We start from the raw sequence: 110369 nt of genomic DNA on the forward strand, positions 1-110369 counted from the left end.
CCCCGAGGGCATCCGCTTCTACACCCGGCTCAAGACCATCACGACCCGCTGGCCGACCGGCATCCGCGCCGGCGCAGACTTCGTCATGCCGACGATGAGTTGAAGGCGGGGCTGTCATCGATAACAGGGCGGGCTGCGGAAGATCGGAGCCCGCGAATGCGATCGGCCGGCTGTCGCGACATCGTCAGCCGGCCGATCGAAGCAAAATCATGCGTTCGGTGCGCCCCGCACCTGGATCATCGGGGCTGATCGTCTCATCAAGCTCGTTCATGGGCATGTCTGAGGCGATAGAGCATCGTCCCGAAAGGTGGTTGCCGGCTTTCGGAAAAAAAGCATCGTCCTGGATCAGCTATCCAGGACGATGCTTTGACCTGACGACCATGCCGCGAGAACGCGCCATGGCACGCATCCCCAGGGCAGCCCTCGCAACGCTGCGGACATCGCGTGCTCGGCCATCGCGCCCAAGACCCGTGCTCGCTCGACCCGAGCGCCGTCCGTGCGCCGAAGGGTCTGTCGTAGGCGACACCACGGCCGAACGTTGCCGCGGCCTGCCCCGCCCGCGATGGCTCGCGGATTTCCGCCACGTTCTCCCGTCTGCTCGAAACCCGGCTTGTGCTCGCATCCGACGGAGCGTGCCTTCGAGCATCATCCCGAACGGTGGCTGCCGACTTTCGGAAAAGGATGATGCAAAAACAAGAGAATAGAGCATCGTCCTGGATCCTATATCCAGGACGATGCTCTATCGCTCAGGCGAGAGAGCCCGAACTCCTCGGGCCCGACGCAATGACGTCCGTGGGCCGTCACACGGCCCTGGCGTAGCGGGCCAGGGCGAAGTCTGCGGCCGGGATCGGCGGGGCGCTGCCCGAGACCACGTCGGCGAGCATGCGGCCGGAGCCGCAGGCCATGGTCCAGCCCAAGGTACCGTGACCGGTATTGGTGAAGAGGTTGGCGAACCGTGTCGGACCAACGATCGGCGTGCCGTCCGGTGTCATCGGCCGCAGGCCCGTCCAGAACGTGCCCGCCGTCGGATCGCCACCCCCCGGGAACAGATCGCGGACCGAGCGCTCAAGGGTCGCCCGGCGGGGTCCCCGCAGGGTGTGGCTGAAGCCCGCGAGTTCGGCCGTGCCGCCAACCCGGATGCGGTCGCCCAGGCGCGTGATCCCGACCTTGAAGGTCTCATCCATCACCGTCGAGACGGGAGCCCCCTCGGGGTCCATGACGGGCAGCGTCAGGGAATAGCCCTTCACCGGATAGACCGGGAGGTCGATCCCAAGGGGCCGCAGCAGCATCGGCGTGTAGCTGCCCATGGCGGCGACGTAGGCGTCGGCGGTGAGCACCTCGCCCGTAGCGGTGACGATACCCGTGACGGCCCCGCCAGCGTCGCGCAGGCCGGCGATGGCCGTGCCGTAGCGGAAGGTGACGCCGAGCTTCTCGCAGAGTGCGGCGAGGGAGGTCGTGAAGAGGTAGGCGTCCCCGGTCTCGTCGGCGGGCAACCGCAGGCCTCCGACGATGGTTGCGCCAACCCTCGCCAGAGCCGGTTCGGCCCGGATGCAGCCGGCGACATCGAGAACCTTGTAGGGGACCCCGTAGGCGTCGAGCACCGCCGTGTCATTGCCGACCTGATCGAGCTGCTTGGCCGTACGGAAGATCTGGAGCGTGCCCTTCTCGCGGTGGTCGTAGGCGATGCCGGTCTCGGCCCTGAGTTCGCGCAAGGCATCGCGGCTGAACTCGGCGAGGCGGACCATCCGGCCCTTGTTGCGCGCGTAGGCCTCCTCCGTGCAGTTCGCCAGCATCCGCGCGAGCCAGCCGTAGAGCCGCGGCTCCACCCGGGGCCACATCACCAGGGGCCGATGGCGCATCATCAGCCATTTCAGCGCCTTGACCGGGATGCCGGGCGCGGCCCAGGGCGCCGAGTAGCCCGGGGAGATCTGGCCCGCATTGGCGAAGCTGGTCTCCAGGCCGACGCCGGGCTGGCGATCCAGAACCGTCACCTGATGGCCGGCGCGGGCGAGGTAATAGGCCGAGGTGACGCCGACGACGCCGCCTCCGAGGATCATGACGTGCATGGATGAGGCCCTCAGGCGTCGCGATAGTGGCGGTGGAAGCGATGGCCGAGGCTCGTGAGAACCTCGTACCCGATCGTGCCGGCGGCGTCGGCCACGGCATCGAGGCTGCGCGCCGGGCCGACGACCTCGATCCAGCTTCCCGGGGCGACGGCGCCGGGGGGGGCATCCGTCGCGTCGATCACGATGCTGTCCATCGAGACGCGGCCCAGGATGGGCAGGCGGTGGCCGTCCTGCCAGACCTCGCCGCGGCCCGAGGCGCTGCGCAGGAAGCCGTCCGCATAGCCGATGGCCACCGTGGCCAAGCGGCTGTCGCGCGCGACGCGGGCCGTGTGGCCGTAGCCCACCGCGGTCCCGGCCGGTACCTGCCGGACCTGCATCACGCGCGCCGCGAGGCCGACGACGGGCCGCATGGGGTTGGGGCGCCCGGCCTGGGGGGCGATCCCGTAGAGGGCGGCTCCCGGCCGGATGAGATCGTAATGGAAGTCCGCGCTCAGGAATGTGCCGGAGGAGGCCGCGAGGCTCGCAGGGACCCCGGGCAGGCGGGCGCGGAAGGCGTCGAACACCGTCCGCTGCGCGGCATTCGCCGGATCGTCCGGTCGGTCGGCGCAGGCGAGATGGCTCATCACAAGGCGCAGGTCGAGGCCGTCGAACCCGCCCGTGTCGAGGCAGGCGGCGGCCTCGTCCGGGGAGAAGCCGAACCGGGCCATGCCGCTGTCGATCTGCAGGATCGCCGGCAGGCGTCGTCCGAGCCGGGACGCGAGGGCACACCAGGCGGCTCGCTGCCCGTCGTCGTTCAGGACCGGCGTGAGATCGTGCGCATGGCACTCCCCCTCGGTGCCGGACGGAAGGCCGTGCAGGACCGAGATCCCGGCGGCCGGTCCGAGAATCCTGCGCAACGCGAGGCCCTCCTCGGCATGGGCGACGAAGAAGGAGCGGCAGCCCGCCCGCGCCAGGGCGGGGGCGACGCGTTCGATCCCCAGACCGTAGGCATCCGCCTTGACAACGGCGGCGCACGCCGCCCGCGCAGCCATGGCCCGCAGGGCGCAGTAGTTGGCGGCGAGCGCCGCGAGGTCGACCGTCAGGACGGCGCTGGCCGTCGCTGGTACGGGAGGTCCAGCGGACGCGATGGGAGCGGTGCGGGCGAGGGCAGGCAAGGCGTCCGTCCGGAACGGGTTGTGGATACGGCTACTCTAATGCATGATTCATCGAATTTCTCGTCAAACCGTCGAATAATGCGCTATATTTCACTGATCTATAGGATATAATTCGATCATATTGATTTTTCTGCGATGAGGCCATGGACGACATCGATCGGCGCATCATCCGCATGCTCAGGGCGAACGGTCGCATCAGCAACGCGGACCTCGCGGAGGCCGTGGGCCTATCGGCGTCCGCTTGCCACCGAAGGGTGGGATTGCTGGAAAGCTCGGGGGTCATACGCGGATACACGGCGCTGATCGAAGCACCGTCCGAGGAGGGCGGACTGGTCGTGCTCACGCAGTTCACCCTCGACCGGCAGACCGAGGAGTTCCTTAACCAATTCGAGGCCGCGGTGCGCCGCTGCCCGGAGGTTCAGGATTGTTATTTGATGACCGGAATCGCCGATTATTTGGTCAAGCTCAAAGTGAGGGATGCGGCCGACTACGAGCGGTTGCACAAGGAGGTGCTTTCTCGGCTTCCCGGTGTCTCACGCCTACAATCCAGCTTCGCGATCCGGACAATTGTGTCGCCGGCGAGCAGAATTTGATCCTGCAGGATTTAAACTTCCTTCGTTTGACGACCAAAAAATTCCTAATTTAAAATGAGATTAGTTCAAATAAAATGGCGATTATGCACTTTGCAAACCGACCGTTATCATGGTCCGTGTTCGACCATGCGAAAGTTGGCACCAGGCAGAGGGTTCATGGCACCTTGGGACGCAACGTCTGGCGCATAGGACCAAACTCCTTGGCGCGGAGGACCGCTGTCACTGCCGCCCGGGGCATCTGTATTCCCGACCAGTGAGGGTCCCTCAGGAGCCGGGCTGAGGTAAAGCGGGAAACCCTCCCGAAGGATGGTGCAGGCCCTGGCCCTCAGAGGCTGAGCAACGCCCGGGCTTATCAATTCCGCGCGTCCAGGCTGTCCTCGACCTTATGGAGGGTGAGATGAACTGGGTGGATCGGGTGCTGCAGATGGAAGCCTTCGTCCGCGAGGACGATCAGGAGGGGAGGGCCGGCACCCTCGGGGTACTGGACCACGCCGACGTCATCTGGGCCGCCTGGTCGAACGACGGGCATACGCCGGTGATACGGGTCATCCGCGGCCGTGACCTGTCGGGACCTTACAGTTTGCCGGTAGCGATGGGTCGCGGTGCACAAGGTCGAGATCGCACCTGCCGATATACGATGTCGATTATGCCGCTAATCGGTTGAAATAGAAGGGTGGTAGGCCCGGCCGGACTCGAACCGACAACCAGACCGTTATGAGCGGTCGGCTCTAACCATTGAGCTACAGGCCCGCGCTCTTTGCCTGTTCATTACTGACGCTCAACACTGGCTCTCGACGAGAGGTTGGGCGACGGAAACGACGACAGAAACGCCGCTTTTGAGTAGCCGTGCAGGGGGCTTCCGGCAAGCCCTCCACGCATGACCGCTGGCCGCCGAGACCAAGCCGCGCCTCGATCGGACCGGCCTGATCCGAGCCCCACCATCGACGAACGCTTCGCGGCCAACGCGCACGGGCGCAAAGCGTGTGAACCCGGTCGGCCGGTAAGACTGAAGCAACCGGATGCCCCTATGCCGTCGGCCCCACCATCAGCCGGCAGCCAGGATGCTCCTTCCCGAACTCGCGCCCGACTCGCTCCCGCCCCAAGCTGCCGAATGGCGCAAAGCCTTCGGTGCACTCCGTCCGACTGCACCCCCTTGCCGGTATCTCGGCACCACGGCCTGGGCGAACATCCACGAGGCCTGCACCGACTTCATCGAGCGCTTCGGCGCCGCGGCCGTGCGCCTGGGCTGGACCGCGCCGCAGATCTTCGGCGTCCATCCCGAGCACGGGACGTTGCGCGTGGATTGGTGCGGAGTGATGATCACAGGAGGGCAGAAGGCGATCGGCATCGAGCCGAGCCGGATCCTGTTCGGCAATGTGAGCGGCTACCGGAACACGCCCGGCGTACCGACCGGCCTACCGATCTGGGAGTTCGCGGCCCGTCGCGGCGGGACATGACCGAAGACGCACCGGACGCGCTCAGTCGCGAGCGACATCGCGCCCCTTGAAGGGCGACGAACGCCCGCGATGACCTAACCGCCGCTCACGTCCATGGAGCGGCGGCCGGCTACCGTGTGGCCGATCCGGAGAATACGTGCGGCTCGGAGGGGCGATTCTTCGAAAGCGCACTCGGCTCGGCCGTATGGGAACAGGCACCGGCCTGCACCCCGCTTTCGCAGGCCGTCTTCGGCTCGGCATGGCCGAGGCGAGTCGTCGCCGCTGCACTCGACAGCACGAGGACGAGGGCAACGAGCAGGCGGTAGAGAGGAAGACCGATCATCGTCGTGGCTCGGGCGGGGACGAGACTGAGGGGATCAGCTCGGCTGCGGGGCGGGCACACGAATCGCGACCATCGGGCCGCGGATCGGATCGAAGACGGTGATGGTCATCGCGGATGCTCGTGAACGTGGTTGGATCGACGTGTCCCGCTAACGCCTTTGTCCGCGATGGTTTCCACACCCTGTTCGGATGTCGTGAACCATCCGTTAAGGCTGATCCGTCGGGAAGCGCCGCCGCCTCACCAGGGCAGGAAGCGATCGGAAGCCGGTCGCCCGGCCACCATGAATGCGATCGCACCGATGACGCCTGCGAGCACGACAATAACCTCGGTCCCGAACATGCTTTCCCCCCTCGGCCCGGCTTGGGCGAGGTGCGTCTGAAGCGAGGTTGAGGCGGCAACGTGGCCCGCTGAGCGTCCTCGTCGTCGCAGTCGGGGTGGGCGGTGGCAAGAACCTCTCGCGTCGCCCGATGAGCGAACGTAGGTTGTGGCATGCCCGCTGCCCGCTGCGTCCACTACATCGGCTTCAAGGACGACCGCTACTGGAACGCCTTCCGGATCTGGGGCGGCCCCACGATGATCCATCGGCGCTGGGACCGCATTGCCAAGCACGACATAGGCCCGGACGACGTGGCGATCTTCGCCGACGGCGATGAGCACCAGCCCTTGGCGGACTACAACGCGACCGACATCGACGAGCGATGGCTATGACGAACATCATCCGCCCCAATTTCGGTGGCCGCGACCGCGAAGCTGAGCCAGCGATGGCGGCCGAGGCGCTCCACATCTACGGGACCGCAGCAGGCTATCTCGTGGCCCTGCTGGAGGACGCAGGCGGGCCCGAAGGGCGATGCCTCAAGGTCGTCACCGGCTCCGTCGGCGGAAACGTGTTCGAGACCGTCGCCGTGATGCCCGCCACGGACGAAGGACGCATCGATGCCGATATGGCCGCCATGGCGGTTCTGCGCGCGCTGGAAATTGTCGAGCAAGGCAGCGGGCCGGCCTCTGCCTGAGGCGCTGCGGGGACAACGGGAGCGTCTTGTCGGCCCCGCGGCTTTCTCGAAAGGGCCGTCGTCGATGCTCTATCCTACCGACCTCACTGCACCGCCTCGATCGCCTTCTGGGCATCCCGATGATCCTGCTCGGAGGCCTCGGGTGCGTCTTGTCGCGCAGGCGCGTGCGGCGCCCGGCATAGATCGACCCAAATCGGGAAATGATCGGACCCGACATCGTTCAGGCGCTGCATGTCGCTCAAGAGAAAATGCTCGCTGAAAAAGATGTGGTCGAGGGGCCAGCGTGCAAACGGATATTGCGCATGGAAGGTCGAGAACAGGCCGCGCCCCTGACGGGGATCGAGAAGGCCGCTGATGTTCTGGAACAATCGATTCGTGTGTGACCAAGCCACATCGTTGAGATCGCCGGCGACGATGGTCGAACCCTTGGTTTTCGCGACCTCTCGGGCGACCACGACGAGCTCGGCATCGCGCGGCGCGCTGCTATGGCCCGGATGGGGTGGCCGTGGGTGCAGCCCGTAGAACGTGACCGGCTCGCCGCTGGGCAGAACCACCGTTGTGCGTAACGACGGAACGTCCTCCTGCAACAGGAAGCGGATTGTCGGATCGCGCAAGGGAAGGCGGGAATAGAACAGCAGGCCGTAGGTGTTGTCCTGCGGATGTTCGACGCGATGCGGATAATGCGCGCGCAGCGGAGCCATCGCGGCGTGCCATCCCGCATCGGTTTCGAGCAGCAACACCAGATCGGGCGCCTTGGCAGCAATGAGATCGAGCGCCGCACCGTAATCGCGGTTCGATTGGAGCACGTTGAGGACGAGGAGACTGATGCGGTCGTCCGGACGACACGACTCCGCTGCCTTTGCCTGGGGCGCCGCCACGCGCGTGAACGGCAGGATGTAGCTGGCTTGCAGGGCAAGAGCTGCGACCATGGAGACGGCCAGAGTCAGAGCCGTGCCGTCCCGGGAGATCGCGAGAAGCCCGACGCTGCTGACAGCCAGCGCGACCGCGATCTGAAGCCGGGGAAAGTCCAGGCTGCGGATGATACCAAAGTTCGTCGGAATCAAGGGCAGCAACGTCGCGACAATCAGCAGTAGCGCGACAATTTTCAAGGCGATCGACAAATAATCCAAGTCTCTTCCAATCAATCGGAGCCCGCCCCACGCCGATGCAGGCCGCTATGCCGGAAGAACCACCACCTTCGTCTTCACCGGGGTTCGCGCGTAGAGGTGGATCATATCCTGACTGAGCAAGCCGACGCAGCCGCTCGTGATGCCACTTCCGATCGATTCGGGGTCGCTGCTGGCGTAGATCGTGTAGAGCGTGTAGGCGCCGCCCTGATAGAGGTGCAGAGTGCGGGCACCGAGCGGGTTGTCGAGGCCGCCCGGCATCCCACGGGCGTATTGAGCGGCTTCGGGCTGACGCCGGATCATCTCTTTAGGCGGCGTCCAAGTCGCCCATTCGGACTTGCGACCGACATATGCGTCACCGCTCCACAAGAACCCGTCGCGTCCCACATTGGCGCCGTAGCGGGTGGCGGAACCGTCGCCCTCGACGCGGTAGACATAGTAGTTGCGCGGATCGACGATGATCGTTCCAGCCGCTTCTTTGGTCTCGTAGCGAACCGTCCGGCGGTAATACTTTGGATTGACCTTGCTGATATCGACCGCCGGGATCGGGAATTTCTCGTCCGGCATCGGTCCGTAGACCTTCGCCGCATCGGCAAGCATCGTGCCGTCGGACGTCACGCAACCACCGAGCCCGAATGCGCCGAGGGTGGCAGCCGAGCCGACCAGAAACGAGCGGCGGCCAAGACGCCGTGACCGGCATCCGAGCAGAGCGGTCTCGTCCGAACCGCCAGCGTCGGCGTGCCCACCATCGATCGTCATGCTTCAGGGCTTTCCACATCCTGCGGTGCGATGGGGCAATGCATCGGCATCAATCCGGCCATCGTAAGGCTAAGCTGAGAGTGCGGCGACTCGGCCCGCCTGGCAAGTGCGGCGCGCCGTCGATCGATGGCCCCGCAACGATGCCGGCCGCTTCGCTCCGAACCGCACATGGCCGGCCCGCGGATGAATCGCTTGGCTCGATGCCCGATGACTGTCACGGGACGCCTCGCTGGCGAACCTTCACGTTGCAAGTGCTGTCAGTCCGGATGTCGCCGTGCGGAAGCTTCGCGCTAGCTGTAGACCGCGGGCCGCTTTGATGGCTGCGCGTCCTCTCATGCCTGCGAAGGACGAGAGGCTCGGGAACGGTGAGGACGCATCCTTGAACGAACAGACCATTCGAAAAGGTCAGCCGGGTGAAGATCCTCGCACCACCGCCGTCCTGATCCTCGTCGCGATACGCGAGGCCAGCGCTCATCTTGGCAAGCTGCTCCGGCTGGCGCGAACGGAAGTCCGCGGCAACCTCCGTATGCTCGCCCTGCTTGTGCTCCTGTTCGGCGGGGCGCTCCTGTTGGTGCTCGCCTCGCTGGTCCTGTTTCTGATCGCCTTGCGGGACGCATTGGCTGCGCTGATCGGCAACGACGCGCTGGCGGCGTTGATCGTGGCCATGCCGTTCGTCGCCGCCACAGCGATTCTGACGCGCCTTGGCTTCAAGTGGATGAGCCTACGCGCGCCGGTCGGCTGAGCTGTCCGCCGAAGGTGGTTTGCGGATGCCGGCATCAGGCCCAGGCGACCCGGCCGCGGAACGCAAAACCGGCGTAGAACAGGCTGACCCCGGTGAACCCGGTCTCCCGCAGCAGGGCCTCGCCTTCCTCGGGTGAAAGGATCGGCAGGCGTTCTTCGATCCCAATCCTGGCGCTCTCGGCCTGCGCGCGATCGATGCCGGACCTCCTGAAGCGCGCGCATTCGCTCCTGACGCCCGATCAAGTGGAGTGTCGGGATACAGGTGGCGCCATCGAACGGCCCTTCCGGCGCAGTGTCGATCCGTCCTTCGTGCAGGTGTGCCCGGTCCGCGAGGTTGCCGAGGGCGAGGCGTGCGAGGTCGAGCATCGCCGCAGACGGATCGACACCGACGAACGACCAACTGGGTTGGCCCTCGGCGAACACCTTGAGTTCGAGGCCGCCGCCAGCCCCGAGAACGCGCACCTGCGCGTCGTCCGGGGCGCGCTCCGCGAGGCGCAGCATCGCCATGCGCTGCAGGCCAGCCTCAAGCATCGTCTTTTTTCCAAAGCCGGCAACCACCTTTCGGGGCGATGCTCTAGCCAGGCACCATGCGCGGTGGGTTGTCCGCGTATCGGGCAATGGCTTGCGGGCCAGGGAAGGCATCCATGCCGGATGGTCTCACGCTCCCTGATCGTGCAGCGCCTTCATCATGAGGCCCGACAGAAACCCGGCACCGGCCATCGCGGTTGGCTGAGGCCGTCAGAGCCAGTTCGGAGGCGGGAGTGCCGCGCCACTTCTTCGACACGCACGACGGCGAGTTTCATCGTGACGACGAGGGGTCCGAGCAGGCGGATTATGAGGCGGCACGCAAGGAGGCGATGATCTTCCTGCCTGAAGTCGCGCGCTGGGAAATCCCGAAGGACGGCGATCACCGCCCCTTCAGCGTTTTTGTCCGCGATGAAAGCGGGACCATCGTCTACACGGGAAGGCTGACCTATTCCGACATTCGGCTCACCAATGCTGGAAAACCCTGAAATCAAGGCAATAGAGGATCGCTCTCAATCGACTCGCGGCAATGTCACCGACGAAATGGACCGTGATCCAAAATAAGGCTCGAATCTCCTCGAAAGAAATCGCATTGTAATACGGTGAATACAAATAATAATTAATTAGTTTTTTCTGGGATTTTGTGGTAATTATCTGTATCCGCCTCGACCTGCGATTTGTAATCATTCAAATGGTTGTGGGCATTTTAGTGCTTCTGTCTGGTGAGGTCATGACGCTATCGCCGCGCCTTTATAATGATATATTTCATCACCCATGCCCATCGTGCGGAGAGAAACACAAGAAGACAGGGCGCTGGTTTGCGATCGTTGCACGATATCAATGCCCAAGCTGCAATGTAGAAATAATACTGAGCTACCCTATAAAGATTGAAATTTTCAATGCCCACAGCATTCTCAAAGACAAGGGGATGATCTGACAAATTTTTGGATTATGCTCCATCGCGCGATCGTCGCAGCCGTCCAACCCGCCGCCGCACTCCGTCGTTCGACCTTGGCACTGAAAACAACCGGGACCCCAACCACCTTTATAGACCTAAATCTGCGGGGGTACTCCGAAAGTATTAGAGAATAACATCCTGATCTAAGCCGCTCTCGAAACTGTCGGGGCAAAATTCTCCGTCGGTCCTTTGAACAGGTGCTGCGGCTCATAGTTTACGGTTTACCGGCCGGCTCAGATGATGGCTGGCGCGGCGTCATGCGGTGGAAGGCAGGATCCTCATGCCGGACAAAGCAAAGCGCGCCGATCTCGCCCAAAAGGCCCTCGACGCTTACCTGCACGAACACTCCGGCATCCGACGCTGGTGCTATCCATCCACGTCGGACGATATCGGAGAGAGCGACATCATCGACCTCGTCACCGATCTGCTGCTGTTGGCAGAGGTGAAAGGTCACGATCCCTGCGCTGTCGTACGCAAGGCCGAAGTGCATCTTCAGGCCGAAGCCGATTTGCGCGGCTGAGGTGCCCCCCGACCCCGGCGCAATCCGTGGCTGGGGCCGGAACGAGACCCTGCTGTCCTTCGACACATCCACGGTGTCGGGGTCAGCGGGGCGTCGCGAGCCGCACGACCTCGACTGTGCCGCCGATGCCCGCGCCGTCGTCTCGCTGAGGTGCTTGGGGCAGAGTGCCCACCCGTTCCTGCCCTCAGGTCGCCTCCCCCGAGCCTGCCCGCCCGGGGTCGGCCTGCGGCGTCGCGTCCAGGAACAGGCAGCCGGCGTTCGCCTTGCCCCTCCAACGCCCAGGGAGATCGATGTGACACGATACGCCGTAAGCACGCTGGGCACTCTGTGCCTCATGCTGTCCGCCAACCTCGCCCATGCCGAAGGGAAGCCGCTGCCCCCACCGGCCTCTGACGGACAGCCCGTCATGGAACTGACCATGGAGAAGAAGGATCGCAAGATCGTCTGCTCGCCCGCCGAGCTCCGGTTGCCCGCGAATACGAATGCCGAGCTACGGGTCATCAACAAAGCCGACCAGCCCGTGACCCTGACCATGGACGGCCAGTTCGAGAACGGCCTCGTGCAGCATGTGGACGGTGACCAAGGCCACTCCGCGAGCGAGAAGGGCTACACCATCAAGCTGAACGGGAAAGCCACGCTCAAGTTCAGGACGATGGCGGCCGGCGAGCATCCCTACGGATGCACGGGTGTGAACAGCCAGAGCGACCCCTTCGTCGGAAAGTACATTCTCGTTCCGCCGGCCGGCTGAAGCGCAGAGGCGATCGAAGAGCCGCGGAACCGAGCCTGCCGCTGAGGTTTGGCTCGGTATCGCATCTCACCCGCAAGCGAGGAACGCCATGTCGAGCGACACCCAACAGCATCACGAACTCCTCAGCGCCGTCAAAGCGGCTCAGGGCACGCAGGACGGCTCCTTCGAAAAGGCTGTGACACGCGCTTTCGAACACGTTTTCGAGCACCTGGATCGGCTGAACTCTCACGTCTCGACTGGTGGTTCCGAGGGTGAAGAGCGGCTGCTCAAGCCCGACGAGTCTCCCACCCTTCGCTGATATGGTGAGGGATCCCGGCCCTCACGCGATGCGCAACGTGATCCATTCCCTGTGCGTCCCTGCCGCATTCTCGCGGGGGGTGTTTCGGGCATTGGCCTGAACGAACCGGGCAACCCGGCGTTGATCCTGCTCAACGACGAACAGGGATGGAAACGACCATGCAGACCAAGACAATCGCGCTTGCCGCAGCGCTGACACTGGCGCTTTCGGGGGCCGCTCTGGCTCAAACCGCTGCCGGCGGCGGAAGCGCCGAGGGCAACATGAACAACCCGGGCAGCGTGAAGAGCAATTCCGAGAAGAGCATGGAGCGCGCAACGGGATCGACGACCGGCAGCACGACCGGAACCCGCATGGCCCCGGCGGCGCCTGGTGCTGCTGGCGGCACGTCCAGCGGCAGCATGGGCACCGGTGCGGGTGGCGCGGCAAGCGGTCGCTGACCGATCCACGGCGAGATGAGCTTGGGAGGGTCGGCGTAATGCCGGCCCTCTTTCGTTGCGATCCCGCCCTCTCTTGGTCGTCTCGGAGTGGTGCTCTGCTCCCCCGCGGTCAGCCGCGACCACCCCCGCCAGAAACCGAGTCAGACCTCAAGGCGCGCGTTACGAGCTTAGAGCCGTATCCGACCTGATCACATCAGGTCGGATACGGCTCTAAGCCCTTGCTTTGACGCGCATTCTTTCGACGAACCGGTGACCACTTCGCCGGAATGCGCTCTAGCGTTTCGACTTCCTGTCCTCCGGCGTCTCCGGCTTGAAGTCCTTCGAGGGATCGGGGTTGTCCTCGGGCTTGAGCGTCGCCCCGGGCGTGCCTTTGCCGGGATGCCCCGTCTGCTCGTCGATGCTCCCGAGTGCGCCGCCTTTGTGCGTCTTGCTGGCGTCTGCACCCGGCTTCTCCGGCTTCCTCATGACGTTCTCCCGTTCGGAGCGCAGAGCGCTTCAGGCCGTAGAACGCGCAGCAGGCCCGAAGGAGCCGTCCATTCGGCATTATGATGCAGATTTGATCGGCCGGAGCCGGTGGACCGCTCGTCGGGCAATGGTGATGGAACTGAAATCACGGTCGCCGGAGAGGCCCCGCGAAGCCTCCGATCAGCGACCCGTCCGACTTCGGGACGGCTCGCGATCCCCGAGCGGCTGCCCTATTCTCATCCACCGAACAGGAGAACGTCATGCGCTACACCGTTCACTGGACCGGACCCTCGGGCCCTTCCAAGGAACCGCACGACCTCGGGGCGAGGGCCGCCGAGCGGGCCATGACCTTTGCGAGCATGGGCGCCTCGGATGTCTACGTGGAGACCAGCGAGGGACGGGTGTTCCGGGCGCCGGCGCAGATGGCCGCCTTGGTTCAGTACGCGCAGACCGCCGACGCCGAGTAGAGCCGAGGCGGACGGCGGCAATCCCCGCGGCCCGCCTCCGGAGGCGGGCCGCTCATGAGCCGACGAGCTGCCATTCGAAGACGAGCTGGCGCAGCCGCGCCTGGGCGGCGCGGCGGGCCTCGTCGAAGGTCGCGTAGCTCTGCGCGCCGTAGCGCCTTGGCTCCCCCTTCTCGACGATGGAACAGACGAAGCGGCCCGGGAGCCGCCAGCAGGGTCTCACATCGATGGAGTAGGGATGGGCATTCCGGTCAGCCATGCGGGCATGGTGCCACGCCCTGCGGCAGCGACCAAGGCGCGGCGACACCGCGCAGTGTTCACATTTGTCAGCGAGCGAATTTTTGCACCGGATGGGCGACCTCAGCTCTCGTCCTGATCCTGCGCGGGGCGCAGGGAGCGCTCGATCGTCTCCAGAACGGTCGTTGCGAGCGCCGCATCCGGATCGTCGCGGAACAGCACGTCGCGCAGCATGGCGAGGTAGCCTTCGAGGCGCTCGTCGTAGTGATCGGAATCGATCGAACGCAGCACGCTGGCCAGGAAGCCCACCGCCATCTGGTGGGCCACCTGCTTGGCGCCGAGTTCGGCGAGCCCTTCGGCGAGGTTCGTCACCGCCGCGTCGTGCCGGGCGCTGACGGCGGCGAGCGCCGTCAGTTGCTGGGTCTGGTCCATCGGGTCGGGTCCTCGGAAGCACGTCGGGAGATCAGGCGGGAAGCGGGCCGGGCGGTTGGGATCGGAGCCTACAGCTTCGCGTCGGCGAAGCGGCGGAACGCGTCCAGCGTCTCGGCGCTGACATGGTGCTCGATCCCCTCCGCGTCGCGTCGTGCCGTCTCGGCACTGACGCCCACGGCGCGCAGGAAGCGCTCGACGATGCGGTGGCGTTCCCGCGACTGCTCGGCCAAAGCCTGCCCCGCCGGGGTGAGGAACACGCCGCGATAGGGCCGCTGCTGCACGAGGCCGTCCTCGGCGAGCCGCTTGAGCATCTTGGCGACCGTCGGCTGGGCCACGCCGAGGCGGGCGGCGATATCGACCTGCCGCGCCTCGCCGCCATCGCCGATCAGGTCGGCGATCAACTCGACGTAATCCTCCACCAGTTCGAGACGGCGCGCCTCGCGGGCCTGACGGAAGCTCTCGACATGGACCTCCGCATCGACGAGCGGCGCATCCGCGCCCGCCGGGTGCACCTCGGGTGCCGGCTTCTGCCCCATCTCTCGCCCCATCTCTCGCGACGCATCCTGCATGAGGCGGCGGGCTCCTCCATTTCGGGCGCGGCCTGATTGGCCCACGCCTCATAGGGTCGTCCAGCGCCTTCACGAAACACCCGGCGCACGGACCGCGCCTCGGCAAGGGCAAGAACGGTGGCAAGCGCGACGGCGAGTGCGATCGATCCGCCCGGTGTTTCGAAGGTACCGTGCCGACCTGTTTAACCTAAGCGCCCCACGGCCGGGAACCCGGTTGGAAGCCCCTTGATCTCAGCTTCGGCGCAGCTTTATAGCTGATGCTATAAGGACGGGCTGTGTGCGGGTGCGAATGGAGCGCCCGGCTCTCCTGCGCCGGTCCGCTCCATCGGGAGCGACGGGCAGGGGCAATCGGCCCCCCGATACGAATGGAAGCGGTGATGGATCAGGTTCGGCCGGCACCGCCCGGGCAAGCCCCTGCGGAACCGAGCCTCGGCGCGCTCAATGGCAGCGTGCCGGTGCGGGCGGGCGGGTCCTGGCTGTGGCGGCTCTTCGCCTTCATCGGGCCGGGATACATGATCTCGGTCGGCTATATGGACCCGGGCAACTGGGCCACCGACATCGCCGGCGGCGCCCAGTTCGGCTACGCGCTGCTCTCCGTCATCCTGCTCTCGAACCTGATGGCAATCGTGCTGCAGGCGCTGGCGGCGCGGCTCGGCATCGCCACCGGCCTCGACCTCGCCCAAGCCTGCCGCGAGCGGACCTCCCGGCCCGTCTCCATCGCCCTGTGGCTGATCTGCGAGGCGGCGATCATCGCCTGCGACCTCGCCGAGGTGATCGGCACGGCCATCGCCCTCAAGCTCCTGTTCGGCATCCCGCTGACGCTGGGCGCGATCATCACGGCCCTCGACGTGTTCGTGGTGCTGCTGCTGCTGCGCCGGGGCTTCCGGGCGCTGGAGGCCTTCGTGATCGGCCTCCTGACGATCATCTTCGTCTGCTTCGGCCTGCAGATCGCGATGGCGGCCCCCCCGATCCAGGCCGTGCTCGGCGGCTTCGTGCCCTCACGGGAGATCGTGACCAACCCGGCCGCGCTCTACATCGCCATCGGCATCATCGGCGCGACCGTGATGCCGCATAACCTCTACCTCCACTCCTCGATCGTGCAGACGCGCGCCTATCCCCGCACCGATCAGGGCCGGCGCGAGGCCCTGCGCTTCGCCGTCACCGACTCGACGGTGGCGCTGATGCTGGCCCTGTTCGTCAACGCCGCGATCCTGATCATGGCCGCCTCCGTGTTCCACGCGGGCGGGCGCACCGATGTCGAGGAGATCGAGCAGGCCTACGAGCTGCTCTCGCCCTTGCTCGGTGTCGGCCTCGCCTCGACGCTGTTTGCCGTGGCGCTCCTGGCGTCCGGCCTCAACTCGACGGTGACCGCGACGCTGGCCGGCCAGATCGTGATGGAGGGCTTCCTGCGGCTGCGCCTGCCGCCCTTCGCCCGGCGGTTGGTGACGCGGGGCATCGCCATCGTCCCCGTGGTGATCGTCACCGCCCTCTACGGCGAGCAGGGCACGGCCCGGCTCCTCGTGCTGAGCCAGGTGGTGCTCTCGATGCAACTGCCCTTCGCGGTGATCCCGCTGGTGCGCTTCGTCTCCGACCGGCGGCTGATGGGCCCGCTCGTGATCCCCGGCTGGCTGAAGGGGCTGTCCTGGGTCATCGCCGGCATCATCGTCGTGCTGAACGTGAAGCTGTTGATCGACACCCTGATCGGTGGTTGAGTGGATATCGTTTTCTCCGAAGCCACATGATGCCGGACGCTTCCATCCTCCGAAGAATCGAGACCGCCTTCGGCCACGATCGGGGCTTTCCTCAACCAACATTCTACGCGTTTGCGAACGCCCTGCGATTCGATCTCGGAGGTGATGTGGAAGCGGTAGGGACGCGCTTCCTTCAGGCTATCGACCGGGCGAGGGCAATCGCGCGCGCTCTTTTCGCCCGTTCAGGGATGCTCACCGCCGTCGCTCCGCTTTACGGCGATTACCAGCCGAAACGGCGCGCGGAGCGCTGGCAAGGCACCCTGAAGGAACTCGGCTTCACGGCGTCGTTCGATGGATGCGAGCGGACGTGGGAGGACGATGACCCAGAACGTTTCTGCGATTGGTACATGGCTGATTTCGGCAACGATCCGGCGCTGATCGATGCCGTATTGTGGGCGAACATCGCCAGGGAACTCGGCGTCACACCGAAGGCGCGCTGGCTACCTCGCATTTTCATCGCTGATTTCGAACGCCGCCTGATCCTGTTCGCTTACGATGATCGAGGCATGGATGTCGTCGCGATGGCTCGCGAGCCGCTCCAGCCAATCTACGATCAATTCGGCGATTGGCTGCTCGACTATGACCGCGCCAGGATGGACACGCATTTCGCCGCCCGCTTTGGCTGAGCACACCGGCGCCTCGACCCGACGACATCAAGACTCGGCCGCACGCAGATGCGCCACGAAATCCTGCGCGAAGGGCGGCAGTCCCGCCAGATCCCGCAGGCAGAGCTTGAGGTCGCGCGCCGCCCAAGGATCCTCCAGCGGAACGGGCGCGATGCTCATCGTGCGCTTGGCCCGCCGCGCGGTGGTCTCCGGCACGATGCCGAGGCCGACGCCGCATTCCACGAGGCGGCAGACCGCGTCGAAGCTGCGCAACTGCACCCGCAGCCGCATCGGCCGGCCGATGCGGGAGGCCTTGGCCGCGAGGAATCGGGTCAGGGCGCTCGGCCGGTCGAGGCCGACGAGGTCGTGCTCCAGCACCTCTGCGAAGCCGAGGCTGTGGCGCCCCGCGAGCGGGTGGCCGGCGGCGACCACGACCACGAAGCGGTCGTGACGGAAGGGGAAGGTTTGGAGCGTGCCGGTATCGACGGTGCCCGCGACGATGCCGAGATCGGCGGCCCCGTCGGCCACCATGCCGACGATCTCGTCGGATGTCCGCTCCTCGATATCGACGCTGACGCCGGTATGCAGGGCGAGGTAGGCGGAGAGCGCCTCGGGCAGGAATTCGGTGAGCGCGTTGGTGTTCGACAGGACCCGGATCTGGCCGACGGCGCCGCCCGCGAACACGGAAAGATCGCCCTGCAGCCGCTCGATCTGGCCCATGATCTCGCGGGCATGCGCCAGCAGGGTGCGGCCGGCGGGCGTCACCGTCACGCCCTGGCGCCCGCGCAGCAGGAGCGCCGCGCCGAGCGACGCCTCCATCGCCCGCACCCGCGCCGAGGCGGCGGCGAGCGCGAGGTTCGCCCGCTCGGCCCCATGGGTGATGGAACCGGCCTCGACGACGTGGCGGAACAGGTTCAGATCGACGAGATCGAAGCGCATGGCAGGGTGAATTCGAAAGAGCGCTCTCTGCCCCGCATTCGCGTGGGATGGAGCTAGGCTCGGTCATGAAGCCTATCACGAGAGCGTGAGCCAGGCATCGGCCTTCGCGAACGGCGAAGGCACCTACCACGAAAGCCGAATTGCGAACGCTTCCAATTCGCGTTTGAAGCGCGCTCATGAGTGCCGCGGCGGCCAGCATCTTCGGGGGACAGGGCACGGTCGTCGCGGCCGGGGGCCTGCTCGTGCTGTGCATGGGGCTGTGGGCGACCGGGCTCGTGGCCGAGATCGTCACCGCGCTGATGTTCTTCGCGCTCGCGATGCTGCTCAAGCTCGCCCCGGCGCAGACGGTGTTTTCCGGCTTTGCCTCCTCCGCCTTCTGGCTGGTGACGAGCGGCATGGTGGTCGGGCTCGCCATGAACCGCACCGGACTGGGCGACCGGCTCGCGCGCAGGCTGGCCGCGCGGCTGCCCGCCTCCTATCCGGGGTTCATCGCCGGCCTCGTCGCCTTCTCCTTCGCGCTCGCCTTCGTGATGCCGTCCAATCTCGGGCGCATCGCCCTGATGGTGCCGGTGGTCATCGCCCTGTGCGACGCCTTCGGGCTTGAGGCCGGGCGTCCGGGCCGGACGGGAGCGCTGCTCGCCTTCGGCATCGCCACGCCGATGCTCTCGGCGGCGATCCTGCCCGCCAACGTGCCGAACCTCGTGATGGCCGGCACCGCCGACACACTGTTTGATATCCATCTCAGCTATCTCCCGTATCTCTTTCTGCACGCTCCGGTTCTCGGCCTCGTCAAGGGCGCGATTCTGGTCGCCTGCACGATCCTGATCTTTCCCGATCGCCTCGACGGGAAACGGCCCGAACTGCCGCCGCTGCCCCCGTTATCGGCCGAAGAGCGGCGCCTCTCGGTGATCCTCGCGGTGATGCTGGCGCTTTGGCTCAGCGACGGCTGGCACGGCATCCCCCCGGCCTGGATCGGGCTCGCGGCCGCGGTGATCTGCCTGTTGCCGGGCACCGGCGTCCTGTCGTCCCAGAGCTTCGGTGAGATCCCGTTGCGGACCTGCTTCTACGTCGCCGCCCTGTTCGGGCTGACGGCGGTGGTCAACGAGACCGGGCTCGGGACCGATCTCGGCCACGCGCTCCTCTCGGTCGCCCCGCTGGAGCCGGGCGCGCCCGCCAAGAATTTCGCGACCCTGACCGGCCTGTCGATCGGCTTCCTGTTCACCGCCACCGCCAACGGCGCGCCCGCCCTCTACACCGCGCTGGCGGAGGAGTTCTCGCGCGCCAGCGGCTTCGACCTGATGAGCGTGCTGATGGTGCAGGTGGTCGGCTACTCGACGCTGTTCCTGCCCTATCAGGCGCCGCCCATCATCATGACGATGGATCTCGGCCGCCTGTCTCTGGCCGACGCGACCAAACTCACGCTCGCCACGGGCGTCGCCTCGCTCATCGTCGCGATCCCGCTTGCCTATTTTTGGTTCAGGCTGACCGGGAGACTGACATGAGACAGATCCGCGCGATCGTCAGCTTGACCAATGCTGCACCGCAGCACCGGCATTGCCGGCCAGAGCCGAGCGCCCTAACCCTTCCCTGGAATTTATCCAGTCTTCGACGCGAGGATCGTGAGCCGCGATGAACCCTACCGTCAGACCTACGGTCGCCCAGCCGCTCTCGCCCCATCTCCAGATCTACCGCTGGACCTGGACCATGGCGATGTCGGTGTTCCACCGCATCACCGGCACGGCGCTCTACGGCGGCACCTTCCTCGTCGCGGTGTGGCTGGTGGCGCTCGCCTCCGGTCCGCGCGCCTACGACACGGTGGCATGGTTCTTCGGTTCGTGGGCCGGGCGCGCCATCCTGTTCGCCTATACCTGGGTGCTGCTGCACCACATGCTCGGCGGCCTCCGCCACTTCATCTGGGACGCGGGCTACGGCTTCGACCGCGACCGTCGTCTGGGGCTCGCCCGCGCCACGCTGATCGGCTCCGTCACCCTGACCATCGTGATCTGGGCGATCGCCCTGCTCGTGCGCTGAGGCTTCCCATGTCCCAGGTCGACAACCGCCAGAACACCGCGCTCTCCATGCGCACGCCGCGCGCCCGGGTGAAGGGCCTCGGCGCCTCGGGCCATGGCGCCGGCCATTTCTGGCTGCAGCGCCTGACCGGCGCCTCGAACGCGCTCTTGATGCTCGCCTTCGTCGTCATCATCGCGCTGATGGCCGGGCGGACCTATCCGCAGGCGGTCGCGCTGGTGTCGCACCCGCTGGTCGCGATCATCCTGATCCTGGCCGTGGTGTCGGTGACGATCCACATGCGTCTCGGCATGCAGACGGTGATCGAAGACTACGTCCACAGCCACGGCCTCAAGTTCGCGGCGCTCATCGCCAACACCTTCTACGCGGTCGCGGTGGCCGCCGCCTGCCTCTACGCGATCCTCCGCGTGAGCCTGGGCGGCCTCGCCTGATCGTCGTCACGGAACCAAGGATTCACGCCATGGCCTCCAACGGAACGAACGGCGGCGCGCCCGCCTACGCCATCATCGACCACACCTTCGACGTGGTGATCGTCGGCGCCGGCGGCGCGGGCCTGCGCGCCACGGTCGGCTGCTCCCAGGCCGGCCTGCGCACCGCCTGCATCACCAAGGTGTTCCCCACCCGCTCGCACACGGTGGCGGCGCAGGGCGGCATCTCCGCCTCGCTCGGCAATATGGGGCCGGACGACTGGCGCTGGCACATGTACGACACCGTGAAGGGGTCGGACTGGCTCGGCGATCAGGACGCGATCGAGTACCTCGTGAGGAACGCCCCCGCAGCGGTCTACGAGCTGGAGCACTGGGGCGTGCCGTTCTCCCGCACGGACGAGGGCAAGATCTACCAGCGCCCGTTCGGCGGCATGACCACCGATTACGGCAAGGGCACCGCGCAGCGCACCTGTGCCGCGGCCGACCGCACCGGCCACGCCATGCTCCACACGCTCTACGGGCAGGCGGTGAAGAACAAGACCCAGTTCTTCATCGAGTATTTCGCACTCGACCTGATCATGGACGAGGACGGGCGCTGCCGCGGCGTCATCGCCATCGACCAGGCGACCGGCGAGATCCACCGCTTCCGCGCCCAGCAGACCATCCTCGCCACCGGCGGCTACGGCCGCGCCTACTTCTCGGCAACCTCGGCCCATACCTGCACCGGTGACGGCAATGCCATGGTGCTGCGCGCCGGCCTGCCGCTGCAGGACATGGAGTTCGTGCAGTTCCACCCGACCGGCATCTACGGCGCCGGCTGCCTCATCACGGAAGGCGCGCGCGGCGAGGGCGGCTACCTCACCAACTCCGAGGGCGAGCGCTTCATGGAGCGCTACGCCCCCTCGGCCAAGGACCTCGCCTCCCGCGACGTGGTCTCCCGCTCGATGACCATGGAGATCCGCGACGGCCGCGGCGTGGGCAAGGATAAGGACCACATCTTCCTGCACCTCGACCATCTCGACCCGAAGATCCTGCACGAGCGCCTGCCCGGCATCTCGGAGAGCGCAAAGATCTTCGCGGGCGTAGACGTGACCAAGGAGCCGATCCCGGTTCTGCCGACGGTCCACTACAACATGGGCGGCATCCCGACCAACTTCCACGGCGAGGTGCTGACCCTCAAGAACGGCAACCCCGACACGGTGGTGCCGGGCCTGATGGCGCTCGGCGAGGCGGCCTGCGTCTCGGTGCACGGGGCCAACCGCCTCGGCTCGAACTCGCTGATCGACCTCGTGGTGTTCGGCCGCGCCGCGGGTCTGCGCTGCGCCGACATCGTCGAGCCCGATGCCCGCCAGCCGGAACTGCCAAAGGGCTCGGCCGACAAGGCGCTCACGCGCCTCGACCGCTTCCGCTATGCCGACGGCGGCACCCCGACCGCGCAGCTGCGCGACCGGATGCAGCGGACGATGCAGAACAACTGCGCCGTCTTCCGCACCGGCGAGGTGCTGGAGGAGGGCAAGGGCCTGATCCACGAGGTCTGGCGCGGCGTCTCCGACATCGCCATCACCGACCGTTCGCTCGTTTGGAACACCGACCTGCTCGAGACCCTGGAATTCGACAACCTGATCGGTCAGGCGGTCGTGACCATGGAATCGGCGGTCAACCGCAAGGAAAGCCGCGGCGCGCATGCCCGCGAGGACTTCCCCGACCGCGACGACAAGGAGTGGATGAAGCACACGCTCGCGTGGCTCGACCAATCCAAGCACGGCGTCGAGATCGATTACCGCCCGGTCCACACCTACACGATGTCGAACGACATCCAGTACATCGAGCCGAAGGCGCGGGTTTACTGATGCAGCCCGCCGCGCAGTCGGTCGAGAGGGGAGGGGCGGGGACGATGATTCCGGCCTCGCGTCGCCTCGTGCGTGCCGTCCTGTCCGCCGCGGCGGGGCTGCTGCTGATCGTATCGGCAGCGGCGCGGGGACCGGACTTCGACTTTCCGGCCGAGGTCACCGGCTTCAGTCGCGGCCCCCGCACGGATTACGAGGCCCGTGCGCCGGGACTCGGCTACTCCGTCGTCTACACGAACGGGCGCTGGAAGGCGGACATCTACGTCTACGATGCCGGTGTGGCGAACATCCCCGACGGAGCCTCCTCGCCTGTTGTCGCCGGACAGCTCGCGCAGGCGGCCGGCGACGTCAGGACCGCGGTGGCGCAGGGCATCTACCACGGCAGCGAGGATCGCGGCGCGGTGCGCCTGCCGGGGGAAGCGGGCGCCCGGCTCACCTGCCGCGCCTTCACCATCGATCACCCGGCCCTCGGCCCCACCGAGAGCCTGCTCTGCCTCACCGGTCTGCGCGGCCAATTCGTGAAGTTCCGCCTGTCCGGCCCGGCCGCGAAGCAACCTCCGAAGGCGGAGGCCGAGCGGTTCATGACCGGCTGGCTCGACCGGCAATAGGATCTTCGAAACTCGGAGCGCGCCGCAAGGCCGCCGCACCCAAAGGCACAGGGACAAGGCACAGGACATGGCCCAGTTCAATCTTCCCAAGAACTCCCAGGTCACCGAAGGCCGGACCTGGCCGGCGCCGGACGGCGCCAAGAACCTCCAGACGTTCCGGATCTACCGCTGGAACCCGGATGACGGGAAGAATCCGCGCATCGACACCTACAAGGTCGATCGCGACGATTGCGGGCCGATGGTCCTCGACGCCCTGCTCTGGATCAAGAACAAGGTCGATCCGACGCTGGTCTTCCGCCGCTCCTGCCGCGAGGGCATCTGCGGCTCCTGCGCCATGAACATCGAGGGGCAGAACGCGCTCGCCTGCACCATGGGCATCGACGAGTGCAAGACCCCCGACAACGCCCTGCCGTTCCTGACCCGCAAGGACAAGGACGGGGCGGTGCGGATCTACCCGCTGCCGCACATGCCGGTCCTGAAGGACCTCGTGCCGGATCTGACCAACTTCTACGCACAGCACGCGTCGATCGAGCCCTGGCTCCAGACCGAGACGCCCGCGCCCGAGAAGGAGTGGAAGCAGACGCCCGAGGACCGCGCCCGGCTCGACGGCCTCTACGAGTGCATCCTGTGCGCCTGCTGCACCACGAGCTGCCCGAGCTACTGGTGGAACGGCGACAAGTTCCTCGGTCCGGCCGCCCTGCTTCAGGCCTATCGCTGGCTGATCGACAGCCGCGACGAGAACACCGGCGAGCGCCTCGACGGGCTGCACGACCCGTTCCGGCTCTACCGCTGCCACACGATCATGAACTGCGCCAACACCTGCCCGAAGAACCTCAATCCGGCCAAGGCGATCGCCGAGATCAAGAAGATGATGGTCGAGCGCGAGGTCTGATCTCTTCGCCGCAGGACACCCTTCGAGACGACATTCGAGAGCCGCGCCCCACCCTGGAGCGGCTCTCGCCGTTTCGCCCCCACGGGCGGTGCTGATCGACTGAGGCAGGGCCGCCACACCAGCGCAAAAACCTGGACGTGTACGGCTTTTCCCCGGCCCGGCGTGCAGCCTGCCTTGCCGCAAGCGCATTTGGCCCTGAGGGCAAGCGCGACCGTTGCGTGTTTGGGGTGAGGGGTCTTTGATGACGCGTGGGTTCCTGTCGAAAGCCGCCTGTCTCGCGCTGGCCGCGAGCGTCGGCGCCTGCGCCTCCAATCGCTTCGAGGGGCCCCGCGAGCGTCCGCGGCCCCAGGCAGCGCTCGAACCCGCCACGCCCGCTCTGCCCGCCGGCACGGTGACGAGCGAGCCGCTCGCGCCCCCGCCGGGCGCCTCCGCCGCGCCGGGCGAGGCGCCGCCCCCGAGCGTCGCCGCGGCTCCCTCGCAGGCGATCGAGCCGCCCCCGCCCGCTCCGCCGCCGGTGGTCGCGACCGGCCGCTCCTCGGTGGTGGGCTCGTGGAACGCCACCGATGCCGCGGGAAGCTGCAAGGTGTCGCTGTCGAGCACGCCCTCGCTCGACCTCTACAAGGCCTCGGCCGCGGGTTGCGGCAACAAGGATCTCGCTAAGGTCTCGGCCTGGGATTTCCGCGACGGCGAAGTCTACCTCTACCAGCCCGGCGGCACCGTCACCGCGCGCCTGCGGCAGGCCGGCGGCGGCCTGGAGGGTGCGCTCTCGAAATCCGGCGCGCAGCTCTCGATGGCGCGATAGAGCGCTTTCCGACGAAGTGGACGCCGGTTCGGTGAAAGGAAGCGCGTTATCCGGCCTGATGCGATCCGTTCGGATACGGCTCTGAGGCGCGCTCCCCTCACGGGTTCACTCGCACGCCGAGCAGCACCGTGTGCGCCTCGTAGGTCGAGAGCGGGATGGTGCTGGCCAGCGTCGAGTAGATGTAGCTGCCGCGGAAGGCGAGCCAACGGTTGAAGCGGTAGTCGAGCCGGGCGGTGGCGGAGTAACCCCGCTCGCGGATGCGCACGCCGTCGTAGTTGGTCGACAGGTAGGCGCCACCCAGCGTGATCGAGAGGTTGCGCAGCAGGTCGTGCTGCACTTCGAGCGTAGCGGCGTCGGTGAAGGCGCCGCTGGAGCCCGGCACCGCGGTCTCGATCACCCCCGTCTGCTGGTTGAACCGCACCGTGGTCAGCGGCGAGACCGACCAGACGAGCGCCGCGTTGATGACCGGCGCGTTGATGTCCTGCAGCGTGCGGTCGATGTAGGAGCGGTGCTGCAGGCCGCCCGAGATCTCCGCCGTCAGCGTGCTGTTGAGCGCCACCGTCGCGCCCGCGGTGAAGGCGATGCCGTCGGAATCGCGGCGCAGGCCGAACTGGTCCACCGGCGTGTCGTAGACACGGGTGTCGAGGAAGGTCTCGACGAAGGGCGTGATCGCGGGCGAGATCTCGTATCCGGCGCGCAGGCGCAGGCCGTACTGGTTGGCGTCGCGGTCGCTCTGGATGATCGTGGTGCCGTTGCCGAGCTGCGCATCCTCGAAGACCGAGCGGTCGATCGAGCCGCGCAGCGAGAGCTGCAGCCGGTTGAAATTCTCCTGCACGCCCGCGGTCGCGCCGTAGGTGGCGAAGAGCGGCCGGGTCGTCGCCCCCCCGCCCGCGCCGAGATCCGGGCTGCCGATGCGCTGGCTGTCGAGCAGGAAGCGGGTCTCCAGATCGATCCGGGTGTCGCGGTCGACGTCGATGCGCATCCGGGCGGTGCCCACGGCGTTCGGGCGGCTCGCCTCGGGGTTCTGCGGATATTCGAGGTAGCTGCCGCGCATCTCGGCGGTGAGTTCGCTCGCCGACCACGCGCTGCGCAGCGCCAGCTCCGCCTCGCTGCGCAGCGTCAGGGACGGCCGCAGGCGGGTGCCGCCGATCTGGTCCGGGTTCGAATCGTAGCCGACGCTCTGGGTGAAGGCCGGCAGCAGCGTGAAGGTGCCGAGCCGGATGCCGAGCGGTGCGTAGGCGGTGTCGGCGGGGATCGGCTGGCGGAGCGCCGTGCCGAGCAGCAGCCCGGTGGCGTTGGGCAGGCCGAGCCCGAGGATCGGCGCCGGCAGCGGCACGCCGGAGACGGGCGTCTGGATCACCGGGGTGAGGCGCAGATCCGTGATCGTCTGCTGCGTGCGCGTCTGGGTGATCTGGCGGGTCGCCGAGCCGAGCCGGCGCGGGGGCGCCGCGCGCAGGCGCAAGATCGAGGGCCGGGCGGGGGTGCCCCGCGTCGCGGCGGAGCCGGGCAGGCTCGTCGCGCTGCGGAAGCGCGGCAGGCGCGCCACACTCGGCTCCTCGCTCTCCTCGGAGGAGGGGACCGGATTCGGGCTCGTGCCGCTGCCGAGGGGGGCGGGGGCGGAGAAGGCGCCGGAGCCGCGTAGCGCCGTCGGCGCGTCGAAGGCGGAGCGGCGCGGGCGGCCCGCGGTCGTCGGCTCGGAGGCGGTGCGCGAGAGCGCGTTCGACGCCGTGCTCCGGGCGGGCTCCGCCGGCGACGGGTTGGGCGTCTCCTGCGCCAGCGCGGGGCCCCCGAGCAGGGCGGGGAGCAGCGCCAGAGCGAGCGCCCCGCGGCGCCCCCCTCGCTTGTCCCCGTTCGGCCGCTCGCGTGACACCGGCAGCGCTCTTTCCCAGAAGATGGGCCCTGGATACGGCCGGCGGCCCGTGGACGGGGCGGCGTTCCGTGTCCGGCCGGCGCCCCATGGTTAACGGAGCTACACCGGGCATGGTTAACGCACCGTTGCGGGGCGCCCGCTCGCCCTGTCCCGCCGTGAGCAGGCGCCGCACAGCCCCCATGCGGCCACAGTCGCGGGTGAAGAGGGCGGATCAGGAATCGCGAGGGCCCGGCGCCGGGCTTAAGAGAGCCTCACGAAACTCCCGATCTCTGGCCGTTCCTTCTCTGGCGATGACGGCGCAGCGGGCGTTTTGTGAGAGACACGAAGACGGAAACGACAGCTTCATGGCCCTGGCACAGCGGATCGAGGACCGGAACCGGACGGATGGGGCGGCGCGGGCGCCCGCCATCGCCTCGGCCCTGCGCACCATCGAGACCGAGCGCGAGGGCCTGGCCTGCCTGATGGCCGCGATCGATAACGGCCTCGGCGAGCCCTTCGCCCAGGCCGTCGAGCGGATCGGCGCGGCGCGCGGCCGGGTGATCTGCACCGGCATGGGCAAGTCCGGCCACGTCGCCCGCAAGATCGCGGCGACCTTCGCCTCCACCGGCACGCCGTCGCTCTACGTCCACCCGGCCGAGGCGAGCCACGGCGATCTCGGCATGATCCAGCCCGACGACGTGGTGCTGGCGCTCTCCTGGTCGGGCGAGACCACGGAGCTGGCCGACATCATCGGCTACACCCGGCGCTACCGCGTCGGCCTCGTGGCGATCACCGCCAACGCCGCCTCGACGCTGGGGCGCGAGGCCGATACCTGCCTCGCGCTCCCGAAGGCCAAGGAGGCCTGCCCGAACGGGCTGGCGCCGACCACCTCGACGGCGATGCAGCTCGCGCTCGGCGACGCGCTTGCCGTGGCGTTGCTGGAGGCGCGCGGCTTCTCCGCCCGCGACTTCTCCGTGTTCCATCCCGGCGGCCGGCTCGGCGCCTCGCTGCGGCAGGTGCGCGAGGTCATGCATGGCGGGGCGCATCTGCCCGTGGTGACCCTCGGCACCGCGATGCGGGCCGCCGTGGCCGAGATCGACGCCAAGGGGTTCGGCTCGGTCCTCGTGGTCGATGCGGCGGGCGCGCTCGCCGGCATCCTCACCGACGGCGACGTGCGCCGCGCCGTCTTCTCCCGCGAGGGGCTGGACCGCCTGCCGGTCGAGGCGGTGATGACGAAGAACCCCCGCACGATCACGCCCGAGACCCTGCTCGCCAAGGCGCTGCAGATCCAGGAGGCGATGAAGATCACCGCGCTCGTGGTGGTGGACCAGGGCCGCCCCGTCGGCCTCGTGCACTACCACGACCTGCTGCGCACCGGCGTCGCCTGAGGCGGACGCTCCCGCCCGGCAGGGGCGGGGGCAGGGGCGCGGCGGCGCTCAGGCCGCGCGCACGGTGGCGAGGAAGCGGCTCATCTCCGCCGTGAGATGCTCGGACTGGCGCGAGAGCTCCGAGGCCGAGACCAGAACCTGGCTCGCCGCGGCCCCGGTCTCCTCCGAGGCCTGCGCCACGCCCGAGATGTTGCTCGTCACCTCGCCCGCGCCGCTGGCCGCCTGGGCCACGTTGCGCACGATCTCCCGGGTCGCCAGCCCCTGCTGCTGCACCGAGACCGCGAGGTGGGCCGCCGTCGTGTCGATCTCGCGGATGCGGCCGGAGATCGCGTCGATCGCCGCGACGGCCTGATCGGTCACGCCCTGGATCTCGCTGATCTGCCCGGCGATCTGCTCGGTGACCCGCGCCGTCTGGTTGGCGAGTTCCTTCACTTCCGCCGCGACGACGGCGAAGCCCCGCCCCGCATCCCCGGCGCGCGCCGCCTCGATGGTGGCGTTGAGGGCGAGCAGGTTGGTCTGCCCGGCGATGCTCGAGATCAGCCCGAGCATGTCGCCGATCCGGCCCGAGGTGGCGCGCATCGCCTGCACAAGGCGGGCGGTCTGGTTGGCCTCGCCGACGGCGCCCTGGGCCAGTTCGGCCGAGCCGCGCACCTGGCGGCCGATCTCCTCGACGGAGGTGCCGAGTTCTTCCGCCGCGGCGGCGACCGCATCGACGTTGGAGGCGGCCTCCTCGGCCGCGGCGGCCACGGCGATGGACTGGCCGGCGGTGTGGGACGCGCTCGACGTCATCTGCTGGGCGGTCGCCTGAAGCTCGGTCGCCGAGGACGAGACCGCGCCGACGATACCGCCGACGGCGGCCTCGAAGCGGTCGGCGAGCTGCAGCATGCCGGCGCGGCGCTGTTCCTCGGCCGAGGCGCGGGCGAAGGCGGCCTCCTCCTCGAGCCGGCGGGTCCGGATCAGGTTGTCGCGCGAGACCTCGACGGCGCGGGCGATCGCGCCGATCTCGTTGGTGCGCGCCAGATGCGGAACCCCGCCCTCCACGTCGCCGCCGGCGAGGGCGCGCATGCGCCCGATCAGGCCGTCGATCGGGCGCGTCACGCCGAGGAGCACGTAGAGGACGCCGACGACGCTGAGGACGAGCGCGAAGGCGCACAGCCCGGCATTCAGCCAGAGGGCGTGTCCGTAGGTCTCGTCCGCCGCGGCCCGCACGTCGTCCGCCCCCTTGGTGTTGAGGGCGCTGTCCTGGTCGAGCAGGTCCAGGGCGCTCTCGTAGGGCTTGCGCGAGGTCTGGAACAGCGCGCTCAGCCCCGCCTGGTCCTTGTCCCGCGCGGCGGCGATGAGCTTGGCGCGGAAGCCGAGATACTCGGCCCAGTGCCGCCGATACCCGTCCCACAGCGCGCGCTCTTCCGGGCTCGCGATCAGCGGCTCGTAGCGCTTGACGACCGCCTCGGCGTCCTGAAGCCGGCGCTCGGAGATCGGGACCAGCGTCTCGGTCGGCTCGACGGCGGTCACGAAGCGGGCATCGACGAGCCGCAGGCGCGTGATCCGGTACTTCAGCTCGCCGAGTTCGCGGACGCTGGGCAGCCAGTTGCTCGAGAGATCGACGACGTTGGCGTTCACCGCGCGCAGCTGCATCGCCCCCACGATCCCCTGCGCGAGGATGGCGAGCGCAAGGAGTCCAATCACACCCCTCAGCGCGTACGATACCTTCAGATTCATCGCCCGTCGTGCCCCCAACCGGATCGGTCCGGTGAGGCATGATGACTTTCCCGAACTAAATATGGATTAAATTCGAAGTCGCCGGCGCAGCCCTCAGTTTCAGCGGGCCGGGCAAAACACGCAATAGAACGCAGGGCCCCGCGCGCCGAACGCCCCTCGGCCCCGCACGGGCGCCCGCCCAAGCACGAGAGCCCCGGCGGCGCGGGCGGCGCCCCAGGGACGGCTGGCCGATCGGCCGGCGGGTACGCATCGAGCACAAACCCCGAGGGGGACGCGGGACGCCGCGAAACCTCCGGATGGTTATGTAAGACTTTGCCGGTCTCCCGGCGTCCCGCGGAGGGGCCGCTTCCTTATCACGAGAAGCCGTCCCTCCGTTTTGGCGTCACGGTCTCTCCACCGGCATCGACCCCGGATCTAGGCGCTGTGGGACCCTCGGCCCGCCTCCCCGCGAGGGGAGAGGGAACCTCGGCAGACGGCTATGGGCGGACTCGTCCGCACCGGACCTCGTATTGGGCCCGGCTCCGGTTGTTCCTGGGCGCCGACCCGAGACCGGCCTATGGCCCCATCCCGAGTTGGCGTTGTGTCGCGCACAGCGCCCGAGGCGATGGCGACCGGGCCACCGACGCGGGAACCGCCCCACCTCCCAACGAGCCTCGCCGGCCGGTCACCGGAAAAGCTCCCCCGGTTGGTCCGGGAGGCGAGTGGGGGAGGTTGTAGGATTTTTAGTCCAATGTGTCAAGGAATTTTATCTTATTTACCGGTGTGTCCCACGTCGAACCTTGCAGCTACGAAATCCCATTATCGGTAAAGGACTTCTGCAACAAACGGGTCCATATACTTGCTTGACCCACGCAGTCTGGGGGCTTGAGGTTTTCTCATTGCAGGGGACCGCCCTTGCGGTCCTACCGCCTTCACAAGAATTCAATCGAGTCGGTGCGGGCGATCCTCACGCGGCAAATCATCGGCATCCACCATTGGGTGGCGCCGAAGAACCTAAGCCGGTAAGCTACGGGGATGACTTAGCGTTTCAACTACCGCTGGCTCACCGTGACGGATCGCATGAATGCGGTCTCCCCCGGCATGGAGGGGCGGCTGCGATACAGGGCACTCATCGCGGGACCGACGAGGACCACAAGACGGTGAACCCGTTCGGGCTCGACATGCCTTTGGGAGGCGCTGGAACGCTTCCTTGCGATGCGTCCACAAGAGGTTGTGGATAGCGTCGATCATGCTAAACAAAAATGGCCGCCGGAGGATGGTGCCCCCCGACGGCCAGCACGTAGCCAACGTGATGAGTCTGCCTTAGGCCGCAATCGCAAGCCTAAGTCGGACGGCTAAAAGCAGCTGCTTACCAGCAGCACCGCCAATGCGCACACACGTGCTCCACCCGGCCGTTCCGGATGCGCGTGTACGCATTGACCCGATGACACGCTCTCGCGGCCATGGGCGTCTCCTATGCGGAGACATCCTTGTAGCCGAGGACGAAGTGCGCTAACTTCTAAACATGCGAAGCGCACACTTCGCCTCCCCGCCCCGAGGATGTGACCCAACGGGCGGGACCCAAATTTCGACCCGGTTGGCCCCTGCCAGGGCTTGCCGGGTCGAAACGCGTTTGGGCGTCCACAAATCATATAGAGCAGATCGCAGTTCATTACACAAGGCGCCATGGCGCCATTCGTGGGAGCGTGCTACTTTCGTTCTGCCCCAACCGTGGGAGGACGATGTGAGCGCCCAGTTCGTTGCTGCGCTAGAGGCGGAAATGGCTGCCCTCCGAGAGCAACTCAGCCAGGATATGCGGTTCGTACGGCTTCGAGAAATCGAGCGCCTACGGGAGTTGTATCGCGAGCGTGGGGATGATGCTTCACACGGCAATGCGCCAAACGTGGCGAGAAATGCCGATGCCCCTCGTCCTGCTTCAAAGCCACCGTTGCGCAAAGCGTCGCCAGAGCGGTTACAGGCCATCGGAGCCGCACGCATGCTTGTTGCGAACCGTGTTGGGCCAGTCCCCACGGCAGAGATTTATGATCACATTGCCGAACTTGGTATCCCGATCCGGGGCGAAAACCCCGTGAACAATCTGAGCGCAATGCTGTCGAGTTCCGGCATCTTCAAAGCGAATGGCCGGGCCGGCTGGACCATCCGTAACGAGGATGACGGCGCAGACGACGAGGGCCAAAGCCCTGACGATGTGCGAGACGCGCGGATTATGCGCGACGCTGACGATGAGCACGAGGACATCCTCGGATCATTGCCACCGCCACCGCCCCCTCCGGATGACGACGACTATGAGGAGGCTCCACAGCCTCAACCGCCGCCTCCGTGGCGTTCAAAAAGTCCGTACGGTTAAATCTAGTCCGGCCTAGCGCCGGACTTCTTTTTTGGAGCCGGCCCGCAGGAGGTCAAATGTGCTCAGGATCGAGCCCCGCCTTCCGTAACCGCGGAGCTATCTTGATCATCTTTGTATATTCAGTTGAATACGACGCCGGAAGAGAGAGAAGATCGCAGAACTCTTTGCCGCTCACGCCGTCCAGATGATCAGCGTACTTTATTATCTGCAAATGTAGCTCGGCGGTATAGGCGTTTCTGGGCGAGGTATCGATTGCCTTCTTGATTTTGTCGAACATCTCTGCGTCGGCCATCATCGTGCTCCCTCGTACGGTGCGTCGTGCCTACCCCTTCATCCCACATCGTGCAACGTGCTTTCTGATTTTTGCTTCGTGCTCGTGCCGGGTCAGTGAAGCATGCGGATAGGTAAGGCCCTAAGGAATAGATGCAGTTCATAAAATATAACTAGGTAATTTACTTTACGTGTTTAATATAAATTTTTATATTTGATTATTACTTCCAATTTCAATACGACGTGATGCTCTAAAACACCGTCACCACCCCCACTCCAATCACCATCAACACCGCCCCGGCAACGCGCCAAACGTTCGCCGGGTGCACTTGAAACCCGATCCAGCCAAAGTGGTCGAGCACGCCCACGGTGACGATGATGCCCAAAAAACGCGCCGCGCCGATAGCGGGGGAAGCGTAGAGTTGGGCCAGGATCAGCAGAACACGCAAAAAACCGCCGAGCCACGCCCACCACGGCACCGGCCCGAGCGGCGGGCCGGTGGGGCGTTCGCGTTTGCCCAGGGCGAGGCCGCCCGCGAGCCCGGCGGCGGTGCCGACCGGCGGGGTCAGGAGGGCCGCCGTCACCGGCAGGCCGAGCGCCTTGGACGGCGTCGTGGTCTGTCCCGGCTGGATCGCGTTGGCGAGACCGGCGCGGATCGTGAGAGCGTCGCGTGACCCCATCGCCCGACATCCGGGACGCGGACCGCCCCGTTGCGCGGGTGCGACACCGGGAGCGCCCCGCAAGCCGGGGCGTCGGGGCCGGCGCGGCGAGCTTTGGTTCGGGGCCTGCGCGCGGATCGACCCGGCCGGCCGCGCGAACGGCGCCTCGGGCCGCCCGTCCCCGCCGGCCTCCGTCCGGGGCGCGGGGCCGTGACCCCGCCCGCGGGCGCGCGCCCGAACCGCGGCGATGGCCCCTCGACAAAGCGTCGCCGCGGGAAGAAGGGTGGGGCAGGGGGCCGATGCCGTCGGGGCGCAGACGGCGCTCGGGATCGGCGCGGGGGGCGAGGGCGGATGAGCGAAGCCATCACCATCGAGGATGTTTCGGGGGGCGTGCGCCTGATCCGCTGGAACCGCCCGGCCAAGAAGAACGCGCTGACCGGGGCGATGTACGACGCCGCCACGGCGGCGCTGACGGGCGCCGACGACGACTCCCAAAACATCGGGGCGGTGGTGTTTGCCGGGGGGCCCGGCGCCTTCACCGCCGGCAACGATCTGGCCGATTTCTTCGCCGCCGGCACGGCGCCGCGCGCGTCGTTTTCCGAGATGCCGGCGCTGCGCTTCATCCGGCAGCTCGCCCGCACCCGCACGCCGATGGTCGCGGCGGTGGACGGGCTCGCCATCGGCGTCGGCACGACGCTGACGCTGCATTGCGACCTCGTCTATGTCGGGCCGCAGGCGCGCTTCCGCATGCCGTTCGTGGAACTCGGCGTGGTGCCGGAGGCCGCCGCCAGCCACCTGCTGCCGCGGCGGATCGGGCTCGCCCGCGCCTCGGCGCTGCTGCTGCTCGGCGAGCCGTTCGACGGCGCGGCGGCGGTCGCGCTCGGGCTCGCCAACGCCGAACTGCCCTCCGAGGCGCTGGAGGCGCACGCGCTGGCCCAAGCCGCGCGGCTGGCCACCCTGCCGCGCCGGGCGGTGCAGGCGACCCGCGCGCTGATGCGCGGCGACGCGGCGGCGGTCGAGGCGGCGATCGAGGCCGAGGCACAGGCCTTCGAGGCGGGCCTGCGCGATCCGGAGACGCAAGGTCGGCTCGCCCGCTTCCTCGCCGGCAAGGCATGAGCGTGCCGCCGGATCTGCGGGGAAAGGTCTGCCTCGTGGCCGGGGCCTCGCGCGGGGTCGGGCGCGGGCTCGCCCGCGGGTTGGGGGAGGCGGGGGCGACGGTGATCGTCACCGCGCGCTCCTCCGAGACCGGGCGGCGCACCGAGACGCGGGCCGAGGCGATCGAGGACACCGCCCGCGCCGTCGATGCGGCGGGCGGCGAGGGGCACCATTACCTGTGCGACCACACAAGCGAGCGGGCGGTGGACGAACTCGTGCACTGGTGCTTGCGCCGGTTCGGGCGGATCGATGTCGCGGCCTCCAGCGTCTGGGGCGGCAACGAGGGCTATGACGGCGAGCGCTACCCCGACGGCGCCGCCTGGGGCACGCCGTTCTGGCGCCGCTCGGCCGAGCCGTTCTCGCAGTTCCTCGGCACGGGGCCCTATCCGGGATTGCTGCTGGCGCGCGCCGTGGCGCCCGCCATGGTCGCCGCGCGCGCCGGCCTGATCGCCTTCGTCTCCTTCGGCACCGAGGAGGGGTTTTTGGGCGATTTCTACTACGACCTCGCCAAGGCGGCGACGAACCGGCTCGCCTTCGCCTGCGCCGCCGAACTGCGCCCCCACGGCGTCTGCGCGCTCAGCCTGTCGCCGGGCTTCGTCGCCACCGAGCGGGTGCGCGATCTCGGGCAGGAGGCGCTGGCCACCGAGAGCCCGCTCTATGCCGGCCGGGCGCTCGCGGCGCTCGCCGCCGACCCCTCCGTGCTGGACCGGGCGGGGCGGACGGTCCATGTCGGGGATCTCGCCCGCGCCTACGGCTTCACCGACGCCGACGGCCGCCAGCCGGAGCGCTTCCGGATCGCAGAGGAGATGCCATGAGCCTGGCCGGGAAAACGCTGTTCATCACCGGCGCCTCGCGCGGCATCGGCCTCGCCATCGGCCTGCGCGCCGCCCGCGACGGCGCCAACGTCGCGATCGCGGCCAAGACCGCCGAGGCGCATCCGAAGCTCGAAGGCACGATCTTCACGGCGGCCGAAGCCATCGAGCAGGCCGGGGGCCGGGCGCTGCCGCTCACCGTCGATGTCCGTGACGAGGAGGCGGTGAAGACGGCGCTGAATGAAACCGCACAACAATTCGGCGGGATCGACATCGTGGTCAACAACGCGAGCGCGATCTCGCTGTCGAACACGCCCAAGACCGAGATGAAGCGCTTCGACCTGATGCATCAGATCAATACGCGCGGCACCTACATGGTCAGCAAATACGCGATTCCGCATCTGGAGCGGGCGGAGAACCCGCACATCCTGATGCTCTCGCCGCCGCTCGACATGGCGGAGAAATGGTTCGCGCCGCATCTGGCCTACTCGATGGCCAAGTTCGGCATGTCGCTCTGCGTGCTCGGGCTCGCCGGGGAACTCCGGGGCCGGGGCATCGCCGTCAACGCCCTGTGGCCGCGCACCACCATCGCCACGGCGGCGATCCAGAACCTGCTCGGCGGCGACGCGCTGATGCAGGCGAGCCGCCGGCCCGAGATCGTGGCGGATGCCGCGCACGCCGTGTTCCTGCGGGAGGCCAAGAGCTTCACCGGGCATTTCCTCATCGACGACACGGTTCTCGCCGAGGAAGGCGTCACGGACTTTTCAAAATACCGCGTCACAGCAGGCGTTCCGCTTGCGCCGGACTTCTTCGTGCCGGACACAAGCGTCGCCCCGCCCGGGGCCCTCGACTGAAGCCTCATCCCACAGGTCACATCCGTTGATCTTCACCCACAAGCCCGTCGCGGGCGGCTCCCAGACGGTGCTGGAACGCCGCTACCTCGAATTGCAGGAGCCGATCTCCGAGGACACGGTCTGGCTCGACCTCGTGCGCCCGACGCGGGAGGAGGAGGTGAAGGTCGAATCCTTCCTCGGCATCACCGTGCCGAGCCGCGAGGAAATGAAAGACATCGAGCCCTCCGAACTGCTCTACGTCGAGGCCGGCGCCCGCTACATGACGGGCCGCGTGCTCTCCCGCGTCAGCGATTCCGAGGAGCCGGGCCTGGCCGGCATCACCTTCATCCTGCGCGACAGCCGGCTCATCACCGTGCGCTACGAGGAGCCGCAGGCGTTCCGGATGTACACCCAGCGCGCCGGAAGGGCGACGGGCAACGGGCCGTCGCGCTCGGTCTCGGGCGAGTCGATCCTGGCCGGGCTGATCGAGGCGGTGATCGACCGCGCGGCCGACGTGCTCCAGCTCCAGGGCGAGCGCATCGACCGCCTCTCGCGAAAAATCTTCGAGGACAAGGGCGACCCGTCCTCGCGCAACAACGCGCTGCAGGACACGTTGCGCTCGCTCGGGCGCTACGGCGACCTGATCTCGAAGCAGCGCGAGAGCCTCGTCTCGATGGAGCGCATCCTGCTCTCGCTCTCGGCCACCTACCGCACGGCCAAGGCCCCGCGCGAGCTGCGCGAGGACGTGCGCTCGACCCTGCGCGACCTGCAATCGCTCGAAGAGCACGCGACCTTCATCTCGGCCAAGATCCAGTTTCTGCTCGACGCGACGCTCGGCCTCGTGAACCTGGAGCAGAACAACATCATCAAGCTGTTCTCGGTCATGGCGGTGGTGTTCATGCCGCCCACCCTGATCGCCTCGATCTACGGCATGAACTTCAAGACCATGCCGGAGCTCGACTGGCATTTCGGCTATCCCGCCGCCGTCGGCATGATGGTGGTGGCCGCCGTGCTGCCTTACGTGTTCTTCCGCTGGAAGAAGTGGCTGTAGCCCGCGCCGAACCCTGTGCCGGGGGCGGGTGATCCGGCCTCCGGGCCGATCCCGGAAACCCCGCCGCCACCGGCCGAGGTTCCCGGAATTTTACAGCCTCCCCCCAAGATAATTTTCGGACCCTGTCGCCTGAATTCACGTTCTTAAGGTGTCGACCGACGGTGAGATCACTCCCCCGGCCCCCTTCGTTCAGCAATCAGGAGACGAACTCCCATGGCCACCAAGCAGAAGACCTTGCACGATGCGTTCTACGAGACGTTGAAGGATGTCTATTACGCGGAAAAGCAATCGGTGCGTGCGCTGAAGAAGGCGACCAAGGCGGCCGAACATGACGAACTCCGCCAAGCGTTCGAGACCCATGCCGAGGAGAGCGCCAACCAGGTGGAGCGCCTGCAGCAGGTGTTCGAGATCATCGGCAAGCCGGCCCGCGCCAAGACCTGCGAGGCGATGCAGGGCCTGACCTCCGAGATGGAGGAGGATCTGGAGGATTTCGAGGACAGCCCGGCCGCCGATGCGGTGCTGGCGGCCTGCGCGCAGGCGGTCGAGCATTACGAGATCGCCCGCTACGGCACGCTCAAGACCTGGGCGACCCAACTCGGCTACGCGGACGCCGCCAAGCTGCTCGACGAGACCCTTCAGGAAGAGAAGAAGACCGACGAACTGCTCTCGCAGATTGCCGAGCGGATCAACACCGAGGGTTCCGAGGAAGACGCAGAGAACGGCGAGACGAAGGGCAAGGGACGCCGCAAGAGCGCCTGACGCTTAGCGCCACGGTCCATGCAAAGGGAAGGGCGCCGCAAGGCGCCCTTTCGCCGTGGATGAGGTCCGAGAACCGGACAACCCGCACCCGGCCGGCGACGCCGCGCCAGGGCCGGAACGGTAAGGGGCGCCGAACGGCGCCCCCTTCGTGCATCAATACCGATAATTTCGGCTCGGATAGGCCTGCCCGCCGCCATAACCCGCCCCGCGGGGCTGGACTCGGGAGCCGTAATCGACCTCCCGCCGCGCCCGCCGGTTCGCCAGAGCGCGCCCTGCCAGACAGCCGGCCACGGCACCGACCACGCCGCGCTCGGCCAGATAGTGCCCGGCGACACCGCCGATGATCGCGCCCTTGATGCAGCCCTTGGCTTGCGCGGTCCCGGCGCCGAGCCCCGTCATGACCGTCAGCGCCAACGCCGTCGCGAGAATTCGCATGCTGTTCCTCCCAGGTGGTGGCGGGAGAAACGACGGCGGCGCGATTGGCGTTCCTTGCGCGCGCCTCGCCGGTCTCAGCGATGGCCGGGAACGAGCGTTCCCGCAAAGGCGCGGCGCAGTTTGTGACGTGTCTCTCCCGGCCGAACAATGCCGTAGGACCGAGTGCTCAAGTGGCCTGGAGGCTGAGCTTGTGCTCGCACATCGGCACCGGGCGAAGAGGACCCACCGGGTTCGACCCATTGCAAGCCGTGGGAATGTCCGCACGACGACCTCTGCGACCAGGCCCCGTTTCAAAATCAGGTTGGATGCGATATCGTTTTGCCTGCGCACCCGGCGGAACGGCCCGTCCCGCATCAATGGAGCTAGTCCACTCATGTTGGACGAATACGGATTTTTCCGTGGTGCTGAACTGGACGAAGGCGCGTTGCCCGCTCTGTATCACTTCGTCTACTGCAGCCGCGCCGCCGACGGCGTCGATGACGCGGAGGTCGGCCGTATTGTCGAGTCGGCCCAGCGCCACAATCTCGCGCGCGGCATCACCGGAGTTTTGGTTTTCGGCAGCGGCATCTTCTTCCAGTGGATTGAGGGGCCGGCCGCCGAGATGCAAAATCTTATCGCGAGCCTGCATGGTGATTCACGCCATCACGATATCGTAGCGCTGAGCCAGAGCGAGGAAGAGCGGGAGCGTCTCTATCCGAACTGGGACATGGAGAAGGTCGAAGCCGAGGATATCCGCCTCGTACTACAGGACGCACTCGAGAGCACTGAAGACAAGGACAATATTGCGGCACTGACGCGGATTCTCCAGCAGCTCGACTCCGGCCCTCTCAATTCACTTGGGCGAGGATAGAGTGTCGTCCTGGATATGGGATCCAGGACGACACTCTATCCTCTTATTTTTGCATCATCCTTTTCCGAAATCCGGCAACCATCTTTCGGGATGATGCTCGAGAGCCGTATCCGACCCCATTGCATCAGGCCGGCGTCTCTCGGTCATTGTTTTGGCGCGCATTCCGACGAACCGGTCGCCACTTCGTCGGAATGCGCGCCAAAACAGCACCTAGCAGCCTCCAGCCAACGGATTACTTACATCGTGCCCACGATGATAATGAGTGCGAACGGAACGAAGAAAAATAATCCTATCTCTGGCCTGCCGTACGGAACAGTCATAATCCAAAACCAGAACTTTCCGTGAGCTCCTTTACATTCCTCCGGAGAGGCGCTCTGATGTGCTCAAGAGGTGCACGGCATCGATCGACAAGCGCCCCCTGCAAAGGAAGAGAGTTCTGGGGAGCGGACCATGTCAAACCTCGCTTCGTCCACCGCGGCGTGGACTGACCCGTCGGCACGTCAAGCCGGTTGGGCCTCAGAGGTTCGGCTTGCCTATGCAAGCAAACGCACGGCCGAGGAGAGCCGCCAGCGCGCGCTCGCTCTCAGCCGCCTTGTCGAAACAGACATCATCCCTCGTTTGAAGCTGCTTCACCCGCAGCTTGCGCCCGCGGCGAGCGTTCCGCTTGCCAAACCTGATGCGCAGCAGGTCGAAGCCTTCACGCAGCTCCTCCTCGATTCGAACCTCTCTGCGGCGTCGGACGCCGTCAGAAATCATTTAGCCAAAGGCTACTCTGCCGAGAGTATGTTCCTTGAACTTCTAGCGCCTGCCGCTGCTTTGCTCGGACGCTTATGGGACGAAGATCTCTGCGATTTCATTGAGGTGACTGTGGGCGTCGCTCGCCTTCAGCTCCTCCTCTCGCAATACAGACCTGAACCAAGGGTTTCATTCCACGACGAGCACCGCTCTGCCCTTTTGATGGGAGCGCCCGGCGAACAGCATACGTTTGGCGTCGCCCTCGTCGAACAGTTCCTGCAAGTCGCTGGATGGCAGGTCGTGAGTGGCTTGGCGTCCAGCCCTAGCGAGATCTCAAACCTCGTGAGTTCCACGTGGTTCGATGTCGTCGGACTAACACTCAGCTGCGAGACGCGCCTCGATCGGCTGACGGCCTCGATCCAGTCGATCCGTGAGGTCTCACGGAACCGTTCTGTCGGCATTATGGTGGGCGGCCCCGTCTTCCTCGACAAACCCGAACTCGTCGAGCGTGTCGGAGCGGACGCATCGGCTGTCGATGCGCCGACGGCTGTCCTGCTGGCTCAGAGACTTCTCGACATCAATCTCGAAAGCAGGCTCCAGCCTGATACCAAGGCCACATCCTACGCGTGAGTCCAAGATTTCAGACCTAGAGCCGTATCCGACCTGATTTCATCAGGCCCGCGCCTCTAGAGCATCGTCCCGAATGGTGGTCACCGGTTCGTCGGAAAGCGCTCTAACTCGATGTGAGGCTGATGCAATGAATCTCGTGCAGCTCATCTATGCGTCCCGTCCCTTCGGGTTTGATCAATCTGCCCTGGATAACATCCTCACTCAATCGCAGCGCTGCAATACACGAGACGGACTGACAGGCGCTCTGATTTGTCGTGGAGACATCTACCTGCAACTTCTGGAGGGCAAGGCAGACGTTATCGATGCGACGTATGCGCGGATCGTCAGAGATGACCGTCATCTTGAGATCCATCGCTTATCCTATGCAGCTGCAACCGAGCGTCTTTTTCCGGCCTGGGCCATGCGTAGCGATCCCGCACGCTCTTGGATGTGGTCCCGGACTGAAGTCGCCAATGGGGCAGCAACTCAGGCATCCCCGGAACACGTGCTTGGGATTTTTCAACGGCTGGCGGCCGAGCCGGATGAACAACCTCAGCTCACAATCATGTAATTTGCGATTGGACGGCTTGTATCAATAATCTTGCTTTCGCGCTTTTGAATTAACATGAAATGGTACAATTTTCATCTCATTATCAAGAGCGAATGCGCCAATAATACCCAATGACACTGCGGCTCGCTACAGTATCGTCTTGGATATAGGATTCAGGACGATACTCTATCCTCTTGTTTTTGCATCATCCTTTTCCGAAATCCGGCAATCACCTCTTGGGATGAGGCTCTTGATGTCTGCTTACGGGCAGCTTTCGACGGTTTCGGATGACGGGCCTCGGTCGGATGCGGAACGTCCGCTTCGCGCCGGAAGGCCAAAGTCCAGTTGCCGCCCTTTTCGGGCTCTCGGGGTGTCCGCTTCTCGGCGACACCGCCTCAGCCTTCGTACAGAGCCGGTTTGCGTCATTGGCGACCTTTGACGGTGCTGCCCAGGCGTGACAGACCGTTGGTATGTCGAACACGCCGACCCGCAACGTCTCTCTCACGGCCGAATTGACCGCCGACATCCACGTTGAAGTTACTTCGGATTACGACTTGAACGCGAGTGAGGTGGTGCGAGCCGGGCTCCGCCTTCGGATCGCGCGTGACCATACGCGTTCGACGGGTTGCAAGCGAACCCGCGCGGATGATCGTTCAGGTCACCGAGCCGCATGACCGCCTCGAGATCAGCCCGGACATTTCCACAGGGTTTCCTCAACGACGTCGTCGCGGTCGAAAGCATCGCGGCCGTGCCCACCATCCTCGATGTGGTCTGTCGCACCACGGGCATGGGCTTCGCCGCCGTCGCACGTGTCACCGAGGACCACTGGGTCGCCGGCGCCGTCAAGGACGACATCGCCTTCGGCCTCAAGCCCGGTGGCGAGTTGGATCTTGAGACGACCATCTGCCACGAGATCCGGCAGAGCGGGGTCCCGGTCATCATCGACCACGTCGCCCATGACCCGGCCTTCTGCGAACATCACACACCCGCCAAGTACGGCTTCCAGAGCTACATCTCGATGCCCATCGTGCTGCCGGACGGCACGTTCTTCGGCACCCTCTGCGCCATCGATCCGAAGCCCGCCAAGCTCAACACGCCCGCGGTCGTGGGCATGTTCAAGATGTTCGCCGACCTGATCGGCTTCCACCTCGATGCCAACCAACGCCTTGCATCGCGCACGGCCGAGCGCGACCTCTACGAGAACATCGTTCAGTCCTACGCAGAGCCGATCTGCGTCTTCGATCAAGCGTACCGGCTGATTGCCTTCAACAAGGCCCACAACGACGAGTTCTTCCGGGTCAACGGCTTCTACACGAAGATCGGCGACGTCTTTCCCGATCTGTTCATTCCGGAGCAGGCCGCCGCGATGCGCGCGAATATGGGCCGCGCGCTGGCGGGCGAGGCGTACACGGTCGAAGCCGTCTTCGGCCGGGCCGAGTTCGGCCAGCCCTGCTGGGAGATCACCTACACACCCCTACGCGACGCGGCCGGAACGATCGTCGGCGCCTTCCACCAAGCGCACGACATCAGCGCGCGCCTCAGGGCCGAGGCTGAGCTTCGGGATGCGCAGGACGTGCTGCGGCAGTCGCAGAAGCTGGAGGTGATCGGCCAGCTCACCGGCGGCGTGGCGCACGATTTCAACAACCTTCTGACAGTCATCAAGTCGTCGACCGACCTCCTCAAGCGGCCGGATCTCGCCGAGGAAAGGCGCACCCGCTACATCGAGGCGATCTCCACCACGGTGGATCGCGCCGCGAAGCTGACCGGCCAGCTTCTCGCCTTCGCACGGCGGCAGACACTCAAACCCAAGGTGTTCGCAGCCTGCGGCAGCGTGCGCTCGCTCTCTGAAATGCTGGGTACGCTCACCGATTCTCGCATCACGGTCGTGACCGAGTTGCCGGAGAACGCCTGCTTCGTGAATGCTGACCCGAGCCAGTTCGACACGGCGCTGGTGAACATGGCGGTGAACGCGCGCGACGCGATGGCGGGTGAGGGGCAGCTCGCCATTCGCGTGGAGGCCGTCGAGCGGATGCCACCCGTGCGCGCGCACCCCGCGGTACAGGGGCCCTTCGTGGCGGTGTCGATCAGCGACACGGGCAGCGGCATCGCCAAGGACGTGGTCGAACGGATCTTCGAGCCGTTCTTCACCACCAAAGCGGTCGGGCAAGGCACCGGCCTCGGGCTCAGCCAAGTCTTCGGCTTTGCCAAGCAGTCACATGGCGAGGTCGTGGTGGACAGCGAGGTCGGGCGGGGCACGACCTTCACGCTCTACCTTCCCCGCGTGCCCGGCGAGATCCAGGCGCCGGAGCCGAGCGAGCCGACGCCCGTGCCGAGCGGTCGCGGCACCTCCGTGCTCGTGGTCGAGGACAACGTCGAGGTCGGCACCTTCGCCACGCAGACCCTGGCGGAACTCGGCTTCGGCACGGTCTGGGCGGCGAATGCCGCGGAAGCCCTGGCGGAGTTGGCCAAGGACGCGGATCGCTTCGACGTGGTGTTCACGGACGTGATGATGCCCGGCATGAACGGCGTCGATCTCGCCCGCGCGATCCAGCGGCTTCACCCCGACCTGCCCGTCGTCCTGACCTCCGGCTACAGCCACGTTCTGGCCCAGACCGGCACCAACGGGTTCGAGCTTCTGCAGAAGCCCTACTCGGTCGAACAGCTCTCGCGCACCTTGCAGGCGGTGGCCAGACCTGCCCGCCCGCAAGCGCATCGGTGACGGGGAGTGCCGGGCAAGACGCTGCGGCTCAATACTCGGCTTTCCGCCTAACCCGGTCCCTCGACGGCTCAACGACGCTGGCGCGACGACAAGCGGCCCGCAAGGAGCAGCAGGCGTGAGCCTGCTCCGGCAAGGATGGGCGCGAGGACGGGCGCCATCTGCATCACCGGGACGTAGAGCCAGCCTTAGGCGAGGATGGGCTCCTCCCTGTCGAGCCCGATCTACTCCGAGACGGGTCGGCCATGGGCCTCCGGGCGCTTGAGCACGAGAGCGGCGGTCGGCTCGTCCGAGAGGTCGATCACCCCGGTGAAGAGGCGGGCCCCTCCCACGAGGAGGGACAGGACGAGCAGCCCCCAGGCAAGCCTGCGCATCGCACCTCCCGCGGGCGAGACGAGTGGGCGCAAGTCCGAAGCCTCGCTCACAGCGAGAACCGCACACCCGTGAGCGTCTCCGAGACCGCCCAGAGCCGCCCGGCCGCCGCGCGGTCGAGGGCTTGGGCGGCGATCGCGGCGGGCTTTGGATGGCCGCGGGCCTCCCAGACGCCGTCCGGTCCGTAATGACCGCCGCGCTCCGCCTCCGGCGCGGTGGCCGCGTAGAGGATCGGCAGGGCGCCTTGCGCCGCCGATTGGCCGATCAACGAGAAGATCACCCGTCCCGCTCGCTGCTGGAACGCGCCGGCCCGGTCGCCCCGCCGGAACACCTCGGTGCGGGCGAGCCCCGGATGCGCCGCGAGCGAGGCGATGCCCGATCCCGCCGCCTTCAGCCGCCGGTCGAGTTCGAGGGCGAACATCAGCAGCGCGAGCTTGCTCTGCCGGTAGGCGCGCTGTGCCCCGTAGGTCTCGCGCCAGTGCAGGTCGTCGAACCGGATGCGTCCGCTGCGATGGGCGAGGCTCGCCACCGAGACCACCCGCGCCAAGGGGCTCAGGGCCGGCCGCAGCAGCCCGGTCAGCGCGAAATGCCCGAGATGGTTCGTGGCGAGTTGCCGCTCGAAGCCGTCGACGCTCTCCTCGCGCCGGGGCACCGCGGCGATGCCGGCATTGAGCACGAGCCGGTCGATCGCCCACTCCGCCGGCCATTCCGCCGCGAAGGCGCGCACGGAGGCGAGCGAGGCGGTGTCGATCCGGCGCAGCGACAGCGCGGCGCCGGGATGCGCCCGCCGGATCGCCGCCGCGGCGCGCTCCCCCTTCTCGAGATCGCGCACCGCCAGGACCACCGCAGCCCCCGCCCCGGCCAGCGCCCGCGCCGTCTCGAACCCGAGCCCGGCGCTCGCTCCCGTCACCACGGCGCAGCGACCGGCCTGCGAGGGGATGTCGGCAACGGTCCAGGGATGTCTCGCCATCGGGCGGCGGTCCTCACGCTTCGAATCGAAAAAAGCCGGGCACGCGAAACCGATTGCGCGCGGGCTCCGTAATGGGCGGTGTGATCCCCGAACGAAGACGGGGCACGGGCACAGGAGAAACCATGTTCCGTATCCGCAATTCGGTTATCAAATCGCTGACCCTGGGCGCTGCGCTCGCCCTCGGCCTCGCCGCCGCGCCGACGGCGGCGCTCGCCAAAAATCCGATGGTCGGCGGCGCGCCGATGTACGCTTCGAAGACCATCGTCGAGAACGCGGTGAACTCGAAGGACCACACCACGCTGGTGGCGGCGGTGAAGGCGGCGGGTCTCGTCGACACGCTCTCCGGCCCCGGCCCCTTCACCGTCTTCGCGCCGACCGACGCCGCCTTCGCCAAGCTGCCGCCGGGCACGGTCGAGACCCTGGTACAGCCGCAGAACAAGGCGACGCTGACGGGGATCCTGACCTACCACGTCGTGCCGGGCACCTACACGGCCAAGGATCTGATGGCGCTGGCCAAGCGGGGCGGCGGGGAAGCCAGCCTGAAGACCGTCCAGGGCGAGCCGCTCACGGTGCAGGCCCGGGGCAAGAAGGTGTTCGTCACGGACGCCAAGGGCAACACCGCCACCGTCACCATCGCCAACGTGATGCAGTCGAACGGCGTGATCCACGTCATCAACGGCGTGCTTCAGCCCTGATCCACCGCTGCGATGCGTTGATGCGCGAAGCCTCGGCCCGTCTGGGTCGGGGCTTTTTCGTTCGGCCCCGATCTCACGGGCTCGACCGGCCGGCCTCCTGATCCCACGCAAAATACCACTTACGGAAACGATGGGGTTCCATCGTTTCACATTCCCAAATCCGCGCTCCGGGATCATCCTCGCATCGTCAAGCCACACCCGGAGCCGAAGGCCGCTCCGGACCACCGCACCGTGAGGAGAGGCGAGCATGGCGACGATCACCACCGGGGACGGCACCGAGATCTTCTACAAGGATTGGGGGGCCAAGGACGCGCAGCCGATCATGTTCCATCACGGCTGGCCGCTCTCGTCCGACGATTGGGACGCGCAGATGCTGTTCTTTGCGCACCAAGGCTTTCGCGTCGTGGCGCATGACCGGCGCGGCCATGGCCGCTCGGCGCAGGTCTCCGAGGGCCACGACATGGACCATTACGCCGCCGACGCCGCGGCGGTCGCCGAGCATCTCGATCTCAGGAACGCCGTCCATGTCGGCCATTCCACCGGCGGCGGCGAGGCCGCGCGCTACGTCGCCCGGCACGGCGAGCCGCAGGGCCGCGTCGCCAAGGCGGTGCTGGTGAGCGCCGTACCGCCGCTGATGCTGAAGACCGAGGCCAACCCGGAGGGCCTGCCGATCGAGGTCTTCGACGGGTTCCGCAAGGCGCTGGCCGACAACCGCGCCCAGTTCTTCCTCGATGTCGCCGCCGGCCCGTTCTACGGCTTCAACCGCGACGGCGCGGCGGTCCGAGAGGGCGTGATCCGCAACTGGTGGCGTCAGGGCATGATGGGCTCGGCCAAGGCGCATTACGAGGGCATCAAGGCGTTCTCGGAAACCGACCAGACCGAGGACCTGCGGGCGATCTCGGTGCCGACGCTGGTGCTCCATGGCGAGGACGACCAGATCGTGCCGATCGTCGCGGCGGCGCGCAAATCGATCACGCTCCTGCGCAACGGTACGCTGAAGACCTATCCGGGCCTTCCGCACGGCATGCTCACGGTCAACGCGGAGCCACTCAACGCCGACATCCTCGCCTTCATCCGCGGCTGAGCGGGGCGCCGGCTCCATACGCTCCCGACGACGGGAAACCGGCCCGGCCTCGGGCAGCGCGTCGGGTCGGGATCATCGAGCCCGGCCTGTCACCCACCGGCGGCATGGTCCGGCAGGGCCTGATCACGGCGAGCGATCAGACCGTCATGGAACCACATCCAAAACTGATCTGGGGGTGATCGCTCACCTTCGATCGGCTTCTTGCCATTCATTGTGTTAGACAAAAATATAGTATCTCTCACAAAACTTCCGCGGCACCGTGATCGCCAGAGAAAGAACGGCCAGAGATCGGGAATTTCGTGAGGCCCTCTCGAAGCGACCCGCCGGCCCGGATCATTGCGAAAGGCCTTCTGCCAGCCAGCGACAATCAAGCGGAACTTGCTGCAAAGGAAATTCGGCACTTCGAAAGTCTCATGCGGCCGGCTCAAGTCCGGGATACCGGCCAGCGCGATCCGCTCGCCGATCTTCTCGTCGATCCTGGCGTCGGGCGGCGTCTCCTTCGGCGGGACGGCGGCGATCACCAGGCCTTCATGTCCCGGTTTTGCCTCCCGCGCGCCGTGACACGGACGGGCCGCCTGTACGGATCGGCCCAGACCCGCTACCTTATGCACATGTTAGATGAGAGCTCCCAGGCCAACCCGCATCTGATGCGGACCGCCGAGCTCATGGCCGCGGCTCAGTCCCTGGAGGACGTCGTCGACGTCCTGGCACGGACGGCCCGTCGGATCGCCGGCTCCGACGGAATCGCCGTCGTGCTGCGGGAGACGGACGTCTGCGCCTATGTCGCCGAGGATGCGATCGAGCCGCTCTGGAAGGGGTGCCGCTTCCCGCTCGACCTCTGCGTCTCCGGCTGGGCGATGGAGAACCGTGAGACGGCCGTCATCCCGGATGTCGGCAGCGATCCCCGCATCCCGGCCGCCGCCTATGCCTACAAGGCGATCCGAAGCCTCGTGATGGTCCCGATCGGTGCGCCCGAGCCGGTGGCCGCACTCGGCGCCTATTGGTGCGCCATGGTCTGGCTCGACACGGCGACGGTGTCGCGGCTCGAAGCGCTGGCCCGCCAGGCCACGGTGGCTCTCGCCCGGCTGCGCGCCCCCCCAGAGCACCGAACCGGCGGTCTCCTGAGGGCCGGTATGGGTGACCGGCCGCCCGTTCGGGGATAAGCCTCGTCGATCAGGAGGATGCATGCCGGTTTTCGTTCTCAGAGGCGCCTGCCGTGCACCCGACGGCCAGATCGGGCCGCCGCTGTTCGAAGAGACGATCACGGCGGCCAGCCCGAGCGAAGCGGTCCGGCTCGCCAACGCGCACGATCTCTCGTCCAAGGACGAGCGGGCGAACGCGCTCTGGCTCGTCGATGCGCAGGGCATCCTGCACTGGTCCCTGCGGCGCGCGGACCGGGATTGAACGGGGCCGGATCGAGCGGGCCGGCCTCTTTCTCGCAAACGTTGCGATGAGCGGGGGAAAACCAGCCCCGCCCTGGCTGAATTGGTCATTGCGGGTGCTTTCGTGCTAAGTCCTGAGGAGAAATCCTCGATGGTCCTGCTCGGGGTTGATTGCCGTCCCGCGCCCGACCTTTCCCGCGTCGGGACGCCGCGCGCCGCCGCCGGGGCTTCACGCGGCGCGAGTTCTCGTCGAAAGATCTTTCATGAGCGACGATATCGACGCCAAGACCCGCGCCGCCGAGCGCGCGGAACGGGCCGAGCGTATGGCCCGCGAGGGGCAGCAGGCCATGGCCGAGCATCTGGCCGCGGTCAAAGCGGTGGACGAGCGCACCGTGCGCCTGCGGGCCCTGCGGCTCGCCAAGGAGGCGGAGGAGGCCGCGGAGCGCGCCGCCAACCCGCCCGCGCCCAAGCGCGGCCGCAAGAAAGCGACGGCCTGACCCTCATGGCCATCGACCGTACACGCCGCCCGAGCGACCCGCGCCAAGCCGCCGAAGCCGCCTTCCGCGCGGTGACGACGCGCAAAGCCCCCGAGGAGACCGCGCCGGCAGCGCCGAGGGCGCCGCTCATTCCCGGCACGCGCGAGACGGTGTCCCTGCGCATCGACCGGGCCGTGCTGGAGCACTACCAGAAGGACGGCCCGGGCTGGCAGGACCGCATCAACGCCGCCCTCAAGGCCGCCGCAGGTCTTTGAGGGCGGAGCTTTGAGGGCGAGCCTCGGCGGATGACCGCGCCCGGCTTCTCCGCCCCGCGGGGATGGGCGCCGTGAGCGGGCTGGCGGATTGGCCCTCGGCGTGGCTCGGCCTCAGCCCCGACGAGACGACGGCGCTCCTTCTCTCCCTGCGCGTCGCCCTTGTCGCGACGCTGGCGAGCCTGCCGCTGGGCCTGCTGCTGGCGTGGCTGCTGGCGCGGCGGCGCTTCCCCGGCCATGCCCTGCTCGACGGGCTCGTCCACCTGCCGCTGATCCTGCCGCCGGTGGTGACGGGCTACCTGCTGCTGCTCGCCTTCGGCCGCCGCGGCGTATTCGGCGCGTGGCTCGCCGAGATCGGCATCGTGTTCTCGTTCCGCTGGACCGGCGCGGCGCTCGCCTGCGCGGTGATGGGCCTGCCGCTGATGGTGCGGGCGATGCGCCTGTCGATCGAAGCGGTGGACCGCAAGCTGGAACAGGCGGCGGCGACGCTCGGCGCCGCGCCGCCGCTGGTGTTCCTGAGCGTGACCCTGCCGCTCAGCCTGCCCGGCATCCTCGCGGGCGCGGTGCTCGCCTTCGCCAAGGCGATGGGCGAGTTCGGCGCGACCATCACCTTCGTCTCGAACATCCCCGGCGAGACCCAGACCTTGCCCTCGGCGATCTACACGCTGACCCAGGTGCCGGGCGGGGAGGCGGGGGCTTTGCGCCTCACGCTGATCTCGGTCGCGGTCTCGATGCTGGCGCTCGTCGCCTCCGAGGGGCTGGCGCGGCGGATGAGCCGGCGGATCGGGACGGGGCGGTAGGCGCTCATTCCCGGATCTAGGTCGTGCCGCCCGTCACGCAGAGATCTACGGTTGCCATACGCCATGGCTCGGCAATCGTTGCAATCTATAGCATCACTTTGACATGATACAACTTTTGGAGCAGTTTGCTTAAGCTCGGCCGTTCACGCCTATCCAAAGGATAACGACGGTGTCGAGCCGATCGAAGACACTCCGCGACGCGAACGCCCATGCTCGCCCCCTCGGCATCGACAAAAGGAATGGCAGTCACCATCATGCTTTTGGCATGGATGATGACCTCACCCGATGCGTCCGCCAAGTCTATCTGCCGCACATGGGGCGGCCCTGAAATATCCGAATACAAAGAAAAACTCTATCCAATTGCTGTCAGGCTCGCTCGGTCGAGGATCTACGCCCCTCACATAGACCTCGTGACCGTCATCGCCATAACGATCGACAAGAATGGCCGACTGATCGCCTCCGAAACAGCGCGGCGATCAAGATCGCCCTGGTTCGACCAGGAAATCCTCCTTGCCTTTCCGGTGGGACTGCGCCTTCCCCCCTTGCCAGCCTGCGGACCGGAGTCGATCAAGGCCTTTATTCCAATACGCGTTCGTTGAGCGGTCTGCTTCCCGGGCTCCGCCGTCCTCGGGGGCGAACCGATCCCCGCCGAAACGCCGGCGGCTCCCGCGGTGTCCGGCCCCCGATGGCGACGGATGGCCCTGCCGGCATCGGCGAAGCGGCGGCCTCCTTCGAACACCGCGCCCCACGACTCACCCGCATCGCGCGTCTCACGCGTAGGCGTAAGGCCCGCCCCGCTCCAGCGCCCGCCGGTAGGCCGGCCGCGCGTGGATGCGGGCCAGCCAGTCCGTCAGCTGCGGGCCCGCTCCGGTCCCGCGGGCGGCAAAGGCTTCGAGGGGAAAACTCATCATGATGTCGGCGGCGGTGAAGGCCTCGCCGCAGAAATACGCGCGCTCGGCCAACTCCGACTCCCAGTAGGCGGCATGGCGGCGCAGCTCCGGATCGACGAACCCGCCGGTGACCTTTCCCGCGATCGCCCGCACCAGCGGGCGCAGCAGGGCGGGGCTGCCCGGCGCGAGCCGTGAGAACACGAGCTTGAGGAGCAGCGGCGGCATCGCCGACCCTTCCGCGTAGTGCAGGAAATAGGTGTAGCGCGCCCGCTCCGGCGTGTCCGGCGGCGGCACCAGGGCGCCGCCCGCGCGGGCCGTGAGGAATTCGACGATGGCGCCGGTCTCGGCCACGACCTGCCCGTCGGCCGCGATCACCGGCGACTTGCCGAGGGGATGCACGGCGCGAAGTTCGCGCGGCGCCAGCATCGTCGCGGGGTCGCGCTCATAGCGCTTCACGGTGTAGTCGAGCCCCAGCTCTTCGAGCAGCCACAGCACCCGCTGCGAGCGGCTGTTCTCCAGATGGTGGACGGTGATCATCGCCTGCCTTTTTCGATCCTGCGCCGACAACGCGGCAGCGCGCGCATCGGGCCACTTGTCTTCGGATCGGTTTTTCTGAAAAGCCGGCGCAACCGTGCGAGCCGAGGCACCATGACCATCGCCATCGACGTTTCGCTCCGCCGCGACGGCTTCGCGCTCGATGTCGCCTTCACCGCGGGCGCCGGCCTCACCGCCCTGTTCGGGCGCTCCGGCTCGGGCAAGACCACGGTGATCGACCTGATCGCCGGGCTGGCCCAGCCGCAGCGCGGGCGCATCGCCATCGACGGGACGGTGCTGCTCGACACCGCGCGCGGCATCCGCGTGCCGGTGCATCGGCGGCGGATCGGCTGCGTGTTCCAGGAGGCGCGGCTGATGCCGCATCTCAGCGTGCGGCAGAACCTGCGCTTCGGCCGCCTGTTCTCCCGCGGGGCGGGGGGCCCGAGCCTCGACGCGGTGGCGGACCTGCTCGGCATCGGCCCGCTGCTGGAGCGGCGCCCGGCCGGCCTGTCGGGGGGCGAGCGGCAGCGGGTGGCGATCGGCCGGGCGCTGCTGGCCCGCCCGCGGCTGCTCCTGATGGACGAGCCGCTCTCGGCCCTCGACGAGGCCCGCAAGCGCGAGATCCTGCCCTATATCGAGCGCCTGCGCGACGAGGCGGGCCTGCCCATCGTCTATGTCAGCCATTCCGTGGCGGAGGTGGCGCGCCTCGCCTCGACCGTGGTGGTGCTGGAGGCCGGGCGCGTGGCGGCGAGCGGCCCGGTCGATGCCGTGCTGCGCCGGCCCGACCTGATCCCCGACGGCGCGGAGGCCGGCAGCGTGCTCGCCATGCGGGTCGAGCGCCACGATCCGGAGGCCGGCCTGACACGCCTGACCGGCCCGGCCGGCCCCCTCGACCTGCCGCTGATCGACGCGCCGCAAGGCCGCCGCCTCAACCTGCGGGTGCCCGCCCGCGACGTGCTGCTGGCGCTCGCCCGGCCCGAGACCCTGAGCGCCCGCAACGTCCTGCCGGGCCGTGTCGCCGCCCTTCGGGAGGAGGGGACGGCCTGCCTCGTCGAGGTGACCTGCGGCGGGGCGACGCTGGCCGCCCGCCTCACCCGCGCCTCCGCCCGCGATCTGGGGCTCACGGTCGGGCGCCCGGTCTTCGCCATCGTGAAGAGCGTGGCGCTCGATGCGGGCGGGGCGCCGGGGGGAGGGCGGATCGAGATTTGAGGGGAGAGCCGGCGCACGGAAAACGGATGCTCGTCGCGGGTCAGCCCATCGAAACCGGACAACCCGTCGCAGCCAAGCTGAACTGAGCATCGATGACGATGCGGGCCTTCACTCGGCCAATTTCGTCTGGTTGTCGTTCAGAGCCGGAACGTAGGCTTCTGTATTGCGCTGCGCCGACTTTTCTCGCGCCGACAAAATTGCCTTGGCGATTGCCGGAGAGCGCCGATTGATCCAGGCCTCTTGACGGGCGCGCGGCTCGCGAGGCGAACGTTGTTGGCGCGACTTCATCTCAACCCCCTTCACCATACAGTCCGGTCTTCTAAGAATGCGCGCAGCGGCGGCAACGGCAATTTTTGCGACGATCGCCTCCCAGCCGCTCCGCCAAATCGCCTCGGCGATCCGTGAAAGCGCGCTATACGCTCGCCCATGGCCCTTGCCGACAGACCGCTCGCCCTCGGCGATCCCGAAATCCCGGACCCCGCCGCCGACCGGCTCAGCCTGTCGGTGCCCGTGGCCGAGGTCGAACCCGACGACGGCAGCGATGGAGCGGTCGCCACAAGCGGAACCGCCCATCGACACAACGCCGGCGCACCGCCGGAGGACGACTGGTCGCCCTGGCATCCGGGCGAACTGGCGCGGCGGCTGGACGCGGTGGCGCGGCCCTGGTGCGTCGTCGGCGGCTGGGCCCTCGACCTGTGGCACGGGCACCAGACCCGCGACCACGAGGATCTCGAATTCACGGTGCTGCGCGACGATGTCGGGGTCTTCCGCCAAGCCCTATCGGACATGACGCTCTACACGGTGGCCGACGGTCGCTTCGAGATCCTGCCGGAAGGCGCAGAGCCGCCGCCCCATATTCTCCAGATCTGGTGCTTCGATGCCCGCGCCGCCCGCTGGCGGGTCGATCTGATGATCGAGCCGGGCGAGCCGGACGCCTGGGTCTGCCGGCGCTGCCCGGCCATCCGGCATCCCCGCGCGGAGATGGTGGCATCGACGCCCGAGGGCATCCCCTATCTCAGGCCGGCCGCCGTCCTGCTGTTCAAGGCCAAGCATCGGCGCGACAAGGACGAGGCCGATTTCGAGCGGGCCCTGCCGCATCTCACCCCCGCAGAACGGCGCTGGCTGCGGGAGGGTCTCGACCGCTTGCATCCCGGACATGCCTGGGCGCAGGCATTGTAGGCGAAACGCTGTATACGTCCCGCATGGCCTCCGACGACAGACCGCTTGCCCTGACCCTCGGCGATCCCTCCGGGATCGGGCCGGAGATCGCGCTCGCCGCGTGGCGGCTGCGGGGCGAGCGGGAGGTGCCGCCGTTCCAGCTCATCGGCGATCCGGATTTTCTGGAGGCCACCGCCTACCGGCTCGGCCTGTCGGTGCCGGTGGCCGAGGTCGAGTCCGACGATGCCTGCGAGGTGTTTCCCCGCGCCCTGCCGGTGCTGCCGCTGCCGAGCGGGGCCAAGGTGATCGCTACCCCCGGCGCGCCGGATTCGGCCAATGCCGGCGCGATCGTCGAGTCGATCACCGCCGCCGTCGATCTGGTGCGCTCCGGCGCGGCCTCGGCCGTGGTGACCAACCCCATCGCCAAGTTCGTGCTGACGCGGGTCGGCTTCGCCCATCCCGGCCATACCGAGTTTTTGGCCGCACTCGCCGCGAAGGAGGGGCGCGAGCCGCCGCTGCCGGTGATGATGATCTGGAGCGACGCCCTCGCCGTGGTGCCGGTGACGATCCACGTCGCCCTGCGCCGCGTGCCGGACTTGCTGACGCAAGATCTGGTCGAGCGCACCGCGCGCATCGTCCACGCCGACCTGCGCGCCCGCTTCGGCCTCGAACGGCCCCGCCTCGTCCTGTCGGGCCTCAACCCGCATGCGGGTGAATCCGGCACCATGGGCACCGAGGACCGCGACGTGCTGGCCCCCGCCGTCGCGGCTTTACGCAGCGAGGGCATCGACATCCGCGGGCCGCTGCCGGCCGACACCCTGTTCCACGAACGCGCGCGGGCGATCTACGACGTGGCCCTCACCCCCACCCACGATCAGGCGCTGATCCCGGTCAAGACGCTGGCCTTCGACGAAGGCGTGAACGTGACGCTAGGGCTGCCCTTCGTGCGCACCTCGCCCGACCACGGCACCGCCTTCGACATCGCCGGCAAAGGGATCGCCAAGCCGGACAGCCTGATCGCCGCCCTGCGGCTGGCGCATCGCCTCGCGCACCGCCCGGCGGACACCGTCCTGCCCTTCCCCGTCCGCGCCTGAAGCGATCGATGAGCACCGAAGCGCTGAGCACCGACGGCCTGCCGCCCCTGCGCGAGGTCGTGCGGCGGCACGGGCTGGAGCCGAAGAAGGCCCTCGGCCAGAATTTTTTGTTCGACCTCAACCTGACGGGCCGCATCGCCCGCTCGGCAGGCGCGCTCGAGGGCGTGACGGTGGTCGAGGTCGGCCCCGGCCCCGGCGGGCTGACGCGGGCGCTGCTGGCGGCGGGCGCCAAGCGCGTGGTGGCGATCGAGCGCGACCCCCGCGCGCTGCCGGCTCTGGCCGAGATCGCCGCGCATTATCCCGGCCGGCTCGACGTGATCGATGCCGACGCGGTCGGCTTCGACCCGCGCCCGCTGGTCGGCGACGGGCCGGTGCGGATCGTGGCCAACCTCCCCTACAACGTCGCCACCGTGCTGCTCACCGGCTGGCTCGGCGCCGACACGCGGGATGACGTCTGGCCGCCATGGTGGGACTCGGCGACGTTGATGTTCCAGCGCGAGGTCGCCGAGCGCATCGTCGCCGACGAGGGCGACCGGGCCAATTACGGCCGGCTCGGCGTACTGTGCGGCTGGCGCACGCAGGCCACCATCCTGTTCGACGTGGCCGCTAACGCCTTCGTGCCGCCGCCAAAAGTCACCTCCAGCGTCGTCCACCTGCGCCCGCGGCCCGAGCCGCTGCCCTGCCGGATCGCCGAGCTGGAGCGGATCACCCGCGCCGCCTTCGGCCAGCGCCGCAAGATGCTGCGCCAGAGCCTGAAGGCCGCCACCCCCGACCCCATCCGCCTGCTCGCCGCCGCCGGGCTGCCGGAGACGGCGCGGGCGGAGGAGATCCCGGTCGCGGGGTTCGTGGCGCTGGCGCGGGCGCTGGAGGCGGGGGAAGCGCGTGAAAGCGCCCGGTAACCGAGCTTCCGGGGCCGGGCGACGTCTTTTTATAGTGTTGGCGACCATTCTCTGACATGGCCGCCCGTCACGAACTTTGTTCTGGCCGCCGGCCATGTCCGCGGCTGCCGATGGGCTCGTCTTTCATCATGGCCCGATCATGGGCCGGTCCTCGTGCCGAAACACGGATGGAAGCCAGGAGCCCCGCGGGTGCGAAACCATACGTGGGTGCCTGACCGCCGATCGCGTCTTAACGCGACCGGAAGTGCAAATTTTCGACCCGAAGCGGAACATGTGTTCGCCCCCTCTACAATTATTTGATGCAAACACACTGAATATTAAGATCGAGGGTGCACTTAGGCCACCATGGCGGAGCTTTCTGAAAGCGAATTCCTCAAGGTGCTCCTTGGCTGGGCGCTGATACCAGCCGTGATCTTGTTCTCATATCTTTATCTCGGCATCGTTCCTTCTAGAAGTGGGATTGGTTACAGGCCTTGCCAGCCGATCGTCGTATATGACGATGAGAATGTCTGTATTTCCGAAGCAATCGTTGGTCGCGCAGAGTGCGAGGCGGGCTTCTCCATATTAGCTGAACGCAGGCGTCTGAATGCTGAAGTTGAAGGTTTAGCATTTCACTTACGTCTTGCGCGGCGACCGGCTCCGAGCGCTGTTGTTGTGCAAGACCGTTCTGCGCGCCTTGATGATGGCTCGTTGATCCACTTGCGAGAAAACTGTAACCTCAAGACCATGGTCGAGAAGGGGCGGGCCGTCAAACAGTTGCGCGCGCATTTGCGCGACCACAAGTATCTTTACGCCCACCGTGGTCAGCGCTGATTACCACAGTGACTTGCCCCGCTGATCTCGCCCTCTACAATCGATATGTGGCGGCTATCGCCCGCGAGGCCCGTTCAGCCGCATGCCCGCTACCATGTTCCTCGTATTTCTCCTCCTAGGGCCGCCGATTGGCTTCGCCGCTTTCGCAATCGAGATGAATTACGCACAAATCGGATTTGAGTGCGCAATTTAACTCGACGTCGTGATCTTTGGCCCAAGATGCGCATCAGGAGATACGCGTGAATAGTGCTGCAAAGAAAATTATCATACTCACTGGTGCCATGGTCGGTCTTGCAAGCGGGACATCGTGGGTGAGGCCCCCGCAACCTGTGACGGCCGGACAGCCTCACGTAATAGGCGTCGCCCCTACGGCATTCATTGAGACGAAGATTAGTGGCGAGCGCATCTCGCATCCAATGATCCATGCCAAGATACGAGTGCCGGAGCAGTCGGATTTAGCTGTCTTGGCAATGTTCGCGAACCAGTTCTTCCATTCACGAGTACAAGGCGAGGCCGAGGCGGCTTCGAAAAATATGGTCTGGATCACATTCTATTTCGCAGACAAACCCGAGAAACTTGACGGCAAAGTAAGGACGTATCGGGAGATTTTTGTTCGTGAGGCGTCGGCTTGGTATCGTCTCTACCAGGGCGGCAAACAACTCCTCTAAGTCGGCTTCCTGCCCGTTGCGGGCATCGTTCTCGTTGCGTACTCTGGCCCAATGACTGAACGCGATCCCGACCGGATGCAACGCTTGCTGTACGAGAGCGCGCTTCGCCGACGCTCTGCCGAGTTGATGCGTCAATGGTCAGCGCTTGGCGTGTCCGTCACCCGGGTTTCACACGAGCATCATTGGGCGCTTAAGTCTCGGATGCGTGGCGGCCGTAGCTTGCAGCCATGGAGACCATTGATCGACATTAAAGCAGAAATCCGTGCCTTTGCAGGTGGCTGTGACTTAGTGACCGTAATGGGCTGGAGCACTAGTGCGGATCCAACGCTTCTCCTACCTATGCATCAACTTCTGCGCTATCTTTCGCAGATTGAAGTCATCTATCGCGATGGTTTTATTGTTTTCAACGAACCGGCATCGAAAGCACTGCATATCGACTATGACGAGGCGGACGGCACACAATGCAAAGTGATAGCGCTATCCGCTTCAGGCGCTTAATAGTCAGCTTTCCACCCTTTACGGACTTACCCTGTGGCACCAGAATGGCTCACCAGCACACAAACACGAAGAGCTTGATGCCAACCCTTCAGATACACGACCTGTTGCCATCAAAGGATGTCGTCGCTGATCCCCGCGCCGTACTCGCGGTGCTTGGCGAACGAGCGATCCGCGCTTCGTGGGAGGTTGCTGGGGTCGCTCGCTACAATGAAGCCGTCATGATCGCCGGGGGTGAAGCTGCGGATCGTCTCGAAGCATCGTCCGGCTCGCGGAGCCGAGTATCAGGTGCCCTGCTAAGCGAACTCGTTCATCAAACCACACAGGTCATCTGGGGCGAGTTCGCCGCCTACGAGGAGGGCGAAGAAGCGCCCTGGGTGACGGTCCGAGCGATCGATAGTTCGTGGTGCGAGGTCGAGACCGACGACGAGGAGGGTCTGGATCATGTGCGCAGGACATTCACGGACGTGTGGGTGGCCGCCTGAAGGTCGGAATTTCACCCGTAGTAGGCCCTCATACTTCCTCGGTGATCGTTCCAGATCGAGAGCCTATCGTGATCGGTTTCGGGCCGCGCCGATCGAACAGCGACCACTCGGGGTCGCCCTCAGCCGTCATGAATGAAACGACGTGGAGATCACCGGAGAGGGACAACATGACCTCAGGCAGGCGACCGAACGTCGTCAGGTCGATGACCTCTCGACCGACGAGACGATCGAAGCTCGGCTGCCACAGCGCCTCGTCGCTCCAACTGCCGCATGCGATCGAACGAGCGTCCTCGATCCGCCAACTCCACTCGATCATCAGGCCGATCTCGCCCTCTGGCTGACCGGGGGAGCCAACGCGGCGTGTCGTTGATGTCAGCGCGCCAAGCTCAACGAATAGCGCCGAGCCATGCCCACGCCAGACGTGTGCCACGGCCAACCCACAAGCTGCCGTGCGGAAGTGCTCGATCAAGTCGTTCATAGGGGGATCATGACCAACTCCACAGGGTCCGCCCCCCTATGCGGACCTTCCAGCAAGCGCGGTGACATATTACCCTTTGTGGGCGGACGCCCGATCTTCAGAAGGCTCCGATCGGCCCCCGTGTGACCCTCGACGAGGGCAAATCCCGGCGCCCGGCGATCCGGGGCGCTGCGGGGCCGGATCGGGCCCCTGGGGTCGCACCTATCCGCGCTTCATCAGATCGTCGATCGCGCGCTCCACCTTCAGCCGCGCGCCGTAATGGATCATGTGGCCGAGGCCGGGCAGGAGCCGCAGCGTGCTTCCGGGGATCGTCGTGTGCAGCCGCACCGAGTGCTCGTCGGCCTTGACGATCGCGTCCGCGTCCCCGGCCAGGATGGAGACCGGCAGCGTCAGGCCGGGGTAGCGGCGCTGGAGCCCCGTGACGGCGGCGTTCATCGAGGCGGCGTCCTCCGAGACCGCGCGCAACTGCGTCGCCGCCGCCGCGATCTCGATCGGGAAGCGCGCCGTGAAGCGGGCCGGCACGGGTTGAGGCCAGAACACCTGCCGGAACGATTGCCCGGTGAGCGACGCGCTCACCTTCGCCGGCACCATGGCCCGCACCGCGTCGCCGAAGCCCGGCACGGCGAGCGGTGCGATCAGGGCCGCGTCGGTGCGATGCCCCGGAAAATAGGAGCCCGACAAGAGCACGAGCCCGCGCAGCGGGCGCCGCCCGTCGGCGGCGAGCGCGAGGGCGACGATCGTGCCCCAGGAATGCCCGACCACGAGGGGACGCTCGACGGAAAGCTGTTCCAGCACCCGGTGCAGCAGCACGGCCTGCCCTTGAGCGGTCCAGATGCGGTGGCGGGGGCGGGCCGTGTAGCCGAAGCCGGGCCGGTCGATCGCGATGACCCGGTAGCGCGCCGCCAGCCGGTCGATCAGGCCGCAGATCGCGAAATCCTCGGCCATGGTGCCGTTGCCGTGGACGAGCACCACCGGCCGGCCGCGGCCGCGGACGATGACGTGCACGGGCAGGCCATCGACCGTTACGAACTGGCCGGGCGGCTTGCGGGCGACCTTGGCCCCTTGCGCGGCCCCTTGCTTGGCCCCTTGCGCGGTGAAGGCGGCCGCGACCGCCTTCTCGGTGTCCCGGACCGTCCGCTTCACCGATCGGACCGTGGCCTTGCGCGTCTCCCGGATCGCCTTCTCGGTCGAGCGGGTCACGGCCTTGGTGGCGGCCTTGGTGACAGATTTGGCGGCGCTCTCGAGAGAGCGCGTCATTTGCCGCGTCGTGCGGGTGAGGCTGCGGCTCGCGCGGCGCCGGCTCTGACGGGAGGGGTCGAAGGGAAACACGGCGCCTCGCAGGGCAACGGGCCGGCTCGGCCTCAGGGTTGGCCATCCTGAAGTGTTTCTCGCAAAACGCCCGCCGCGCTGTCATCGCCAGAACGAGAACGGTCAGAGACCGGGAGTTTTGCGAGGCACTCCAAGCATCGTCCGGGCGACACCGCACCGCGACGCTCCGGAGGGTCGCGCGCCGACACTACCGAGTTTTTACCGCAGCGCACAACCAGAACTGGAGCGGGAACGCGCCGACCGGCCCTCGCGATCCCTCGACCGCGCCGTGCCCCTCAATGCGCCGGCAGCGAGGCGTCCGCCTTGTCGTGCTGGCCGAAGCGCTCGACCAGGGTGGCGCTGGCCTCGTTGAGGCCCACGACCTCGACGGCCCTGCCGGCGGCGCGGGCCTTCATCACCACGCGGTCGAGGGCGCCCACCGCCGAGATGTCCCAGAAATGCGCCGCGTGCACGTCGATGACGAGCCGCTCCACCGGCTCGCGGACGTCGATACCCTCGGCGAAGGTGCCGGCGGAGGCGAAGAACACCTGGCCCGCCACCCGGTAGGTGCGGGTGCGCCCGTCCGGCGACAGCTCGGCGGTGATCCGGCTCATCCGCGCGACCTTGTCCGCGAAGAACACGCCCGAGAGCAGAACGCCGACGAGCACGCCGATGGCCAGGTCGCGGGTGGCGACCACCACGGCGACGGTGACGAGCATCACCAGGGAGGAGGGCAGCGGGTTGGTGCGAAGCTGTCGCAGCGAGCGCCAGGAGAAGGTGTTGAGCGAGACCATGATCATCACCGCCGTCAGTGCCGCGACGGGGACGATGGCCAGGAGATCCTGCAACAGGACCAGCAGCGCGAGGAGGAAGCTGCCGGCCACCAGGGTCGAGAGCCGGCCGCGGGCGCCGGACGACACGTTGATGACCGATTGCCCGATCATGGCGCAGCCGCCCATGCCGCCGAACACGGCCGAACTCATGTTGGCGAGCCCTTGGCCCATGCATTCCCGGTTCTTGGAGCTGCCGGTATCGGTCATGTCGTCGACGATCTGCGCCGTGAGCAGGCTCTCCAACAGGCCGACCGCGGCGAGCGTGGCGGAATAGGGCAGGATGATGCGCAGGGTCTCGAAGGTCAGCGGCACCTGCGGCAGGGCAAAGCTCGGCAGGGCCGTCGGCAGTTCGCCGAGATGGGCGACGGTGCGCACGTCGAGCCCGAGATACGCGGTCAGCGCGGTCAGCACGGCGATGGCGACGAGCGGCGAGGGCACCGCGCGGGTGATCCTGGGGAAGCCGTAGATGATGGCGAGCCCGAGCGCGATCAGGCCGTAGGTGGCCGGTGTCACCCCGGTGAGTTCGGGAAGCTGCGCCAGGAAGATCAGGATCGCCAGCGCGTTGACGAAGCCGGTCATCACCGAGCGCGAGACGAAGCGCATCAGCCGCCCGAGCCGGGCGAGCCCGGCGAGGATCTGGAACACCCCCATCAGGATGGTGGCGGCGAAGAGATACTGCACACCGTGGTCGCGCACGAGATCGACCATCACCACCGCGGTCGCGGCGGTGGCGGCCGAGATCATGGCCGGGCGCCCGCCGGCAAAGGCGATGACGCAGGCGATCACGACGGAGGCGTAGAGCCCGACCTTCGGATCGACCCCGGCGATCACCGAAAAGCCGATCGCCTCCGGGATCAGGGCCAGCGCGACGACGATGCCGGAGAGGATGTCGGCCCAAGGGTTGGCAAACCAGTTGCCGAACCACGGGGATGCGAACCGCCCGCGGACGGTCGTGGGAGTCGATGACATCGAGAAAATATCCGCAGAGGGACGCAAGGCTCCGCCGGCGGGACGGGGCGTGAGGAGCAGCGTCGCGAATGCGTGGTCCGGCGGATCGGCGGCCGGAAGAGCCACCCGGGCTTGCACCGGGTCCGAGCGATTGCGGTGGGGTTACAGCGCGTTCCAGCGTAGCGCAACACGAACAATCAAAACGACAGTCGACCAATCAAAAAAATTGACGGAACGCATTCCCGCAGACACAATCTGGCGATGTGGAGCCCGACTCAACTCGCCCTCGTTAGAGAAGCTGGCATTGCGGGTAATTCCATTAGTGCCGGACTAACAGCTCTACGAAAAGCAAATTATGCAGCACATGGCATATATAGCAATGCGTTCTTTTGTTTGAGCATCGGTATGGAGCGAACTTTCAAATTACTATATATACTTGACTATTTACTAGACCACAACAAATATCCGACAGACGCCGATCTTAAAACCATGGGACACGACATAGAAAAGTTATTTTTATATTCTCGAACCATTCAGACCCGACATAAAATAAACCGAGGCCCAAAGGCTATTGATGATAATAGCCTAGAATACCTAATAATAAAATTCATGAGTAGATTTGCAAAATCCACTCGATATTACAATCTTGATCTTATAGCTGGAAGCATAAAATCAGGAAAATCAGTCGATCCCATAGCTGACTGGTATATAAATATTGGTAAGAAAATATTGGAAAAACACATGACTGAGCAACAAGAAAGGAAAATTAAGGAAAATGCTCAAAGTATCGATACCGCATTTGGGCACTTGATGTCGGTATCGTTCACGGCGGAGGATGGAACTCCTTTATCTGACGCTTATTCAGCGTCGTATCAAACAGGAACAACTGAGATTGTAAGGAAATATGGCACCTTCTATTCAGCAAGTATTTGTAGATATCTGTATTATATGCTGAGAGGAATGTGCAGAAATTGCCAAGCAAATGGGCATGATGTACCATACCTAGAAGAGTTATTTTTCCCTTTTATGAACAGCGATAAATATCTATTGTCGATAAAAACTTTTCCGCCGCAATCACAGTAGAATTCTACAATACTGATAGTCAAATGTTTACCGACAGACAAGGATGCCGTAGGACACATTACAACATATCATAACATCTAAAGACTTTTCTCCTCAGCGCAAAAAACTCACCGCCACCGGCACCAGAACCGCCGTCAGGAACGCGTTGAGCCCCATGGCGATGCCGGCGAAGGTGCCGGCGACCTCGCTGACCTGGAAGGCGCGGGCGGTGCCGAGCCCGTGGGCGGCGAGCCCCGCCGCGAAGCCGCGGGCGCGCATGTCCTCGACGCGCAAGGCCCGCATCAGCGGCGTGACGATCACCGCGCCGGCCATGCCGGTCAGCATCACCAGCACGGCGGCGAGCGTCGGGTCGCCGCCGAGCGCCTCGACGATGCCCATGGCCACGCCCGTGGTCACGGATTTCGGGGCCATGGCGAGGCGCACGTCGTAGGGGATGCCCGCGAGCTTGGCGAAGACGAGCGCGGAGGTCATCGCCGTGACGCAGCCGACGGCGAGTGCGGCGAGCATCGGCAGCAGCGCGCGCATCACCGTCGCCCGGCGCTCGTAGAGCGGCACGGCGAGCGCCACCGTGGCCGGGCCGAGGAGGAAGTGCACGAACTGCGCGCCCTCGAAATAGGCGCGGTAGGGCGTGCCGGTGAGCGTCAGCACGAGGCCGATCATCCAGATCGCGTGGATCACCGGGTTGGCGATCGGGTGGCGCCCGGCTGCCTGGAAGAAGCGGTCGGCCACCGCGTAGGCCAGCAGCGTCACGGTGAGCCACAGCAGCGGCGTGTGGCTGAGATAGACCCAGAGCGCGAACTCGCCGGTCATCGGCGGTCCATGAGCTTGGAGACCGCGACGAAGGTGAGCACGGTCGCCGCCAGCGTCAGGGTCACGGACAGGGTGAGCACCGCCGCGAGCGCGAACCCGTGGCTCGCCAGCACGTCGAGCTTGCCGACGATGCCGACGCCCGCCGGCACGAACAGGATCGAGAGATGCGCGAGCATCCCCTTGGCCGTGCCCTCCAGCCCGCCATCGACCAGCGGCGGCGGCAACCAGCGGGTCGAGGCCGGCTGCGTCCGGTCGCGCAGCACGAGGAAGCCGAGGAGCAGCGCCATGCCGATCACCGGGCCCGGCACCGGCAGGCCGGCGGCGCGCGCGGCGACCTCGCCGAGGAGCTGGGCGAGCAGGATCAGGGTGAGGCTGACGATCATCGAAGGGTCCGGGATCCCACAGGGATCATCCCTTTGGCGGGGTCTCGGGGCGGCGCCCCGGCCTTCTCCCAGGGTTCCGCCCTGGACCCGCGAAAGGGCCTGCCCTTTCGAAACCCGTAACCGGCCGTCACGCGCCGGCGGGCTCGCGGGAGCCGCGGTCGCGGGCGGCCGCAATCGCCGGCTCGTCGAAGCCGAGCAGCTTGCCCAGGCGCCAGACCAGGGCCTCCTCGAACTCGTGCACCTCGCCGTCGGCGCCCGCCACCGACCATGCCATGGCAAGCAGCCGTCCCCGCTCTTCCGGACTGCTGCCGTCGCTGCCGATCAGCTCGACGAGGCTCGTCATGTCGCGGGTCTGCGCCTCGAAGGTGGCGGCGCGCTCGATCAGGCTCTCGGCTTCCGCGTCGCTGGCCGCGTAGCGGCGGCGCACGAGCCGCACCAGCCGCTCGGATTCCGCCGGGTCGAGCACGCCGTCGGCGCGGGCGACGTGGACGAGAAGCGCGGTCGCCGCGAGATGCTCCTCGCTGCCGTCGGGCACCGTCTCGGCCGGGGCCGGCAGGCCGAAGGCCGAGGAGGCGTAGGAGAGGAGCCGCTGAAGGAGGGCCATGTCCGTTCCCGTCCGGTTTTGCGCGCCACCGTCGGGGGCGCGCCGGGCGGGGTCAAGCGCGGAGCGCGCCGAAGCCCGCCCCATCACAGGATTTGCGGCCTCGCCGTGGCGCGGCTGCACAGGCGAAGCGTCCACGTATGGGAGGGCGAGCGAGCGCATCGCGCCCGTCGCCCTTCGTCGCGCTCCCGGTGCCCTTGCGGGCAATCCGTGGGACGAGGCCGCGAGCCGCCTCAACCCGACGGCGTTTCACCCTCACCGACTCGGCGCCGGGTAGCGCGTGCCGTCGACGATGGCGTCGAGGGGGATGCGGGTCCAGTCGAAGCCCGCCGGCTCGGCGCGCTTGCGGCACAGGATTTCGCTGTGGCCGTACATCTCGGTGATCGGCGCGAAGCGCAGGCCCGGCCGCGCCCGGTCGGTGAAGTAGCCGGCGATCGGGCTGCTCATGCCCTTGTCGATCAGCTCGAAGCCGAGGGCGTCGTTGAACAGGGCGCGCAGGCCCATGTCCGAGAACTGGAAGAAATTCCACGGCCGCTCGTGCGAGCGAAACGAGAAGTGCGTCTCGACGAAGACGTGGCCGCCGACCTTCAGGAGCTTGGCGATCTCGACCGCCGCCACCCAGGGCGCGGCGAGATGCTCGAACACCGCCGAGGAGAAGATCAGGTCGAAGCGCTCGTCTTCCCCGAAATAGTGGGAAAGCCGGTGGGCGTCGCCGACCACATCGACGTTCTCGCCCGCGTAGAGGTCGAAGCCGACATACTGTGCCCGGGCGAAGCGATGGCGGAAGTTGGCGCCGGTGACATTGCGCGAGCCCACCTCCAGCACGCGCAGGCCCGGCTTGTCGAAGCGCTCCGACAGGGTGTCGATCCAGGCGCCGTGCGCCAGGTCCTTCGGCGGGGCGATACAGTCCCGGCGGAACCTGAACGGGAGCGTCGCCAGGGCGCCGTAGGCGCGGATCAGCGAGCCAGCCGCCACCTTCAGCATCGTTGTATCCCGGCGCCGACGACCATCTCAGCGCACCGAGGCGATGCCGTCGGCGGTGGTCGAGCTGCTGACGTTCTGGCGCAGATCCGCCTCGCCCAGCGTCTTCAATTCCAGGCGCAGCAGCACGGTCTGGTTGCGCTCGCGCACGCCGATCGCCGTGGCGATGGGCGAGACGATGTAGTTCAGCGAGACCGTGGTGCACTCGTCCTGATAGCCGCCGCCGAGGCTCAGGCCGGAGAGGTAGGTCAGGCCCGGGCTGCTGTAGACCGGGGCGAGGCCGACCGGGTTGGCGAGATAGGCGGTGTAGAGGTCGGCGAAGGTGTCGCGGGTGTCGAGGTAGCGGGTGAAGTCGACGAGCGCCGAGCCGGTGACGAACCAGTTCGGGGTGATGCGGTAGGTGGCCGAGGCCGTCACGCCCTCGCGGCGATGGGCGAAGCCGAGCGCCGGCTGCGCCTCGTAGTACGAGTAGAACAGCGAGGTCTCGAGCGGCAGGAACGGCGAGAACCGCGCGGTCACGCCGGTCTCGAACCGGTTCACGGCGAAATCGCGCTGGTCGAAACGGGCGCGGCTGATGAAGCTGATGTTCTGGTTGGGCGAGAGCTGGAAGCGGCCGACGAAATCGGAGCGGCGGTTCTCGAGGCCGGAATCGAGGCCGACATTGGCCAGATCCCCGCGGCGGAACGAGTTCACGCCGGCGATCTGGATCGACTCGCCGAACATCAGGTTGGCGTACCAGCCCGACGGGGTCACGACGGAATACTGCGCGCCGAGATTGGCCCGCACGCCGCCCTCGACCCGGTCGTAGCCGGAGAACTTGTCCCACTCGAACAGGGAGGTGTCGTCGAAGACGAGGCTCTGCGCGTCCTCGTTGGGCAGCCGGCCGATCCGGGTCTCGGAGGGCCGGGCGATCACCTGGCCGATCGGCTCCAGGGTGTGGACGCCGAGCGCGCCGAAATCGGCGACGAAGGGATAGCGGTAGTCGAGGCCGATCGCCGGCATGACGCGGCCGGAGAATCCGTCATCGACGGTGGTGATGTTGTTCACCAGCGCGTTCTGGAAGCCCGAGCGGCTCGGGTTCACGAAGAAGGCGTCGGTGCGCAGATAGGTGAAGGGCGTGAAGACCTGGCCGAAATCGTCGATGAAGCTGCGGCGCCAGGAGACCTGGGCCGAGAGCCGCGTGTCGACGCCGCCGAGGCCCCGCACGATGCAGCGGTCGCGCACGAAGGTGGTGCAGGTCTCGTAGAGCGGATAGCTGATCCCGTTGACGCTCGGGGCGAACAGGTAGCTGCCGGTGCGCGGGATGCCCTGGAAGTCGGTCGCCTCGCGGCTCAGGCTCGTGACGTTGGACTCGAACCGCACCTCGCCGCCGAGCTTGCCCGGCCCGTCGATGCGCTTGTCGTAGTCGATCACCGGCAGGACGACGGGCTGCTCCTTCTGCCAGTCGAAGCTCGACAGGGCCTTGAAGTAGTAGCCGCGCGCCTCGAACCACGAGCGGTCGCCCTGGCCGATCAGGTAGGCGCTCGACACCGCTTCGCGGAAATAGTCGGTGGTGATGCTCTGGTTGCGGATGCGGTAATTGTCGAGGAACCACTTGTCGGTCACGCCGACGAGATCCCAGCCCGTGCGCCAGTGCTCGTTGATGAAGAAGCGCCCGCGCGACTCGACCGAACCGCGGAACTCGCGGTCGGCGGCCCCCAGCGGCCCCGGCAGGAAGGCCGAGGGCGTCGATTGGAAGATGCCCGACAGGCGCAGATTGTAGCTGCCGTTGTCGAGGCGCTGGCGGAACTCGGCCTGGCCCAGCACGCCCTGGCGCGAGACGAAGGCCGGCGTGATCGTCAGGTCGTAGCTCGGATCGAGGTTGATGAAATACGGGGTCGCGACACCGCTGCCGAGCGGGGTCGAGGTGATGAAGCGCGGCGTCAGGAAGCCGCTCTTGCGCTTCACCGTCGGGTCGGCGGACTCGAAATAGGGCAGGTAGGCGACCGGGATCCCACCGATTTCGAGGCTCGAATCCTCGTAACTGATCGTGTGGGTCTCATTGTTGTGGATGATCTTGGCCGCCTTGATCTGCCAGAGCGGCGGCGTCTCCGGATGGTCCTTGCACGGCTCGCAGGCGGTGTAGGTCGCGTAGTCGAAGCTCGATTGCTCGCCCGCGATTCGCTCCGCCCGCGGGGCGGAGATGCGGGTGCGCACCGTCTCGCCCTTCATCACGACGGTCTGCTGGATGCGCAGGGCCTCGACGAAGCCGTTCTTGAAGTCGTCGGTCAGCTCCATCCGCTCGCCGGTGACCAGCGCCCCGGTCTCGTCGGTGAGGCGGACATTGCCCTCGGCGAAGACCCGGCTCGTGCCGCGGTCGTAGCGCACCCGGTCGGCCTGGAGCGTGCGCGCGCCGTAATGCAGCTCGGCATTGCCGCGCGCGGTCACGGTGTTGCGGTCGTTGTCGTAGATCAGCTCGTCGGCCTCGACGAGCAGGCGCTGGCCCTTCTCGCCTCCCTTGGCGCCGGCGAGCTTCTCCAGTCCGGCCTGGGCATGGGCACGCGGCGCGGCGAGCCCGTAGGCTGCCGTCAGCAGTGCGGCCATGGAGACCGTGATCGCGATGTCGGCGACCTTACGCAACGCGTCCCTCGAACCCTGTGCAGCCCCCTGCACGCCGATCACGATAGTCCCTTGCACGCCCGAACCCGTCCCGACCCGGACAACCGCACATCAGCCGTCCTCCTGGTAGAGAAGCGTGAGCGTACCGAGCAAGCTTCCTACCACGGCCGGGAACCAGGCCGCCACTGTCGGCGCGACCATCCCCGACGCGCCGAGGCCCTCCATGACCTGCCGCGCGACGTAGAGCACGAAGCCCGCGCTCACCCCGCCCAGCACCAGTTTTCCGACACCACCAAAGCGGAAGAACCTTAAGGAAACCGTTGCCGCCACAAGGACCATCGCGAGGTAGAGCAGGGGCGTTGCCAGCAGCACATCGTACTGGAGGCGGTAGCGCGTGGCATCCAGCCCGGCCCGCTCGTGGCGTGCGATGGTCTCCGGAAGTTGCCAGAAGGGCACAGATTCCGGAGGGGTGAAGCGCTGGCGGATCTGGCTCGGATCGAGTGTCGAGGCGACGAGGTAGACCTCGTGGCTCTCGGGCGGTTCATCGCGTGTGAGAACGCGCACATCGCGCAATTCCCACCAGCCGTCGTGCAGGGTCGCCCGCGCCGCCTCGATCTGCGCGGCGAAGGCGCCGGCCTCGTCGAACTGGAAGACGGTGACGCCGGCCAGCGTGGTCGTGCCCTCGACCGCCGTCTCGGCGCGGATGATCGCCTGTCCGTCGATGCTGCGCTGGCGCAGCCACAGGTCCTTGCCGGTGCCGGCCTTGGTGGATTTGGCGAAGATCTTCGCCTCGATCTCGCTGGAGCGCTGCTTGAGCGCGGCGGAGAGGGGATTGTAGGCGCCGATCGCCAGCGCGCCGATCGCCAGCGCGACGAAGGCGCCGGGCTGGAGGAACTGCCAGGCCGAGATGCCGGCGGCCCGCGCCACCACGAGTTCGAGCTTGCGCGAGAGCTGGAGCAGGGCGGCCATGGAGCCGAACAGCACCGCGAAGGGCAGCACGCTCTCGGCCACGGCGGGCGTGCGGTAGAGCGCGAGCTGCGCCATCAGCCCCGGCGAGGCGCCCTCCGCGTCGCCCGCCCGCCGCAGCAGCTCGACGAAGTCGAGGGTGTAGACCAGGGCGAAGACGGTGAGGAACACGCCGAGGATGGTGCGCACGAAGCGCCACGCGAAGTAGCGGCCGAGGGTCGCTCCGATCAGCATGCCGGCTCCCTCAGGCCCGACCGGCGAGCGGGCGCCGCCGCAGGCTGCCGGCGAGCCTTCGGCCGAGCCGGCCGAGGCGCTCGTTCATCGCGCGGGTGCGGGCGCCGCCGAAGATCACCAGGCAGGAGAGGGCAATCGCCCCGAGCGGCGCGGCGTAGATCGCCACCACCGCGCCGGGGCTGCGCACGGCCGCACTGCTGGCGGCAAAGCCCGCGATGCGCAGTGCGATCACGCCCACGACCGCGCCGGCCACGGCCAAGCCCCGGCCCTGGCGGGTGGTGCGCGGATCGCCCAGAGCAGCGAACGCGATGAAGGCCAGCGCCAGCGGGTAGAGCCAGGCCGAGAGCCGGTCGTGGAGTTCGGCCCGGAAGCGGCCCTTCTGCAGGCGGTAATAGCCCTCGCCCGTATCGGGGAAGAGCAGGGCCAGGGTCGAGCGCTCGCGCGGCTTGTAGACCGTCTCGGAATCCGGCGGCGTGAAGGCGGCGAGATCGACGGCATAGCGCTCGTAGCTCACGATCGAGGAATCGCGGCTGTCCTTCTGCTGGCGGTGGATGCTGCCCTTCTCCAGCACGAGGTAGGTCTGCCCGTCGACCTCGGTGACGCGCCCGCGCTCGGCGAGGTAGACCACCGCCTTGCCGGGCTCGCGCTTGTCTTGGATGAACAGGCCCTGGAGCGAGCCGTCGGCGCCGCGCTCGCGGAAATGGAAGGTGATGCCGTTGTCGAGCGCCGTGAACTGGCCCTCCTTGACGACGTTGGCGACGAAATCCCCCCGCACCCGGGTCAGCACGTCGCGCAGTTCCTGGAAGGAGGAGGGCATCACCTGGATCGTCAGGAAGGCGACGACGATGCTGATCGCGAAGGCCAGCGTCGCGAAGGGCCGCAGCAACTGGCGCGGCGGCATGCCGGCCGCCGACATCACGATGAGTTCTGAATCGCCGTTGAGCTTGTTCAGCGCGTAGACGCAGGCGATGAACAGGGCGACCGGGGCGATCACCGTGATCAGCGTCGGCAGCGACAGGGCGGTGATGAACAGGAAGACGAGGAGCGTCTGCCCCTTGGCCGTGACGAGGTCGAGTTCGCGCAGGGCCTGCGTCACCCAGATCGTGCCGGTCAGGCCGATCAGGCAGGTGAGGAAGGCCCCGAGCGCGATCCTGAATATGTAGCGCTCGATCTGCGTCATCTGCGCCTTCTGACCCTCGAACCCCTTCCTCGCCACCGGTCACGGCGCCGCGCATTCTCGCCGGTCGCGGCGTCCAGGCCAAGCTGTCCCGAATGCCGCGTCTCCGGGCGCTGAGAGGCGCGTGGCTCCAAGGGTCTCGGGGCGCCCGGATTGAGGCCGTTTCGCGGCGCCGCCAGCGGGGCTCACGGACCGCGCGCGACCGGGCGTTTCCGGGCCGGCTGCCACGGGATGCAGCCTCGACCGATCAGGCCGGGGACGTACCGCGCCGAACGACCGGCCGAACGCGCCGGATACGCTGGGCAACATCCCGTTCCTGACCGGCTTGCGGCCACAGGGCCATCCCTCGAAACCGCAAGCCCGGCTGCGCGACGCTGACGAGCGCCGCGCGGAGCGGAGCCCAAGGAACCGAGACTGTCCGCGCAGGCGGGCGCCGGCGACGGAGGCCCACGAGACATCAGGATCAATCGCCTTCGCGCGATTGCCCCGGCTGCGGCCCGTCCCCGCGTTGCGTTCTGCGTTTCAGCGGGTACACAGGTTCGCCGGTTTTCGCGGGGGACGCGGAGGAGCCGGCGGAAGACGGGTTGAGAGCGAAGAGCATCATGGCCGGTGGGATCGAAATCGCCTTTGAGCCGCTGTCGTCGCGCGGTCGCGGGGGCGACCTCGTGGTGTTCGTGGGCGACGATCTCGCCCTGTCCGGTGCCGCCTCCGAGGCGCTCGGCCAGCCCGGCGTCGAGCTGGTCGCCCGCGCCGCCGCGAGCGAGCGCTTCAAGGGCAAGGCGCAGAGCGCACTGGTCCTCCCGGCCCCGGCGGGCGTGGAGGCCGACCGGCTCGTGGTGATCGGGCTGGGATCGGAGAAGGACCGGGCCAAGATCGACTGGACCGTGCTGGGCGGCTTCACCGCCGGCAAGGTCGGTGCACGCAGCGCCCGCGTCGTGATCGACGGGCCCGGTTTCGCCGCCGGCGCCCGCGATGTCGCCGACTTCACCCTCGGCGCGCGCCTGCGCAGCTACCGCTTCGACCGGTACAAGACCAAGAAGAAGGACGAGGACGAGGGGGGTGCCGCGCTGACCCTGCTGGTCGCCGACCCGTCCGGGGCGCAAGCCGCCGCGCGCAGCGCCGAGGCGGTCGCCGAGGGCGTGATCCTCGCCCGCAACCTCGTCAACGAGCCGCCGAATGTCCTCTACCCCGAGGAATATGCCCGCCGCGTCTCCGAGCTGACGAGCCTCGGCGTCGAGGTCGAGATCCTCGACGTGGCGCGGATGAAGGAGATCGGCATGGGCGCCCTGCTCGCCGTGGCCCAGGGCTCGGCCCGCGAGCCGCGCGTGGCGATCATGCGCTGGAACGGGGCGGACGACGCCGCAGAGCCGCCGCTGGCCCTGATCGGCAAGGGCGTGGTGTTCGATTCCGGCGGCGTCTCGATCAAGTCGGCCGGCGGCATGGAGGACATGAAGGGCGACATGGGCGGCTCGGCCGCGGTCGTCGGCACCCTGCACGCGCTGGCCTCGCGCAAGGCCAAGGCCAACGTGATCGGCGCCATCGGCATCGTCGAGAACATGCCCGACGGTGCGGCCTACCGCCCCTCCGACATCGTCACCTCGCTCTCAGGGCAAACCATCGAGGTCATCAACACCGACGCGGAAGGCCGCCTCGTGCTCGCCGACGTGCTCTGGCACGTCCAGGCGACCTACAAGCCCAAGGCGATGATCGATCTGGCCACGCTCACCGGCGCGATCATCGTCGCGCTCGGCCAGGACATCGCCGGCCTGTTCTCCAACGACGACGCGCTCTCAAGCCAGATCACCGCGGCCGGCGAGGCGGCGGGCGAGAAGGTGTGGCGGATGCCGCTGATCCCGGCCTTCGACAAGGCGATCGACTCGAAGTTCGCCGACATGAAGAACACCGGCGGGCGCCACGGCGGCGCGGCCACGGCGGCCGCCTTCCTCAAGCGCTACGTCAACGACGTGCCGTGGGCCCATCTCGACATCGCGGGCGTCGGCATGTCCTCCACCCCCTCCGAGATCAACCGGAGCTGGGGCGCGGGCTGGGGCGTGCGCCTGCTCGACCGGCTCGTGCGCGAACACTACGAGCGGTGAGCCGCACCGGAGCGCTCTCCGCCGGCCCGGAGGTCGGCTCGGCGCAGGCGCGTGCATCGCGCTCGGAACGGGGCCGCCTGGCGATCGCCGCAGCGCCGCTGCTGGCAGCGCTGACCGCCCTGTTCGCCGTCTTCCTCACCGGCTTCGATCAACGCAGCGCGATGCCGCCGGACGTGGCGACCCGGTTCTACGGCTTCTTCCTCGACCGCTACCCGCTCTTCGCCTTCGCGCTGGTCTACGGACTCACCCGCATCCTGACCGTCATGCTGGCGCCGGGCTCCGCTTCGCTGGCCCGGCGGGTCGTCGGCGGGCTCATCGGCCTCGCGCTGCTGCTGGGGGTGAGCCTGCACCCGACCTTCGGCGGCCTCGTGCTGCGGGCCGGCTTCGGCACCGGCAGCGGCGCCTTCCTCAACGGCACGCCGATGCTGATCGCCTATGCAATGGGGGCAGGGGCCGCCGCGGGCCTGTTCGGGCTGGCCATGGGGCTCGGCGCGCGTCTGGCCGGCCGGCCGGGTCCGAAGCCCAGCGGAAGCCGCTGGCGCAGGGCCGGGCGGGCGCTGCTGGGATGGGTCGCGGGCATCCTGGCCCTGTGGTTCGCCGCCGCCGTGATCGGGCTCGCCCGCGATGCCGGGTTCGGCCCGTGGCCGCGCCGCCCGCTCGATGCCCGTGACCTCGTCGTCGCCGCCCTGGTGCTGACGCTCGCTGCCCTGCCACACGGGCTGCTCGTGGCCGCCCGCCTGCGGCCGCAGCGGACGACTCGGGCGGCCCCTCAAGCCGCGCGGGTGGGCGTGGCTTGATCGAACGCGCCGGAAACGCTTAAGCCACGACGGGAAGCGGTGGAGCCGGCGTGAGGCCGGCCCTCATAAGCCGCGGGCCACAGGGCAGGAGAGACGAGGATGGCGCAGGACCGGAGCGCGGAGCGTCCTTGGCTGGCCGCCTATCCCCCCGGCATTCCCGCCGACATCGACGTCGATTCCGTCGGCACGGTGGTCGATCTGTTCGACCGCAGCGTGCTGCGCTTCGCCGAGCGCCCGGCGATCACCTGCTTCGGCGCGAGCCTGCGCTATCGCGAGATCGGTGCCGCGGCGCAGGCGGTGGCGGCGTGGCTCGCCGCCAACGGCTACGGCAAGGCCGGCAAAGGCAGCGAGAAGGGTGCGGACGGCATCGGCGACCGCGTCGCGGTGATGATGCCCAACGTCCCGGCCTGTCCCGTCGCGCTGCTCGGCGTGCTGGTGGCGGGCTGCACCGTCGTCAACGTCAACCCGCTCTACACCCCGCGCGAACTCGCCGCCCAGATCAACGATTCCGGCGCCCGCGTCCTCTTCGTGCTGGAGAATTTCTGCCACACGGTCGGGCAGGCGCTGCCGCAGATGCCGAGCCTGGAGCGGATCGTCGTGGCGGGCCCGGGCGACCTGCTGGGGCTGAAGGGACGGATCGTCGATCTCGTCTCGCGGCGGCTGAAGCGGGCGGTGCCGCCCTACACCCTGCCGGCCGGGCGGACCCTCCGGTTCGAAGCGGTGGTGCGGGCAGGCCGCGGCCTCAAGCGGCCCTCGGTCCTGATCGAGCCCGGCGACGTCGCTTTCCTGCAATATACCGGCGGCACCACCGGCATCGCCAAGGCGGCGATGCTGACCCACCGCAACATCATGGCCAATGTCGAGCAGAGCCGGGCCTGGTTCCGCGCCCCGGCGGCGGATGGGGACGGGCACGTGGCGGTGACGGCGCTGCCGCTCTACCACATCTTCGCGCTGACGGCCTGCTTCCTGTTTTTCTTCCGGCTCGGCGGCTGCTGCCTCCTGATCCCGAATCCGCGCGACCTCGACGGCTTCGTGAAGACGCTCAGCCGCACCCGCTTCACCAACTTCGCCGGGGTGAACACGCTGTTCAACGCCCTCAACAATCACCCGAAGATCGGCACGGTCGACTTTTCGCAGGTCGAGTACGTGGTCGGCGGCGGCATGGCGGTGCAATCGGCAGTGGCCGCCCGCTGGAAGGCGATCACCGGCCAGACCATCCTCGAAGGCTACGGCCTGTCGGAGACCTCGCCGGTGGTGAGCGTCAACCCGCTCGGACTCGCCGACTGGACCGGGACGATCGGCTATCCGCTGCCCTCGACCGAGGTGACGATCCGGGCCGAGGACGGCACGGTGCTGCCCTTCGGCGTGCCGGGCGAACTCTGCGTGCGCGGGCCCCAGGTGATGGCCGGCTACTGGAACCGCCCGGAGGAGACGCGGGCGTCGATGACGGCCGACGGCTTCTTCCGCACCGGCGACGTGGCGGTGATGACGCCGGACGGGCAGATCCGCATCGTCGACCGGATGAAGGACATGATCCTCGTCTCCGGATTCAACGTCTACCCGAACGAGGTCGAGGACGTGCTCGCCACCCATCCGGCGGTGGTCGAATGCGCCGTGGTCGGCGCGCCCTGCGGCGAGAGCGGCGAGATGGTCGTCGCCCACGTGGTCTTGCGCGATCCGTCGGTGGAGCCGGACGCGCTCCGGGCGCATGCCCGCGCGAGCCTCACCGGCTACAAGGTGCCCCGCCGGATCGTGATCCAAGATAGCCTGCCCAAGACCAATGTCGGCAAGGTGCTGCGCCGGGCGCTGCGGGAGGAGAGTATTCCCGGTCGGTGACGACCTCGCGGGGGAACCGCCGGGCATCCTCAGCATCAGCCGCTGGAGGCACCGTCGGCGGCGCTACCCAGCCCTCGGATTTTGCCAGCACGACCAAGGCTCGGCGCAACGGCTCTCTCCGCGCCAGGGCTGGCTATCCTGACAGCTTATGACGAGCCCTTCTTCCGCCGTATCCGGTGACCAGGGGCAGCACGCAGAAGCATTCGAACGATGCCCATCGTCAGGGAGCGCACGAGCGGATTGCTCCCCCCCGCGCCGGGACGCAGATCCAAATAGTGATCCGGCTCGAAAAAAGCGTGGGGCTGCCTTTTCTCCCGGTAACCTATCCTCATATAGTGCTCAAAAGGATCCAGACCGGAAGATCCAACATCTTTATACCGATCATAATAATATTTTTTCGAGAACAACGGGTGCGGATCTATGTCGCATATCTTACTAGATTCTACGTATTGTACAAAATTAGGGACTTTATCACTAACTTTTTCAGAAAATGCCCTCTCGTATTGGCTCGCAAAATAATCGGCATCGAACAAAATGCAAGGATCGAAACCCGTTCGCTCTGTTAAATAATGCTCCAGGGGACTTACGGCATCACACGACACGACGGAACGATAATACGCCGAGTTGAACATCACATGGGGATCACGCATCTCGTGACCACCATAAACATAGTTCTTCAAAGCGTTTTCATTAGATGGAATGCCATACCTGTCCCGATACCATTTGGTGTCGAAAAGTGGATTTGGATTGAAATCGCTTCGATCCCCTTTTGTAATAAAATGGTAGAATGGATCCATATCACTATTTTTCGGCATATATCTCCATCGATACCAATCCGCCCAAAACAAAGGGTGAGGCTTCGCGCCGTTTCGCCATCCTATCGAGAGATAGTGAATGAGCGGCGGAAGATTCGATTCCTCACCACCCATATACGTCCACTTGTACCATTTTGTATTGAAAAGAGGGTGCGGATCGCAAAGCGACGCACCGCCGAATTCGATGAAATGCGCGAGTGGATTTTCGATTTTATCGAGCGTTATGCCTGCACCCGCAACGTACCAACTCGTATCGAAGTACGGAGATGGCGAAAAACCTCTAAACTTACCAGATTTACGATAGTGGTCGAGCATATCAGTCGATATTGTACTGTCGCCGATCTGTGATGCGTACCAACGACTATCAAAAAGCTCCATTTCATTACCTTTTCAGGAGTGGCGTCGGCAAGCTGCGCAATCATACCTCAGGTTTTATTTTCCTCAAATTCGACGATTAAACAACCTATAAGATAGCTATCTGAGTCGGGGCAAGGGATCCCCAGGGAGCGGACGTTGCTTCGGCAGAGCACCGATGATGGCAGCCCGGCGCGCCCTGCCATGAGCCGTGAGCGCGACGATCCTTCTGTCACGACAGCAGTCGGGACGAAGACACCGCGAACATCGTCGCCTGCGGGCCGGCGAACCGGCGGACGGCCGTCCGGCTTGCAAAAAACTACGTCCTCTCGGGCTGTCTTCCAGCCCTATTGTGCAGTGCGGAACCGTGCCCGGCAGCGATCATTGCTCCCTGACGAGGAGGTGATCGATGGCGGAAGTTCGCGCATTCTTCGATCAGTTGATCGGCTGGATCGTGCAGTTGCCCTGGTGGGTCGCGAGCCCGATCCTGCTGGCCGGCTGCTGCGTGCTGGTGCTGCCCCTGCACGGGGTGGCCTACCGCTTCGCGCAAAGGGCCGTGAGCGGGAAGAGCCTGTTCTGGCGCTCGCTGGTGTCACGCACCCGGGGGCCGAGCCGGCTCGCGCTGCTTGGTCATGAGTCTGGCGCTCGCGGTCTCCACCGCGCCGCTGACGTGGCAGATCCGGCTCGTCCTCAATTAGGTGCTGCTCGTCGCCTTCGTGACGCTGGCGGGCTGGACCTGCGCCACCGCGATCCACATCGCCACGGTGATCTACCTGCGCCGGTTCAAGCTCGATGCGGAAGACAACCTGCTCGCCCGCAAGCACTTCACGCAGATGCGCATCCTCGAACGGGCGGCGTTGACGCTGGTCGCCCTCGTCACGATCGCCATCGTGCTGATGACCTTCGAGCCGGTGCGGCAATACGGGGTGAGCCTGCTCGCCTCGGCGGGCGCGGCCGGGTTGATCCTCGGGCTGGCGATGCAGCCGGTGCTCTCCAACCGCGTGGCGGGCATCCAGATCGCCATCACCCAGCCGATCCGGATCGAGGACGCGGTCATCGTCGAGAACGAGTGGGGCTGGGTCGAGGAGATCAACGCGACCTACGTCGTCGTGCGGCTGTGGGACTGGCGCCGCCTCGTCCTGCCGCTGACCGACTTCATCCAGAAGCCGTTCCAGAACTGGACCCGAGAGGGCGCCTCGCTGATCGGCTCCGTGTTCCTCTACGTCGATCACAGGGCGCCGATCGAGGCGATGCGCACGGAATTGCGGCGGATCGCCGGGGCGTCCCGGCTCTGGGACGGCAACGTGGTCAACCTGCAGGTCTCGGACGCGCGCGAGGGCGTGATCGAGCTGCGGATGCTGGTGAGCGCCCGCAACGCGCCGCAGACCTGGGACCTGCGCTGCGAGGTGCGCGAGAAGATGATCGGCTTCCTGCAGAAGGAGCACCCTTGCGCCCTGCCGCGCCAGCGGGCGGAGTGGGTGAACCCCGATCCGCCCTATCCCGGCGGCCAGGCACGGCCCGAGGCCGGCAACGAGCCCGGCATCCGCGGCGAGCGCCCGCTCCGGAGCGATCCCCGCCCCGCGGCGGCCTGACGAAAAAGGGCCCGGTGCGGTCGATCCGCACCGGGCCCAGGAATCGCTCGGGAGCGGTTGCCCTGATCGCGCCCGACGAACGGCACGATCCCCGTTTGGGTGATCGCCCCTTCGCCAGCCCCGCTTCACGCGCCTAACCGAGTCGGTCGGCTCAGCAGCTCGCGTGGCCGCATTGGCGGATGTCGCTGATGGTCTTGCGCATCGGCTCGACGCCGACCGCGCCGGGCAGGATCTCGTCGCCGATGACGAAGGCGGGGGTGCCCGAGAGGCTGAGCTTGTCGCCGAGGCCGACGTTCTCGGTGAGGGCGGCCTTCACCTCCGGCCCCTGCGCGTCCTTCTTCAGGCGCTCCACGTCGGCACCGAATTCCTTGGCCACGGCGATCGCCCGCTCGCCGTTGATGCGGCCCTTGGTCTCGAGCAGCTTGGCGTGGAAGTCGAACATCTTCTCCGGCTTGAGCTGCAGCTTGGCCGCGAGTGCGATCCGGCTCGCCTCCAGCGATTCGGCGCCGAGCACGGGGAAGTCCTTGAGCACCACGCGCAGCTTCGGATCGGACTTGATCAGGGTCTGCACGTCGGTGAAGGCCTTGCGGCAATAGCCGCAATTGTAGTCGAAGAACTCGACCACGGTGACGTCGCCGTTCGGGTTGCCGGCGACGATGCCGTGGGGCGAGTTCGTCAGCGCCTCGCGCGACTCCTTCAGCGCGGCGGCCTGAGCGAGCTTCTGCGTTTCCTGAGCGCGGCGCTCGCCCTCGGCGATCGCCTCCTGCAGCACGTCGGGGTTCTTGACGAGGTAGTCCTTGACGATCCCCTCGATCGCCTTGCGCTGGGCGTCGGTGAAGGGGGCGGCATCCTCCGCGCGGGCGCCGACGGCCGCACCGAGCGCAAGGCCGCCGGCGAGGGCGAAGACGGAAACGGAGCGGAAGAGCTTCATCGATACCTCGAAATGCATGTCGGGGACGACATCCCGGCCGGGACCATCGACAAGGCGTTCCCACCGGCCCCGCCGACGAAACTATGGCACGGCGCATCCGTCGCGCCGACCCGAATCTGATCCGGACGGGAACGCCCTGAAGGGCCTCGCGCCGTTCCTGCTCCCGGGCTGCGGCGATTTCGCGGCGACCGCCCCGTCCTGCGGCTCAACCGAAAGTCGTTCGATCTTAGTAATTTGCTAAATGATGCAATTCAAATTCCGGGAAAGCTAGGATGCGGCCGGAACGGGGAGGGCAGCGTGATCGTCGTGCTGAGCGACCGCCCGGATCGTAGCCAGGACTTGGTGGAGGCCGTGCGCGCGGTCACCGAGTGCCGGGTCGTGGGCACCGATGAGACCTGGGACCGGATCGGCCTCTTCCGCGGTGTGATCGCCGACATCACCCTGAGCCGCCCCGAAGCCAAGCGCTGCCTGCGCTTGCTGGCGAACCGTCCCGGGCGCGCGCGTACCCCTCTGATCTGCCTGACGCGCGGCCACGAGCAATCCGCCTTCAACGAGGCGCGCAACCTCGGCGCCACCCTGTGCCTGTCGGCGCTGGCCGAGCCACGCATGATCGTCGGCTCGCTGGTGCGCGAGGTCTGGCCCGAGAAGTCGGTGGCCGACCTCGTGGTGACCCGCGAGACCGAGCGGGCGGGCACGCTGATGACGCGCCTGTTCGAATCGGCGCAGTCCGGCCCAATCGACATGCCGAGCGTCGAGCGGGGCATCGCCCCCGTGCTCGACGCGATCCACGAGGGCGGCCTGTCGCGCTGGCTCGACGAGGTGTGGGCGCATGACGACGTGACCTTCCAGCACTGCCTGCTGGTCTCCGGCGTCGTCGCCGCCTTCGCCCACAGCCTCGGCCTCTCCGCCGCGGACAAACAGCTCATGACCCGCGCCGCGCTGGTGCATGACGTGGGCAAGTCGCGCATCCCGCTCGCCGTCCTCAACAAGCCCGGCCGGCTCGACGACGACGAGAGGGCCGTGATGCAGACCCATGCGCCGATCGGCCACGAGATTCTGACGGAGTCCGGTGGCTGCGACGCGGTCACGCTCGCGGTGACGCGCCACCATCACGAGATGCTCGACGGTTCGGGCTACCCGGACAAGCTCTGCGCCGACGCGATCGGCGACCCCGTGCGGCTGCTGACGATCTGCGACATCTATGCCGCCCTGATCGAGCGACGCCCCTACAAGGCGCCGATGTCGAGCCGCGACGCGCTCTCGATCCTGTCGGGCATGCAGGGCAAGCTCGAGGGCGGGCTGGTACAGGCCTTCGGCCGGGCGGTGCAGACGGTGCCCTGAAGCGGAGCTCCCGCGCGGCGGATCCGGCCCGCTTCACAGGGCGCCCACACGCGGCCCCGTCCGCCATCGGCCTCGAATCGGGGGATGTGCGCGGCGGCATCCAGAGCGCATTCCGACGAAGTGGCGCCCGGTTCGTCGAAAGGATGCGCGTCAAAATAAAGAGCTGGAGACGCCGGCCTCGTCATCGGCCGGGCGCAGCTCACCTGGTAGACGCCTCCCGCGGTTGAGCGGGGCGCCGGCAGGGTCTACCTGACCGGGGTCCCGCCTCTCCCGTGAGGAGCCCGCCTTTGAGCCCCGATCCCGTCCTCTCGCGCCGCGCCCAGGCCGTCGCGCCCTTCCTGGCGATGGACGTGATGGCCGCCGCCGGCGCCCGCGAGCGGCGCGGGGAGGGCGTCGTCCACATGGAGGTCGGCCAGCCCTCGGCACCCGCGCCCCGCGCGGTGATCGCGGCGGCGCAAGGAGCGCTCGCCGACGGGCGCATCCCCTACACCGAAGCGCTCGGGCTTGCGCGCCTACGCGAGCGTATCGCCCGGCACTACGCCGAAACCTACGGCGTCAGCCTCTCGCCGGAGCGGGTGGTGGTGACGACGGGCTCCTCGGCGGGTTTCGTGCTGGCCTTCCTCGCCCTGTTCGATGCGGGCGCCCGGATCGGCGTGCCGCGCCCCGGCTACCCGGCCTATGACGGCATCCTGCGCGCCCTCGACCTGATCCCGCAGCCGCTGACCCTGCGCGCGGAAGACCGCTACGCCCCGACCCCCGCACTGGTGCGCGCGGTCCATGCGGTGCAGCCCCTCTCCGGCCTGCTGGTGATGAGCCCGGCCAACCCGTCCGGCACGGTGATCGAGCCGACCCGGCTTGCCGAACTCTGCGCCACGGCGCGGGCGCTCTCGCTGCCCTTCATCTCCGACGAGATCTATCACGGCCTCAGCTACGGCGTGCCGACGGCGACCGCGCTGCAATTCGATGCGAACGCGCTGGTCATCAACTCCTTCTCGAAATTCTACTGCATGACCGGCTGGCGGGTCGGCTGGATGGTGGTGCCCGAGACGCTGGTCCGGGGAATCGAGCGGCTGGCGCAGAACCTCTACATCTCGGCGCCCTATCTCTCGCAGGTCGCGGCGCTCGCCGCCTTCGACACCCTCGACGAGATCGTCGCGATCCGCGAGGGCTACGCGGCCAACCGCGCCCTGCTCCTCGACGCGCTGCCGTCCCTCGGCTTCAGCGACATCCACCCGGTGGACGGGGCCTTCTATCTCTACGCCGACATCGCCCGGCACACCGACGACGCGAGCGCCTTCTGCCGGCGGATGCTGGAGGAGGCGGGCGTCGCCGCGACGCCGGGCCTCGACTTCGACCCGGAGGAGGGCGGCCACCACATCCGCTTCTCCTTCGCCGGCTCGAACGCCGAATGCGCCGAGGCGGTGGCGCGGCTGAAGGGTTGGCTGGGCTGAGCCGCCGGAGCGGTTCGCGGATCGCCCCCTTCAGGAGGCCGGAACATGCGTGTGCCGGTCCGCATGAACCGTTTCGTCGCCCAGCGGGTCCGCCATCCCCGCCAGCTTCATCAAGGCGACAAGGGCGACCGGGAACATGGTGAACAGGGCCATGATCGCCGCCGTCTCGCGGATGTCAGCGGAAGACCAGAAGCGTCCGCCGGCATCCACGACGGCCGTGTCAGGGTCGAGGAGGGGCGGCAGGTGGCAGAGCGCGGAGGCGGCGTAGAGCAGCACCGGCGCCGCCAGGAAGGCCGGGCTCCGCCGGATGATCCGACGTCGGCCTCGATCTCGATCGGCAAACAGCGCGAAGCCCTGGAAGAACAGCCACGTCGTCAGGAACCAGCCGAAAAAGTTCGAGAGCGGGACGCCGAAATAGCCGCCGCTCTCGAACCAGGCCCAGGCCCGTCCGATCGTGGCGCTGGCCGGGTCCATGACCACGTCCCACTGCGTCAGGGTGAAGGCCGCGACGACGGGCGTGAAGGCGAGTTCCCGGCGGTTCGCCGGACCGCGGACATCGGTTCCCAGGAGCAGGCAGGCGATGATCCAAGCGGGATAGCCGACCCCGAAATAGAGCGGCCCGACGATGACCGGGATCGCGCCCACATGCGGAAGATCGGGCGCGACAAGGAATTTGTAGGCCCCGAAGGGAAATCCGGTGGCGACGCCGAGATTCTCGATCGCGAAGGTCACCGTGAGGCAGATCGCGAAGAAGGCCGCCGCCCTGATCACGCCAAGGGTCAGCAACGAATGCAGGAACAGCACGACGATGGAAAGCGCCGCGATGCCCTGTGCCAGGATCGTCGTTCGACCGCCCTGGTAGATTACGGCCAGCAGGAGGGCCGAGAAGGCCAGCCAAGAGCAAAACCGTGCCACCGCCCGCACTCCAATCGGGAGAATCCCGAAAGTCTACAACCGTAGCGGGTCTGATTGGTCAACCATTTGCCGGTCGGGTCACTCGGCTTCTCCCGAGGGGCACCTGCCTCGCGCTCCGCCGCTGACAGCACGGCGCATCTTCGACAGTGCCCGGCCTACACGTCGGCGGATTCACGCCGGCCGCCGCATTCGCCTGCGCGTCACGTTCGCCCCGCGGTCTCCCCGTCGTTTCGGGGGACCTGTAAACCGACACCTGCTGGATGACGGCCGCGTAGCCCGTCAGTTCCTCGGCGTCTGTCAGCGCCGCATCCGGCTCTTTTCGAAGCCGGGCACAGGCTCGTCCTTCGAGTTCCGGCGAACCTCGAACTGCAAAGCGGGGCCCGGCTGAGCCGGACCCCGCTTCGCAAGCGTCAAGATGCGTCCGGAGCCGTGCGCGGGATCGGCGATCCCGCGCCTTACCTCACTCGCCCGACAGCGCCGCCTTGGTGCGCGACCACCAGCCGGCCCGCTTGGGACGGTTCGGGTCCGGCGGCGTCAGCACCACCGCGACGGGCTCCGGCGCGGGCTCGGCGGCGGCCGGAGCGGGCGCTGCCGCTTCGGTCGCGGCGGCCGCGAAGGACTCGGCCTGGATCGGCTCGACCTCCGACGCGCGGACGACCGGCGGCAGCTCGGCCGCGGCGCCGTTCTCGGCGGCGAGAGAGACCGTGCTCACGTCGGCATCGCTGAACGGCTCCTCGGGGCCGACCGGCAGGGTATCGGTGGCCGTCTCCTCGGGATGCGCCTCGGAATCCTCCGTGGCCCGCACCGCGCCGGCCTCGTCCGCCTCGGAATCCTGCTCGGAATCCGAACGGCCGTTGCGCTCGGTCCGGCCGCGGCCGCGACCGCCCCGGCGCCCGCGGCGACGGCGGCGTCCATTGGCGTCCTCGCCGTTGGCGTCGGCGTCCGATGCGGTCTCGTCCGGCTCGGCCGCGGCGCCGAGAGCCGCCTCGGCGGTCTCCAGCTCGGAATCGGGCACATCGTCGCCGTCTTCCGCGCCGTCCTCGGCCCCGTCCTCGCTGTCGGTCCCGTCCTCGTCCCGCGCGCGGGCCTCGCCCTCACCGGAGGTGCGACCACCGCGACGGCGACGGCGACGGCGGCGACGGCCACCGCCCTCCTCGGACGCATCGGCGGCCGGGCGCTCCTCGGATGCGCCCTCGGCCTCCGCTTCGACCTCGGTCTCGACCTCTTCGGTCTCCTGGCTCTCGATCGCCTCGTCCTCGAACTCCTCGGCCTCGTAGACCGGCGAGATCGCCACGGCGCGCACGCCCGTCACCGGGCCCTCGTGCTTGACCGCCGGCTCACCGCGTTCGAGCTGGAAGGCGGAGGTCGCCACGAGCCGGTCGTCGGCGGAGATGGTGATCGTCACCGAGAAGCGCTGCTCGAGATCGAACAGGTGCGCCCGCTTCTGGTTGAGGATGTAGAGCGCGGTTTCGGTGCGGGTGCGCAGCACGACGTTGTGGCTCGCCGACTTGAGCAGCACCTCCTCGATCGAGCGCAGGATGTGCAGCGCCACCGAGGAGGTCGCCCGCACGAAACCCGAGCCGCCGCAATGGGCGCAGGGGATCGAGGAGGATTCGAGCACGCCGGTGCGGATGCGCTGGCGGCTCATCTCCAGGAGGCCGAAGGGCGAGATCCGCCCGACCTGGATGCGCGCCCGGTCGTTCTTGAGCGCCTCGTTGAGCCGCTTCTCGACCGCCCGGTTGTTGCGCTTCTCCTCCATGTCGATGAAGTCGATCACGACGAGGCCGGCGAGATCGCGCAGGCGCACCTGTCGGGCGACCTCTTCGGCCGCCTCGAGGTTCGTCTTGAGCGCGGTGTCCTCGATGTCGTGCTCGCGGGTGGCGCGGCCCGAGTTCACGTCGATCGAGACCAGCGCCTCGGTCGGGTTGATGACGAGGTAGCCGCCGGAACGCAGGGCGACGTGGGTGGAGAACATCGCGTCGAGCTGCTGCTCGACACCGTAGCGGGCGAAGATCGGCGTCGGATCGCGGTAGGGCTTCACGACCTTGGACTGGCCGGGCATCAGCATCCGCATGAAGTCCTTGGCCTCGCGGTAGGCGTCCTCGCCCGAGACCAGAACCTCGTCGAGATCCTTGTTGTAGAGGTCGCGGATCGCCCGCTTGATCAGCGAGCCCTCCTCGTAGACGAGCGCCGGGGCGGTCGAGGACAGCGTCAGCTCGCGCACGCTCTCCCACAGGCGCATCAGGTACTCGAAGTCGCGCTTGATCTCGGGCTTGGTGCGCGAGGCGCCGGCCGTGCGCAGGATGATCCCCATCCCGTCCGGCACGTCGAGGTCGGCGACCACTTCCTTGAGGCGCTTGCGGTCGGCGGCCGAGGTGATCTTGCGCGAGATGCCGCCGCCCCGGCCGGTATTGGGCATCAGCACCGAGTAGCGGCCGGCCAGCGACAGGTAGGTGGTGAGCGCCGCGCCCTTGGTGCCGCGCTCTTCCTTGACGACCTGGACGAGGATGATCTGGCGGCGCTTGATCACCTCCTGGATCTTGTAGTGGCGGCGATAGGCGCGCGGACGCTCGGGGATCTCGGCGAGCGCATCGCCCGAGCCGCCGACCTGCGCGACGCGCGGCTCGCCGTCCTCGGATTCCTCGTCGTCGTCCTCGTCGTCCGAATCCTCGTCCTCGGCCTCGTCGTCGTCCTCATCCTCGTCGGACTCGTCGTCCTCCGCATCCTCGTCGTCCGATTCGTCGCTCTCTCCGTCCTCGTCGGACTCGGCTTCGGCCTCTTCGGCCTCTTCGGCCTCGGCCTGGGAGAGCGGCGCGGTGGCGGCGACCGGCTGCGGCTCGACCGTCTCGGCCTCGGCCGACGGCTCGGCATCCGCGACGGGCGGGTTCGGCGCCTCGGAGATCGCGGCGATGTCGGACGGCTCGACCCCGGTATCCTGCGCGGGAGCGGCGTCGGCGGCCGGCGCCTCCTCGGCGGGCGCGCCGGGCTCCAGCGCCGCCTCGGGCAGGCTCGCGGAGGCATCGCCCCCGGCCTCGACCGGGGCGGAGGCCGCGTCGCCCTCGCCGCGTTCCTCGACGAGGGCGGCGCGCACGGCCTCGATCGCCTCCGGCGCGGGCGCGTCGGCGGACCGGCCCTCACCGGGGATCGCGTCGTTCTCGGAGACCGCCTCGGACCCCGCGTCCTGCGACTTCACCGTGTCGTCGTGACGCGAGCCGCGGGCCTCGGCCCGGCGCCCGCGCGAGCGGCGGCCCCGCGGCGGACGGCGCTCCTCGCGCTCGCGGTGCTCCTCTTCCTCGCGCGCCTCGGCCTCGATCAGCGCGAGGCGGTCGGCCATCGGGATCTGGTAGTAGTCGGGGTGGATCTCGTTGAAGGCGAGGAAGCCGTGGCGGTTGCCGCCATACTCGACGAAGGCCGCCTGGAGCGAGGGCTCCACGCGGGTGACCTTGGCGAGATAGATGTTGCCCCTCAGAGGCCGGCGGTTGGCCGCCTCGAAATCAAATTCCTCGACCCGCGAGCCTTGGACTGTGACGACCCGGGTCTCCTCCGGATGCATCGCATCGATGAGCATCTTGTTGTTGGCCATGACGTGCTTTCGACATGGCGGCCGACGTCGTTCTCCTCACGCTCGCGCCGCTTGGTCCCGGCGGCGCCGCCCCCGGCCTGCGGGCCGGAAGGAGATGGGCGCGTGCCGGCCTCGTCGCCGAGGTCGCGGTGGATGCGGGGAGGGGATTGCCGTCAACCGCCTTGACGCGCCGGGCATCGGCGCGGTGGGGGTTGAACAGGGCCGGGGCGACGGAAGGGGCGAGGCGACGCGAAAACCGCGCGCCTTCGGCACGAGCAGCGGCAACCGATGCTGTGCGTCCTCCCATCCTGATCCGGCCTCGCGAAGATGGTGGGCCGGCAAGCGGCCCGTACAGATTTCATGGGCACGACCGCCCCGGATGATCGGGAGGCCGCGAATGCCGTGACACCCGCCCGGATGCCGGGAGGCGCCGACTGACGCTGCTGATTCGAGCGAGGTGGGCGCCGACATGCCCCGGGCGCGCCCAGGGGCCGCCGAAGCGCCAACCCGGGAATGGGGTCGGTATCATTACAGAGTGTCGCGGGAGAATTGCAAGGGTTCCGTATGACGGCCATCGCCACTTCGTCACGAGCGCGCGCCATCGCGCGCACGTTCCCGTGAACCGGCAGACCACAACCGGAGACCGCCCCACGGGCTTGAACCCGGCGAAACCCGTCGGGACGGCGGAACTCCCGTCGGGATGGCAGGGGAGGTGGAGGGGGATGGGGATGGCAGGGGAGGGGGAGGGCAGGACACGGGTGGCGACAGGCAGTGTCGCTCCGGCACAACAGCGGCGCCGGGATCGGCGGGGGCGAAGTGAGGAACGGTTAACCATCTCGGCCGTATCTCGTATCGGAGGCTTCCCCGGACCCTTGGCCGCCCGATGCCGCACAGCACCCGCCTGCCCCGCACCGGACTCGTCCGCCCCATCGCCGTCCTCGCGCTCGCGGGCGGCCTGGTGCTGGCCGCCGGCCCCGCGCCGGCTCAAGACGGCCCCGGCAGCCAGCAGCCCGGCGGCGCGGCGGTGGCGATCGCCGCCGAGACCGCGACCCGGGACGGCACGACCCGGCTCACCCTCACCCTGTCGAAGGCGGTCGAGGCCCGCGCCTTCGTGATGGAGCGGCCGGACCGGGCGGTGATCGACCTGCCCGAGGTCAATTTCCAGCTCGATCAGGAGCCGGGCAAGATGAGCGGCCGCAAGCGCGACGGCGCCATCGCCTCGTTCCGCTACGGCCTGTTCGCCCCGGGCCGCTCGCGCATCGTGGTCGACCTCGCCGGGCCCGCCGTGGTCGAGCCGATCGAGACGGTCAAGACCCGCGAGGGCGCGGTGCTGGTCTCGATTCCCTTCCGCAAGGTCGATCGCGACACCTTCCGCAAGGCGGCGGTGGCGGGCGATCCGAGCCCGGCCGCCGCGGGCAAGGCCGCGCCCGTGCGCGAGACCGCCGACACGCGCCCGCTCATCGTCATCGATGCCGGCCACGGCGGCACCGATCCCGGCGCCATCGCCGCCACGGGGGTGTTCGAGAAGGACATCGTGTTCGGCTTCGCCCAATCCTTTGCCGAGCGCCTGGAACAGACCGGCCGCTACCGCCTGCTGATGACCCGCGACCGCGACGTGTTCGTGCCCCTGGCCGAGCGGGTGCGCATCGCCCGCGAGGCGAAGGCCGACCTGTTCGTCTCGATCCATGCCGATTCGATCTCGGCCGCACCCCAGGTGAAGGGCGCCACGATCTATACCGGCTCGGAGCGGGCGACCGACAACGAGTCCGCTAAGCTCGCCGAGCGCGAGAACCGGGCCGACGCCGCCGCCGGCACCGAATCCGGCGAGGCCCCGGCGGAGGTCGCCGACATCCTCCAGGAACTGACCCTGCGCGAGACCCGCGGCTTCTCCTCGGGCTTTGCCGGCCGGCTGATGGGCCAGCTCTCCCCGGTGATGGAGATGAGCACGAAGCCCCACCGCGAGGCCGGCTTCAAGGTTTTGCGCTCCCCCGACGTGCCCTCCGTGCTGATCGAACTCGGCTACCTGTCGAGCAAGAGCGACCTCGAGAAGCTGCAATCGGAAGAGTGGCGCATGCGGGTGACGGGTTCGATGGCCAAGGCCGTGGACCTGTTCTTCTCCGGCCGGGCCACGCTTTCGCGTCCGGCGGCGTTCGGAGCGCGCTCCGCCGAGAACGGGAAAAGCGCGATCGCGTTCCGACCCTGAGGAGCCGGACACGGCTCCACGGCGCGAAGCGCGCCTCGGCCTTTGCCGAGGCGTCGAGCGGAGCGAGAGCCCAGGGAACCGAGACGGCCCGCGGAGGCGGGCGCCGGCGACTGAGAGTGCCTCACAAAACTCCCGGTCTCCGACCGTTCCCGTTCTGGCGATGACAGCGCGGCGGGCGTTTCGTGAGAAACACTGAGGCGGACAAAAGCTTAAGGGGATCGCTTTCGAGCGGTCCCCTTGCATCGCCCCAGTTTCACCATAGAGCCGGTGTCGATACGGGGCTCGACGAGCCCCCCGTCCGCCTGACAAGAGGCGCGGCCACGCGGGGCCTCACCAGTGCCCGCGGCAGGCCCTCGCGCTTGGCCTTCATCGGCGCGCAGCGGACGAGCGACGGAACGGACCCCGGATGCGTTTCATCCTGCGATTCTTCGCCTTCCTGTTCTCGGCCGGCGCGGTGGTGTTCTGCCTCGCCGCCGCGGTCGGCGCGTTCTTCTACTGGAAGTACAGCCAGGACCTGCCCGACCACGCCGCGCTCGCCAATTACGAGCCGCCGGTGATGACCCGCGTCCACGCGGCGGACGGCTCGCTTCTGGCCGAATACGCCCACGAGCGCCGGCTCTACCTGCCGATCCAGGCGATGCCGAAGATCGTCGTCGCCGCCTTCCTCTCGGCCGAGGACAAGAACTTCTACAAGCACGGCGGCATCGACCCCGAGGGCATCGTCCGCGCGATCCTCACCAACGCCCAGTCCGGCAAGAAGCAGGGCGCCTCGACCATCACCCAGCAGGTGGCCAAGAACTTCCTGCTCTCGGCCGAGCAGACCTACGACCGCAAGATCAAGGAAGCGCTGATCGCGCTGCGGATCGAGTCGGCCTATTCGAAGGACAAGATCCTCGAACTCTACCTCAACGAGATTTTTCTCGGCACCATCGTCCCCGGCCGCAATCTGCACGGCGTCGCGGCGGCGGCCCTGGATTACTTCGGCAAGTCCGTCCACGAGTTGACGATCAACGAGGCGGCCTATCTCGCCGCGCTGCCGAAGGGGCCGAACAACTACCACCCCTACCGGCGCACGCAGCAGGCGCTGGCGCGGCGCAACGAGATCATCGGCCTGATGGCCCAGAACGGCTACATCACCGCCGAGGAGGGCACCGAGGCCAAGAAGCAGCCGCTCGGCGTCAACCCGCGCGTCGCCTTCCCGAACGCGGCCAACGCCAACTACTTCACCGAGGAGGTCCGCCGCGAGATCTCCGAGCGCTACGGCCAGAGCAAGCTCTACGAGGGCGGCCTCTCGGTGCGCGCCACCCTCGACCCGAAGATGCAGGCGCTCGCGCGCAAGGCGTTCATCGACGGCCTCGTGCGCTACGATCAGGGCCGCGGCTGGCGCGGGGCCGAGCATAAGGTCGATCTCACCGGCCGCGACTGGGGCCTGGCGGTGGCCGAGATGCCCGCGCTCGGCGACATCGCCCCCTGGCGCCTCGCCGTGGTGCTGAACACCAATGGCGGCGTGGCGCAGATCGGGCTCCAGCCCAAGCGCGAGGCCGGCGGCGCCCTCTCGAAGGAGCGCGAGACCGGCGCGATCACCGCCGAGGGCGTGAAGTGGACCGGCCGCGCCGTCGCCACCGCGGTCAAGCCCGGCGACGTGGTCTATGTCGAGGCGATCGATCCGGCCAAGGGCACCTACCGCCTGCGCCAGAAGCCCGAAGTGTCGGGCGCCATCGTCGCGATGGACCCGTATACGGGGCGCGTCCACGCCATGGTCGGCGGCTTCTCGTATGAGGAATCCGAGTTCAACCGCGCGACGCAGGCGATGCGCCAGCCCGGCTCGTCGTTCAAGCCGATCGTCTACTCGGCGGCGCTCGACAACGGCTACACCCCGTCCTCGGTGGTGCAGGATGCGCCGATCACCATTGAGGCCGGCCCCGGCCAGGAGGCGTGGTCGCCCTCGAACTACGACGGCAAGTCCGGCGGTCCGCACACCCTGCGCTACGGCATCGAGCACTCGAAGAACCTGATGACGGTGCGGCTGGCCAAGGATATCGGCATGCCGCTGATCGCCGAGTATTCGCGCCGCTTCGGCGTCTACGACGACCTGCTGCCGGTGCTGCCGATGTCGCTGGGCGCCGGCGAGACCACGGTGATGCGCATGGTCACCGCCTACTCGATGCTCGCCAACGGGGGGCGCCGCATCCGCCCGACCCTGATCGACCGCATCCAGGACCGCACCGGCGAGACGATCTACCGCCACGACAACCGCAAATGCGTCGGCTGCGACGCGGAGAAGTGGTCGGGCCAGGACGAGCCCAAGCTCGTGGACGAGTCCGAGCAGGTGCTCGACCCGCTCACCGCCTACCAGATGGTCTCGATCATGGAGGGCGTGGTCCAGCGCGGCACCGCAACCCTGCTCAAGCAGATCGGCAAGCCGCTCGCGGGCAAGACCGGCACGACGAACGACGCCAAGGATGCGTGGTTCGTGGGCTTCTCCCCCGATCTCGCGGTCGGCGTCTATCTCGGCTTCGACAAGCCGCGCTCGCTCGGCGACCGGGCGACCGGTGGCGGGCTCGCCGCCCCCATCGTCCTCGACTTCCTGAAGGTGGCGCTCAAGGACAAGCCGCCGACCCCGTTCCGCGTGCCGGCGGGGATCAAGCTGATCCGCGTCAATGCGTCGTCCGGCACCCGCGCCGGCTCGGGCGAGGGCGGCGGCACGATTCTGGAGGCGTTCAAGCCCGGCACCGCCCCGCCGGACTCCTACGTCGCCCCGGCCGCCCCCGCCGCGGTGCCGCCCGATGCCGGCGCCGCCGCCCAGGCCGGCGGCGTCTACTGAAGACCCGCCACCACGATCCGCGATCGACCGAGAGCCGCCCCGACCGGGCGGCTCTTTTCGTTTCGGAGGGGTCTCGATGGCGGATCGTATTCAACGACAACGTTCTTCGCCCGGATGCCGTACGATGAAGAACGAGCTTTCGCGATGAGCTGAAAAAACGCCCAATCATTCCTTTGACGATAGCTTGTTCCGCAGCAATGATCTGACACAACAAGATGATGAAGCCGAAAAAACCGCATTCATCTCGAACTGTTCCAGATCAAAGCGAGCGCCGCGCCACCATGTCGCTTCAAAACCCGTCCTCCGCCTCCGAACCGATCCGCTTCGCCTACTGGGTGCCCAACGTCTCGGGCGGCCTCGTCATCAGCAAGATCGCGCAGCGCACGAGCTGGGACGCGGACTATAATCGCAAGCTCGCGCAGATCGCGGAGGCGGCGGGCTTCGACTACGCGCTGACCCAGATCCGCTTCACCGCCGGCTACGGTGCCGAGTACCAGCACGAATCGGTCGCCTTCAGCCACGCGCTGGCCGCCGCCACGACCCGGCTGACGGTGATCGCCGCGATCCTGCCCGGCCCCTGGAACCCGACGCTCGCGGCCAAGCAGATCGCCACGATCGCCCAGCTCACGGAAGGACGGATCGCGGTCAACATCGTCTCGGGCTGGTTCTCCGGCGAGTTCCGGGCGATCGGCGAGCCCTGGCTCGACCACGACGAGCGCTACCGCCGCTCGGAGGAGTTCATCCGGTCCTTGCGCGGGATCTGGACGCAGGACGCCTTCAGCTTCCGCGGCGATTTCTACCGCTACACGAACTACACCCTGAAGCCGAAGCCGGGGCCGAACCTGCCGGAGATCTTCCAGGGCGGCTCCTCGCGCGCCGCCCGCGACATGGCCGCCCGCGTCTCCGACTGGTATTTTACGAATGGCAACACGCCCGATGGCGTGCGGGCGCAGGTCGAGGATCTGCGCGCCAAGGCCCAGGCGAACGGCCATTCCGTGAAGGTCGGCGTCAACGCCTTCGTCATCGCCCGCGAGACGGAGGAGGAGGCCCGCGCCGTCCTTCAGGAGATCATCGAGAATGCCGATCCGGACGCGGTGAAGGCCTTCGGCCACGAGGTGAAGAACGCCGGCAAGGCCTCCCCCGAAGGCGAGGGCAACTGGGCAAAATCCAGCTTCGAGGATCTCGTCCAGTACAACGACGGCTTCAAGACCAACCTGATCGGCACGCCCGACCAGATCGCCGAGCGCATCCTCGCCCTCAAGGATGCCGGCGTCGATCTCGCCCTGCTCGCCTTCCTGCACTTCCAGGAGGAGGTGCAATATTTCGGCGAGCAGGTGATCCCGCGGGTCCGCGCGCTGGAAGCCGCCCGCGAGCGCCGGGCCGAGGCAGCCTGACCTTCACGCTCGTCCCACCCGCATCCTCATCCTGAGGTGCTGCGCAGCCGCCTCGAAGGATCCTCCGGCTCCCGCGCGATCCCCGGAGGATCCTTCGAGGGCGACGCTCCGCGCCGCCACCTCAGGATGAGGGGAGAGGGTGGGACGCGGCTCTTCCGATCACCTCCCACTTCCCTCAACCGACGGAGACCGCTCCATGACCATCGCCGTCAATCCCACCACTGCCGAGGCCGGCAGCCGGCCGCAGGGCGTGCCGGGGCCTGCCCGCCCCGCGACCCCGGCCCATGTCATCCGCGACGACGCCGAGGCGATCCGCATCGCCCACGAACTGGCGAAAGAATTCCGCGAGGGCGCTTCGGAGCGCGACCGCACCAACGCCCGCCCGCTCGCCGAGCTCGACGCCTTCTCCCAGAGCGGCCTGTGGTCGATCAACGTGCCGCGGGCCTATGGCGGGCCAGAGGTCTCCTACAAGACGCTGGCGCAGGTGATCGCGATCATCGCCGCCGCCGACCCCTCCATCGCGCAGATCGCGCAGAACCATCTCGGCATCGTCGCGGCGGTCCGCACGGTCTCCGATCCGGAGCAGCAGGCGCTTCTCTTCGGGCAAGTCCTGAAGGGCACCCGCTTCGGCAACGCCTTCTCCGAGCGCGGCACCAAACGGGCCGCCGAGTTCGAGACCCGCTTCACCGATCACGGCGACCACGTCATCGTGCGCGGCCAGAAGTTCTACTCGTCGGGCGCGCTCCTCGCTCATCTCGTGCCGATCGTCGCCCTCGATGCGGAGGGCCGCGCCTGGTACGCCATCGCCGAGCGCGATGCGCCAGGCCTCACCGTGATCGACGACTGGTCGGCCTTCGGCCAGCGGGGCACGGCCAGCGGCACCGTCATCATCGAGGATGTGCGGGTGGAAAAAAGCCACCTCGTGCCGGGCTACCGCGCCTATGAAGCACCGCGGGCCGATGGCGCCATCTTCCAGATCATCCAGGCCGCCGTCGATGCCGGGATCGGCCGCGAGGCGCTCGACGACACCATCGACTTCGTGCGCGAGAAGGCGCGCCCCTGGATCGACAGCGGTGGGGAGCGGGCCTCCGACGACCCCTACACCATCCGCAGCATCGGCGACCTGACGATCCGCCAGCACGCGGCCGAAGCCCTGCTCGACCGGGCGGGGCTGGCCATCGACGCCGCGCTGGCAAACCCGACGGCCGAGAGCGTGGCCGCGGCCCAGATCGCGGTCGCCGAGGCCAAGGTGCTGACCACCGAGACCGCGCTCGCCGCCGCCAACACCCTGTTCGAACTCTCCGGCACCCGCTCGACGCTGGCCGAGCACAACCTCGACCGCCACTGGCGCAACGCCCGCACCCACACGCTTCACGATCCCGTGCGCTGGAAATACGCGATCATCGGCAACCACGCGCTGAACGGGGTGAACCCGCCGCTCCACGCCTGGAGCTGAGAACCGCGGCGGGCAGCTTGCACGCCCCGTCCGCTCGTTCGATCCTCGGGGCCGGACGACGGACGGAGCCGGAACCATGGCGCGCCACACCGGGCAGTGGTGGCCGCTCCACGAGGGTAAGACCCTGGCGGAAGCCTTGCACATTCTCGAAACCGATGGCGTCCTGTTCCCCCATTGCTGAAGAGCACGGAGGCGGAGCGGTGAGCGAATACCAGTACTACGCCTTCCAGGCGGTGGACCGGCCGCTCTCGAAGGGCGACCGGGCGGCCCTTCGCGCGATCTCGACGCGAGCCGAGATCACCGCCACGACCTTCGAGAACCATTACGAGTGGGGCGACCTCAAGGGCGATCCCAAGGCGTTCATGGACCGCTGGTTCGACGTCCACCTCTACCTCGCGAACTGGGGCACCCGCCGGCTGATGCTGCGCCTGCCCAAGCGGCTGATCGACCGGGCCACGCTGGCGCGCTTCGTCGGCGCGTACGACGGCGCCACGCTGCACGCCTCTGGCGACACCCTGATCCTCGACATCACGCACGATCCCGAAGAGCCCGACGACGAATGGCTCGACGACGGCAGCGGCCGGCTCGGCGAGTTGGCGCCCCTGCGGGCCGACCTCCTCGCGGGCGACCTGCGGATGCTCTACCTCGTCTGGCTGATGGCGGCGGAAGCGGGCGCGCTCACCGACGACACGCCCGAGCCGCTGCCCGGCCTTCGCCCACTGACCGGGGCGCTCGCCGCCTTCGCGCAGTTCTTCGGGATCGACGCGGATCTCGTCGCGGCCGCGGCCGAGCGGAAGCCGGCCGCTTCCGACGCCGCACCGAAGGCCGCGCGGGCGGCGGTCGAGGCCCTACCGGAGGCCGAGAAGACCGCGCTGCTCCTGCGGGTTCTGGACGGTGACGGGCTGGTCGGCACGGAACTGCGCCGCCTCGCCCGCGTCCCGGCCGACGAAGACGGCCCCCGGCGCACGCTGGGAACGCTGCGGGCGCGGGCGGCGGCGATCCGCGCGGCGCGGGCGAAGGCGGAGGCCGAACGGCGCGAGGCCGAGCGGCAGCGTCAGGCGAAGGAGGCCGAGAAGGCCCGCCGGGCCCGCGTCGCCGCGGTGATGGAGTGGGGCGAGCGGGCATGGCAGGAGGTCGAGGACGAGGCGGAACGGCGCAACGCCTCCGGCTACGACCGGGCGGCCCAACTCCTCGGCGACCTGAAGAGCATCGCCGAGGACGCCGGCACCTCGGATGCGTTCCGTAAGCGCATCGCCGGGATCCGCGAGCGCCACGCCCGCAAGCCGCGCTTCATCGAGCGGCTCGACGCGCTCCGATAGCGAGCCTGCGCCATAGGGGCGCGGCGCTAGATCGGATCAACTTGAGCGCTGTCGCGTTCCGCCTGTCAGATTTCGATCCATTCCAGACTGGCCGCCACAAGCGGCCGGTCCGGATGCGCGGGACGGCAGGCCTGATGACGGACCATTCGACGAGAGACCGGCGCTTCGATCCATCGCGCCGCACGGTGATGGGAAGCTGCGCCGCGCTGGCGACACTGGGGGCTTCCCTGCGCGGCCGGGCGGAGGCCGCCCCGGTGGCGGTCGATCCGCAGCCGCAGACCATGCCGGTCTCGCTGGAGATCAACGGCACCCGGCATAATCTCACCCTCGACACCCGCACGACCCTGCTCGACGCGCTGCGCGAGCATCTCGACCTCAACGGCTCGAAGAAGGGCTGCGACCACGGCCAGTGCGGCGCCTGCACGGTGCTGGTGAACGGCCGGCGCATCAATTCCTGCCTCTCCCTCGCCGTGATGCACGAGGGCGACAGCGTCACCACGATCGAGGGGTTGGCGGATGGGGACAGCCTGCACCCGCTTCAGGCCGCCTTCCTGCACCATGACGGCTACCAGTGCGGCTACTGCACGCCGGGCCAGATCTGCTCGGCCAAGGGCATGCTCTCCGAGCTCGAGGCCGGCTGGCCGAGCCACGTGACGGGCGACCTGACGCAGAAGGCCTCGCTCACGGACGAAGAGATCCGCGAGCGGATGAGCGGCAACATCTGCCGCTGCTCGGCCTATCCCAACATCGTCGCGGCGATCCGCGACGCCAGCACCAAGATCTGAGGAGGCGAACCCCATGAAGGCTTTCGCCTATGAGCGTCCCGCCACGGTTCAGGACGCCGCGCGCCTTGCCGCCGAGCGGCCCGGCGCCCGCTTCATCGCCGGCGGCACCAACCTGCTCGACCTGATGAAGCTTCAGATCGAGACGCCCGCCACCCTGATCGACGTCAACCGCCTGCCGCTCGCCGAGGTGACCGATACCGACGACGGCGGCCTGCGCATCGGCGCGCTGGTGCGCAATTCCGATCTCGCCGCGCATCCGCGGGTGCGCAAGGATTACGCGGTGCTGGGCAAAGCCCTGCTCGCGGGCGCCTCGGGCCAGTTGCGCAACAAGGCGACGACCGCCGGCAACCTGCTCCAGCGGACCCGTTGCTACTATTTCTACGACACGACCAAGCCCTGCAACAAGCGCGAGCCGGGCTCGGGCTGCGCGGCCATCGGCGGGTTCAACCGGATCATGGCGGTGCTGGGGGCGAGCGACGCCTGCATCGCCACCAACCCCTCCGACATGAACGTGGCGATGCGCGTCCTCGACGCCACCGTCGAGACGGTCGATCCGCAGGGCGCGCGGCGCAGCATCGCCATGGCAGACTTCCACCGCCTGCCCGGCGACACGCCGCAGATCGAGACCGACCTGAAGGCCGGCGAACTCATCACCGCCGTGACGCTCCCCAAGCCGGTCGAGGGCGTGCACCTCTATCGCAAGGTCCGCGATCGGGCTTCTTATGCCTTCGCCACGGTCTCGGTCGCCGCGATCATCGCGAAGGGCGAGGGCGACAAGCCGAAGCTGGCCAAGCTCGCCTTCGGTGGGCTGGCGCACAAGCCCTGGCGGGTCGCGGCGGCGGAGGCCGCCTTGGTCGAGACCGGCTCGGCCGATGCCGCTTCTGAGCGGGTGCTGGACGGCGCCCGCGGCCAGGGCTCCAACGACTTCAAGATCCCGCTCACCCGCCGGACGCTCCGCGCCACCGTCGCCGAAGCCCTGCGCGCCTGAGGATTCTCGCTCCATGGATATGAACCAGCCGATCGGCGCGACGCCCCTCGACGGCAAGCCGGACGGGCTCGTCGGCCGTCCCATCGACCGCATCGACGGGCGCCTCAAGGTCACGGGCGCGGCGCCCTACGCCTACGAGACCCGTGACCTGAAGAACCCCGCCTACGGCTTCCTCGTCGAAGCCGGCATCGCCAAGGGCCGCATCCGCAGCCTCGACGTCTCCGCGGCCAAGCGCGCGCCGGGCGTGCTGCTCGTGATGACCCACGAGAACGTGCCGGAGCAGGGCGAGAAGAAGGAGCAGGTCTACCCGCAATTGCAGGGCACCGAGATCCGCTTCCACGGCCAGCCCATCGCCTTCGTCGTCGCGCAGAGCTTCGAGCAGGCCCGCGCGGCGGCCGCCCTCGTGCGGGCCGAGTACGATGTCGAGAAGCCGGAAGCCTCGCTGAAGGCGGCACGGCCCGCGGCGATCGAACCGAAGCCGGCGCAGACGCCGCCCGATTCCAAGCTCGGCGATTTCGACGGCGCCTTCGCCGGCGCCCCGGTGAAGCTCGACGTGGAATACACCACCCCGGTGCAGATCCACGCGCAGATGGAGCCGCACGCCACCATCGCCTCATGGGAGGCGGGGCCGGACGGCGAGCGGGTGACGCTCTACACCGCCAACCAGATGCTCAACCGTGGCCAGGCCTCGCTGGCCTCGGTCTTGAAGCTCAAGCCCGAGAACGTGCGGCTCGTCTCGCACTATATCGGCGGCGGCTTCGGCTCGAAGCTCCAGCCGCAGCCCGAGGCGACGCTCGCCGCGCTGGCCTCCAAGAGCCTCAAGCGCCCGGTGAAGGTGGCCCTGACCCGCCAGCAGGAATTCCACGTCGCGACGCACCGCACGGACACGATCCAGCGCATTCGGCTCGGTGCCGACGAGAACGGGCGGCTGACCGCGATCGCCCACGAATCCTGGTCGGCGACCGCGCCGGGCGACGTCTTCTACGAGACCTCCGCCGTCGTCACCCGCTCGCTCTACGCGGCGCAGAACCGCCTGACCCGGCACCGGCTCGCCAACCTCAACGTGCCCATCGCCTCCGCCATGCGGGCGCCGGGCGAGGCGGTCGGCCAGCTCGCTTTCGAATGCGCCATGGACGAGTTGGCCGAGCAGCTGAAGATCGACCCGATCGAGCTGCGCATCCGCAACGAACCCGAGCAGGACCCGGAGAAGAAGGTGCCCTTCTCCACCCGCCAGCTCGTCGCCTGCATGCGCGAGGGTGCCCAGCGTTTCGGCTGGGACAAGCGCGGCGCTGTCGGCGCCACCCGCGACGGGCAGTGGCTCGTCGGCATGGGCATGGCCGCGGCCTCGCGCCTCAACCCGCTGATGCCCTCCCAGGCGAGCGTGCGGCTCAACCCCGACGGCACCCTCACCGTACGGATGGCGATGACCGATATCGGCACCGGCACCTACACCATCCTGGCCCAGATCGCGGGCGAGATGATGGGGCTGCCGATCGAGCGCATCCGCGTCGAGATCGGCGACACCGCCTATCCGAAGGCGGCGGGCTCGGGCGGTTCGTTCGGCGCGGGCTCGGCCGGCTCGGCCCTGTTCGTGGCCTGCGACAACCTCCGTCAGGCCCTGGTGCAATCGGCCGGCATGAGTTCCGAAGCCGTTTTCGCCGACGGCCGCGTCACCGCCGGCAACCGCTCGGAGGACCTGACGTCCCTGGCCGGGGCGCAGGGCGTCGAGGCCAAGGGCGAGATCAAGCCGGGCGCGATGAAGGAGAAGTATTCCCAGCACTCCTTCGGTGCGCATTTCGCCGAGGTCGGGGTCGACGCCGACACCGGCGAGATCCGCCTGCGGCGGATGCTCGGCGTGTTCACCGGCGGGCGCATCCTCAACCTGAAGACCGCCCGCTCGCAGGCGCTCGGCGGCATGATCTTCGGCATCGGCGCCGCCCTCATGGAGGCGGCCGAGACCGACACCCGCTACGGCTATTTCGTGAACCACGATCTGGCCGAGTACCACGTGCCGGCCCACGCCGACGTGCCGGCCATCGACGCGGTGTTCCTGCCCGAACTCGACGACAAGGCGAACCCGCTCAAGAGCAAGGGGCTCGGCGAGGTCAGCATCTGCGGCGCCGGGGCTGCGCTCGCCAATGCCGTCTACAACGCCACGGGCCTGCGCATCCGCGACTACCCGCTGACGCTCGACAAGGTGCTCGACGGCTGGAACGAGCGGGAGGGCGCGGTCCAGCGCCGGACCTGACCCCCTTCGCGATAATCCCACGCGCACGGCACCCGGATTGCGGAGCGTGATCCGGGTGCCCATGTCGGAATCACCGTTCCTGCGACCGTCCTCCGACGGGCTCGGGCCTGAATCTAAGTCCCCTCCATGACCCGTTTTCCGATGCTCGGCGCGCTCGTCCTTAGCGGTCTCTGCCTTGCCGGCCCCGCGACGGCGCAGGCTTTCCCGAACGACGAGGCATCGGTGCGCTACCGGCAGCTCATTCAGCAGCTTCCGCCCTCCGAGCGCCCGCGTCCGCACGATCCGCGCTGGACCACGAACGGGCTCAGCCCCAGCGTCGGACGCTTCGGCCTGCCCTTGTCAGGCCCGGCCGCCCGCGGCGGGATGACGGCCATTCACTGAGCGTTCGGGCGGGGCACGGCGCGCTGACGCGCGGCCGGTGACTGGATTGCTTCGCGGACCCTTGCGATGACGGTGCGGAACCGCTCATCCGGGAAGGGGCTGTGAGGCGATGGACACCAAGCAGGACACGGCCGCCGCGCCGCCGAACCTGTTGGAGCGCCTGTTCAAGCTCCGCGCGCACGGCACCACAATCCCCACCGAACTGCTGGCGGGGCTGACCACCTTCCTCACCATGGCCTACATCGTCTTCGTCAACCCGAGCATCCTCGCCGATGCCGGCATGCCGAAGGGCTCCGTCTTCGTGGCGACCTGTCTCATCGCCGCGCTCGGCTCAGCCGTGATGGCGTTCGTCGCCAACTGGCCGGTGGCGCTGGCGCCGGGCATGGGACTCAACGCCTACTTCGCCTACGTCGTCGTGCAGGGCATGGGCTATACGTGGCAGGCAGCGCTCGGGGCGGTGTTCATCTCGGGCCTCTGCTTCCTCGTCGTGACGCTGACGGGCCTGCGCGGAATCATCGTCGCGGGCATCCCGCGCTCCATGCGGATCGCGCTCACCGTCGGCATCGGCCTGTTCCTGGCGATCATCGCGCTCAAGAACGCGGGCGTGGTGGCCGCCAACCCCGCCACCTTCGTGACGCTGGGTGATCTGCGCCAGCCGGGCACCGTGCTGGCCGCGCTCGGCTTCCTGATGGTGGCGGTGCTCTCGGCGCGGCGGATCAAGGCGGCGCTGCTCCTCACCATCCTGACGGTGACGGGCCTGAGCTTCGTCTTTGCCGGCAACGCCTTCCAGGGCATCGTCTCGGCACCGCCCTCGCTGAGCCCGACGCTGTTCGCCCTCGACATCCCCGGCGCGCTGACCGGGGGGCTCGTCAACGTCATCCTCGTGCTGTTCCTGGTCGAACTGTTCGACGCCACCGGCACGCTGATGGCGGTGGCCAACCGCGCGGGGCTCCTGCCGGAGACGGGGCGCTCGGCCGCGCTCGACCGGGCGCTGATGGCCGATTCCGCCGCGATCTTCGCCGGCTCGCTGCTCGGCACGTCGAGCACCACCGCCTATCTCGAGAGCGCCGCCGGGGTCGAGGAGGGCGGACGCACCGGGCTCACCGCCGCGACCGTGGCCGTGCTGTTCCTGGCCTGCCTGTTCTTCGCGCCGCTCGCCGGCTCGGTGCCGGCCTACGCCACGGCGCCGGCCCTGTTCTACGTCGCCTGCCTGATGCTGCGCGACCTGACCGCGCTCGATTGGGACGACCTCACCGAGGTGATCCCGGCCTGCGTCACCGCCCTGCTGATGCCCTTCACCTATTCCATCGCCAACGGCGTCGCCTTCGGCTTCATCACCTATGCGGTGCTCAAGGCCCTGACCGGCCGCGCCCGCGAGGTGAAGCCGGTGGTGTGGGTGATCGCCGCCGTGTTCCTGTTCAAGTTCGTCGAGACCGGCGGCGCGCATTGAGCGTGTCGGCCGGCCCGCGCGGCGCTCGGGCGAAATTCCCCTCCGCCCTTCCGACGGGATCGAGCGGACCGGGGATGGGACCGCGCGCCGCCGCGCGGGCGGTGGCACGATCCGTCAACGAATTCGCGCCACGATGGACGGCGTCCAGACCCGCCGGGTTCGGACGACACCGGCCCTGGATACCGGCCATGATCAAGCGCACCGGCCTCGCGATCCTTCTCGGCCTCGGTGGATTCGCCCTCGGCAGCCTCATCGCGCGGATGACGGAGAAGGAGGGTACACGCCCCGTCGCGGCCGCGGAGCCGCCGCCGGCCCTGCGTCACATCACCCAGATTCCCCCGCCGCCCGCTCCCGACAAGCCCACGAGGGACGTCGTCCGCTCAGGCCGCTGAGCGCGCGGGCAGGGCTTGCGCCGCCAGGGCGCCATGCGCCTCGGCGAGGATCGCGTAGGAAGCGAGCCGCGCCTCGTGGTCGTAGAGGGCCGAGGCCACCATCACCTCGTCGGCGCCGGTCTCGGCCACCAGCGCCTCCAGCCCGGCGCGCACGGTCTCGCGGGAGCCCACCAGAGCGCGCGCCAGCATCCGCGAGGCCTGCGCCTTCTCCGCCGGGCGCCAATACGCCTCGATGTCGTCGATCGGCGGGGGCAGGAGGCCGCGGGTGCCGCGCACCAGCCGGGTGAATTGCTGCTGCACCGTGGTGAACAGGTGCCGCGCCTCCGCATCGGTCTGTGCCGCGACGACGTTGACGCCGACCATGGCGTAGGGCCGCTGCAACTGCTCGGACGGCTGGAAGCGGGCGCGGTAGGCCGCGAGTGCCGGCAGCAGCGCATCGGGCGCGAAATGCGAGGCGAAGGCGTAGGGCAGGCCGAGCATGCCGGCGAGCTCCGCCCCGAACAGGCTCGAGCCGAGGATCCACAGCGGCACCTTGAGCCCCGCGCCGGGCACCGCCTGAACCGACTGCTCCTCCCGCACCGGGCCGAACAGAGCCTGCAATTCGAGCACGTCCTGGGGAAAGCGCTCCGCCGACTCGTAGTCGCGGCGCAGCGCGCGCAGCGTCAGACCGTCCGTGCCCGGCGCCCGGCCGAGCCCGAGATCGATCCGGCCCGGATACAGCGATTCCAGCGTGCCGAACTGCTCGGCGATCACCAGCGGCGCGTGGTTGGGCAGCATGATCCCGCCCGCGCCGACCCGGATGCGATCCGTGCCCGCCGCCACGTGGCCGATCACCACCGCCGTGGCGGCGCTGGCGATGCCGACCATGTTGTGGTGCTCGGCGAGCCAGAAGCGGCGGTAGCCGAGCCCCTCCGCATGCCGGGCGAGGCTGACGCTGTTGGCGAGCGCCTGCCCCGGCGTGGCGCCCTCCGGGATGAAGGCGAGATCGAGGACGGAGAGGGGAGGCAGGGAAGAGGACATCAGGCAGTCACGCACCTTTGCTTCGCGCCCGCGGGGGCGGAACAATCTGTTTCCCCTCGTTGCGGACAGATCGGGTGCAGGACGCCCCGGCGCAAGGAACGGGACCGCGCCAGGCCGCCGCGGCCCGCGGCGGGCGAGAGGGCGGATAAGGGAAAGAAAGGGGCTTGCGCGCGGTGCGCGAACCGTCCTAGCCTCTCGTCATCGGCGCTGCGGCGCCGCCCTGAGACAAGGAGGTCGGCCATGAGACATCACGGCATCACCGGCTCCCCCACGCGCACCGCCGACGCGGATCAGGACACGCCACCCAACCAAGATCGGCAGGGATAGTGGCTCCCTGAACGCTGCGACAGGTCGAGTTCCCCCGCCGGTCCGAGGGCGAGGCGGCAGCTCCCATCGCGCGCGAGAGTGTGGCCCCTGCAAAAGCCCGTCGGCGAAAGCCGGCGGGTTTTTTCATGCCAGAACGGAACGCCTGCCCAATCGCCCGGCAGGCAAGCGAAATTTCCACCACATCGCGTTGTCTTCACCATCGCGGCTCAAGGCTTGCACGAGGGTCTCCGAACGCTGCTCGGAGACCGGCACCGGATGCCTCTCTTTCATTTCGAGCTATGCCGGAACGGCCGGACGGTCGGCCGGACGGAAACGCGCGACTGCCCGGATTGCGGCATGGCCTTCCGCGCCGCCCGCGACATGATCCGCACGTTGCGCGAGGGCGAGACCCTGCCCGACGGCGCCCGCGAGCACACCCTGCGGGTCAGCTACGTCGATCACTCGACGCTGTTCGACCTGCCGTTCAACCTGGGGATCTGAGAGCGTTTTCGGTTGATCGGTTCGGCCGGCTGGTGCCCCCCTCTCCCCGCCGGGCGGGGAGAGGGGAACACGCAGACACAGCCGACGTGATCGGCCGAAACGGTAGGAGACGGCACCCTGTACCTGAGTGCTGGCAGTCAGCCCTTCCAGTTCTTGAGCGCGGCGAACGGGCTGCCGGACAGGTCCGGGGGCGGGGGGTTGAGCACCGGCTCGACCTGGGCGACCGCGTCCTCGCGGGAATGCGCGCTGCCCTGGGGCAGCTTGCCGCCGGCCGCGTCGCGGTGGCCGCCGCCGCGGAAGGCGCGGGCGCCGTCGAGCGCCGTGCCGTCGACGGAGCGGAACGAGAGCGTGCCCGCCCGCTGCACGTTGACGACCCGCTTGGCCCGGCCCGCCTCCATCACCTGATCGGAGACCCGCTGGAAGGTGCCGGAATCGAGGCCGAAGGAGAGCAGCGTGCCGTCCGACAGGCGGTGGAACAGCGCGTCCGAGCGGGCGAGCGCCCGGGCGAGGCGCTGGCGCGCGGTCAAGGTCGGATCGTCGCCGGCCTCACCGGCAAGGAGGCCATCGACGAGGCGGGCGCGCAACTCGCCCGAGCGGCGCTCCAGTTCCGCCGGGGTGGAGCCCGCCCGCAGCAGGCCGGCCGCCGCCATCAGCAGATCGGAGACGAAGCGGTCGTGCCAGGGGTGGCTCGCCGGCACCAGGGTCGAGACGCTGTCCCAGAACATCTCGTCGAGGGCGAGCCCACCGGCGAAGGCGGGTTCGCCCTTCTTCCACAGGTCGAGCGCCTCGACCGACTCGATCAGCGCCGCGAGGTCGGCCGCCGCCGTCTCTCCGGGCACCTTCGGCTCGGGCGCGTAGAGGGCGCGCTGGTCATGGGTCATCCGCGTGGCGCAATGCGCCTCGTCGATGAGCACGAACACCTCCGGGTCGCCGAGATCCGCCCGCAGCAGCCCCGCGCGCTCCGGATCGGGCGCGGTCTCCAGGTTCTGGCGCTTGAGCTGATCGATCGAGGAGGCGTGGTGATCGAGCACGACGAGGCGGTGATGCGTGCCCTCCGCCCGGCCGCGGTTCATCGCGGCGAAGCGGCGCAGGAAGGCGATGGTCGGCTCCTCCAGCCCGAGATCGGTCATCAGCAGCGTCTCGGAAGCCGCCGCGCCGCGCAGGCGCTTCAGCTCGTCCTCCACCACCGGGCCGACATCGGAATAGCGGGCGACATGCACCACCCGCGTCACGTCCGCGAAGGCGGCGGCCACCGTCGAGGCGCCGTAGCCGTCGAGGTCGTGGTGGGTGATCTGCGTGACAATCATCGGCAGAATCATCGTCTCATAGGCTGGACAGGAGGCTCGCGGGACGCGAGACGGCGGGCACCGCTGACGCGGCGTGCGAGATCGCAAGCCTCTTACGCTGGCCGGCACCGGAAGGTCCACGGGCCTTCGTCTCGTCCGGGCTCGGTGCCTGCTTCGCCGCGGCGCATCGCCCGGAAACGCAAATGGCTGCAGACGTGCAGCGAAGTCTCAGGCAAAGCCGGCAACCTTAACGCCCGGTTCAGGCGTTGAGATCCTATCTGCGACCGTTCTTCACCCCGAGAACGCTCCGAGACGAACAGTGCCTCACGAAACGACCGGTCTCCGATCGTCTCCCCTCCGGGCCCAGCGGCGCAGCAGGCGTTTCGTGAGAGACGCGATGACTTTGAGATGATGACCGTGAGAGCCGACGAGGGAATGACGCATCCGACCGACCTTTCGACTCGCGTTTCGACCGGCAATGCGGGTCCGGCGCCGATCGACCGCCGCCGGCTCCTCGGCGGGGCCGCGGCCGGCGCCGCCCTGGCCCTGCTGCCCGGCCGGGCGGGGGCGCAGGCCGCACCGCCGGCCCTGCCCGCGGCGGGCGCGCCCTTCTCGGATGCCACCGTGCCCGACCTCGCCCGGGCGCTCGGCAACCGGCCCTTCGTGGCTCAGACCACGAACGACGTCCCCGACGCGCTCAAGAACCTGTCGCGGGAAGCCTACGAGGCGATCCGCATCCGGCCCGAGGCGCTGATCTGGGGCGGCGAGCCGCACGGTTTCGCGGTCGAGCCGCTGGCGCGCGGCTTCTACTTCACCGACCGGGTCGCCCTGTTCCTCGTCGAGGACGGCGTGGTCCGTCCCGTCGTCTACGACCGTACGCATTACGACGCGGGCACGGAGGCGGGGGCGGCGGCCCTGCCGGAGTCCGGTCGCGAGCCGGGCTTTTCCGGCCTGCGCATCCGCGCGCGCTTCGGCGAGCGGCACCAGGATTTCGCGGTGTTCCAGGGCGCCTGCTTCTACCGGCTGGTAGGGCAGGGCCAGGAATTCGGCGTCGATGGGCGCGCGCTGATGCTGCGACCGGCCGACCCGCGCGGCGAGGAATTCCCCCGCTGGCGCGCCCTGTTCGTGGAGCGCCCGAAGACGCCCGACGGCCCGCTGGTGATCCATGCCCTGATCGATTCCGACTCGCTCGCCGCCGCCCTGCGCCTGGAACTGCGCCCCGGCGAGACCTCGACGGCGTCGGTCACCGCCACCCTGGTCACCCGCAAGGCCGTCGATCACCTGGGCTTAAGCGGCATGCAGGCACCGTTCCTGTTCGGCCCGCACGACCGGCGTGGCGCGGACGACGCCCGGGCCGCGGTCTACGCCGCGGGCGGGCTGCAGATCCGCAACGGCGGCGGGGAGGCGATCTGGCGCCCGGTGCGCAACCCGGAGACGCTCCAGATCTCGGGCTTCCTCGACAACCGCCCGCAGGGCTTCGGCCTGACGCAACGGGACCGGTCCTTCACGACCTTCGAGGATGACGGCCACCACTGGGAGCGTTGCCCCTCGCTCTGGGTCGAGCCGGGCGAGCCTGCCGGTGCCGCCGAGGCAGGCGCCGAGGGCCTGTGGGGGGAGGGCGCCGTGACGCTCCTCGAGATCCCGAGCGATTCGGAAGTCAACGAGAACGTCATCGCCTATTGGCGGCCGAAGGCGGCCCTGCCCGCGGGCCAGGAGGTCCGCCTCGCCTACCGGCAGAACTGGGGCCGCGAGCAAGCCCCGACATCGCCGCAGGGCGGCCCGCTCGCGCGGGTCACGAGCACGCGCAGCGGCCGCGGCACCGCCAATCCCCGGCGCCTGTTCCTCGTCGACTTTACCGGCGACGGGCTGTTCGCCGCCGAGGGCGCCGTCGTGCCCGTCGAGACGGTGCTGATCGCCGGCCCCGGCCGGATCGTCGAGGGTGCGACCCGCTGGATCGCCCATCCGGAGACCCGTACCGTCCGCGTCGCTTTCGAACTCGATCCGGGCAGCGAGCGGGCCTGCGAGTTGCGTCTTGCCCTCAAGACGGAAGGGCGACAGATCACGGAAACGTGGCTGTACCGCTGGACGCCGTGACCTCTTCCCGGACCTTTGCCGGCCCCTTGCCAGCCCCTTGCTGACCCCTCGCCGGAGCCACGATGCCCGATACCGCCGATAGCGCCTCGACCGTAATGGACCGCCCCGTGGCGCACCAGGCCGAGGCGCGGCCCGCCCCGGCCTCCATGCCGCCGCGCGCAAGGCTGGCGATGCCGGTGCAGGATCTGCGCACCCCGCCCGCGACGCGCCGCGACGGCGGCGGCGGGCCGCTGGCGGCACGCCTGTTCGTGTTCGGCGGGGCTGCGGCCCTCACCGCCTACGGCGCGTGGCAGATGTACGAGGTGATCTCGGTCTCCGGCGGCGCGACCTGGCTTCAGTACGTGCTGCTGGTGCTGTTCGTCCTGAACTTCTCCTGGATCGCGCTGGCCTTCACCGGCGCGCTCCTCGGCTTCGCGACGCTGCTGCTGCGGGACAAGGCGGCGCCGCGTCCGGCGAGCCTTTCCACCCGCACCGCCATCGTCATGCCGGTCTACAACGAGGGCAGCGCCCGGGTCTTCGCCGGGCTCCAGGCGATGCACGAGGAGGTCGAGGCCACCGGCCTCGGACGCCATTTCGACTGGTTCGTGCTCTCCGATTCGACCCAAGCCGACGCCTGGGTCGCCGAGGAGCGCGCGTTCCTGGATCTGCGCGCGGAGCTCGGCCCCGAAGCCCGGCTCTACTACCGCCACCGGGCCAAGAACCATCACCGCAAGGCCGGCAATATCGGCGACTTCGTCACCGGCTGGGGTGCCGCCTACGACCACATGCTGGTGCTCGACGCCGACAGCCTGCTCACCGGCGACTGCATCGTGCGGCTCGCCGCCGCGATGGAGGCCGACCCGCAGGCCGGCATCATCCAGAGCCTGCCGCTCATCATCAACCGCAACACCCTGTTCGCCCGGCTCCAGCAATTCGCCGCGCGCATCTACGGCCCCGTCATCGCCACCGGCCTCTCGGTCTGGTCGGGCCGCGACGGCAATTACTGGGGCCACAACGCCATCATCCGGATGCAGGCCTTCGCCGAGGCCGCCGGCCTGCCGGACCTCAAGGGCCGCCCGCCCTTCGGCGGCCACATCCTCAGCCACGATTTCGTCGAGGCGGCACTGATCCGCCGCGCCGGCTGGGGCGTCACCATGCTGCCGCGGCTGGAGGGCTCCTACGAGGAGAGCCCGCCCTCGCTGATCGATCTCTCCGTGCGCGACCGGCGCTGGGCGCAGGGCAACCTCCAGCACGCCCGCGTCATCGGTGCGGCGGGCCTCGCGCCCGCCTCGCGCCAGCATTTCGCCACGGGCATCGCCGGCTACGTCGCCTCGCCGCTCTGGCTCGCCCAGCTCGTGATCGGCATCATCATCGTGCTGCAGACCGCCTGGGTGCGCCCGGAATACTTCTCCGCCGAGTTCGGCCTCTATCCGGTCTGGCCGCGCTTCGACCCGGTGCGCGCGCTCCAGCTCTTCGCCCTGACCATGGGCATCCTGCTCGCCCCGAAGTTTCTGGGACTGATCCTGGCGCTTCTGGACGGCGAGACCCGGCGGGCCAGCGGCGGGGCCGGGCGCCTGACCTTGTCCTTCCTGATCGAGATCCTGCTCTCGGCGCTGATCGCGCCGATCGCGATGCTGGTCCAGTCGGGCTCGGTGTTCCAGATCCTGGCCGGGCGCGACACCGGCTGGAACCCGCAGCGCCGCGACGACGGCTCGATTCCCCTCTCGGACATCGTGCGCCGCCACCGCTGGCACACCGGCCTCGGCCTCGTCACCGGCGTCGCGGCCTTTGCCATCGCCACCTCCCTGTTCCTGTGGATGTCGCCGACGATCCTCGGCCTCGTGCTGGCGATCCCGCTCTCCTGGGCGAGCGGGCAACTGGCGTTCGGGCTCGCGCTGAAGCACCGCGGCCTGCTGGTGACGCCGGAGGAGCAGACCCAGCCGTCCATCGCCCGCCGCGCCGGCGAACTCGCCCGCCGCAACGAGGCCCGCGGCTTCGACGATACGGACGCGCTCGCCGCGCTCCACGCCGACCCGCCCCTCGCCCACGCCCACGCAATGATGCTGCCCGAGGGCACGCCCCGGCCGCGCGGGACCATCGACGCCGACCACACGCTCGCCCGCGCCAAGATCGTGGAGGCGGAAACCCTGACCGAGGCACAGGCCTGGCTCACGCCGAAGGAGCGCTTCGCCCTCCTCCACGACCGTGCCCTCCTCGACCAGCTCACCCGCCTTCGGCCAGCCTGAGCCCGGTTCTCCGCCGCCGCCATGCGCACCCGCGCCGCCCCGATCCGCGCATCGATACATTGACGCTGATCCCCAGGGGGCCATAGACAAGCCTGTGACGCCACGGCGCGCATGATCGCGCGCCTTCGCGGATGGGGAAGGGTGGCCGAGTGGTTTAAGGCAGCGGTCTTGAAAACCGCCGTGGGGGCAACTCCACCGTGGGTTCGAATCCCACCCCTTCCGCCAATCAAATCAAGCACTTAACCGATCGTCGGCCTCGTCATTGCCCTCCGACACCGCCTTTGGCGTGCCGGGTTTTGTGCCGTACTTCGCCATGGCCTCGTGCAGGTGGGCGGTGATCATGTGGGCGTAGCGCATCGTCATCGTCACCGTGCGGTGGCCGAGAATCGCCTGTAGCGCCGGAAGGTCGGCCGTCCGCTGGAGGAACTCTGATGCGAAGCGGTGCCGCAGATCGTGGCACCGCCACTCCACGCCTGCCCGGACCGCCAGGTTGCGGTACTGGCTGGAGAAGCTCGTGTACCTGCGGCCGGGTCCGTTCCAGAACACGTAGGTGCTGGTCGGATGCCGGGGTGTGCCGAGAAGTGTGCCGAGCGCCTCGTCGCTCAACGGCACCACGCGCGGTGCCGATGTCTTGGTCTTCACGAGACGGACCTCGCGACGTGGGATCGAGACCTGTGACCACTCCAACGACACGGCCTCCTCCTGGCGCATCCCGGTTTGCGCCAAGAACAGGACGATGCGCCCCACCATCGGGGACGCTCGCTCGACGAGCCGCCTGACGTCGGCGTCGCTCGGGTACGAGGTACGGGGAGGCGCCTCCTTGAGGTGATGCTTGTCGAACGCCTTGACCGGGTTGCTGTCGATGTAGTCCCAGGCCACGGCGCAGGAGCACACTCCGCTCAAGGTCGCGAGGTCGCGCCGGATCGTGGCCCCGGTGGCGCCACCTCTACGGCGTGTGGTCACGAACTCACTGATGCGGGTCTTGTTGATCTCGTCGAGCAGCAGCGGCCCGAAGACGGCGTCGAGTTGCCGGAAACTCGTCCCGTAGCGCCGCTGGGTGGCCGCCTTCAGAGTGGGCATGACCTCGACGCAGAACCGTTCCAACGCTTCCTGATAGGAGCGTCTCGGACGGCCCCCGCGATCGAGCCGCCGATGCTCTTCAAGGACCTGGGCAAGGTACTGCTGGGCGACCGTCTTCGAGGATGTCCGTGCGCTCTTCCTGATCTCCCGGCCATGCCACTGGAACCTGATCCAGTAGGTCTCCGCACCCTTCCGGCCACGCTTGTAGACCCCCGCCACCCCAAACCCTCGCGCTGATCGTCCTGCAAGGATCGAGCAGAGCATGGATCGGGAATCGCGCAAGCGAATGGTGGGCGGAAGGGGTACTGAACGTTGCCAGACGTTCAAACGTTGAACCGGTCTCCCAGAAAGCACCTCTCTGGGGTCAGTGATGCACGAGGTCTCAGGCGTTACAGGGCTGTTTGCGGTGTCGGAGTAGGTCTCCAGATCAGACGCCCGACCATCAACCCGAGCCGCCGCGCGGCCAGTGCCGCCATCACCATCCAGCCCACTGCCAGCCATACGGCTTGAAG

General features: G+C 67.9%; 105 protein-coding genes, 2 tRNA genes, 3 pseudogenes and 1 other annotated feature. Of the genes and pseudogenes, 70 read left to right on the top strand and 40 right to left on the bottom strand.

Annotated elements, in window-relative coordinates; genetic code table 11:
* A pseudogene (locus E4V01_RS26265) lies at positions 1-103 on the top strand (methylmalonate-semialdehyde dehydrogenase (CoA acylating)); the annotation flags it as partial.
* A gap of 697 nt (positions 104-800) precedes the next feature.
* Here E4V01_RS26265 and E4V01_RS18685 read toward each other — a convergent pair.
* Positions 801-2066: a D-amino acid dehydrogenase gene (locus E4V01_RS18685; RefSeq protein ID WP_135299362.1), complete on the bottom strand. Its 1266-nt coding sequence runs from the start codon at positions 2064-2066 to the stop codon at positions 801-803.
* Positions 2067-2077: 11 nt separating this feature from the next.
* Complete coding sequence (gene alr / locus E4V01_RS18690) at positions 2078-3220, bottom strand: alanine racemase (protein ID WP_245517610.1); 1143 nt, start codon at positions 3218-3220, stop codon at positions 2078-2080.
* A 143-nt stretch (positions 3221-3363) separates the two neighbouring features.
* Here alr and E4V01_RS18695 point away from each other — a divergent pair, with 143 nt between their 5' ends.
* Entirely contained in the window at positions 3364-3813 is a 450-nt protein-coding gene (locus tag E4V01_RS18695; protein ID WP_060770901.1) for an Lrp/AsnC family transcriptional regulator, read from the top strand.
* 397 nt (positions 3814-4210) lie between these two features.
* A complete protein-coding gene (locus E4V01_RS18700; RefSeq protein WP_135299363.1) occupies positions 4211-4477 on the top strand; it encodes a hypothetical protein in 267 nt (88 codons plus the stop codon).
* 10 nt (positions 4478-4487) lie between these two features.
* On the opposite strand, the gene E4V01_RS18705 is transcribed toward E4V01_RS18700, so the two are convergent.
* Positions 4488-4563: transfer RNA gene (locus tag E4V01_RS18705), tRNA-Ile, on the bottom strand.
* Positions 4564-4874: 311 nt separating this feature from the next.
* On the opposite strand from E4V01_RS18705, the gene E4V01_RS18710 reads away from it, so the two are divergent.
* Positions 4875-5270, top strand: a complete 396-nt coding sequence (locus E4V01_RS18710; protein WP_135299364.1) for a hypothetical protein — start codon at positions 4875-4877, stop codon at positions 5268-5270.
* Between the two features lie 109 nt (positions 5271-5379).
* Here the strand turns inward: E4V01_RS18710 and E4V01_RS18715 are convergent, their stop codons facing one another.
* Complete coding sequence (locus E4V01_RS18715; protein WP_135299365.1) at positions 5380-5592, bottom strand: hypothetical protein; 213 nt, start codon at positions 5590-5592, stop codon at positions 5380-5382.
* 489 nt (positions 5593-6081) lie between these two features.
* On the opposite strand from E4V01_RS18715, the gene E4V01_RS18720 reads away from it, so the two are divergent.
* Both E4V01_RS18720 and E4V01_RS18725 read left to right on the top strand, forming a co-directional pair.
* Complete coding sequence (locus E4V01_RS18720; protein ID WP_004446692.1) at positions 6082-6300, top strand: hypothetical protein; 219 nt, start codon at positions 6082-6084, stop codon at positions 6298-6300.
* The gene (locus E4V01_RS18725; protein WP_135299366.1) at positions 6297-6602 is read left to right on the top strand and encodes a hypothetical protein; all 306 of its coding nucleotides are present in this window, start codon (positions 6297-6299) and stop codon (positions 6600-6602) included. The genes E4V01_RS18720 and E4V01_RS18725 overlap by 4 nt, the downstream gene beginning before the upstream one ends.
* 83 nt (positions 6603-6685) lie before the next feature.
* Here E4V01_RS18725 and E4V01_RS18730 read toward each other — a convergent pair whose 3' ends face one another.
* Both E4V01_RS18730 and E4V01_RS18735 read right to left on the bottom strand, forming a co-directional pair.
* Positions 6686-7732 carry an endonuclease/exonuclease/phosphatase family protein gene (locus tag E4V01_RS18730; RefSeq protein ID WP_193763231.1) on the bottom strand — a complete coding sequence of 349 codons (1047 nt, stop codon included), beginning with the start codon at positions 7730-7732 and terminating at the stop codon, positions 6686-6688.
* Between the two features lie 45 nt (positions 7733-7777).
* Positions 7778-8488, bottom strand: coding sequence for a L,D-transpeptidase (locus E4V01_RS18735; RefSeq protein ID WP_060770907.1), 711 nt, complete (start codon positions 8486-8488; stop codon positions 7778-7780).
* A gap of 379 nt (positions 8489-8867) precedes the next feature.
* Here E4V01_RS18735 and E4V01_RS18740 point away from each other — a divergent pair, with 379 nt between their 5' ends.
* The gene (locus E4V01_RS18740; RefSeq protein ID WP_135299368.1) at positions 8868-9230 is read left to right on the top strand and encodes a phage holin family protein; all 363 of its coding nucleotides are present in this window, start codon (positions 8868-8870) and stop codon (positions 9228-9230) included.
* 34 nt (positions 9231-9264) lie between these two features.
* Here E4V01_RS18740 and E4V01_RS18745 read toward each other — a convergent pair.
* Positions 9265-9875: pseudogene (locus tag E4V01_RS18745) on the bottom strand (class I SAM-dependent methyltransferase).
* 115 nt (positions 9876-9990) lie between these two features.
* On the opposite strand from E4V01_RS18745, the gene E4V01_RS18750 reads away from it, so the two are divergent.
* From E4V01_RS18750 to E4V01_RS18770, 5 genes are all read left to right on the top strand, one after another.
* Entirely contained in the window at positions 9991-10242 is a 252-nt protein-coding gene (locus tag E4V01_RS18750; RefSeq protein ID WP_135299369.1) for a hypothetical protein, read from the top strand.
* Positions 10243-10992: 750 nt separating this feature from the next.
* The gene (locus E4V01_RS18755; RefSeq protein WP_060770909.1) at positions 10993-11232 is read left to right on the top strand and encodes a hypothetical protein; all 240 of its coding nucleotides are present in this window, start codon (positions 10993-10995) and stop codon (positions 11230-11232) included.
* 292 nt (positions 11233-11524) lie between these two features.
* Positions 11525-11980: a hypothetical protein gene (locus E4V01_RS18760; protein ID WP_060770910.1), complete on the top strand. Its 456-nt coding sequence runs from the start codon at positions 11525-11527 to the stop codon at positions 11978-11980.
* A gap of 88 nt (positions 11981-12068) precedes the next feature.
* Positions 12069-12278, top strand: a complete 210-nt coding sequence (locus tag E4V01_RS18765; protein ID WP_060770911.1) for a hypothetical protein — start codon at positions 12069-12071, stop codon at positions 12276-12278.
* A 158-nt stretch (positions 12279-12436) separates the two neighbouring features.
* Positions 12437-12715 (top strand): hypothetical protein, encoded by a 279-nt coding sequence (locus E4V01_RS18770; RefSeq protein WP_135299428.1) that lies wholly within the window; start codon positions 12437-12439, stop codon positions 12713-12715.
* Positions 12716-12988: 273 nt separating this feature from the next.
* Here the strand turns inward: E4V01_RS18770 and E4V01_RS18775 are convergent, their stop codons facing one another.
* A complete protein-coding gene (locus E4V01_RS18775; protein WP_060770912.1) occupies positions 12989-13180 on the bottom strand; it encodes a hypothetical protein in 192 nt (63 codons plus the stop codon).
* 260 nt (positions 13181-13440) lie between these two features.
* Between E4V01_RS18775 and E4V01_RS18780 the strand changes: the two genes are divergently transcribed.
* Positions 13441-13647 carry a hypothetical protein gene (locus E4V01_RS18780; protein WP_135299370.1) on the top strand — a complete coding sequence of 69 codons (207 nt, stop codon included), beginning with the start codon at positions 13441-13443 and terminating at the stop codon, positions 13645-13647.
* Positions 13648-13699: 52 nt separating this feature from the next.
* On the opposite strand, the gene E4V01_RS18785 is transcribed toward E4V01_RS18780, so the two are convergent.
* From E4V01_RS18785 to mntR, 3 genes are all read right to left on the bottom strand, one after another.
* Entirely contained in the window at positions 13700-13903 is a 204-nt protein-coding gene (locus E4V01_RS18785) for a hypothetical protein (RefSeq protein WP_060770914.1), read from the bottom strand.
* Positions 13904-14004: 101 nt separating this feature from the next.
* Positions 14005-14313, bottom strand: a complete 309-nt coding sequence (locus tag E4V01_RS18790; RefSeq protein ID WP_060770915.1) for a hypothetical protein — start codon at positions 14311-14313, stop codon at positions 14005-14007.
* A 68-nt stretch (positions 14314-14381) separates the two neighbouring features.
* On the bottom strand, positions 14382-14849 hold the full coding sequence (mntR, locus tag E4V01_RS18795) for a manganese-binding transcriptional regulator MntR (protein ID WP_083530894.1): 468 nt from the start codon (positions 14847-14849) through the stop codon (positions 14382-14384).
* A gap of 410 nt (positions 14850-15259) precedes the next feature.
* Between mntR and E4V01_RS18800 the strand changes: the two genes are divergently transcribed.
* Positions 15260-16594, top strand: a complete 1335-nt coding sequence (locus E4V01_RS18800) for an Nramp family divalent metal transporter (RefSeq protein WP_135299371.1) — start codon at positions 15260-15262, stop codon at positions 16592-16594.
* A 29-nt stretch (positions 16595-16623) separates the two neighbouring features.
* The gene (locus E4V01_RS18805) at positions 16624-17259 is read left to right on the top strand and encodes a DUF3885 domain-containing protein (protein WP_193763232.1); all 636 of its coding nucleotides are present in this window, start codon (positions 16624-16626) and stop codon (positions 17257-17259) included.
* Positions 17260-17286: 27 nt separating this feature from the next.
* On the opposite strand, the gene E4V01_RS18810 is transcribed toward E4V01_RS18805, so the two are convergent.
* Positions 17287-18177 carry a LysR substrate-binding domain-containing protein gene (locus E4V01_RS18810; RefSeq protein ID WP_135299373.1) on the bottom strand — a complete coding sequence of 297 codons (891 nt, stop codon included), beginning with the start codon at positions 18175-18177 and terminating at the stop codon, positions 17287-17289.
* 176 nt (positions 18178-18353) lie between these two features.
* On the opposite strand from E4V01_RS18810, the gene E4V01_RS18815 reads away from it, so the two are divergent.
* The 7 genes from E4V01_RS18815 (at position 18354) to E4V01_RS18845 (ending at position 24782) form a co-directional block, all read left to right on the top strand.
* Positions 18354-19679: an SLC13 family permease gene (locus E4V01_RS18815; protein ID WP_135299374.1), complete on the top strand. Its 1326-nt coding sequence runs from the start codon at positions 18354-18356 to the stop codon at positions 19677-19679.
* Between the two features lie 127 nt (positions 19680-19806).
* Positions 19807-20208, top strand: a complete 402-nt coding sequence (sdhC, locus tag E4V01_RS18820; protein WP_012254823.1) for a succinate dehydrogenase, cytochrome b556 subunit — start codon at positions 19807-19809, stop codon at positions 20206-20208.
* An 8-nt stretch (positions 20209-20216) separates the two neighbouring features.
* Positions 20217-20636, top strand: a complete 420-nt coding sequence (gene sdhD / locus E4V01_RS18825; protein WP_004446649.1) for a succinate dehydrogenase, hydrophobic membrane anchor protein — start codon at positions 20217-20219, stop codon at positions 20634-20636.
* Positions 20637-20665: 29 nt separating this feature from the next.
* Positions 20666-22483, top strand: a complete 1818-nt coding sequence (sdhA, locus tag E4V01_RS18830) for a succinate dehydrogenase flavoprotein subunit (protein ID WP_060770919.1) — start codon at positions 20666-20668, stop codon at positions 22481-22483.
* Between the two features lie 44 nt (positions 22484-22527).
* Positions 22528-23088: a hypothetical protein gene (locus tag E4V01_RS18835; RefSeq protein WP_135299429.1), complete on the top strand. Its 561-nt coding sequence runs from the start codon at positions 22528-22530 to the stop codon at positions 23086-23088.
* Positions 23089-23155: 67 nt separating this feature from the next.
* Positions 23156-23980, top strand: coding sequence for a succinate dehydrogenase iron-sulfur subunit (locus E4V01_RS18840; RefSeq protein WP_060770921.1), 825 nt, complete (start codon positions 23156-23158; stop codon positions 23978-23980).
* 241 nt (positions 23981-24221) lie between these two features.
* Positions 24222-24782, top strand: coding sequence for an AprI/Inh family metalloprotease inhibitor (locus E4V01_RS18845; protein ID WP_135299375.1), 561 nt, complete (start codon positions 24222-24224; stop codon positions 24780-24782).
* 97 nt (positions 24783-24879) lie between these two features.
* Here E4V01_RS18845 and E4V01_RS18850 read toward each other — a convergent pair whose 3' ends face one another.
* On the bottom strand, positions 24880-26652 hold the full coding sequence (locus E4V01_RS18850; protein ID WP_135299376.1) for an outer membrane beta-barrel protein: 1773 nt from the start codon (positions 26650-26652) through the stop codon (positions 24880-24882).
* A gap of 344 nt (positions 26653-26996) precedes the next feature.
* Here E4V01_RS18850 and E4V01_RS18855 point away from each other — a divergent pair, with 344 nt between their 5' ends.
* Positions 26997-28019 (top strand): SIS domain-containing protein, encoded by a 1023-nt coding sequence (locus E4V01_RS18855; RefSeq protein ID WP_060770924.1) that lies wholly within the window; start codon positions 26997-26999, stop codon positions 28017-28019.
* A 48-nt stretch (positions 28020-28067) separates the two neighbouring features.
* Here E4V01_RS18855 and E4V01_RS18860 read toward each other — a convergent pair whose 3' ends face one another.
* From E4V01_RS18860 to E4V01_RS18875, 4 genes are all read right to left on the bottom strand, one after another.
* Positions 28068-29738 carry a methyl-accepting chemotaxis protein gene (locus E4V01_RS18860; protein ID WP_135299377.1) on the bottom strand — a complete coding sequence of 557 codons (1671 nt, stop codon included), beginning with the start codon at positions 29736-29738 and terminating at the stop codon, positions 28068-28070.
* 1951 nt (positions 29739-31689) lie between these two features.
* Complete coding sequence (locus E4V01_RS25515; protein ID WP_153227052.1) at positions 31690-31968, bottom strand: hypothetical protein; 279 nt, start codon at positions 31966-31968, stop codon at positions 31690-31692.
* Between the two features lie 169 nt (positions 31969-32137).
* The gene (locus tag E4V01_RS18870; protein WP_210234757.1) at positions 32138-32377 is read right to left on the bottom strand and encodes a hypothetical protein; all 240 of its coding nucleotides are present in this window, start codon (positions 32375-32377) and stop codon (positions 32138-32140) included.
* 229 nt (positions 32378-32606) lie between these two features.
* Positions 32607-33035, bottom strand: coding sequence for a DMT family transporter (locus E4V01_RS18875; RefSeq protein WP_135299379.1), 429 nt, complete (start codon positions 33033-33035; stop codon positions 32607-32609).
* Positions 33036-33365: 330 nt separating this feature from the next.
* Here E4V01_RS18875 and E4V01_RS18880 point away from each other — a divergent pair, with 330 nt between their 5' ends.
* From E4V01_RS18880 to E4V01_RS18900, 5 genes are all read left to right on the top strand, one after another.
* Entirely contained in the window at positions 33366-34130 is a 765-nt protein-coding gene (locus tag E4V01_RS18880) for an enoyl-CoA hydratase-related protein (RefSeq protein ID WP_135299380.1), read from the top strand.
* The gene (locus E4V01_RS18885) at positions 34127-34984 is read left to right on the top strand and encodes an SDR family NAD(P)-dependent oxidoreductase (RefSeq protein ID WP_193763233.1); all 858 of its coding nucleotides are present in this window, start codon (positions 34127-34129) and stop codon (positions 34982-34984) included. Before E4V01_RS18880 ends, E4V01_RS18885 begins: the two co-directional genes overlap by 4 nt.
* The gene (locus E4V01_RS18890) at positions 34981-35835 is read left to right on the top strand and encodes an NAD(P)-dependent oxidoreductase (protein ID WP_135299381.1); all 855 of its coding nucleotides are present in this window, start codon (positions 34981-34983) and stop codon (positions 35833-35835) included. Before E4V01_RS18885 ends, E4V01_RS18890 begins: the two co-directional genes overlap by 4 nt.
* Positions 35836-35860: 25 nt before the next feature.
* Positions 35861-36865 carry a magnesium transporter CorA family protein gene (locus tag E4V01_RS18895; protein ID WP_060770928.1) on the top strand — a complete coding sequence of 335 codons (1005 nt, stop codon included), beginning with the start codon at positions 35861-35863 and terminating at the stop codon, positions 36863-36865.
* Positions 36866-37078: 213 nt separating this feature from the next.
* Complete coding sequence (locus tag E4V01_RS18900) at positions 37079-37624, top strand: ferritin-like domain-containing protein (protein WP_135299382.1); 546 nt, start codon at positions 37079-37081, stop codon at positions 37622-37624.
* Between the two features lie 153 nt (positions 37625-37777).
* Here E4V01_RS18900 and E4V01_RS18905 read toward each other — a convergent pair whose 3' ends face one another.
* Positions 37778-38059: a hypothetical protein gene (locus E4V01_RS18905; protein ID WP_135299383.1), complete on the bottom strand. Its 282-nt coding sequence runs from the start codon at positions 38057-38059 to the stop codon at positions 37778-37780.
* 373 nt (positions 38060-38432) lie between these two features.
* Between E4V01_RS18905 and E4V01_RS18910 the strand changes: the two genes are divergently transcribed.
* The 4 genes from E4V01_RS18910 (at position 38433) to E4V01_RS18930 (ending at position 43522) form a co-directional block, all read left to right on the top strand.
* Positions 38433-38909 carry a BLUF domain-containing protein gene (locus E4V01_RS18910; RefSeq protein ID WP_060770931.1) on the top strand — a complete coding sequence of 159 codons (477 nt, stop codon included), beginning with the start codon at positions 38433-38435 and terminating at the stop codon, positions 38907-38909.
* A gap of 450 nt (positions 38910-39359) precedes the next feature.
* Positions 39360-40274 carry a B12-binding domain-containing protein gene (locus E4V01_RS18915; protein WP_135299384.1) on the top strand — a complete coding sequence of 305 codons (915 nt, stop codon included), beginning with the start codon at positions 39360-39362 and terminating at the stop codon, positions 40272-40274.
* 127 nt (positions 40275-40401) lie between these two features.
* The gene (locus E4V01_RS18920; RefSeq protein WP_135299385.1) at positions 40402-40824 is read left to right on the top strand and encodes a BLUF domain-containing protein; all 423 of its coding nucleotides are present in this window, start codon (positions 40402-40404) and stop codon (positions 40822-40824) included.
* A gap of 649 nt (positions 40825-41473) precedes the next feature.
* Complete coding sequence (locus E4V01_RS18930) at positions 41474-43522, top strand: ATP-binding protein (RefSeq protein ID WP_135299387.1); 2049 nt, start codon at positions 41474-41476, stop codon at positions 43520-43522.
* Positions 43523-43743: 221 nt separating this feature from the next.
* On the opposite strand, the gene E4V01_RS25765 is transcribed toward E4V01_RS18930, so the two are convergent.
* Positions 43744-43893: a hypothetical protein gene (locus E4V01_RS25765; protein WP_193763234.1), complete on the bottom strand. Its 150-nt coding sequence runs from the start codon at positions 43891-43893 to the stop codon at positions 43744-43746.
* Between the two features lie 47 nt (positions 43894-43940).
* A complete protein-coding gene (locus tag E4V01_RS18935) occupies positions 43941-44861 on the bottom strand; it encodes an oxidoreductase (RefSeq protein WP_135299388.1) in 921 nt (306 codons plus the stop codon).
* A gap of 122 nt (positions 44862-44983) precedes the next feature.
* Here E4V01_RS18935 and E4V01_RS18940 point away from each other — a divergent pair, with 122 nt between their 5' ends.
* Together E4V01_RS18940 and E4V01_RS18945 are read left to right on the top strand one after the other, a co-directional pair.
* The gene (locus E4V01_RS18940) at positions 44984-45556 is read left to right on the top strand and encodes a fasciclin domain-containing protein (RefSeq protein WP_060770937.1); all 573 of its coding nucleotides are present in this window, start codon (positions 44984-44986) and stop codon (positions 45554-45556) included.
* 247 nt (positions 45557-45803) lie between these two features.
* On the top strand, positions 45804-46640 hold the full coding sequence (locus E4V01_RS18945; RefSeq protein ID WP_135299389.1) for an alpha/beta fold hydrolase: 837 nt from the start codon (positions 45804-45806) through the stop codon (positions 46638-46640).
* Positions 46641-46729: 89 nt separating this feature from the next.
* On the opposite strand, the gene E4V01_RS18950 is transcribed toward E4V01_RS18945, so the two are convergent.
* A complete protein-coding gene (locus E4V01_RS18950; RefSeq protein WP_135299390.1) occupies positions 46730-47161 on the bottom strand; it encodes a hypothetical protein in 432 nt (143 codons plus the stop codon).
* Positions 47162-47305: 144 nt separating this feature from the next.
* Between E4V01_RS18950 and E4V01_RS18955 the strand changes: the two genes are divergently transcribed.
* From E4V01_RS18955 to E4V01_RS18980, 6 genes are all read left to right on the top strand, one after another.
* On the top strand, positions 47306-47803 hold the full coding sequence (locus E4V01_RS18955) for a GAF domain-containing protein (RefSeq protein WP_371688532.1): 498 nt from the start codon (positions 47306-47308) through the stop codon (positions 47801-47803).
* A gap of 22 nt (positions 47804-47825) precedes the next feature.
* Positions 47826-48044, top strand: coding sequence for a hypothetical protein (locus E4V01_RS18960; protein ID WP_135299391.1), 219 nt, complete (start codon positions 47826-47828; stop codon positions 48042-48044).
* Positions 48045-48285: 241 nt separating this feature from the next.
* Positions 48286-48519: a hypothetical protein gene (locus E4V01_RS18965; RefSeq protein WP_003605770.1), complete on the top strand. Its 234-nt coding sequence runs from the start codon at positions 48286-48288 to the stop codon at positions 48517-48519.
* 5 nt (positions 48520-48524) lie between these two features.
* Positions 48525-48773, top strand: a complete 249-nt coding sequence (locus tag E4V01_RS18970; RefSeq protein ID WP_060770940.1) for a BrnA antitoxin family protein — start codon at positions 48525-48527, stop codon at positions 48771-48773.
* A 62-nt stretch (positions 48774-48835) separates the two neighbouring features.
* Positions 48836-49570, top strand: a complete 735-nt coding sequence (gene modB, locus E4V01_RS18975; RefSeq protein ID WP_135299392.1) for a molybdate ABC transporter permease subunit — start codon at positions 48836-48838, stop codon at positions 49568-49570.
* A 239-nt stretch (positions 49571-49809) separates the two neighbouring features.
* On the top strand, positions 49810-50169 hold the full coding sequence (locus E4V01_RS18980) for a TonB C-terminal domain-containing protein (RefSeq protein WP_193763235.1): 360 nt from the start codon (positions 49810-49812) through the stop codon (positions 50167-50169).
* A gap of 171 nt (positions 50170-50340) precedes the next feature.
* Here the strand turns inward: E4V01_RS18980 and E4V01_RS18985 are convergent, their stop codons facing one another.
* A complete protein-coding gene (locus E4V01_RS18985; protein WP_135299394.1) occupies positions 50341-50997 on the bottom strand; it encodes a glutathione S-transferase in 657 nt (218 codons plus the stop codon).
* Between the two features lie 111 nt (positions 50998-51108).
* On the opposite strand from E4V01_RS18985, the gene modC reads away from it, so the two are divergent.
* Positions 51109-52203, top strand: coding sequence for a molybdenum ABC transporter ATP-binding protein (gene modC / locus E4V01_RS18990; protein WP_060770943.1), 1095 nt, complete (start codon positions 51109-51111; stop codon positions 52201-52203).
* 108 nt (positions 52204-52311) lie between these two features.
* Here modC and E4V01_RS18995 read toward each other — a convergent pair whose 3' ends face one another.
* Entirely contained in the window at positions 52312-52491 is a 180-nt protein-coding gene (locus E4V01_RS18995; RefSeq protein ID WP_135299395.1) for a hypothetical protein, read from the bottom strand.
* A gap of 138 nt (positions 52492-52629) precedes the next feature.
* Here E4V01_RS18995 and E4V01_RS19000 point away from each other — a divergent pair, with 138 nt between their 5' ends.
* The 7 genes from E4V01_RS19000 (at position 52630) to E4V01_RS19030 (ending at position 57815) form a co-directional block, all read left to right on the top strand.
* The gene (locus E4V01_RS19000) at positions 52630-53382 is read left to right on the top strand and encodes a nucleotidyltransferase domain-containing protein (protein WP_245517612.1); all 753 of its coding nucleotides are present in this window, start codon (positions 52630-52632) and stop codon (positions 53380-53382) included.
* Between the two features lie 23 nt (positions 53383-53405).
* A complete protein-coding gene (gene pdxA / locus E4V01_RS19005; protein ID WP_135299396.1) occupies positions 53406-54455 on the top strand; it encodes a 4-hydroxythreonine-4-phosphate dehydrogenase PdxA in 1050 nt (349 codons plus the stop codon).
* A gap of 8 nt (positions 54456-54463) precedes the next feature.
* On the top strand, positions 54464-55354 hold the full coding sequence (gene rsmA / locus E4V01_RS19010) for a 16S rRNA (adenine(1518)-N(6)/adenine(1519)-N(6))-dimethyltransferase RsmA (RefSeq protein ID WP_135299397.1): 891 nt from the start codon (positions 54464-54466) through the stop codon (positions 55352-55354).
* Positions 55355-55699: 345 nt separating this feature from the next.
* Positions 55700-56167 carry a hypothetical protein gene (locus tag E4V01_RS19015; RefSeq protein ID WP_135299398.1) on the top strand — a complete coding sequence of 156 codons (468 nt, stop codon included), beginning with the start codon at positions 55700-55702 and terminating at the stop codon, positions 56165-56167.
* Between the two features lie 239 nt (positions 56168-56406).
* On the top strand, positions 56407-56835 hold the full coding sequence (locus E4V01_RS19020; protein ID WP_135299399.1) for a hypothetical protein: 429 nt from the start codon (positions 56407-56409) through the stop codon (positions 56833-56835).
* Positions 56836-56919: 84 nt separating this feature from the next.
* Positions 56920-57333 carry a hypothetical protein gene (locus E4V01_RS19025; RefSeq protein WP_153227054.1) on the top strand — a complete coding sequence of 138 codons (414 nt, stop codon included), beginning with the start codon at positions 56920-56922 and terminating at the stop codon, positions 57331-57333.
* A gap of 77 nt (positions 57334-57410) precedes the next feature.
* Positions 57411-57815 carry a hypothetical protein gene (locus E4V01_RS19030; RefSeq protein WP_135299401.1) on the top strand — a complete coding sequence of 135 codons (405 nt, stop codon included), beginning with the start codon at positions 57411-57413 and terminating at the stop codon, positions 57813-57815.
* Positions 57816-57843: 28 nt separating this feature from the next.
* Here E4V01_RS19030 and E4V01_RS19035 read toward each other — a convergent pair whose 3' ends face one another.
* The 3 genes from E4V01_RS19035 to E4V01_RS19045 form a co-directional block, all read right to left on the bottom strand.
* Complete coding sequence (locus tag E4V01_RS19035) at positions 57844-58293, bottom strand: hypothetical protein (RefSeq protein WP_135299402.1); 450 nt, start codon at positions 58291-58293, stop codon at positions 57844-57846.
* A gap of 201 nt (positions 58294-58494) precedes the next feature.
* Positions 58495-59622, bottom strand: a complete 1128-nt coding sequence (locus tag E4V01_RS19040) for an alpha/beta fold hydrolase (RefSeq protein ID WP_135299403.1) — start codon at positions 59620-59622, stop codon at positions 58495-58497.
* 275 nt (positions 59623-59897) lie between these two features.
* Positions 59898-61403, bottom strand: coding sequence for a SulP family inorganic anion transporter (locus E4V01_RS19045; RefSeq protein ID WP_135299404.1), 1506 nt, complete (start codon positions 61401-61403; stop codon positions 59898-59900).
* Between the two features lie 71 nt (positions 61404-61474).
* Positions 61475-61530: a sequence feature (sul1 is cis-regulatory element that is thought to sense ions involved in sulfur or methionine metabolism; They are found in Alphaproteobacteria), on the bottom strand.
* Positions 61531-61643: 113 nt separating this feature from the next.
* Here E4V01_RS19045 and E4V01_RS19050 point away from each other — a divergent pair.
* Positions 61644-62465, top strand: a complete 822-nt coding sequence (locus tag E4V01_RS19050) for a hypothetical protein (RefSeq protein WP_135299405.1) — start codon at positions 61644-61646, stop codon at positions 62463-62465.
* 93 nt (positions 62466-62558) lie between these two features.
* On the opposite strand, the gene E4V01_RS19055 is transcribed toward E4V01_RS19050, so the two are convergent.
* The 7 genes from E4V01_RS19055 to lptF all read right to left on the bottom strand — a co-directional run bounded on the left by E4V01_RS19055 (position 62559) and on the right by lptF (position 70218).
* Positions 62559-63275, bottom strand: coding sequence for an LrgB family protein (locus tag E4V01_RS19055; protein WP_135299406.1), 717 nt, complete (start codon positions 63273-63275; stop codon positions 62559-62561).
* Positions 63272-63658, bottom strand: coding sequence for a CidA/LrgA family protein (locus E4V01_RS19060; RefSeq protein ID WP_060770953.1), 387 nt, complete (start codon positions 63656-63658; stop codon positions 63272-63274). Before E4V01_RS19060 ends, E4V01_RS19055 begins: the two co-directional genes overlap by 4 nt.
* Positions 63659-63785: 127 nt before the next feature.
* Positions 63786-64262, bottom strand: coding sequence for a TerB family tellurite resistance protein (locus E4V01_RS19065; protein ID WP_060770954.1), 477 nt, complete (start codon positions 64260-64262; stop codon positions 63786-63788).
* 252 nt (positions 64263-64514) lie between these two features.
* Positions 64515-65243, bottom strand: a complete 729-nt coding sequence (locus E4V01_RS19070; protein ID WP_060770955.1) for a bifunctional 2-polyprenyl-6-hydroxyphenol methylase/3-demethylubiquinol 3-O-methyltransferase UbiG — start codon at positions 65241-65243, stop codon at positions 64515-64517.
* Positions 65244-65270: 27 nt separating this feature from the next.
* Entirely contained in the window at positions 65271-67901 is a 2631-nt protein-coding gene (locus tag E4V01_RS19075) for an LPS-assembly protein LptD (protein ID WP_135299433.1), read from the bottom strand.
* 48 nt (positions 67902-67949) lie between these two features.
* Positions 67950-69038 (bottom strand): LPS export ABC transporter permease LptG, encoded by a 1089-nt coding sequence (gene lptG / locus E4V01_RS19080; protein WP_060770957.1) that lies wholly within the window; start codon positions 69036-69038, stop codon positions 67950-67952.
* Between the two features lie 10 nt (positions 69039-69048).
* The gene (gene lptF / locus E4V01_RS19085) at positions 69049-70218 is read right to left on the bottom strand and encodes an LPS export ABC transporter permease LptF (RefSeq protein ID WP_135299407.1); all 1170 of its coding nucleotides are present in this window, start codon (positions 70216-70218) and stop codon (positions 69049-69051) included.
* Positions 70219-70817: 599 nt separating this feature from the next.
* Between lptF and E4V01_RS19090 the strand changes: the two genes are divergently transcribed.
* From E4V01_RS19090 to E4V01_RS19100, 3 genes are all read left to right on the top strand, one after another.
* Entirely contained in the window at positions 70818-72311 is a 1494-nt protein-coding gene (locus E4V01_RS19090) for a leucyl aminopeptidase (protein WP_135299408.1), read from the top strand.
* Positions 72308-73108 (top strand): hypothetical protein, encoded by an 801-nt coding sequence (locus E4V01_RS19095; RefSeq protein ID WP_135299409.1) that lies wholly within the window; start codon positions 72308-72310, stop codon positions 73106-73108. Before E4V01_RS19090 ends, E4V01_RS19095 begins: the two co-directional genes overlap by 4 nt.
* Before the next feature lie 99 nt (positions 73109-73207).
* Complete coding sequence (locus tag E4V01_RS19100; RefSeq protein WP_135299410.1) at positions 73208-74944, top strand: AMP-binding protein; 1737 nt, start codon at positions 73208-73210, stop codon at positions 74942-74944.
* A 146-nt stretch (positions 74945-75090) separates the two neighbouring features.
* Here the strand turns inward: E4V01_RS19100 and E4V01_RS19105 are convergent, their stop codons facing one another.
* On the bottom strand, positions 75091-76137 hold the full coding sequence (locus E4V01_RS19105; RefSeq protein WP_135299411.1) for a hypothetical protein: 1047 nt from the start codon (positions 76135-76137) through the stop codon (positions 75091-75093).
* 385 nt (positions 76138-76522) lie between these two features.
* Between E4V01_RS19105 and E4V01_RS19110 the strand changes: the two are divergent.
* A pseudogene (locus E4V01_RS19110) lies at positions 76523-77705 on the top strand (mechanosensitive ion channel family protein).
* Between the two features lie 151 nt (positions 77706-77856).
* On the opposite strand, the gene E4V01_RS19115 reads toward E4V01_RS19110, so the two are convergent.
* The gene (locus E4V01_RS19115; protein ID WP_003604931.1) at positions 77857-78636 is read right to left on the bottom strand and encodes a DsbA family protein; all 780 of its coding nucleotides are present in this window, start codon (positions 78634-78636) and stop codon (positions 77857-77859) included.
* A 297-nt stretch (positions 78637-78933) separates the two neighbouring features.
* Here E4V01_RS19115 and E4V01_RS19120 point away from each other — a divergent pair, with 297 nt between their 5' ends.
* Together E4V01_RS19120 and E4V01_RS19125 are read left to right on the top strand one after the other, a co-directional pair.
* Positions 78934-79977 carry an HD-GYP domain-containing protein gene (locus E4V01_RS19120; RefSeq protein ID WP_135299412.1) on the top strand — a complete coding sequence of 348 codons (1044 nt, stop codon included), beginning with the start codon at positions 78934-78936 and terminating at the stop codon, positions 79975-79977.
* 287 nt (positions 79978-80264) lie between these two features.
* Positions 80265-81428 (top strand): pyridoxal phosphate-dependent aminotransferase, encoded by a 1164-nt coding sequence (locus E4V01_RS19125; protein ID WP_135299413.1) that lies wholly within the window; start codon positions 80265-80267, stop codon positions 81426-81428.
* 30 nt (positions 81429-81458) lie between these two features.
* Here the strand turns inward: E4V01_RS19125 and E4V01_RS19130 are convergent, their stop codons facing one another.
* Positions 81459-82343 carry a carotenoid biosynthesis protein gene (locus E4V01_RS19130; protein ID WP_245517613.1) on the bottom strand — a complete coding sequence of 295 codons (885 nt, stop codon included), beginning with the start codon at positions 82341-82343 and terminating at the stop codon, positions 81459-81461.
* 460 nt (positions 82344-82803) lie between these two features.
* Positions 82804-85926, bottom strand: a complete 3123-nt coding sequence (locus tag E4V01_RS19135; protein WP_135299415.1) for a ribonuclease E/G — start codon at positions 85924-85926, stop codon at positions 82804-82806.
* Positions 85927-86788: 862 nt separating this feature from the next.
* Between E4V01_RS19135 and E4V01_RS19140 the strand changes: the two genes are divergently transcribed.
* The 11 genes from E4V01_RS19140 (at position 86789) to E4V01_RS19190 (ending at position 101345) form a co-directional block, all read left to right on the top strand.
* Positions 86789-88108, top strand: coding sequence for an N-acetylmuramoyl-L-alanine amidase (locus E4V01_RS19140; RefSeq protein WP_060770966.1), 1320 nt, complete (start codon positions 86789-86791; stop codon positions 88106-88108).
* A gap of 406 nt (positions 88109-88514) precedes the next feature.
* Positions 88515-90932: a penicillin-binding protein 1A gene (locus E4V01_RS19145; protein WP_060770967.1), complete on the top strand. Its 2418-nt coding sequence runs from the start codon at positions 88515-88517 to the stop codon at positions 90930-90932.
* A 281-nt stretch (positions 90933-91213) separates the two neighbouring features.
* Positions 91214-92326, top strand: coding sequence for a dimethylsulfone monooxygenase SfnG (gene sfnG / locus E4V01_RS19150; RefSeq protein ID WP_135299416.1), 1113 nt, complete (start codon positions 91214-91216; stop codon positions 92324-92326).
* Positions 92327-92522: 196 nt separating this feature from the next.
* The gene (locus E4V01_RS19155) at positions 92523-93782 is read left to right on the top strand and encodes an SfnB family sulfur acquisition oxidoreductase (protein WP_060770969.1); all 1260 of its coding nucleotides are present in this window, start codon (positions 92523-92525) and stop codon (positions 93780-93782) included.
* Between the two features lie 200 nt (positions 93783-93982).
* Positions 93983-95101, top strand: a complete 1119-nt coding sequence (locus E4V01_RS19160) for a hypothetical protein (RefSeq protein WP_135299417.1) — start codon at positions 93983-93985, stop codon at positions 95099-95101.
* Between the two features lie 134 nt (positions 95102-95235).
* Entirely contained in the window at positions 95236-95886 is a 651-nt protein-coding gene (gene paoA / locus E4V01_RS19165) for an aldehyde dehydrogenase iron-sulfur subunit PaoA (protein WP_060770972.1), read from the top strand.
* A 13-nt stretch (positions 95887-95899) separates the two neighbouring features.
* Entirely contained in the window at positions 95900-96874 is a 975-nt protein-coding gene (locus E4V01_RS19170) for a xanthine dehydrogenase family protein subunit M (protein WP_135299418.1), read from the top strand.
* Positions 96875-96887: 13 nt separating this feature from the next.
* Entirely contained in the window at positions 96888-99122 is a 2235-nt protein-coding gene (locus E4V01_RS19175) for a xanthine dehydrogenase family protein molybdopterin-binding subunit (RefSeq protein WP_135299419.1), read from the top strand.
* A 126-nt stretch (positions 99123-99248) separates the two neighbouring features.
* A complete protein-coding gene (locus E4V01_RS19180) occupies positions 99249-99503 on the top strand; it encodes a hypothetical protein (protein ID WP_135299420.1) in 255 nt (84 codons plus the stop codon).
* 109 nt (positions 99504-99612) lie between these two features.
* Entirely contained in the window at positions 99613-100953 is a 1341-nt protein-coding gene (locus E4V01_RS19185) for an NCS2 family permease (RefSeq protein WP_135299421.1), read from the top strand.
* Positions 100954-101141: 188 nt separating this feature from the next.
* Positions 101142-101345, top strand: coding sequence for a hypothetical protein (locus E4V01_RS19190; protein ID WP_135299422.1), 204 nt, complete (start codon positions 101142-101144; stop codon positions 101343-101345).
* On the opposite strand, the gene E4V01_RS19195 is transcribed toward E4V01_RS19190, so the two are convergent.
* Positions 101334-102365, bottom strand: coding sequence for an LLM class flavin-dependent oxidoreductase (locus tag E4V01_RS19195; RefSeq protein WP_135299423.1), 1032 nt, complete (start codon positions 102363-102365; stop codon positions 101334-101336). The genes E4V01_RS19190 and E4V01_RS19195 overlap by 12 nt on opposite strands.
* Positions 102366-102947: 582 nt before the next feature.
* Between E4V01_RS19195 and E4V01_RS19200 the strand changes: the two genes are divergently transcribed.
* Positions 102948-103172: a hypothetical protein gene (locus E4V01_RS19200; protein ID WP_135299424.1), complete on the top strand. Its 225-nt coding sequence runs from the start codon at positions 102948-102950 to the stop codon at positions 103170-103172.
* Between the two features lie 137 nt (positions 103173-103309).
* Here E4V01_RS19200 and E4V01_RS19205 read toward each other — a convergent pair whose 3' ends face one another.
* Positions 103310-104479: a hypothetical protein gene (locus E4V01_RS19205; protein ID WP_060772347.1), complete on the bottom strand. Its 1170-nt coding sequence runs from the start codon at positions 104477-104479 to the stop codon at positions 103310-103312.
* Positions 104480-104893: 414 nt separating this feature from the next.
* Here E4V01_RS19205 and E4V01_RS19210 point away from each other — a divergent pair, with 414 nt between their 5' ends.
* The 3 genes from E4V01_RS19210 to E4V01_RS19220 all read left to right on the top strand — a co-directional run bounded on the left by E4V01_RS19210 (position 104894) and on the right by E4V01_RS19220 (position 109002).
* The gene (locus tag E4V01_RS19210; RefSeq protein WP_135299434.1) at positions 104894-106552 is read left to right on the top strand and encodes a glucan biosynthesis protein D; all 1659 of its coding nucleotides are present in this window, start codon (positions 104894-104896) and stop codon (positions 106550-106552) included.
* A 62-nt stretch (positions 106553-106614) separates the two neighbouring features.
* Positions 106615-108777, top strand: a complete 2163-nt coding sequence (gene mdoH / locus E4V01_RS19215) for a glucans biosynthesis glucosyltransferase MdoH (RefSeq protein WP_135299425.1) — start codon at positions 106615-106617, stop codon at positions 108775-108777.
* Between the two features lie 135 nt (positions 108778-108912).
* Positions 108913-109002 (top strand) — tRNA-Ser (locus tag E4V01_RS19220).
* A 6-nt stretch (positions 109003-109008) separates the two neighbouring features.
* On the opposite strand, the gene E4V01_RS19225 is transcribed toward E4V01_RS19220, so the two are convergent.
* Positions 109009-110076 carry a site-specific integrase gene (locus tag E4V01_RS19225; RefSeq protein WP_193763236.1) on the bottom strand — a complete coding sequence of 356 codons (1068 nt, stop codon included), beginning with the start codon at positions 110074-110076 and terminating at the stop codon, positions 109009-109011.
* Positions 110077-110369 lie beyond the last annotated feature (293 nt).

Origin of the sequence: Methylorubrum sp. Q1, from assembly GCF_004683995.1 — a bacterium.
Lineage (GTDB): Bacteria > Pseudomonadota > Alphaproteobacteria > Rhizobiales > Beijerinckiaceae > Methylobacterium.

Coding starts and splice junctions, on each gene's coding strand:
- E4V01_RS19015 (WP_135299398.1), top strand. CDS start 55,700: ATGGCGGAGCTTTCTGAAAGCGAATTCCTCAAGGTGCTCCTTGGCTGG.
- E4V01_RS18715 (WP_135299365.1), bottom strand. CDS start 5,592: ATGATCGGTCTTCCTCTCTACCGCCTGCTCGTTGCCCTCGTCCTCGTG.
- E4V01_RS18940 (WP_060770937.1), top strand. CDS start 44,984: ATGTTCCGTATCCGCAATTCGGTTATCAAATCGCTGACCCTGGGCGCT.
- E4V01_RS18770 (WP_135299428.1), top strand. CDS start 12,437: ATGCAGACCAAGACAATCGCGCTTGCCGCAGCGCTGACACTGGCGCTT.
- E4V01_RS18995 (WP_135299395.1), bottom strand. CDS start 52,491: ATGAAGTCGCGCCAACAACGTTCGCCTCGCGAGCCGCGCGCCCGTCAA.
- mdoH (WP_135299425.1), top strand. CDS start 106,615: ATGCCCGATACCGCCGATAGCGCCTCGACCGTAATGGACCGCCCCGTG.
- paoA (WP_060770972.1), top strand. CDS start 95,236: ATGACGGACCATTCGACGAGAGACCGGCGCTTCGATCCATCGCGCCGC.
- E4V01_RS18780 (WP_135299370.1), top strand. CDS start 13,441: ATGCGCTACACCGTTCACTGGACCGGACCCTCGGGCCCTTCCAAGGAA.
- E4V01_RS18805 (WP_193763232.1), top strand. CDS start 16,624: ATGCCGGACGCTTCCATCCTCCGAAGAATCGAGACCGCCTTCGGCCAC.
- E4V01_RS18810 (WP_135299373.1), bottom strand. CDS start 18,177: ATGCGCTTCGATCTCGTCGATCTGAACCTGTTCCGCCACGTCGTCGAG.
- E4V01_RS19090 (WP_135299408.1), top strand. CDS start 70,818: ATGGCCGGTGGGATCGAAATCGCCTTTGAGCCGCTGTCGTCGCGCGGT.
- E4V01_RS19115 (WP_003604931.1), bottom strand. CDS start 78,636: ATGAAGCTCTTCCGCTCCGTTTCCGTCTTCGCCCTCGCCGGCGGCCTT.
- E4V01_RS19105 (WP_135299411.1), bottom strand. CDS start 76,137: ATGGAGCTTTTTGATAGTCGTTGGTACGCATCACAGATCGGCGACAGT.
- E4V01_RS18710 (WP_135299364.1), top strand. CDS start 4,875: ATGCTCCTTCCCGAACTCGCGCCCGACTCGCTCCCGCCCCAAGCTGCC.
- E4V01_RS19135 (WP_135299415.1), bottom strand. CDS start 85,926: ATGGCCAACAACAAGATGCTCATCGATGCGATGCATCCGGAGGAGACC.
- lptF (WP_135299407.1), bottom strand. CDS start 70,218: ATGACGCAGATCGAGCGCTACATATTCAGGATCGCGCTCGGGGCCTTC.
- E4V01_RS18970 (WP_060770940.1), top strand. CDS start 48,525: ATGGCCATCGACCGTACACGCCGCCCGAGCGACCCGCGCCAAGCCGCC.
- E4V01_RS25765 (WP_193763234.1), bottom strand. CDS start 43,893: ATGCGCAGGCTTGCCTGGGGGCTGCTCGTCCTGTCCCTCCTCGTGGGA.
- E4V01_RS18735 (WP_060770907.1), bottom strand. CDS start 8,488: ATGACGATCGATGGTGGGCACGCCGACGCTGGCGGTTCGGACGAGACC.
- sdhA (WP_060770919.1), top strand. CDS start 20,666: ATGGCCTCCAACGGAACGAACGGCGGCGCGCCCGCCTACGCCATCATC.
- E4V01_RS18860 (WP_135299377.1), bottom strand. CDS start 29,738: ATGAATCTGAAGGTATCGTACGCGCTGAGGGGTGTGATTGGACTCCTT.
- E4V01_RS18965 (WP_003605770.1), top strand. CDS start 48,286: ATGAGCGACGATATCGACGCCAAGACCCGCGCCGCCGAGCGCGCGGAA.
- E4V01_RS18685 (WP_135299362.1), bottom strand. CDS start 2,066: ATGCACGTCATGATCCTCGGAGGCGGCGTCGTCGGCGTCACCTCGGCC.
- sdhC (WP_012254823.1), top strand. CDS start 19,807: ATGAACCCTACCGTCAGACCTACGGTCGCCCAGCCGCTCTCGCCCCAT.
- E4V01_RS19030 (WP_135299401.1), top strand. CDS start 57,411: ATGCCAACCCTTCAGATACACGACCTGTTGCCATCAAAGGATGTCGTC.
- E4V01_RS18785 (WP_060770914.1), bottom strand. CDS start 13,903: ATGGCTGACCGGAATGCCCATCCCTACTCCATCGATGTGAGACCCTGC.
- lptG (WP_060770957.1), bottom strand. CDS start 69,038: ATGCTGATCGGAGCGACCCTCGGCCGCTACTTCGCGTGGCGCTTCGTG.
- pdxA (WP_135299396.1), top strand. CDS start 53,406: ATGGCCTCCGACGACAGACCGCTTGCCCTGACCCTCGGCGATCCCTCC.
- E4V01_RS19195 (WP_135299423.1), bottom strand. CDS start 102,365: ATGTCCTCTTCCCTGCCTCCCCTCTCCGTCCTCGATCTCGCCTTCATC.
- E4V01_RS19060 (WP_060770953.1), bottom strand. CDS start 63,658: ATGATCGTCAGCCTCACCCTGATCCTGCTCGCCCAGCTCCTCGGCGAG.
- E4V01_RS18920 (WP_135299385.1), top strand. CDS start 40,402: ATGAATCTCGTGCAGCTCATCTATGCGTCCCGTCCCTTCGGGTTTGAT.
- E4V01_RS18835 (WP_135299429.1), top strand. CDS start 22,528: ATGATTCCGGCCTCGCGTCGCCTCGTGCGTGCCGTCCTGTCCGCCGCG.
- E4V01_RS18905 (WP_135299383.1), bottom strand. CDS start 38,059: ATGCGAATTCTCGCGACGGCGTTGGCGCTGACGGTCATGACGGGGCTC.
- E4V01_RS18885 (WP_193763233.1), top strand. CDS start 34,127: ATGAGCGTGCCGCCGGATCTGCGGGGAAAGGTCTGCCTCGTGGCCGGG.
- E4V01_RS18910 (WP_060770931.1), top strand. CDS start 38,433: ATGTTGGACGAATACGGATTTTTCCGTGGTGCTGAACTGGACGAAGGC.
- mntR (WP_083530894.1), bottom strand. CDS start 14,849: ATGGGGCAGAAGCCGGCACCCGAGGTGCACCCGGCGGGCGCGGATGCG.
- E4V01_RS19200 (WP_135299424.1), top strand. CDS start 102,948: ATGCCTCTCTTTCATTTCGAGCTATGCCGGAACGGCCGGACGGTCGGC.
- E4V01_RS18930 (WP_135299387.1), top strand. CDS start 41,474: ATGACCGCCTCGAGATCAGCCCGGACATTTCCACAGGGTTTCCTCAAC.
- E4V01_RS18980 (WP_193763235.1), top strand. CDS start 49,810: ATGGCAGTCACCATCATGCTTTTGGCATGGATGATGACCTCACCCGAT.
- E4V01_RS19175 (WP_135299419.1), top strand. CDS start 96,888: ATGGATATGAACCAGCCGATCGGCGCGACGCCCCTCGACGGCAAGCCG.
- E4V01_RS18880 (WP_135299380.1), top strand. CDS start 33,366: ATGAGCGAAGCCATCACCATCGAGGATGTTTCGGGGGGCGTGCGCCTG.
- E4V01_RS18890 (WP_135299381.1), top strand. CDS start 34,981: ATGAGCCTGGCCGGGAAAACGCTGTTCATCACCGGCGCCTCGCGCGGC.
- E4V01_RS18985 (WP_135299394.1), bottom strand. CDS start 50,997: ATGATCACCGTCCACCATCTGGAGAACAGCCGCTCGCAGCGGGTGCTG.
- E4V01_RS19055 (WP_135299406.1), bottom strand. CDS start 63,275: ATGACCGGCGAGTTCGCGCTCTGGGTCTATCTCAGCCACACGCCGCTG.
- E4V01_RS19035 (WP_135299402.1), bottom strand. CDS start 58,293: ATGAACGACTTGATCGAGCACTTCCGCACGGCAGCTTGTGGGTTGGCC.
- E4V01_RS19180 (WP_135299420.1), top strand. CDS start 99,249: ATGACCCGTTTTCCGATGCTCGGCGCGCTCGTCCTTAGCGGTCTCTGC.
- E4V01_RS18700 (WP_135299363.1), top strand. CDS start 4,211: ATGAACTGGGTGGATCGGGTGCTGCAGATGGAAGCCTTCGTCCGCGAG.
- E4V01_RS19145 (WP_060770967.1), top strand. CDS start 88,515: ATGCGTTTCATCCTGCGATTCTTCGCCTTCCTGTTCTCGGCCGGCGCG.
- E4V01_RS19190 (WP_135299422.1), top strand. CDS start 101,142: ATGATCAAGCGCACCGGCCTCGCGATCCTTCTCGGCCTCGGTGGATTC.
- E4V01_RS19065 (WP_060770954.1), bottom strand. CDS start 64,262: ATGGCCCTCCTTCAGCGGCTCCTCTCCTACGCCTCCTCGGCCTTCGGC.
- sdhD (WP_004446649.1), top strand. CDS start 20,217: ATGTCCCAGGTCGACAACCGCCAGAACACCGCGCTCTCCATGCGCACG.
- E4V01_RS19205 (WP_060772347.1), bottom strand. CDS start 104,479: ATGATTGTCACGCAGATCACCCACCACGACCTCGACGGCTACGGCGCC.
- E4V01_RS19210 (WP_135299434.1), top strand. CDS start 104,894: ATGACGCATCCGACCGACCTTTCGACTCGCGTTTCGACCGGCAATGCG.
- E4V01_RS19050 (WP_135299405.1), top strand. CDS start 61,644: ATGTGGAGCCCGACTCAACTCGCCCTCGTTAGAGAAGCTGGCATTGCG.
- E4V01_RS19070 (WP_060770955.1), bottom strand. CDS start 65,243: ATGCTGAAGGTGGCGGCTGGCTCGCTGATCCGCGCCTACGGCGCCCTG.
- E4V01_RS18960 (WP_135299391.1), top strand. CDS start 47,826: ATGCCGGTTTTCGTTCTCAGAGGCGCCTGCCGTGCACCCGACGGCCAG.
- E4V01_RS18800 (WP_135299371.1), top strand. CDS start 15,260: ATGGATCAGGTTCGGCCGGCACCGCCCGGGCAAGCCCCTGCGGAACCG.
- E4V01_RS18955 (WP_371688532.1), top strand. CDS start 47,306: ATGGCCGCGGCTCAGTCCCTGGAGGACGTCGTCGACGTCCTGGCACGG.
- E4V01_RS18845 (WP_135299375.1), top strand. CDS start 24,222: ATGACGCGTGGGTTCCTGTCGAAAGCCGCCTGTCTCGCGCTGGCCGCG.
- E4V01_RS18725 (WP_135299366.1), top strand. CDS start 6,297: ATGACGAACATCATCCGCCCCAATTTCGGTGGCCGCGACCGCGAAGCT.
- sfnG (WP_135299416.1), top strand. CDS start 91,214: ATGTCGCTTCAAAACCCGTCCTCCGCCTCCGAACCGATCCGCTTCGCC.
- E4V01_RS19170 (WP_135299418.1), top strand. CDS start 95,900: ATGAAGGCTTTCGCCTATGAGCGTCCCGCCACGGTTCAGGACGCCGCG.
- E4V01_RS18695 (WP_060770901.1), top strand. CDS start 3,364: ATGGACGACATCGATCGGCGCATCATCCGCATGCTCAGGGCGAACGGT.
- E4V01_RS18775 (WP_060770912.1), bottom strand. CDS start 13,180: ATGAGGAAGCCGGAGAAGCCGGGTGCAGACGCCAGCAAGACGCACAAA.
- E4V01_RS18840 (WP_060770921.1), top strand. CDS start 23,156: ATGGCCCAGTTCAATCTTCCCAAGAACTCCCAGGTCACCGAAGGCCGG.
- E4V01_RS18815 (WP_135299374.1), top strand. CDS start 18,354: ATGAGTGCCGCGGCGGCCAGCATCTTCGGGGGACAGGGCACGGTCGTC.
- E4V01_RS19140 (WP_060770966.1), top strand. CDS start 86,789: ATGCCGCACAGCACCCGCCTGCCCCGCACCGGACTCGTCCGCCCCATC.
- E4V01_RS19045 (WP_135299404.1), bottom strand. CDS start 61,403: ATGTCATCGACTCCCACGACCGTCCGCGGGCGGTTCGCATCCCCGTGG.
- E4V01_RS18720 (WP_004446692.1), top strand. CDS start 6,082: ATGCCCGCTGCCCGCTGCGTCCACTACATCGGCTTCAAGGACGACCGC.
- E4V01_RS18765 (WP_060770911.1), top strand. CDS start 12,069: ATGTCGAGCGACACCCAACAGCATCACGAACTCCTCAGCGCCGTCAAA.
- E4V01_RS18935 (WP_135299388.1), bottom strand. CDS start 44,861: ATGGCGAGACATCCCTGGACCGTTGCCGACATCCCCTCGCAGGCCGGT.
- E4V01_RS18870 (WP_210234757.1), bottom strand. CDS start 32,377: ATGGCCGACGCAGAGATGTTCGACAAAATCAAGAAGGCAATCGATACC.
- E4V01_RS19155 (WP_060770969.1), top strand. CDS start 92,523: ATGACCATCGCCGTCAATCCCACCACTGCCGAGGCCGGCAGCCGGCCG.
- E4V01_RS18790 (WP_060770915.1), bottom strand. CDS start 14,313: ATGGACCAGACCCAGCAACTGACGGCGCTCGCCGCCGTCAGCGCCCGG.
- E4V01_RS18875 (WP_135299379.1), bottom strand. CDS start 33,035: ATGGGGTCACGCGACGCTCTCACGATCCGCGCCGGTCTCGCCAACGCG.
- E4V01_RS18915 (WP_135299384.1), top strand. CDS start 39,360: ATGTCAAACCTCGCTTCGTCCACCGCGGCGTGGACTGACCCGTCGGCA.
- E4V01_RS19185 (WP_135299421.1), top strand. CDS start 99,613: ATGGACACCAAGCAGGACACGGCCGCCGCGCCGCCGAACCTGTTGGAG.
- modC (WP_060770943.1), top strand. CDS start 51,109: ATGACCATCGCCATCGACGTTTCGCTCCGCCGCGACGGCTTCGCGCTC.
- rsmA (WP_135299397.1), top strand. CDS start 54,464: ATGAGCACCGAAGCGCTGAGCACCGACGGCCTGCCGCCCCTGCGCGAG.
- E4V01_RS18945 (WP_135299389.1), top strand. CDS start 45,804: ATGGCGACGATCACCACCGGGGACGGCACCGAGATCTTCTACAAGGAT.
- modB (WP_135299392.1), top strand. CDS start 48,836: ATGGGCGCCGTGAGCGGGCTGGCGGATTGGCCCTCGGCGTGGCTCGGC.
- E4V01_RS19000 (WP_245517612.1), top strand. CDS start 52,630: ATGGCCCTTGCCGACAGACCGCTCGCCCTCGGCGATCCCGAAATCCCG.
- E4V01_RS18855 (WP_060770924.1), top strand. CDS start 26,997: ATGGCCCTGGCACAGCGGATCGAGGACCGGAACCGGACGGATGGGGCG.
- E4V01_RS18755 (WP_060770909.1), top strand. CDS start 10,993: ATGCCGGACAAAGCAAAGCGCGCCGATCTCGCCCAAAAGGCCCTCGAC.
- E4V01_RS19100 (WP_135299410.1), top strand. CDS start 73,208: ATGGCGCAGGACCGGAGCGCGGAGCGTCCTTGGCTGGCCGCCTATCCC.
- E4V01_RS18900 (WP_135299382.1), top strand. CDS start 37,079: ATGGCCACCAAGCAGAAGACCTTGCACGATGCGTTCTACGAGACGTTG.